The organism is Candidatus Eremiobacteraceae bacterium (assembly GCA_035710745.1).
GTDB lineage: Bacteria > Vulcanimicrobiota > Vulcanimicrobiia > Eremiobacterales > Eremiobacteraceae > JANWLL01.
On the sequence record DASTCX010000006.1, the window covers coordinates 1 to 115,343 of the forward strand.

The window sequence follows — 115,343 nt, forward strand, 5'->3', positions numbered from 1 at the left end:
TCGCGCCAGCGTCGAGTTCTTTGAGGATCGAGACGATCTGCGATTCGGTGAAGCGGCTCTTCTTCACGTGAGTCTCCTTGGCGGGCCTTACGCCCGAGACCTCACAGTTTCCGCCTGTCCGAAATCACCGCCTCAGGTCAAGTTAGCGCTATCAATCGCTACCGGCGCAAGCGCGTAGGTCAGAAGGCCAGCTGCCGACATTCGGCAAACGGCCGATAAGCGCGACTGGAGGCTGCCATGGGATCACGAGTCCTTATAGCTCTCTTTTTCGCGGCGACACTCGCCGCGTGCAACTCGCATGCGAGCTCGCCGGTCACCCCCTACGCTATTACGCCCGCTGCTCAAGTCCTGACGTCGCCGACTGCGACGCCAGGCTGGAGCTCGTTCACGTACTCCGGCAACATCCAGGGCATGACCGCTGGTCCAGACGGCGCGATGTGGGCGACAATGACCGACGGATCCGTATCGCGCATCGACGTGCTCGGCAATCAGACTTCGTATGCGGTCGGTGGTGTGGCGCAAGAGTTCATCGTCAGCCTTCAGGGGGATCTCTACGTCTACGAACTGCTTTCAGGGGGCATCTCCGGAATCGCGAAGGTGACGACCGGCGGTCAAGTGACCGATTATCCGCTCTCGAACGACTTCGTTCAGTCGATGGCGCCGGCGGGCGTCGGACTGTGGATGATCCGCGTGAACCAGAGCACCGGGACCTACCTGACGCGGATGGACACGAGTGGAAACACGTTCAACTACAGCGACACCGTCGGGCAGGGATTTTTAGACATCGTTCAGGGCGCCGACAAGAACCTATGGGCTGCGGCGTCGGTGTCGGGTATTGTCCGAATCTCGCGCCGCGACGGATCGCAGACGTTCTTTTCGGTAGACGAAAGCGAGACCCCTTATACGCTCGGATCTGACAAACTTCTCTGGACCGTAGTCACCAGTCGTGCGACGAGCGTCGACGTAAACGGAAACTCATCTAACTACCGGCTAGCGAAGAACCTACGCGGCTTTCCGCAGGTTGCGACGCCGCACGTCATATGGTGGATCGCCGGAACTCCGATCGAACTCCACGGATTCAACACGACGACGCACCGCATCAGCAAGAACATCGCGCTCCCGGTGCAGACGAACTATAGCGGACCGCTCGCGCTCGGCCCCGATAAGCGGCTGTGGGCGGCGATCAACGGAACGATGTATCTCTACACGATCAAGTAGCGCTACTTGGAATATTCCGTTCTTTAGGCCCCGCAAGCCAAACCGAAAACGTCGCCCCTAATTCAGAGTACCGACGTAGACGTAGCGGGAATCTGTCATCCATAGGTTGTGGTCCGGAGCGATAATCGCGTCCACCAAATATTCCTGGGCCGGGTCGGTCCACACGTGTAGGCTCACTTCCTTGGTGGTGTTGAAGCGAAAAATCGTCTGCTGATCCGGGTAGAGCCCGCAGGGCATGATTAGCGTGCCTTTGTGCGGCAGTATTGCGAAAGGCCCGTTACGTGGACGGCCGAGGGCTATGACTTTAACGCCCAGGTTGTCGTCAATGCGTACCAAATCCGGGTTCAGAATTGTTCCAGCAGCCGCCCAGATGTATCCGTCGCTGGCTGTCGCTAGGGGACCGATGCGGCCGACAACTACCGACGTGATGCTATCGTCTGGCGCGATGCGGTAGAGCGTCCCCGAGTAGTAACCTACGATGAACATCGCGCGTCCCGTCGTGTTGCCGCGCATGATTCCGTCAACCTGCTCAGGCATTGTGAGCGTCGAAATGACACCCACCGTCGTGATGCGCGTGATAGTCGCGGATCCATCGTCTAGCCACAGCCGCTGATCGTAACCAGAAACCATCGTATCCGCACCGTACGTGCAAGCGTAGGGCGCAATGAGATCGACGACGGTCAGGTCTGGATGGACCTTGTAAATGTGACACGTCGACCCATTCGACGTCGCGATGTAGATATTGCCATCCGGGTTAGGAGCGATAGCCGTGCCGATCTGTGTCGGATCGGGGTAGGGCGACGTGAGGACATTGAAGTTGCTCGGCGTTATGCGGCCATATGCGTGCTCGTACGTATCCATGTACCAAACATTTCCATCGTGGCCGTCAACCATTTTTGTGACGAACGCCGGGCCGTGTAACGTCCATGTCGGCGTAGCAGAGGCGTCAGGCGAGGCCGACTTGCCGAATGCGATCACGGACGGCTCTAGTGAGGTGGCAGACGTTGTGGGAATCGATGACACAACGGGGTGTGACGCGCACGCCCCGACCAATGCGAGAACAACCGACAGCACCAACGGTCGCAACTGGCGCATCGCAACACCTCCGGTGACCCTCACTTTCGGTGGGGTCGCGAGCTATCCCGCAGCGATGTCTAGGCCGGAAGTCTCTACGTGGAAGATACTGCCCTTGCTGGACCAGCGATCTATTGCTGAATTTTAGTCACCCTGCAAAGAGTAGGCGACGACCTATCGATCGTCGCCCCCTTGCCTGCCGAGACAGGGTCTCCGTCAGCCATTGTATCAGGCAGAGGCGTAGCGGTTCAAGGCGCTTTGCGCCCTCGCGGCCGGAAAGGGATCAGATCCCCCCACCCTTGTGGCAGCTCTGAGCGATCAAGTTCACGATCGGGCTGAAGAGGCTCGAGAAAAGCAGACTGGTCTTGATCGACTTGATTGCTCAAAGAAAGTGCAAGACGCTTGATTATCTCGCAACGCCGGCTGATTGTCTCAAAAGGGTCGGGCTCGCGCAGCTGAACAACTTTTGACATTCTCAAACTCCTGTTAGAACGACCGGCGCACCGTGAGACGCCAGCCTAGAGACCAAGTCGGGTAGCCGGGTTGTCGTCGAACAGTGTAGACGGTCTGATGTAGCGCTGGACCATCTCGAGGCTGTGATGCCCAGTCTGCGACGCGATCGCCGACAGCGAGGCGCCGTTCGCGGCGCTCTGCGTAGCGAGCCCACTCCGCAGCGAATGCCCACCGTACCGAGTCGGATCGAGGCCGGCAGCCTTGGCGAGTCTTTGAACGCAGCGCGCGACGGCCTGTCCGCTCGCGCGACGCCCGGTCACTTTGCCGTGACGCGTGATCTCTGGGAAGAGCGGCTCGCCAGCGATCGATCCGAGCCGATCAGCGAGCTCGCGAAGCGCGCGGACGGGGCACGTGCGTGGGTTCGACCCGAACGGAATGCCGACCGTGCGCCCCTCCCCCTCTTGATCCGTCTTCGATCGGCGAAGCGTTACGATTGCGCCGTCGGGCGTGAAGTCGACGTCTTCAAAGTTCAGCGCGACGATCTCGGAACGTCGGAAACCGCCAGCAAACCCCAAGAGCACGAGCGCGCGATCGCGGACGCCGCGCTTCCCTCCCGGGAGGTGTGCGAGCATGGCGCGGAGGTCGTCGGTCATCATCGCGGCTTTCTGGCGGGGCGCGCAACCCTTTTCTCGGCGAATGCCGGCCCACACGCCAGCCACGACGGGCGATACCAGAGGCGACAGGAGCCCGGCGGCTTTGTGTGCGGCCGCGATAGCCGACATTTTGAGCCGGATCGTCGCGGTCTTGTGCTCTCGGCGAGATCGGCCAGATACAGTGCGACGGTCTCCGGGTCCGCCGGCAGGTATGCGCGGCCTCGGTCGATTGCCCAAGCCTCGAACTGCAACCAGAAGGTCCGGTAGATCCGCCGGGTGCTGTGCGCACGTGCGGCCGCGGTGTACTCGCGAGCACGATCGAAGAGCTGCTGATCTGGAACCGCCAGCGCCGCGCCGGACTCTAGCACTGTCTCCATAGCCTTCACGCCTCGCCTTCAGCGCACGTTACGTCGTGCTATCGGTCACGCGCTTATAAGCATATCTGCTCTCGTTTTGCTGGTCAAGTATTATTAGCATACTTGACCAAAGAGGACCTGTCCCACCGGCGGGAGCAGAAGCAGACCGAGGTACGTTTGAGCAATGCCAAAACAGGCGCGTCGCCCAGAGCGGGTTAAGGCGGCGACGGTGGTGGAGAGGCGAGCGGTCAGCCTTCCCTCGGATCTAATGCTTCAGGCGGACGCGGCTTTGTTCGACTTGCGAAAGCAGAGTCGTCGTATCAGCTTTTCCGCCCTCGTAGAAGTCGCTTTACGCGAGCTGCTTGCACGCGCCGACCTTGGTGGAACGCTTCAACGTCACGGCGCCGCGGCCCGGCGCAAGAGCTAGCGACCGGCGCCCCGTCCACTAGGTCAACGAGAGAAACGGAGCACTGGGTAGCAGGTGAGCCCATGCGTCGCTGCATCAGTCGCCGGCGCAATCGCCGCTGCTTCGGCGGGTGCGCTGCTGCACGTGCGAGCCGTGTCGTTTGATAGGTTGGGCGCTCCCGATCCCCATCGCGACGAGATCGAACGCTCTCTGGACTATGCTCGCACGGCGGCGAGGGACGCGGAGCTAGATCGGTGCACATCGATCGCCGCAATTTATAAGCGAGCGGGTTACTTGTCAACCATTCCAGTCGCCTTTTTCGTGGCTGCGCCAGTGGTCATTGACATGTGCGGTCTGTTCTTGGCCGTTGGGTCGCTCGCTCTCATACTCCCTGTGGCCATCGTCCTAATGGTCAAACCCGAGCTGGCGAGGTCGCACCGGCGAGAGTGGGAGATCGTTCACTATAACAAGTGGACTGGCGAAGTTCTTCCCCCCTGGCCTGGATATCGTGAGTTCCTTCGGGTTCGCGAGTTGGGGGCTGACGCCGAGCGAGAGATTACCGGCGCGCGCATGCATCTTATCGTCGCATTGCGCGAAGTCTACGATTACGTAATGAAGCGCGGCAGAGGTCAGGGGGGTGGTGGCGCTTCGGAGTACGATTTCTCTGGCTGGGAATCGAGCCTTGAGAGACTGGAGGAGAGCGTAACGGTGGCGGTGTCTCAGGCGGATCTCTCACCTGGCCAGACGCAACTCGTCGATGCTGCCGCTGCGGCTGGTCGAGATGCAAGAAAGAGCGCGGCCGATCTGGCGACGCGTTCGGGAAAGGGCGCGCAGCTCGCCGATCACCTCGGGGTTTGGGTTATCCAATGGAAGGCCGTTGACGCCGTCGCCAAAGCTCGACAGTCTCTCGGCGACGAGTGTCCGGAGTCGGACCTGGAAGACATTCGCAAACACCTCGAAGAGATTGACTAACGCCAAGCGCTACTATGATGATAATGGTGCCATTTGATCAATACAACCGCATCAGACATTGAGGGTCGACGGCGATACCCACCGGACTGCCTCTATTGTGACCAGCCTGCGGACTCAAAGGAACACGCGCTCGCCAGAGCCCTTGGAGGTCGTCTTTGGGCGCCGATTCTCTGCGGAGATCACAACGGAGAGGTGGCACGACTTGCCGACGAGCCGATGGTCGAGGAGTACAAGCCGTATGTAAACGCTCTCGCGGTCAAGCGACAAGACGGCACGATCGGCGTCTGCTTCAAGGCGACTACTGACGAGGGCGAAACGCTAACCGTGACCGCCGAAGGCAAATTGGAGCCCCAAAAACTTGAGGTCAAAGCTCGTGATGCATCCGGACGGATCACGAGGGCTTTTGGCGACCTGCTCTTGCTCGAGACCTTGCGGAAGCGTGGAGCGCTGGCGACCGATCCGAACCAGCGGATCATCGCGGTCGTAGAGAAGGCCCCGGTAGTAAATTTCTCGGTTACAGTGGCCCACGGCGTTGAGCGCGGCGTTCTTAAGTCTGCTCTACATTTCATCGCGGGTTTCGTCGGTGATGTTGAACAGGGCGAAGCGTTGGCTCTTTTGCCAAGCGTTTTGGGAAAGGAGCTAGCCGGCGGTGAGTTCGTCAGAACTTGGGCATACGACGACGCTCTGTTTCCAGAATCATGGCCGCCGCGGCACGAGTTGACGAGCTACCCGGGCGACAGTCTTACATATGTTTCCATGCTTCTTTTTGGCGTCGATGCTTTCGTGGTTCGGCTGCCGATCACGACTGACCAGCCCCTGCGATACACGCAGCCTTTGATCGGCCCAACCCATCCTAGGCTCTCCGTACCCGCACCGGTCGCGATCGACTGGGACCGCCCGCTCGCCACGAGTGATACCGACGCATTCATGGCCGAGCACGGCAGACGAATCGACGCGATATCGGAGTTCGCAGGACGTCGGATGATCCGAAAGATTTGCCGAGACGCCGCGCGGAGAGCTATGCTGCCGGAGCGACGAGCTGCCGTGCGCACCGATTTCTTCACACGCTACGCAGCTGAGCTCCAGGTTGGTTGTGTGGAGGCGCCCCTTATCGCATACCTGCTTAGGGAAGGTCGTCGCCTGCGCGATGAGGGCGAAGCCGTATGGCATCTGTAGCCCGCTCAGTATACCAATTGTATGCCGATACGGCGCGGATTTGCGCGGTCGTCGTCGGCTCCGCGCGGTCGCTAGCGCGTCGACAACATTGCCGCAACCCCGCGCCACCCGTGCGATAGCGCGAATTGGCCGGCGAATATCGCGCGCTTCGGATTTTAGCCTGAACTAACTGTCACGCAGGAGGTCGAGGGTTCGAGCCCCTTCAGCGTCGCCAGTTCAAACCCGCAAGCCGTATCGGATTGCGGGTTTTCTTACCCGCTTCGTGCAGAGACCCGAATGCCTGACCTCAACGGCCGGATACACCATCGCGGGGAGGGTCAGCAAACGATGCGATTCGCCCGACATAATAGCCGAGCCGATCTTCGGCATCACCCGGCTTGTGGAACCCCTGCGCCATCAAAGCTTTTATCGAAGTCTGGGCGGCGGGTCGTTGTATCGAAGCCATGCACGCATCCCACCCGGCGCTGAGCTCGATGTCCGGAGCAAGGCTCGTGTTTACGAGACGCTTCGTGTTCGCTATCGCCCACTTATCGAATCCGGATATCCGAGTCGCAAGCGTCTCTACAAACGCGTCAAGGTCAGCATCAGGTAAAGCTCGATTGACGTAGCCGTAAGCCTCCGCCTGATCGGCCCTGATATCGTCCGAACTCAGGAGCAACTCCAGCGCGCGGTTTCGGCCCATGAGCCGGGGGAGTCGAGCCATGGGACCGCCACCTGCGACCAATCCCACACCCACCTCCCATTGCGAGAGCACGGCCTTTTCCCGGCTCGCAAAACTCATGTCGCAAGACAGAGCGATCTCGCTGCCGTTGCCAGTCGCGCGGCCGCGGATAAGCGCGATCGACGCGACCGGTAAGTGTGTGAGACGCACGAGAAAGTCCGGCCAAGGAGGCAAACCCGTCGGACCCGCCGGCATCGAGGTAAGATCCTCAAGCCTGGCCGTGAAATCGGAGTGATTCAGGAAATAGCCATCAACGGCGCTATCGAAGACAACGACTCTGACATCGTTGTCGGCCTCCAGGCCGTCCATGAGGCTCTGGAACTCGCGAACCATCTGCGGGCCCATGACGTTGATCGGTGGGTTGTCGATCGTAACGCGCCAGTATGCGGGCGATCGACGAGTCACGCGAATCTGCGGCGTCGAAGTCATGGGTGTTCTCCTTTATATATGCGTATCAGTGTCGGTCTCTGGTTGGATCGGCTACTCGCTGCCGACCCCTAGTTGATTACCGTCGCTCCGGCTTTGGCGACGATCTCGTCTTGCGAATCCGTGCCACCCGAAACACCGATTGCCCCGATGATCGCCTCCTTTTCGAGTAGTGGGATGCCGCCTCGTGACGCGATGATTCCCTCGAATGCAAGGATGTAGTTGAGATGCATGACCTGAACGGCATCCTCAAAGATCTTGGTTTCGCGCCGGAACGTCGCGGATGCTCGAGCCTTGTGTTCCGCGATCTGAATAGAGGCAAGCATCGCGTCGTCCATTCGTTGAAACGCTACAAGGTGGCCGCCAGAATCCACCACGGCGATGTTCATCTTCCAATTCCTTTTCTTCGCCTCTGCAGTCGCCGCGAGAATAACTGCTTGCGCTCGGTCCAAAGATATCGGGGGTCCATACGGAGTGTCGAAGGGTACTTCTTCCGGAACGAAATCGAGGGGATTCGTTTCCGCTGTCTGGCTTGACATTTCTTGTCCTCTATTCAATGACCGAGTAATGATCGCTTGACCGGCTGTAGGTCCCGCCTCACCGTGATGGGCGAACGCTGGGGTATAGCGCTAATTAGCGCCGCACTGACAAAGCGTCAAGCACGAAGGTGATTTCTACTTGCGCGAAGCTCACAAGGTTATGGTAACAGCGCCCAATGAGAAAGTCTGCACACTCTGAGTCGGCACACCATTAGTATTCAGATACGTTAGAAAGCCCAGTTCCGTCGTCGAAATTTCCGCCCGAGGACTATCAGGTCACGGCGTCGCGAGTTCCGGCCTGATACGGGCGCGACCCCCGGCCTCTCTACACCTGCTGCAAGGACGGCGACTCTAAGTATTCATAGACATACGAGATCACAATGCTACCTTCTCCGACCGACGACGCGACTCGCTTGACGGACGAACTGCGAACGTCACCTGCAGCGAAAATCCCGGGGATGCTGGTTTCGAGCGGATACGGCTTTCTAGTGAGACGCCAGTCCTCGATGTCGCGACCAGTGCGGATGTATCCGTGATGATCTCGTTCTAGTTCCTCAGGAAGCCACGCGGTCTCGGCGTCGGCGCCGATGAAAATGAACACGGCGTGAGCTGCGCGGTCCTTTTCCGTACCTACGTCGGTCGAACGAGTGACGATCCGTTCCAAACGTCCGTCACCTTTGACCGCTTCGAGTGTCGTATGGGTTTCCACGGTGATGTTCGCGATCGCACGAATCTGCTCGATCAAGTATTGAGACATCGTTCGCTCCAGCTCGCCGGCGCGAACCAAAATTGTCACGTTTCGGGCGTAACGCGAGAAGAAGATCGCAGCTTGACCCGCCGAATTTCCGCCACCGACGAGAAAGATGTCCTTTCCGCGAACGGTATAGGCCTCGCCGCGCGATGCTCCGTAAAAGACGCCGCGCCCAACACACGCGTCGAGACCAGGCGTCGCGAGCTTCCGCCAAGCCACGCCAGTTGTCAGCACGACACTGCGCGCGCGCACGACTGTCCCATCGTCCAACAGCGCCGAAAATTCGGATCCGTTCGCGCGGAGTTCACGGACGCTCCGCGTGACGAGTACTTCGGCGCCGAGCCGTTTGGCTTGCTGCAGCGCGCGGTGCGCTAGTTCGCCGCCGGAGATTCCGCTCACAAAGCCGAGATAGTTTTCGATACGGGCCGAAGTGCCGGCTTGTCCACCGGGCGCGTTTTGCTCTATCAGTATCGTCGCAAGACCCTCGGAGCCTCCGTAGACCGCCGCCGCAAGCCCGGCGGGTCCGCCTCCAACGATTAGCACGTCGTATGCGCCGAATTGCGGAACAGTCGGAAGCGCTAGTGCTTCGGCAAGCGCCTGAAGGTCCGGCGCTACGAGGGTTCGCCCATCGGCGAGGCGCACGATCGGGAGCGACGACGTGTCGACGGCGAGCTTCGAGATGAACCCCGCGTCCACGGGATCGTTGAGGTCGAGCCACCCGAACGGCACCTGGTTCCGTGACAAAAAATCACGTATCGCGTGCGAAGCCGCATCGAGGTCAGTGCCGATCACGACGGCCTGCTGCGCGCCGTACGTTCGGTACGAATCGCGGAGAAGCGTAACTCGACGAATCAGCGTCTGCGCCAGGAAAGCGGCTGCTTCTTTGGACTCTGTGATGAGGAAATGAAGATCCGCCGGATCGACCCGCATCAACCGCGATGGGCGCAGCGCGCGAGCCGAGATGAACGACTCGGTGCCGAGTATGACGGCGAACTCCCCAAAGAATTCCGTCGGGTCAAACGTCGTTGACTGGGCCTCTCGGCCGCTGAGGAGCCGCACGCGCTCTACTTCCCCTGAGAGCACGACCCACAGATACGGGGCATCGCCTTCTCGCGTGACCCATTCCCCGGCCGCTACTCGGATCTCCGCGGAACGCGAAGCGATCAATGCCCTCAAGGCCGGGGTTATGTCTGCGAAAAGCGGGACCTTTCGCAGCTCGTTGGCATCGATCAATGCGGTTAGGAGCGCAGGGTGCCCTGCACGTCGAGTTCGATCCGAACGCCGTCGCCTACCACGACGCCTCCAGTCTCGAGCGCTGCGTTCCAGGTCAACCCGAAGTCTTTGCGGTTGATCGTGGTCGACGCGCTATAGCCAACGCGCTGCTTTCCCTGCATGTCGGGGCCACGGCCTTCGAGCGCAGCTTTGAGTTCGACGGCGCGGGTCATGCCGTGGATCGTCAGGTTCCCATCGATCGTGAAGGTCTCCGCCGATCCTCGGATGCGCGTGCTTACAAACTCTATCGTCGGGTACCTCTCGACCTCTAAGAAGTCAGCGGATCTAAGGTGCGCATCGCGCTGAGCCTCTCGCGTGTCGATGCATGTCGCATCGATCGTGGCCTGGACGAAGCTCGGGACGTCGCTATTGGGCTCGAAATCGATGGTCCCCGATACGCCCGCGAAGAGCCCTCGTACTTTCGCGATCATCAGATGACGGACGACGAATGCGGCCGTTGAGTGGGCCGAGTCGATCGCGTAGGAGGTCGTTTCGGAAAGCTGGCTGGTCATGGTTACTCCTTGCGCTGTGACGTGCGGCGTGAGAGCGCCGCACGGTTACGAACTATGAGGCGGGCCTACGTACGGGAACTCGGCTAGCAAGTCAGTATGGGGTTTGAGTCCATCCCCCGTCACCTTCCCATTCGTTAGCAGCGAAAGGAAATGCGCAACGGCGTCGTCGGTGAGCGCACGGCCGTTGACCGGGTACGAAGCTCTTTGTCCGGGCTGAAAGTGCTGCACGTCAGGCAGCATGGTGCCCGCGGTGCGCGTCGCTTCCTCCGGCGTGTATCCACCTGCATGTTCGAGCCCATGCGCGAAGACGGGGATAAACCGCGCGTCATTCGCTGGCTCTCCTGTTATGTAAGCAATTTTATCGTCCGCCGCGAGGAACGGCTCTTGCGAGGCCCGCGCGCCGCGATCTGCCTGCACCCACCTTCCGGACGCACCATCGACCGTTCGGCCCCACAGGCGGAGCTTCGAACCCAGTTTAGAGTTGGGAACTTCGAGCACGATCGAACAGACATTTTTGTCGCCGAAGAAATCTTGACCGGTGAACTTCAAACCGTTCAGCGCGCCCAATGCATCGAAGAAAAACGGGTCGCTACGCCAACCTGCGAAAAACCGCAATTCGCCGACGCTGGTTATCTTTGCGTCGCGTCCCGTCGAAACCGGCGCGTCCTTGAGCACGATTATGCCGTCGTCGCCATTACGATCGGACTTAGTGCTGTCGATACGCCGTAACGTGGCGGTCAGTTGACCCCCATGCGAGGCCGTGAAGCGCGTGCTATAGGCGACATTCACAACGTTGTCACCGTCCGTGTCGATCATCACCTCGTACAACGCGTCGGTCGCGTACGGCACGGTGGTTGTAGGACCTTTTGGATTCACGCCGATGGACGGGTGCGAGTTCAATATCAGTATCGATTTACGATCATCACCGCGCTTCGGAAACGCAAACAGATCTGTGAAGTTCAGGCGCGCATCCGAATGGGGAAACGCGAAGTCGGGTCCCGGGAAATGATGAGACATACGATCACCCTCTCTTAGCTTGCTCGATTGCCGTTTTGAGCGGCGTGCTTTTCGCACGTGTAGGCGCCGCGCGACGTGCGACCGTATTGGCGCTCACCCTTGTGAAAATAGACGCCGCTTGGGATGTCGAGCCATACGACGGCGCTTTCGCAAGACCACGAAGGCTTCGACCAGCCCGGCTCGACGACGTTGTTTGCACCGGATCCGCCGCTCGTCAGATCTTCGGCTCTAGCCAGTAAGGGGAAGAAAGCGACAATGCTTGCCATAGACCCGATAAAGAAGTTCCGTTTCATAGTGCTCCTCCCGAAAATCAATGTATTCGACCGGCATTGGTCTGTCTACGAAGAAAAAGTACGCACCACCAACGCTCGGGCCCGATGGACCAGGACCGAGGTTAGCCAACTCACGGCGAAAAGACCGACGATCGCACAGCCGAGCGCTCCCAAGTTCCCGTTCACCGAGGCGATCGCTGGCCAAAGGCCCCCGCCAAGTTTTAGGCGGTTCTCGAGCAGGTCCAGCGCCTCAACACCGCCCACGAAGAGCGCCCCAAAAATGGAAACAACCGTGACGATCATGTTATACGACAGCTTGCGATCGGGCCGTACGAAAGCCCACCCATAGGCGCCGAGCATGAGAATGCCATCGGTCGTGTCGAGCAGCGACATGCCAGCCGCAAAGAGCAACGGAAAGATCAGAATAGCCGCGACGGGGAGCGCGTTACCGGCTTCGATCGCCGCGATCCCCAGCAATCCAACTTCGGTCGCCGTATCAAACCCCAAGCCGAAGAGTACACCGATCGGATACATCTTCCAACTCTTGTCTACCATCGCAAGGACAGGACGGAATAGGCGGCCGAGAATGCCGCCTTGCGCCACCGACTGACTCAGCGCGTTTCCGTTGTCGTATGCTTGTCCGCTGCGCGCGCGCCAATGCGCGCGCAATACGTCGATAAGTACGCCGACGTTGATGACGGCGATCGTGAGTAGGAAAAGGGCCGAGATCGCCGGGCCAACGACGCCATCATCGAAGCGCAGAAGCGGAATGTGGCTCCGTACGGCGTCTGCCGAGAGCGCGATCGCGACAGTCAGTAAGACGACGATGGTCGAGTGGCCAAGTGAGAAGAACAACCCGGCCTTGACGGGCTTAGCGCCGTCGTGCATCAGTCTACGCGTCACGCTGTCGATAGCAGCGATGTGGTCGGCGTCCACAGCGTGGCGTAACCCGAACGTGTAGGCGAGGAGCGCCGTTCCGAGCAGCGGCGGATGCGAGCCAAACACCGCAAACGCCGCCAACCACGCCCCGGCGTTGAACACGAGCAAGAAGGCGTACGTCGAGACGATTTTCCCGAGCGCAGGCTTAAAGACGCTGGCGAAGCTGCTCACATCGGCGACGGCGTTCGCAGCGGCTACCTCTGGCGACGTCTTATGCAGGATTGAACGCAGACCCGGAGATTGACCTAGCCGCCTCCGCTATCACGTCGGTCACGGCCTTTGACTGTGAGATCATGATAGCGTGTGAGCCCGGCAACTCTGTGATCTTCGCACCAGCCCGCTTTGCCATTGACCGGATGATGTCAGTGCCAGCGCCCACGTCGTCAGTGGCAACTATGGCCCAAGATGGTACCGTTTTCCAGGCTACCGGCCCGGAGGTGTCAGCGAATGCGGCTCCCGCAATGGGCCGCTGCGTAGCTGCCATGAGCTTTGCATGCGCCTCGGGCACGTCAGCGGCATAGGCCCTGCGGAAGTGCACCGGGTCGATCGAGTACTCCGGCGCCGTCCCTCCGTCCGAACCCGTCGGATACTGACGTTCAATAAGCAAAGAATTTAGTATGCTGTCCTTCGACTGCACGTCAGTGAGACGTTCGCCTTCCTCTGGAATCAGGGCTGCCACATACACCAGGCCGACAACGTTGGACACCGTAGATGCAGCGTTGCTCGCGACGGCTCCGCCGTATGAATGGGCGACAAGGAGGACGGGGCCATCGATCTGATCGAGAAAGCTCGCAAGGTATTCGGAGTCAAAACTCACGCCGCGTAACGGATTAGGCGGAGCGATGACGTCAAAGCCTTGTGTCAGCAAACGCTCGATAACGTCGTTCCAACTGGACGCGTCAGCAAAAGCCCCGTGTACGATTACGACGGTTGGTTTCCTGTTGTGGTTCATTGAGCGTATCTCCTAACAGTCGCTGCCGACGCACTAGTGCGAACCAGCGGTGTCCGCAGCCTCGATTATGACTCGGGCTACACGTTCGGGCTGAGACAGCATCGGAACGTGGCTGCTTTCGACTTCGATCGTCGTTGCATGGATCTTCCGTGCCAGTGCTCGTTCGATAGCTGGGTCTATCATACGGTCGTTTTGGGCGACGATATACCAAGACGGCTTCGTCTTCCAGGCGGCGTTGTGCAGCTTTGTTGAAAAGCACGCTGCAGCGATCGGCCCCTGCGTAGCAGCCATCACGTCGGTTTCGGCGCGCGGAAGATCTTGCGCAAAATCCTCAGCGAGTACCGTGCGCGGTAACGAGAGGAAATGGCTCGCGTCCTCTTTCACCGCCGCGAGACCAGGCGACGTGGGATAGCCGACTAACAGGTCGGCGAACGATTGGCCAACATCAGGCGCGCCAGCCGCCACGAACACCAAACCAGCGACCTTCGGATCCACACCGGCCTCGGAAATCACTGCCCCGCCCCACGAATGACCGACGAGCAAAACTGGCCCATTTTGCGCCGCAATCGCTCGTCTTGTCGCGGCGACATCATCGGCGAGCGAGGACAGCGGATTCTGCACCACGGTCACGTTGAGCCCCTCAGCCTGGAGCAACGGGACGACTTTAGCCCAACTGGATCCGTCCGCGAAAGCCCCGTGCACGATAACGATATTCTTGATGCCTCGCGGACCGTCGGATGCCGCACAGGGCTGCCCGAGAGCGATTGCGAGTAGTAAGGCGCTGAACAAGGCTCCCAACAAACGATTCATAGCCGGATTCCTTCTCTGCAGTGATCTACGCAAAATACGAGACGCTTCAATGTAGCAAGGTTTGCGATTTTTGTCTCGCCACCAAAAGTAGACAATGCGATATGCGCGTTCATGTGACTATTTCAAAAGTCACCTCGAGCTCAACCGGCAATCCGAGCGGTAGACTTGCGACACCATACACCACCCGAACAGAAGTCTTATCCGGGCCAAAAATCTCTAGGAATAGTTCCGAAGCCGCATCGGCGACTTTTGGCAGGTCCAACGAGTCGTCGCCTGTCGCCAGCATAACGCCGAGACGTACGATGCGAGAGACATGGTTCAGAGAGCCGAGATGTTCTCTCGCAATAGCCAATGCATTTAGCGCAGCCAGGCGCGTCGCGGACCAAGCCTGCTCTGCGTTAAGGTCGGTACCGAGGCGGCCGTGATATTGCGGCCGGCCGTTGAGAACTGGTAACGTGCCGCTCAAGAACAACAAATTGCCAGACCGAACCGCCTCGGCGTATGCGCCGAATGGCGTAGGCGGCGACGGGAGCTCGATGCCAATCTCAGTAATGCGTGTTTCGGCATCGCCGGCTCCTTTGGATGTTTTCTCAAAGGGCATATCCCTCTCCGATCACGATTCAAGATGCTCATACAAAGCAACGATAACAGCTGCCCGCCGACGTGTCTGTTCACAAGAAGTGTGCAGGCGCATCGTGCGGCGTAAGAAAATGGACTAAGCGGATTGGCGGACGTTTGTCATGGATAACGATGCAGTGACGAAGCAAGCCACGTCTCGCGCGTCGGAACTGTTGTTTGGGCGCGACGCCGAGCTGCGCATTCTCGAGCAACGTCTCGACAGCATCGGCGAACACGGGTCCGCTTTGCTTTTCCACGGAGATCCTGGCGTTGGTAAGACCGCTGTTCTCGCTGCAGCAAAGATGCTTGCGTCCAAGAAGCGCTTTTTGGTTCTCAGTATTGCCGGCGTCCAAACGGAGACGAATCTTCCGTTTGCCGGTCTCTACGAGCTCGTGCGCCCGCTGCTCGACAAAATGGAGCGCCTGCCAAAAGCACAGCAAAACGCGCTTCGCGCCGCTTTTGGACTGGTTGAACGTTCCTCAGCCGATCACTTTGTCGTTGCTTTAGGAGCGCTCGACCTTCTAGCGGAAGCCGCATCGGAACGCCCACTACTGTTGCTTGTCGATGACGTGCAATGGTTGGACCAATCGAGTACGGCCGTCCTCGCATTTATCGCGCGACGATTGGAATCCGAGCCGATCTTCATGCTGGTTGGAAATCGGGACCCTGACGGGACACCGTTAGATCGAATTATTCCGAAGTTACGTCTCGATGCACTCGACGATTTAGCTGCTAGCGCATTGTTGCACGCGCACTACTCTGAGCTTCCGGCGCTTCTCCGCGACAAAGTACTTCGGGAGGCGGCTGGAAACCCGCTAGCGCTCGTTGAGTTGCCAAAAGCCATCACGTCCGATTCCTACGGCGGGTTATTGCCAGAACCTCTGCCCCTAACAACACGGTTAGAGGACGCGTTCGCGTCGCGCATCTCCGAGTTACCGCTTTCCACCCGCCATTTGTTGCTTGCTGCTGCGCTTGATGAACAGTCGAACCTAGCTGAGATAATGAGCGTCGCAACGCTCCTTAGCGGTGAGGAACTTCCGCTCGAGGTACTAACGCCGGCTACACGCGCTGGGCTGCTTACTGTTGACAGTATGGATGTTCGCTTCAAACATCCGCTTATGCGCTCCGCCGTTCATAACGCCGCGAGTCTCGCGGAACGAGTCGCCGCGCACTCGGCGTTGGCGACAGTATTGCGGAACGATGCCGACCGGCGAGCCTGGCATCGGGCTGCGGCGACTGTTGGGCCGGACGACACGGTGGCTGAAGAGCTTGAAGCGGCTGCAATTCGGGCTCAGCAGCGCGGCGACGTGCCGGTCGCAGTTCAGGCACTCGATCGTGCGACCGAGCTGAGCGCGGACCCGGCTCGACGAGCGCGTTGTTTGCTAAAAGGCGTGGAACTCGCATTTGACATCGGCTGGCGAGACGTTGTCGTCCGGCTCCTTCAGCGAGCTGCAACCTTGAAAGTACCGCCCCGAGATCGCTTCAGGTTGATGTGGTACGGCGAGGCATTGAGTCGAAGCATCTCGGGCTCTCAAGCTTTGAGCGAGATTGCAGATAACATCAAAAGGAGTGATGACGTCGATCTTGCGTTGGATCTACTTTCAGGTCCCGCAACATATGGTTGGTGGGCCGAGCCGGACGAACAGGTGTGCAACAAGGTCATCGCGGCCGTCGAACGCGCGCGAATATCATCGCAAGAAGACTCGAGGTTTCTTCTGATCCTTGCCATGACCGCCCCGATCGACCGTGGCGCGTCTGTCGTCGCTTCTCTGAAGCGGCTAGCTAAGAATGCTGATGGTAATCCTCGCGCGGCATATTTGTTAGGAATGGCCGCCACGCAAGTCGGAGAGTTTGACTTGGTGGAGCGCTTTTTTACGATTGCCGCGTCGGGCTTTCGGAGTGACGGTAGACTGGCACTGTTGACCCACGTATTGGTCTTGCGCGCGTGGAGCGCCATTTACTTAGGAAATCGGAATGCCTCCATTGCGAATGCCGAAGAAGGGTTGCGATTGGCCACGGAAACGGACCAAACGATTTATGTCGCGCTTGCCCAAGCAGCTGTGGCGATGTTGGCTGCGCTACGTGGTGAACACGATAGCGCGGAAGCGTTGGCTGACGAGGCGGAGCGCGCCTCGTTGCGCATCGGCACAGTTGTCGCGGAAATACAAATGGTTAGAGGCGTAAATGCGCTGACCGCTCAGCGATATGCCGATGCATACTCGCACCTTCATCGGATGTTTGACCGCTCGGACAGCGCGTATCACCCCATGAGGCAATATTTTTTCATCGGTGACTTGGTTGAAGCCGCCATTCAGAGCGGGCATCGAGACGAAGCGAATGTTATCCTAGCGGACGTTGAAGATGTCGCACGGCGCACTCCATCATCGCAACTCCACCAGGCTTTACAATACGCACGTGCTATCCTCGTCGCAGACGATGATCCGGATCGCGAGCGGCTATTCGAGGGCGCGTTGTCGGAGGGGGTTATTCGCTCCCCCTTCACCCTGGCACGCATTCGTCTAGCTTATGGCGCTTGGCTGCGACGTGCGCGGCGCCTAAAGGACGCCCGGTCACCGCTACGAGCTGCGATGGAAGCGTTTGACATGTATGACGCGTTTCCGTGGAGCGAACGCGCGCGAAAAGAACTTCGGTCAACCGGTATTTCGGTCGAGGGGCGAACGCCAGAATTGCGAGATCGCTTGACCCCCCAGGAGTTACAGATCGCTTTGATGGCGGCGACAGGTTTGTCGAACCGCGAAATCGGCCAGAAGCTGTTCCTCTCGCATAGAACCGTGGGCTCCCATCTTTATCGGATATTTCCGAAGCTCAACATCACGACCAGGTTCCAGCTGCGGGATGTCCTTGCCGACGGTGGGGCCCAGAACGCCGATGCTACCTAAGAGTGTGCAGACTTCCTCACCCGGTTAGTGCTACCATGTCATCATGCTCGTCAACTCCATTCACTACACCTTTGCTGCCGAAGATGCAGACAAAGCCGCATCGATCTTAGGAGAGCTTCGCGACAAATCGCGAAAGGAAGAGGGCGTCATTTCATTCGAGGTGGGTCGCGGTCAAGAAGACCCGAACGTGTTCGCGTTATGGGAAGGGTATCGCGATAAGGCGGCTCGCGATGCTCACTTTGCGTCCGATCATTTTATCCGTCTCGTCGTGAACGGTATTCGACCGCTTGCTCAAAGGCGCGACTTCGTGGCGGTCGTTCCCCTATGAACGCGTGGTCCGTTCTAGCTCGCTAAACGCCCACACGATGAACAAAGCAGCGTGACGCTCTGAAGTGCCGGGATTGCGAGGCAAAAAAGTACAGCGCGTTCGTTTGGCGTGACCATCAGCACCTCTGCTACGCGATGCAACATGGAGACCGAGGGTTGCGCGAGCTTTCGGCTTTCGAGCCTCGCATACCACCCGCGACTGACACCGATTGCCTCGGCAAGCTCTTCCTGTGTAACTGGGCGGCCCCTACGTGATTTCAGACGTTCGTAGCCACCAAGCATCTTTGCGGCAGGATCGATCCGACGGCGTAGATTTACTAGAAACTCACGCCGGTCATCCAGTGGGGTCACCTGTGCCTCTCCAAACATGCTCAGACCTTCCTAGTGCAACAGCCCGAAGCGCTCGGGCTTCGTGAATCGTTTCGCGCAACGCGCTTCACCAACAATGGTAGGCGCGCGCTCATAGTCTCGTCATCAGTCACACGACTGAACAATGAGGCTGATCTCGGGACGTGAAACGCACGCGACTAGGGCGAATGACTGCAAAACCCGCATCGCTAAAGAGCGCCGCGGGTTTTCGATGTCAGGCGACTCGACAAAAGGCAGGCGCTAACCGGCTGCCTCGAGGGCCGGCGGAAACGCTCTCGTGCGGCTCGGGCGGACGTGCACGATCTGTTCGCGGCCGAGTTCGAGTTGTTCGGCTTCATCGCGCGTGACCTGCGCCCAGAGCGCCCGGCCGTCGGCGAGCGACAGATGGACGCGCACTTCGAACCCGATGTGCGTGATGCGATCGATCATCGCCTCGACACTATCGGCGGTCGCCTCCGTGCGGATGTCGATGTCATGCGGCCGGATGAACGTGTCGCCGACCTGATTGACCGGGCCGATGAACTTCATGACGAACTCGCTCACGGGCGACTCGTAAACCTCGCGCGGACTGCCGACTTGCTCGATCCGGCCTCGATTCATGACGGCGATGAAATCGGCGACTTCCATCGCTTCTTCCTGATCGTGCGTGACGAAGATCGTGGTGACGTGCACGTCATCGTGCAAGCGTCGTAACCACGTCCGCAGATCTTTGCGTACGTTGGCGTCGAGCGCGCCGAAGGGCTCGTCGAGCAGCAGCATCTGAGGTTCGACCGCGAGCGCACGCGCAAGCGCCATCCGTTGGCGCTGGCCGCCGGAGAGCTGCGACGGATAGCGATCGGCGAAGCCCTCGAGCTGCACGAGGCTCAACAGTTCGTCCACCCGCCCGCGGATGAACGACTTGCCGCGCCGCCGCACCGTCAGGCCGAACGCGACGTTGTCGCGCACTGACATGTGCTTGAAAGCGGCATAGTGCTGGAAGACGAATCCGACACCGCGTTCTTGGGGCGACATCGTGCCCGCATCGTCGCCGAGAATCCAGATGCGCCCGCTATCGGGCTGCTCCAACCCGGCGATCAGGCGCAGAAGCGTCGACTTGCCGCTGCCGGACGGGCCAAGCAGTGCAGTGAGCGAGCCGCGCGGCACGTCGAGATCGACGCCGTCGAGCGCGAGGAAGCTTCCGTATCGCTTCGTCAGACCACGAGTGCGGATCGCCATTATCGTTTCTCCTTGCCTGCGACCCAGTGCATCACCGCGAGCGTCGCAAACGCGAGCAGTGCCAGCACCACGGCCGCCGTGTAGCTTCCCACGGGATCGAACGCCTGATAGCGGTCCTCGACGTACAGCGTCAGCGGCTGCGTCAGGCCTGCAAGGTGTCCTGAGACGACGCTCACGGCGCCGAATTCGCCGAGCGATCGTGCGGTCGTGAGGACGACGCCGTAGACGACGCCCCAACGGATGGCCGGCAGCGTGACCTTGAAAAAGGTCTGCCACGGATCGGCGCCGAGCACCGCGGCCGCCTGTTCTTGGTCGGTGCCTATCTCGACGAGCGTCGGCGCGACCTCGCGGACGACGAACGGAACCGACACGAAGATCGTGGCGAGCACCAAGCCGGGGAACGAGAAAAGGACGTGAATGCCGTGGCTCATCAACCAAGCGCCGAATGCGCTGTCGCGGCCGTATAAGATGAAGAGCGCGAGGCCGACGACGACAGGCGACACGGCGAACGGCAAATCGATGAGCGCGTCGAGCACCCGTTTGCCTGCGAATTCGCTGCGGACGAGAGCGATCGCGCAGATGATGCCAAACGCGGTGTTGGCCGGCACGACGATGGCGACGATCGCGATCGTGAGCCAGAGCGCGTGAAGAGCGTCCGGGGCTGTGAGTGCGGCCCACACGGCCGGTAGGCCGGAACTGAACGTGTTGAAGAAAACGACGGCGAGCGGCAACACGAGGAGCAACGCGAGATAACCAAGCGCGGTCGACCGGAGCGCGATCTTAGCCGCCATGGCCCACCTTCTTGCGTAGGCCGGCCACGACGGCGATCACGATGACGGCGAGCGCGAGTAGCACGACGGAGAGAGCCGCCGCGCCCGAGACGTCGCCGCTCTCGATCTGTCCGAAGATATAGACCGACGCGACTTCCGTCTTGAACGGGATGTTGCCGGTCATGAGAACGACCGAACCGAACTCGCCCATGGATCGCGCGAATGCGAGCGACATCCCCGAGAGCAGCGACGGGACGAGCGCCGGCAAGACGATCCTGTAGAATATCGTGAGCCGCGACGCGCCGAGCGAGGCGGCGGCCTCCTCCGTTTCTTTGTCGAGTTCCATGAGCACCGGCTGGACCGAGCGCACGACGAATGGCAGCGTGACGAACAGCAGCGCCAAGCCGACGCCGAGCTGCGTGTAGGCGAGATGCACGCCGAGCGGACTGCGCGGGCCGTACAAAGCCAGCAGCGTCAGCCCGGCGACGATCGTCGGAAGCGCGAAAGGCAGGTCGATGATCGCGTTGACGATGGGCTTGCCGAAAAAGTCGTCGCGAACGAGCACCCAAGCGACGATCGTGCCGAAGATCGCGTTGACGACGCACACGCCGACCGATGCGACGAGCGTGAGGCGCAAGGCCGCAAGCGCCTCGGGGCTCGTGACCGCCTCGACGAATCCACCGACGCCTCCGGTTGCCGCACGCCAGACGACAGCGGCGAGCGGGATCATCACGACGGCGGTCAGGAATATGGTCGCGATGCCCGGCGCCATCGGCAAGCCGACCACCGGTTTTGCGCGTGAGCGGCGTTGAGGGCGGACCACCCCCGCCGCGATGCTAGTGACCAACCGAAACGCCGATCTTCGCTTCGATCTGCGCGACGATGCCGGTATGCGGATCGAAGAACTGGGTCTGGACGGCATCCCAGCCGCCGAAGTCGGAGATCCTGGAAAGATGCGCGACTTTCGGGAAATTGAACGTCTTCGCGATCGACTCGACGACCGGGCGATAGCCGAACCCGCCGAAGATGTTCTGTGCGGTCGGCGAGTAGAGGAAGTCGACGAAGGCCTGGGCGGCGAGCGCGTTCCGGCTGCCCTTGACGGTCGCCACCGGATTCTCGATGAGGATCGTGTCGTCGGGGACGATGTAGTCGATCGCGTTGCCCGCGCGTTTGGCTTGTATCGCCTCGTTCTCGTACGCGAGCATCGCGTCGCCCTTGCCGCCGACGAAAGTCTGCATCGACTCACGGGCGCTCTTGTCCTGGACCGCGACGTGCGCGAAGAGGTCGCCGAGATACGCGATCGCCTGTTGCTGCGACTTGCCCTGCGTGATCTGCGCCCCGTACGCCGCCATGACGTTCCAGCGAGCTCCGCCCGAGGTGAACGGGTTCGGCGTGATCACCTCAACGCCGGGCTTCGTCAGGTCGCTCCAGCCGTGGATGCCCTTCGGGTTCCCGGCGCGCACGACGATCACGACGACCGAGTCGGTGACGATGCCGTGGTACGCATTTTTCGACCAGTTCGGCGAGACGAGCCCATCCTTGACGAGGCGCGTGACGTCCGGCTCGAGGGAGAACGCGACGATGTCGGCCGGAAGACCCGCTTCCACCGCTCGGCTCTGGTCGCCCGAAGCGCCGTAGGATTGATCGAACGTCACGCCTTGGCCCGCGGCCGTTCGCGCGAACGCCGGGATTATGCCGCCATATGCTTCGCGGGGGGTCGAATAGGCGACGAGCGTGAGATGCGGCGCCGTTTCGGTCCCTGCCGCTCCGGCGCACGTGAGGACGAGGGCGGCGGCGGCTGCCAAGAACGAGCTGCGGTTGATCATCGTCTGCTCCCAGGGCTTGTGGATGGACTATTAGGTATACCCTATCAAATTAGTATGGTAGGCGACAGGCCTCAAACTTTCCCCGGTAGTCCTCATTTGCTCGCCTAGGCGCGCCGCGGAGCCCGTCTGCGCGCTTTTCACGGGACGGGAGCGTCGTTTTGGCTCCATTCTTAAGCCGATCCGAGGGGCATCAGCCCCCCTAGCTGGTCCCAATGGATTGGGCCGCTAGCCCATTGACCGCAGGCTGGAAATCCTTCATTCTATTAAAGTCTACTGAATTGATAGACAATACAACACGTGCGATCCTCGGATCGCCTCAGATATGGAGAGAACCGCGTCGTGCTTGCATTGAATTCAATGGCGATCAGATCGCTGGCCTCGGTGGTCGCCGCTATCACGCTCTGCGCCATGCCGGCTTTCGCCGATGACAACCCGTTTAGCGACGTGCCGCCGAGCGATCCGGCATATCAAGCAGTCATGCGCCTTTACGAAGAAGGCTACCTCAAGGGTTATCCGAGCGGGTACTTCGACGGCAAGCGCCCGATCACGCGCTACGAGATGGCCATATTGGTCGATCGGGTGACGACCCAGATCGAGAACGACCTTCAAGCGCCTGGGGGTGCTGCGGGCGTCAGCCCGCGAGACGCAGCGGACGCGCGCCTACTGCTCCAAGAGTATGGGGCCGACATAAAAGATCTCAAGGCGCGCGAGGCCGCGCTGGAAACGACGACCTCGAGTCTCGCATCGACGCTCGACCGCGCGCAGATCCATCTGTACTATTACCTGCGGGCACCGGGCTCGTACACGGAGACGGTCGATGCGTTCGAGCCGGGCGGCAAGCCGATCAAGGCGAGCACGGCGATCACGGACGGCGTGTCCACGTACGTCACGGGCACGAACGCACGGGGAACCGGGATCCAGGTCATGCGTCTGAGCCTCAGCGGAAACCTCGACAAGCAGACGAGCTACGGGATCCGGCTGGAGAACAAGAACTACTTCGGTCAGGCAAACGTGAACGGCTTGGACAACCTGAACCCGAGCATCACCACGTACAACGACCAGGGCTTGCTTCGCGTCAACTACATGTTCGTCCGATATCAGTTCCTCAAATCGCCCGTGTACGTCATCGGCGGGAAGTATCGGATGGCCGAGAATCAGGGTCTCGCCTTCGAGAACGACTACTACAACGGCGCGCTTATCGGATTCACCGGCAGGATGAGCGGCTTCGTCGGCTTCGGCGAACAAGGCGGCCCGGATCTGGGCAGCAACTCGCCGTTCGCCTACGTGCCTTCGGGGCTCGCATCGACGGGCGCGGTGCCGCACACGCAGTTCGCCGTCAACTCGCATCTCGAGGCGCAAGTCAGCTCACACCTGCTGCTCGGAGCAAGCCTCATCGACCTACAAGCGCTTCCGCAGAAGATCTGGTCGACGGTAAAACAGAACTTCGAGTCGTTCAATCAGCCGCTTGCGGCCGGATCGGTCTGCGTGGTCTACACGGTGAGCCCGTCGCAGGCGTTGAGCGTGGAAGGGCTCGAGCGACTCGGCAACAATCCGACGACGAAGCAGGCGTGGGAAGACAACCGCGCGGTCTGGGCTCAATACACGTTAGGCAGCACGACGCCGGTCGCCGACCACAACTATCTCGAGGTCGGCTACGTCGGCACCGGATACAACTCGGTCGTGAACAACAACACCGGACTCAACGGCACGCCGTTCTACACCGGCTACTACACCGCGCAAGCGAACGACCGCCACATGGTCTACGCGGGCGTCAACCACTTCGTCAACTCCAACCTCCGAGTCGGCATCGAGTATCTCAACTGGGGGCTCAACGTTCCGGAGCCACTGGTGCCGAGCAGTTCGATCCCGAACGGTTCCTACATGAGCGTCAACGACAATCGCGCGCTCTTCCTCAACACGCAGGTGACCTTCTAGCGACGTACCGACGACGTAGCTCTTATGGAGACGTAGTAGGCCGAGCGAAGCTCGGCCTATTTCGTTCGGCCCGGTCGGGCCGCGCGATCGCCTCGTACAGCGCTCCGATGCCGACGATGATCGTCATGACGAGCAGCGTCACCCAGCCGTAGTTGAACACGGCGCGGCCGCTGCTCAGCGAGCTCGGCCACACGATGTTCAACAGCATGAGCAGCAGGTAGACGCCGCCGCCGATCGTAACGGGCATGCCCCACGTGCCGAGCGTGAAGGCGCCGCCCGGTTTCCAGCCGCGGCAGCGCGCGATGAACGCGCCGAGGACGGTGAGGAAGAACGCTAAGTAGATGCCGGATGTCGCGAACGAGACGAGCGCGTAGAGCGCGTTGACGTTCGCCGGGTAGTCGAACCACAGGATGTGGACCGGCTTGCTCGGGTTCACGAGCACGAGCAGCAGGAAGAGAAACGGGATTATCGTGCCGACGAGGATCGCGTTCACGGGCGTGTGGTGCTTTTCCGAGATCCGTTTGATAGCGTCACCGAACGGCAGGCCGCCGTCGCGCGCGAGCGCGTAAGCGACTCGGGCGCCCGCGCCCTGGACCGCGGTGCCGCAACTGAAGAACGCGACGATGACCATGATGAGGAAGAAGTCTTGCAACCATGGAGGCAAGACCGAAAGAATCGTGTTGACGCCGCCGGTGACGACCGCCGCGATTCCAGAGGCCGGCGTCGCTAGCAAGAGCCCGAGCACGAGTACGAAGGATGCGATCCCTCCGTAGAGGAGCGCGTTGCGCATCGCCTTCGGCACTTGCCGCTGCGCACCGACCGTCTCCTCGGAGATGTCGCCGGCCGATTCGAAGCCGTAGAAGATGTAGACGTTGGCGAGCACCGCGACGAGCGCGGCACCGGTCCACCAGGCACCGCCGAAGTCAACGCCGAGCGGATTGCTCTTCGCATACTCGACGCTTTGCGTCGTGAACACGAAGCCGATGCGCTGCGTGAAGCCATGGACGGCGAGCGCGAGAAAGACGCCGAACGTGCCGATCGACTCGACGTACACGCCGAAGCGCGCGACGTGCGCCATGATCTTGGCGCCGACGGAGTTCAATATCGCGGACAGGACGATGAAGCTGCCGGTGATGACGAAGATCGTCAAGTGGTCCGTCGGATCGAGATGCGTGTGGAACCACGTGTTCGCAAGCGATGCGACGTAACCGACGACGCCCGAGTCGACCGACGCGACGGTCGCGAGCAGTGCGAATCCGTACGTCCAGCCGATGAACCAGCCGTAGCGCGGGCCGACGGTGTACTTGCCGTATTGATAGAGCGCCCCCGACAATGGATACTCGCTCGACAGCTCGCCGAAGACGAGCGCGACGAGCGTCATGCACCCGACGACGACGGGAATCGTCCAGACATAGCGCGGGCCGCCGGTGGCGAGCCCCAGCGTGTACAGCGAGTAGATGCCGACCATCGGGCTCAAGTATGAAAAGGCCACGGAAAAATTGTCGAAGAGCGATAACACTCTCGACAGTTCTTGCTTGTAACCTAAGGCGCGAAGTCGAGCGCCTTCAGAACCGGCGACGTCGTCGGCAGCGCTGCCCACGGCGCATCCGTTATGCGCAGGGCGGGATGCCGCCTCCGACGAATCCGTCGGACGCCGCCGAGATAGCTCAGTTGGTAGAGCACGCGCCTGAAAAGTGCGGTGTCGCCAGTTCAATTCTGGCTCTCGGCACCACTCACGAAGGGGACGCGCCAAGAGCGTCCCCGCTCGCTTCCTCGAGGACGATAAGTCGATGTCAGTTGATCCGAAGACCTCCGAAAAAACTTCTGAAAAGACCGATGAGCAGTGGCGCAAAGAACTGTCGCCGGAACGCTACCACGTATTGCGTGAAGCCGGCACGGAACCGGCCTTCACGGGCGCTCTGCTACACAACAAAGAAGCGGGGACGTACACGTGCGGAGCGTGCGGCCGCGAACTTTTCAAGTCCGATACGAAATACGATTCGGGATCGGGCTGGCCGAGCTTCTACGATGCCATCGATGACAAAGCCGTCGTCCTGCTCGACGACGACAGTCTCGGCAGGCATCGCATCGAAGTCCGCTGCGGCTCATGCGGTTCGCATCTCGGCCACGTCTTCGACGATGGTCCGCAGCCGACAGGACAACGTTACTGCATGAACTCGCTTGCTCTCGATTTCAAGAAGGGCGACTGACCGAAGGAGTTCGTCGATGGCCACCATCGCATTCTGCGGCATCGGGTTGATGGGCGCCCCGATGGCCGGACGGCTGCGCAAGGCCGGACATATGGTCCGCGTGTGGAACCGCACGCCTGCGAAGGCCGCGAAATGGGCGGAAGAAGGCGGCGTCGCTTGCAAAACGCCGGCTGACGCCGCTGATCCCGCCTCCGAGATCCATCTCATGCTCGCGAATGACGACGCAGTCGATCACGCGCTCTTCGACAACGACGGTGCGCTCAAGACGCTCCCCCAAGGCTCGCTCGTCGTCGACCACAGCACGGTATCGATGATCGCGACGGGTCCGCGCGCGCAGCGCGTCAAGTCGGGGGGTTGGCGTTACCTGCACGCGCCGGTGCTGGCCGGGCCGACCAACGTCGCCGACGGCGAAGGGTTGATGATCGTCGCCGGGGATCGAGGCGTCTACGATGCGAGCAAGTCGAGGCTCGAAGAGATCATCGTCCGGCAATGGTATGTCGGCGAGGCCGAGCAAGATGCCGCCTCGCTCAAGCTCATGGCGAACTCGATGCTCGTCAACATCACGCAGGCGCTCGCCGAGTTCTTCGCCCTTGGCCGTGCGTGCGGCATCGCGCCGGAACGCGCGCTCGAACTGTTCGATCATTTCGATCCCGGACGGACGATCAAGATCCGCGGACCGCGCATGGCGCACGGCGACTACACGCCGGCATTCCAAGCGTCGATGGCCGCAAAGGACGTCGACCTCATGGTACAGGCAGCGCGACAAGGCGGCGCCGATGTGCCCGGCCTCGAGCTCGTCCTCCATCGGCTGCTGCGTCTCATCAAGAGCGGACGCGGCGACCTCGACCTGAGCGCGCTCGGACTCGTCGCCGTCGCACCCGCCGCCGGTCAGAACGGAAGTGCGAGCGGAGACGGCTAGGATACGAGTAGTAGGCCGAGCTTCGCTCGGCTTACTACACTTCTCGCAGCGATAAGAGCCGGAAGCCGAGCACCTCGATCGGCACTGCGAGCGACTGGAGCTGGGAACCCGCTAGCGTCGTCGTGTCGATCCACGCGTCGCGCTCGCTGTTGTAGACCCGCAATTCGTACTGCTTGTCCGGGCTGACGACGCGGCTGAGATCGACCGGCGCGTTCGTCGTCTGCGCACCCGAGTTGCCGACCATGATCATCATCTGCGATCCGCGCCGAAGGGCGATCGTCGACGCGTTCGCAGCGAGCACGACGATCGAATCGGTGATGTCCTCTTCGTATTCGTGGGCGTCGTTCTTCGTCTCCACCTCGCACGTCGCGAAGACGTTGAGCTTGCCTTCCTGGCGCACTGCGAAATAGGAGACCTCTTCGCCGTGGTATGGGAGCCGCCGCAATCCCACCCATCGCCAAGCCGGCGGTATGAGCGGGTTGATGCGCGGCGTTTCCGGGCTGAGCGTGAAACCGCAAACACCTTCGATCGCCGCCCATAGGAAGCGCGGCGGCTCCCAAGGGCTCAGGCGCATGCCGCGGTTGACGAGCGTCTCACCATCGAACCACTCGCTGAACTCTCCCGGCACGGTGTTGTGCGCCGCGCTCGCCTCGGAATAGTGGACGAAGGACGATCTCAGAGCGCGCACCATGAATTCGGGGTGGTATCGCGCCGCCGCGAATGCGTACCACCACGTGAGGCCGGGCCACACGCCGCCGAGCAGACCTGTGAACGCGGTCGGCTCGTAGAGCGGATCGTCGCGCGAGACCGTCCGCAGGCCCGCTCTCGTCCAGAAATCGGGCGCGTTCAAACGGCTGACGATGCGGTAGCCCGTCTCGTCGTCGCAGACGCGCAGGAGGACGGGGAAGATCTCGTCGCCGGTGACGTCGGAATGTTTGACGCCGTCGACGTCGATGTTCAGGTAGTAGAGGCCGTTCTCCGGATTGCGGAGATGGCGCTCCATCGCGTTGCGGATGCTTTCGTAGGCGGAGAACGACCACGCGGCTTGTTTCTTGGTCTGCCCGACGTTTTGCGCGAGGTGGTTCGTCGAACGCAGGGCGGCCGCACAAAGCGCGTTGATCTCCGTCACCGCGCCGTTGATGCGGTAGCCGTTGATGATGTTGCGCCAGCCGGCGATGGCCCATGCGTTGCCGCGCGGATCGTTCGCGGTGCACATGACGAGGCCGCGCTCGTCCATCTGCGAGGCGATGTATCTCGCCGCCTTTTCGACCGCTGGGTAGATACGCCGCAGCCACTCGCCGTCGCCGGTCGAACGGTAGTGGTGGTTGACGCCATGGATGAACAGCGGCGTGTCGTCGTTGATGTTCAGCCCGTAGTCTTCCACCGTGCGGTCGAGCGCGTTGTAGTATTCGGGGATCTTGCCGTTTTCGTATTGGAGCGCTGCGAACATATCGAGCATCGCGCGTGAGAAGGCGGGCATGAAGTGGTCGCAGCCGATGGAGTACCACACGGCATCGCGCGCGACGACGTTCGATGACGCACCCGGATCGTTGGTGAAGGCAAGGCCAGTCGGGTAACGCGCCATGACGCGGCGCATATTCACCTTGCTCCATGCAGCGCCGAGGTTGACCTGATGGTCCGGCGTGAGGACCTGCGACACGGCGAGCGCTTCATCGAGATGACGCTGCGTCCGCGCAAGCGCCGTTTCGCCGCGCTCGCGCTTCGTATAGTCGCGCCGCGCCTCGTCGAGCGATGCGTAGACGCCGGTGACGACGGCGAAGCGGATCGTGTCGCCCGGTGCGAGATCGAAGTCCGATTGCAGGCATGCGAGGACGTCGCCGGTCGCGGAGACGTCGCCGTCGAGCGTCTTCGCGATGAGCGGATCGTACGCGCTGCCGAAATCCGATGTCGCGGCGTGTCGTGCGAATGGCGCTGTCGTGCCGAAGACGCGGACGTTCGTCGGGTCGCTCGCGCTCGTCGCGACGAGCGCGCCGATCACGTCATCGAAACGCACCTCGATATCGGGCGGCGTGCTGCCGCACATCCTCGCGAAGGCCGTGACGCGCAGCGATGCCGCAAGCCGAGAACGGTTCTCGAGCCTGATGGACTGGTAGAGCAGCGGCGGATCGCCGCCGACGCGGTCGATCGGTCCGAACGGCACGAAGATCGTCTCGGCGACGTGGATCGCGCCGGGGAGGACGAAGCGATGCTGTTGGCTCGCGGGGTCGAGCTGGAACTCGCCGGCCGCTTCCTTTCGAAGCGGAACGTGGCCGGCCTCAGTCGTCGTCTCGGTCGAATGGTCGGCATGCCGCACGATCGGCCCCCCGACGCCGGCATATTGGATGGTGATCGAGCCCGTCACGTTGGCGCCGAGCCTGTTCGAGAAGATGCGCTCGACCGATCCATTGCTCTTGATCTGCGTCCAGATCGCGCTGTTGCCAAGCGACGCGCCCGCGGCGATGCGGTCGTCGGGCAATTGGTACGACAAGGGAGCGCCCGACTCGGATATGAGTGTCTTCATTGTATCCTATCGATGATAGCGTGCCCGCACGAACGCCGGCAGAAACCAGTCGTTTGCTTGACTTGGCCCGGTTCCTGTGATATCGTGGCCGCCGGTACGGGAGGATACGGATGAAAAAAATCGAGCCGACGAAGCGAACGCGCGTCGTCCGCGAACCACATCGCGGCGTCTACGACCGCGAATCGACCTATAGTATCCTCGACGAGGCGCTCGTCTGCCATATCGGTTTCGTAGTTGACGGCCAGCCGTACGTCATCCCGACCTTATTCGCGCGCATCGGCGACATCGTCTATTTCCACGGATCCGCTGCCAGCCGGATGCTCCGCCAAATCGGCGCCGGCGCTCCGATGAGCTTGACGGTGACGCTCGTCGACGGCATCGTGCTCGCACGCTCGGTGTTCAACCATTCGATGAACTATCGCTCCGTCGTCGTCCTCGGCACCGCGACCGTCGTCGACGACGTCGATTCAAAACGCGACGCGCTCGCCGCGTTCACCGATAAACTGCTCAAGGGGCGCTGGGGAGACGCGCGGCCGCCGACCGAGAACGAGCTCGCAGCGACCTCGGTTCTCCGTCTGCCGCTCGAAGAGTTCTCGGCGAAGGTGCGTACCGGGCCGCCCATCGACAAGGATGAAGATCTGGCGCTGCCGGTTTGGGCGGGCGTGCTTCCGCTGCGCGTCGTGGCGGGCGATCCGATCCCGGATGCGGGCTGCGATCCGACATCGACGCCTCCTCGATTCGACCGTTTCGAAAGGGTGTAATCCACGCGCCTGTGACGAGGGTCACGTACGGCGCCTAGACCGCCCCGACCGCCGATATCTACTATTAGTATGGGGCCCCGCGTGTCGTCCGACGGCTCATCGCTCGGCCGTGAGCAGACGCGCCGCAGCAAGGTCGTCGTTTCGTTCCTGGTCGCGATCGCGTTCGCCGGCGCAGTCTACAACTATCAATCGATCTCGAGCGCGTTCGCGCACACCGAGTCGCTGTACAACGCGCGTCAGCTGACGCAGCAGATGGTCGGTTCGCTCTTCCGCGAAGAGTCGAGCATGCGCGGTTACACGAGCACGCGCGATCCCGAATATCTCAAGCCCTATAGGCAGGCGCATAACGACTTCGAGCGCCAGCTCGACGATCTGCGCAGCTACATGTGGAACGTCGGACTGAGCGGCACGCAGCCGTACATCGTCGACGTCGGACGCGTCCACGACCAGTGGAGCGACATGGTCGCGGGCCCGCTCATCCACGATCCGGCCGGCGAGCTCGCGCAGAGCCGCCAGCGTACCGGCGAGCTCTTGTTCGACACGCTCGACGACGACGTCGGCTGGCTCAACCAAACGGTCGACGAACAAGCCCAAGCGTCCGGCGGCGTCGCCCGCTTCCGCGTGATCGTCGCGGTCGTCGAGCTAGCGATCATGACGCTCGTCTTCATCGTCACGACGGTCGGCATGTACAGGAACAACCGGCGCGTCGAACACCGCTACTTGCAAGAGCTCACCGACGCGAACACGAGCCTCGTCAACGCCCAGCGCGTCGCGCGCGTGGGCAACTGGACACGTGATCTGCGCAGCGGGAAACTCACGTGGTCCGACGAGATGTGCCGGATTTTCGGCGTCGACAAGAGCGAGATCCGAGAAGGTTTGCTCCGCGAGTTCGATCACCCGGAAGACGCACCGCAGGTCAACCGGATCGTGCGAGCGGCCGAGCACGAGTACGCTCCGTACAGCGTCGATCATCGTATCATCCGCGCTGACGGCTCGATCTCACACATCCAGGAACAGGCTGAGTACGCGTTCGATTCCGCCGGTTTGCCGGCCCAGCTCATCGGTACGCTGCTCGACGTCACGCGACGCAAGCAGGCCGAGGATCAACTCGCGCACCTCGCGCACCACGACGCGCTGACCGGGCTGCCGAACCGGCTGCTCCTTCTCGAGCGATTGACGCAGCTGCTCTCGTTCGCGCAGCGACATGGCCGTTCGCTCGCCGTGCTCTACCTCGACCTCGATCGCTTCAAGATCGTCAACGACACGCTTGGCCACGGCGTCGGCGACGAAGTGCTCAAGGCCGCAGCCGAGCGGCTCGCGCGCGCGGTGCGTGGGAGCGACACGGTCGCGCGTCCTGGCGGCGACGAGTTCATCGTCATCCTATCGGACGCCGCCACCGAAGCTGACGTGCGTACCGTCGCCGACAAGATCGTCGCAGCCTTCGATGCGCCCTTCCTGGTCGGAGACGACGAGTTTTTCATCTCGACGAGCATCGGTATCGCGCTCTATCCGCGTGACGGGGTCGACGTGGATACGCTAATCAAGAACGCCGACGCTGCGATGTATCATGCGAAGGACACGGGCCGGAACAACGTCCAGTACTACACGGCGGCGCTCCATGAGGCGACGCTTCGCCGGCTCTCGCTCGAAAGCGAGCTGCGCCGTGCGATCGAGCGCGACGAGTTCGTCATCCACTACCAGCCGATCGTCGCGCTGTCGGACGGACGCATCACCGGTTTCGAAGCGCTCGTGCGCTGGCAACACCCGACGCGCGGCCTCATGCTCCCGGACAATTTCATCCCGCTCGCCGAAGACACGGGTCTCATCGTGCCGCTCGGCGACTGGGTTCTGGATCAGGCGTGCCGCCAGCAGAAGGAGTGGGAGCGGCTTGATTGCCCGAGCGGCCGCGTCACCGTCAACATCTCCGCGCGACAGTTCCAGCAGCGCGACCTCGTCGATACGGTTCGCCGCTGCGTCGAGCGCCACGGGATCTCGCCCGGGACCCTCGAGCTCGAGCTGACCGAAAGCCTCGTCATGAGCAACGTGAAAGCGACGATGGACGCGCTCGTGCAGCTGCGCGAGATGGGCGTCGGCGTTTCGATGGACGACTTCGGCACCGGCTACAGCTCGTTCAGCTATCTCAAGAATTTCCCCATCTCTTCGATCAAGATCGACCGATCGTTCATCGACGATCTCACGGTCGATCCGTTCGACGACGCTATCTCGCTTGCGATCATCACGCTCGCGAAAAGTTTGCGCATCCGCGTCATCGCCGAGGGCGTCGAAAAGCAGGTCCAACTGCTCAAGCTGCGACGCCTTGGCTGCGACGAGGCGCAAGGCATCCACTTCAGCGGCCCGGTCCCCGCCGAAGCGACGATCCGGCTCTTCGACCGCTTCCGGAGATTGCAGGCGTGAAGCGAGCGCTCGGAGCCGTTCTCATGACCGCCTTTGCGCTCGCCAGCGCGGGTTGCACGCCTTTCGCGTGGCCGGCGAGAGCGGTCGAGACGCACGCGAACTCGTGGACCCGCGATGGGCTGCTTCGCATGGTGGGAGCGACGAAACCGGACAACCTGAACCCGTTGCTCGGCACGCAGGTGATCGACACGGATCTCGCCATGTTCTGGGGCGCGTATCTGTTCTCGCTCAACGGCGCGAACGACATGCGCCCCGAGCTCGCGTTGACGACGCCGACCGTCGAGAACGGCGGTGTCAGCGCCGACGGCTTGCGAATCACGTATCATCTGAGGCGCGGGGTCCTGTGGCAGGACGGCGAGCCTTTCACGGCCGCGGACGTCGTCTACACGTGGCGCCAGGTGATGAACCCGCGTAACGACGTCGGCAGCCGCCAGGGCTACGAGCTCGTGAGGCGGATCGACACGCCGGACCCATACACGGTCGTCGTCCACCTACGGCACAAGTGGGCGCCGTTCGTCGCGACGTTCTTCGCGATGTCCGCGACGACGTATCCGATCATGCCCAAGCACGTATTGAGCAAGTACGCGAGCATCAACGACGCGCCGTTCAACGAGGTGCCGCTCGGCACGGGCCCGTTCAGGGTGGTCTCCGACGAAAACGGCGACATCAAGATGGTCGCGAACGATAAGTACTGGCGCGGGCAGCCGAAGATCCATGAGATCGATTTCACCGTGGCACCGAGCGATGAGGCGGCGCTCGAGCTGGTCAAAGACCACAAGGTCGACTTCTACGTCGACGCCGCGCAGGCGCTCGAGCCGCAGCTCCACGGCATCCGCGGCATGACGGTCTACCTCTACCCGTTCACGCGCTTCAGCGACATCGGATTCAACCTTTCGCGGCCGCAGCTCCGCGACGTGCGCGTGCGTCGCGCGCTCGCGTACGCGACCGATCGCGAACAGCTCATCACGCACGTGACGCACGGCGTGAACCTGCCGACGAACAGCGATCAGCCGGCGTTCTCGTGGGCGCACTCGGACGACGTCCACAAGTACCCGTACGATCCGCGCCTCGCCGCTCATCTGCTCGACGAGGCGGGTTGGGATCTTCACCCCGACGGCCTGCGCTATCGCGATGGCAAGCCGCTGCGGCTCGTCATGGTCGGCGATTCGGGGTCGTCGACGACGACCGACGCCGAGCAATGGATAAGACTGCAGTGGCGCGAGGTCGGCGTCGACCTCGTCGTCCGCAACTACTCTTCCGACAAGCTGTATTCGAGTCAGGCGGAGGGCGGCGTCGAACAGCTCGGACATTTCGACGTCGCGTTCGAGGAGTGGGCGAATGGCGTCGACCCGGACGAGTCGCAGTTGTTCCTCTGCTCGCTGAGGCCTCCAGCCGGCTGGAACATTTACAACTACTGCGATCCGGCGCTCGACGCGGCGGAAGGACGCGCGCTCACGGACCACGGGCGGGCGGCGCGAAAGGCTGATTATCAGCGCGTGCAGTTAGTGTTGACCGACGACCTGCCGATCTTCGTCATCTGGTTCCAGCAGCGCCAAGACGTCGTCAACGTCGATCTGAAGAACTACCGACCCGCGCAGGCCGTGAGTCCGTTCTGGAACTCCTGGCAGTGGGAGATCTGACGCTCGCCGAGTAGGTCGCGTGTGGTCCGCAAGATAAGCCTCTCCGCATGCACGAGATCGCCGCGGCGAAGATCCGCCAGCTGACCGCCGCTGAGATCGACGTCGCGAAAGACATGCGTCATAAGATGATCCTCGAGCTCGACGGCCGCGATGCCGACGAGGCGTATCCCGGTTGGCGCGAGCGCTACGTCGAGTTCTACAGCACGAGGATGGCGCAGGGACATGCCGCGCTCTTCGTGGCCGAGACGGAGGGGCGCCCGCTAGGCGTCGCTGCCGTATACTTATTGAAGAATCATCGCAGCACGATCTTCGCACGTCCTTCGGCATACGTCAGCAACGTGTGGGTGGAACCCACCGGGCGCCGCAAGGGCATCGCGTCGGCGCTGACGAGGATGACGATCGAGTGGGCGCGCGCCAAAGGCTGCGAAGTCGTCCGTCTCCGGTCGTCGCAGATGGGCAGACCGGTCTATACCTTGATGGGATTCACGCCGAGCGACGAGATGGAGCTGCGCCTCGACGAACCGGAGCACCCTTAAGCGTCGAGGAACGCCTCGAAGCGCTCGAGAGCCCGCGGCATATCTCGCCGCCCAAATCCGATGCGGAAATGATTGCCGCGATGATCGAAGATCGTCTCGGGTGCGATCATGACGCCGGTGTGCTCGACAAGCCGTGCAGCGAACTCTTCGATAGGCTCGGCCCTGAGCAGTCGCGGAAAGCCGATCGGCCAAGACGGCGGCCGGATCCATTCAAGTTCTTCCGCTCGACGTGCGAAGAGCTCGTCGAGCAACGAGAGATTCGCCAGCGCGATCGCCTTGTTACGTGCAAGCACTCGGTCGCGCGCCCGCAATGCGGCGATCGCGAGCAGTTCGCTCGGGGCTGAGCTGCAAATGGTGAGATAATCCTTGAAGGCGGCGAGGCGCCGGAGAAACGGCCGGTCTCTTGTCGCGATCCATCCGATCCGTAGTCCGGCGAGGCCGAACGGTTTCGCGAGACCGCCGAGACTGACCGCGGTCGGCGACGCCTCGCACGCTGCGGGCAGCCGATTCTTTTCGTCGAGCTCGCCATAGCGATAGACCTCGTCGACGAAAAGGCGCGCACCGGTGCGTTCGCACAGCGTGACGGAGGCCTCAAAAGCTCGGCGTTCGGGAATGGCGCCCGTCGGATTGTGCGGGATGTTGAACACGACGCAAGCGGTCGTCGGCCGCACGAGCGACGCGAGCTGGTCGGGATCGAGCGCCCACGCCTTGTCGTAGCGGAGGCGCAGGAGCGAGACATCCGCGCCTGCGGCACGCGCCGTCTCGTGGAGCGACTGGTACGCCGGCCACATGACGACGGCGTGATCACCCGCGGCGAGCGCGACGTTCGCAAACGTGAAGATCGCTTCTTCGGCGCCGGCGAACACGAGGACGTCATCAGCGCTGATGCCGTCGTAGTTTCGCGCGATGGCCTCGCGCAATTCCGGATGCCCCGGGGATTCGGTATAGCCGAACCGCATATCGCGCCAAAGCTTGCGGCTGTCATCGTCGGCGAGTGTCAGGAGTTCTTCAAGCCCGAATGACTCAGCGTCGGACGAGCCGAGAAGCAGTTTCGCTACGAATTCCCAGCGCGCGAAGTAGCGTTCGAGCTTGAATTCGGCGATGCGCATCGCCGCGACTTTGTCGCCTCTTAGGGCTCGCCCTCCGCGGAAAAATCGGCGTCACATTGACAGTGCGTTGTCAAGTCGGGCGGGGGCGAGAGGAAACGCATCGTCGAAATATCCGCCGATGATACTGCTCGCAGCGGTCGCAGCTGCAACCCTGGCGTTGGCACCACCGGCACCTTCGCCCACCGCCCCTGCGGCGACCAAGTCGCCCTCACAGATCGCCGCTGATGCGCTCGTCAGGCTCCAGGCGCATCTCGCCATCGCGAATCGGGCGATGGGAGAGGACCAAGCGGAGGCGCTCGGCTCCCGGCTCGCCGACGATATGGAAGCGTTCGACGACCCGACAATGCCGCAGGGCTACACGCCGGCGACGTATCAAGAGCGGTTGCGCAACGGTGCGATGCTCGACGCGAGCATCGTCGATCAAGTCTTGAGCGGCAGGTACGAGCAGATCGGCGGCGTCAGTGGACTTGCGGAGCGCCTCATCAAGTCGACGACCGACGGCACCTGGCAGCCTTTTGCCCTTTACGTGCCGCGCGCGCTCAAGCCGGACCCGACGCTCGTCATCTTACTCCACGGCCAGCCGCAGACTGAAACAAACCTTCTCGCGCCGCCGTATTTCCAAACACTCGCCGATTCGACGAACAGCATTGTCGCTGCACCGTGGGGTCGCGGCAACTACGATTTCTGGGGGGTCGCGAGCGACGACGTCTATCAGACAGCCGACGCCGTCGCGAAGGCGTACGGCATCGATGCGCATCACGTGTACCTCGCCGGCTACTCGATGGGCGGCTTCTCCGTGTTCAAGATCGGGCCGACGCATGGCACCGTCTGGCACGCGGTCCTCTGCATTTCAGGATCGATCCTCAACAGCGAGACCGCATCGGTGCTCAAGGTCTGGCGAAACACGCCGATTTACGTCGTCAACGGCAAGCTCGATCAAAGCATCCCGCCCATATACGGCGAGATGACGGCCGACTGGCTCGCGGGCGTCGGGGTTCCGACCGGGTTCTATCAGGAGCCGAACGGTACGCACATGGTCCCGACGCTCATGCCGTCGCTGACGCAGGCCTGGCACGACATGATCGCCGGTGTCGTTCGAAACACGCCGAACGTGCAGGGGGCAGATCCGCTTTCGATACCTTCGTCTCTCGGCACATCCAATCTCGACAAGATGCCGCCCTAGAATGGGATGGAGCGGTCGATCCTTACGGTCGACCGCCGACGATCTAATATGTAGCGGTCGAGCTTTAGCTCGACCGAAGGTGACCTTGCATTGCAAGGCCGCGGCGGTCGACCGTAAAGGTCGACCGCTCCATTTGAGGCGCGATTGCAAGGCCGCGGCGGTCGAGATAAATCTCGACCGCTCCCTTTCTTAAGAGGAGCGGTCGATGGTCGATGGTAGATCGTCGGTGGAGTTCGCGCGTTACTTGATCGCTTTCGCCATCGCGATCCAGGACGAGACGTCTGACATCGCCTTTTCGTAGCGCGGCTTGAGGATAGCCGCGGCACGATACGACGGTGCGTACGGTGCGCTTTCCGAGAACGCCGAGAAGAGCGCACCCTGGATATCCTCGCGCAGGCCCGGCGCCCAGAGGATGCCGTCCTCTTCGTTCTTGTAGTTCGCCGTCAGCATCTTCTCGAGCGCATTACCGGATGTCACGGCGCTCGTCGCGACCGGCGTGTTCAGCTTCTTGAGTCGAGCCAACTGCGCGTCGATCGAGTTGAGAGCGACGTCGATGCCCTCGACGTCGGAACGGAGACCCTCGACGAAGTCGTAGGTCGCCTTATAGTCCGCTGCCGTCAGCTTCGACTGTGGATCGGGCCGGACGTCGAACGTCCGCGACTCGACCTTGCCGTCCGACCACGTGAAGCGCGCTCGATAGGTCCCGGGCACGACCTGGAGACCGAAGCCGGGTTGCCGCGCCTGCGGATTCGCGGCACCGCGCCACGGCGTGATCGGGTCGGTCTGTAGGTTCCACACGAAGCGGTTGAGGCCGATCTCGTTCTTCACGAACGGCGTCTTCTTGCCGGTCGTCGGGTTCGTGCGCGAACCGATGACGTGCCGGATGCGATGACCGGCCGAGTCGTAGAAGTCGATGACCGGCGGCTTCTTTCCGGGCTTTGCCTGATAGAAGTATAGAACCGTGCCGCTCGGCGGATTGGGCGCGCCGTATTCGGTGTACGTTCCTTCGGCGAGTTCCGTCTGGTTGTACTCGTACGTCGGCATCGGCTGGAAGACGTAGTCGCCCGCTGCGCGTGCCGTGTCGAGCTGTTGTAGCGGCCGGATGTCATCCATGATATACGCGCCGCGGCCGTGCGTCGCGATGACGAGATCGTCGAACGTCTTCTGCATGCGGATGTCGAAGACTGCCGTGTGCGGTAGACCCGCTTGCAGCGTCTTCCACGACTTGCCGCCGTTGAACGACACCCAGATGCTCTTCTCGAGACCGACGTAGACGAGATTCGGGTTGACAAGATCCTGGCGGATCGCTCGGGCCGGTTCCGATGGCAGGCCCGCTGAGATCGATGTCCACGTCTTGCCGAAGTCGGTCGTCTTGAACACGTACGGCGTCGTATCGCCGCTGTAATGGCGGTCGTCGACCGCGAACGCGGTGCCGTCGGCGAACGTCGACGGCGCGACGATCTCGAACCGGCCGTACGGCGGCACGCCTTTCGGCGTCACGTTTGTCCAGTGCTTGCCGCCGTCGCGTGTCAGCTGGACGAGACCGTCATCGGTGCCCACCCAGATCTCGCCGCGGCCGATCGTGCTGCCTTCGATGTCGAGAATCGTGTCGTACGTCTCGGCGCCCGAGAAATCGTAGTTGATCGGGCCGCCCGGGATGGTCTGACGCGACTTGTCGTTGAGGGTGAGATCCGGGCTGATCGGCGTCCAGATCTTACCTTCGTCGTGCGACTGGAAGACGACATTGCCGCCGTACCATACGGTGTGCGGATCCCACGGCGCGAACGCGATCGGCGAATCCCAATCGAACCGATACTTGTCCTTGGAATACGTGAAGCCGTTGAAGCCGCCAAGATCGGGAGCGGTGTTGATGGTGCGTTTTTCCTTGAGCATCCAAATTCCGACCGAGCCGTCTTCCGAGTCGCCCCAGATGTAGTCGGGATTGCCGGGATCGGGCACGACCCACACGCCGTCGCCGCCGACCGTTTGGAAAGCGTACGAATTCGTGATGCCGTCGGCATCGAGGCTGTTCGACGGCCAGCACCAGCCGCTGTTGTCCTGCATGCCGCCGCAGACCGTGTACGGATTGTTGTCGTCAAGCCCGACGTGATAGATCTGCGCGATCGCGTAGTTGCGCGAGAAGAACCAGTTCTGCCCGCCGTCGTTCGTCACCATCGCGCCGCCGTCTTGACCGACGATCATCCGCTTCGGGTTGTCGGGCGCGATCCAAATAGCGTGGTAGTCGGGGTGAAGATCGCCCGCGACCTCTTTGAACGTCTTGCCGCCGTCCTTGCTCACCGCAGGGAACATGGAGACGGAAAGGACGCGGTCCTTGTTCGTCGGATCGACGTCGATGTGCGAGAAGTAGAAGGGCCGCTGGTCGATGAGCGTGTTGTCGCTCACCATCGTCCAGTTCGCGCCGGCGTCGTCCGAACGGAATAAGAAGCCTTCCTTGCTCTGGATGAGGGCGTAGACGCGATTCGGATCTGAACGCGAGACCGCAAGCGCGATGCGCCCCATGAGTCCGGTCGGCAATCCGTGGCCGGTGAGCTTGGTCCAGGACTTCCCGCCGTCGGTCGATTTGTAGAGGCCGTCGTCCGGCCCACCGCTCGACGCGGTCCATGGTTGACGGCGGAACTGCCAGATGCCGGCATAGACGACGTTCGCGTCTTTCGGGTCGATCGCGATGTCGGATGCGCCGCTTGACGGGCCGACGTAGAGCGAATGCGTCCACGTCTTGCCGCCGTCGCTCGTGACGTAGACGCCGCCGGCAGGGCTGTCTTTAAAGAGGTTGCCGATGCCGCCCGCGATGACGTGATTGACGTTCGCGGGATCGACGACGATGCGCGAGATCGAATGGAGCTGGTCGAGGCCCATTTTCTTCCAAGAGTCACCGGCGTCGGTCGACTTGAAGATGCCGTCGCCAAGGATGACATCGTTGCGCGGATTCGCCTCGCCTGTGCCGACCCAAACGGTCTTGTCGTCGCTCGGGGCGATCGTCACGGCACCGATCGACTGAGTGTCCTGATCGTCGAAGACCGACGCCCAAGTCTGCCCGCCGTTTTCGGACTTCCAAACGCCGCCGCCGGCCGCACCTATATAGTAGAGATTCGGATCGGTCGCACTGCCCGCGACGGCCGCGACACGGCCACCTGCGGCAGCCGGGCCGACTTCGCGCCATGAGAGCGCCGCGTACGGCGTCGACGGCGTCGGCGACGCCTTCGGTTTCGGCGACCCCTTCGGAGCGGGCGCCGGCGTGACCGGAGCGCTGGTCGCTGGCGCCGGCGTTGGCGGCGGAGTCGACTCGGGCGGGGCCATGGCGACAGAAACAGCGGCGAAAACGCCGATGATTGCGAGCACGGAAGCCTCCTATCGGTGACGCAAAGCGCAACTACATTATCAGTAGCGGCGCCGGCACCCTCTCGCGGTCGCGGTTGTTATGCGTGATTCCCACGCCATGACAATGCTGTGGCAAGGCCCGCCAAGCGTTGAGCGGGTATAACCGCGTCGGATGAAGGCCGAGCGCAAGGGCAAACGCAGCACGGCAGCGGCGGATCCGATCGAGGTCAGCAAAGACGCGACGGTCGACGTCGCCGGCCGAGCCGTGTCGCTGACGAACCTCGATAAGCACTTCTGGCCGGCGATCACGAAGCGCGATTTGCTGCGCTACTACGCAGACGTCGCGCCGTATCTGCTGCCGCACATCGCCGACCGCGCGATGGTCATGAAGCGATACCCGAACGGCGCCGCCGCGCCGTTTTTCTTCATGAAGCGCGCGCCGTCGCCGCGACCCGATTGGATCCGCACGTGTCGGGTCGATCATCGCAGCGGCAATGTCATCGACTTCCCGGTGATCGACGATCTCGCCGCGCTGCTCTGGGTTATCAACCTCGGCTGCATCGACTTGAATCCTTGGTACGCGCGTTGCGATGACGTCGACCGGCCGGACTACCTGCACTTCGACCTCGATCCGGTCAAAGGCGGCTCGTTCGTGCAAGTGCGCGAGACGGCGATCATCGTCCGCGACGCGCTCGACGCGATCGGCATGTCTGCATACGCGAAGACGACCGGATCGCGCGGCATCCACGTCTACGTGCCGATCGTCCGCGGGCCGACGCAGAAGGAGGTCTGGACGGTCGCAAAGGCGATCGCGGTCGAGCTCGCGCGCGCGAATCCGACGCTCATCACGGCGGAGTATCGCATCGCGAAGCGGCCGAAGAACCGGATACTCGTCGATTACAATCAGAACGCGTGGGGGCGCACGCTCGCGTCGATCTACTCGTTACGCCCGACGCCGAAAGCAACGGTTTCGATGCCCGTGACCTGGCGCCAGATCGAAAAGGGCGTCGAGATCGACGATTTCCGCATCGACAACGTGCCTGCGCTGCTACGCCGATCCGGAGACTTGTGGAAACCGATGCTGGCGAAAACAGGCCGGGTGGACCTGAAGCGACTCTTCTCAGGGCGACGGCGCAAAACGTGAGCGGCGAGTCCTCAGCCGCAATCGTCGCCGAAGCGCCGCTGCGCGACTATGCGGCGATGTGCGACGCTGTCGCCGCGACGACGAAGCGGAACGAGAAGATCCAGATCGTCGCAGCCTACTTGAGGAGCGTACCCGATGATGCGCTCCCCGCGGCAGCGTCGTTCGCGAGCGGCGATGCGACGCCGCCGGGTTCGCCGTCGCTGCGGCTTGGCGGGCGGCTCGCGATCGACGCGGCGAGGTCTGTATTCGAGATCGACGATCGATCGCTCCGCGACGCCTACAGCCGACACGGCGATCTGGGAAACGCGCTCGCCGATCTCGCATCGCATGCGATGCGCCCGACACTATTCGCGGCGCCGCTGACGATCGGGCGTGTCGCTTCGATATTTCGCGAGATCGCGGGTGCGGTCGGCGCCGGCGCGAACAAGAAGCGGACGTCGCTCTTCGCGAGCCTGCTCTCGGACGCGACGGCGGCCGAAGTGCGCTATCTCGTCAAGCTTGCGACGGGCGATATGCGCATCGGTCTGAAGCAAGCGCTGACCGTCGACGCGCTTGCTGTCGCGTACGGCGCGGACGCGGCCGACGTTCGCCGCGCGCTCATGGCGATCGGCGACATCGGCGCCGTCGCCGGGCTTGCGCGGGCGGGAAGACTCGAAAAAGCCGGCGTCGCGTACGGCAAGCCGATCGGATTCATGCTCGCATCGCCGCTGCGCTTCGGCGGCGACTACAAGGAGCTCGAGCCCGGCGAGTATCTGCTCGAGGACAAGTTCGACGGGATCCGCATCCAGGCCCATTGCGACGACGGTTCGGTCAGATTGTTCAGCCGGCGGTTGAACGAGGTGTCGAGATCGTATCCCGAGGTGGTCGACGCGCTAGCAGCGCCGGGCGTGCCCCACGCGATCGTCGACGGCGAACTGCTCGCGTTCAAGGACGGGCGGGCGCTCCCGTTCCAGCATCTCCAGGGCCGGCTGCAGCGCAAGGTCGTCGATGCGTCGCACATCGAGGGCGTGCCGCTCGCGCTCGTCGTCTTCGACATCTTGGCGGAGCGCGATGACTTGCTCTTCGACCGTCCGCTCGGCGAGCGCCGCGCTCGGCTCGAAGCGTGGATCGAAAGCCTGCCCGCATCGGCTCGAAGCAACGTGCTGCTCGCCGTCGCGACATTCGTCACGCTGCGCGGAGATGCGCACGAACGCGCGTCGCTCCTCGAGCCCGCCTTCGAAGCCGCCCGCATGCGCGGCAACGAGGGGCTCATGATCAAAGCGCTCGCGTCGACATACACGCCTGGCCGGCGCGGCAAGCAATGGTTCAAGCTGAAGAAGGAGCTCGCGACGCTCGATTGCGTCGTCGTCGCCGTCGAATACGGACATGGAAAACGCAACGACGTCCTGTCGGACTACACGTTCGCGGTCCGCGCCGGCGATCGGCTCGTGACGATCGGCAAGGCGTACTCGGGACTCACCGACGCGGAGATAGCGACGATGACGCGCTGGTTCCTCGACCACGCGCTCGTCGACGAAGGCCGCCGCCTCGTCGTCGAGCCGACCATCGTCGTCGAGATCGCATTCGACATCATCCAGCGCAGTTCGCTGCACGAGTCCGGGCTGGCCATGCGCTTTCCACGCGTCGTAAGGCTCCGGCCGGATAAAGGGCCGGGGCAGGCGTCGACGCTGCGCGACGCGCTCGCTCTCGTCGCCGATTGACGCCTTTTCAGCATTTTCATCCGTCCGGACGCCCCGTCAAGAAACAATTCGCTGACCTCTGCAATATCGCGTTATAACCACTTGGCATTCCCGGAGACTTGTGCTACAGTCGAGCCAGCAACTAATTCCTTAGTTGAATAGCGGTTGAAGAGATATGAAGCTGAAAACCTCGTTCGCGGTTCTAGCTTTCTGCGTCGTCGCGAGTACGTTCTTGCTGACGCTCGACAGCGTTGCGGCCCGTGCGGACACCGCGTCGTTCACTGTGGCGATCGCCAAGGTCGCCGAGGATCCCAAGATCGACGGCACGATGAACGATCCGGCCTGGAAGCAGGCGACGCACGTCTCCCTCGACTGGGATTACCAATTCCGGCGCCCAGCCGAGGAGAAGACCGACGCTTACATCATGGCGGACTCGCAGTTCGTCTATGTGGCGGTGGTCGCGCAGCAGAAGGAACCCGTGACCGCGACGATCCGCACGAACGACGTCGCGCTCGCGGCGGACGACGTCGTGCGCGTCTACTTCTGGCCCGGGGGCGACAAAGGTTTCGAATATTTCTTCGTCGCGACGCCTATCGGCACGCACAACGAGTTCTCATCAGAGAATTCGGCGTTCGCGCCGTCCTGGACGTCGGCCGGATCGCGTACGCCGGACGGCTACATAGTCACGATGCGCATCCCGCTCAAAGTGATGCGGGGCGACGGCCGTACGACGTGGCGCGTGCAGTTCGAACGCGCGGTCCACGTGACGAACCAAGATTTCGAGTGGGCGCACGATCCGTCGCAGAACGGCGTCGACAACTCGACCTTCGTGGGCTACCTCACCGGCATGTCGCCGGTGCGAGCGAGCCTGCGGCCGTCGCCGCGTGTGGGCGTTTATGCGCTCGGCCAGGTCGGCTCGAGTTCTGCAGGCGGCGACACATCGCACATGGGCGCCGACATCTCCCTTCCGATAACGAACACGTCGTCGTTCTTCAGCACGCTCCATCCTGACTATTCGAACGTCGACCGCGACCAGCAATCGATTTCGCCGACCGCGTTCGCGCGCCAGTTCAGCGAAGTGCGCCCGTTCTTCACGCAGGGCTCGAACTCGTTTCAGAACTTCAACTGCAACGATTGCGTCGACTATCCGTTCCTCTATACCCCGGCGATCCCGACGCCGACCGACGGCTATGCGGTCGAGGGCGTTCAGGGCCTCGCCTCTTTTTCCGCCTTCGATGCGCTCGGGCACTTCGGCCGCTCAGACAATGCCGAAAGCCTGTCGTGGACGACGCCCGACAGGTATTGGCAAGGGCACGTCATGCATTTCAGCACGATCTTACCCGGCGTCTTCGACAGCACGAACATGTATCAGCTCATCGAAGGGAACCGGCGAAATTCGAGCATCTACTTCACAGACGCCCAAGAGACGGGATCGTTCGTCACCGATCCGGGTCAAGCGTACATGCGCGAGTGGGGCCTCAACCTCTACACGCAAAAGGAAGGCTTCTATCCGGCGTACCACGAGATCGGTCAGCAGTTCGCTCCGTTCGACACGTTCGTCACGGCGAACGACCTGCATGGCCCGTCGCTCTACATGACAAAGACGTGGGATTTCGCACCGACCGCCCCGGTCCTCAATTACACGCTCTCGCAAGACATCCAGCACTACGACAACAGCGCCGGCAAACTCGGGCTCGCCGACGCGTTCACCGTGTTGACGATCAACACGAAGTCGCAATTCCAATTTCAGGCGACGAGCGGTTATCAGTACTTCCTCATCGGCGCGTACGGGTCGACGATCGACCAGAACGGCGCCGCGCTCAGTTACGGACCGAACACGAACGCGCCGACGACCGTGACGTACAACATCGGGCGTTTCGGGCCGGGCTATCTGCGCACGACGACCCGCCTTGCGACGCTTCGCACCGGACCGCGTGGAACGCTGACGCTCGAGGGCGATAACACGAACCAAACGCTCGACTTCGAAGGTGCCAAGGAAGTACAGTGGCTGGAGCGGGCGAGCTTTGCGTATCAGATCGATCCGCAGTCGTCGCTCGCGCTTGGCGTGCGCCACATCATCGGCACGAGCCCATTCGTAACGCCGCCGCCTCTTAATCTGCATCAGCCGTCGGGGGCGTGCTCGCCGCGTTTCGTATCGCCCGGATGCTTCTCCGACGCGTCGAATCTTTCGCTCGCGTACTACCACCACATCGGTCCGAACGAGTTATACCTCGTCTACGGCGACCCGAACCAGCTGAACACGCTGCCGGCGTTCATCATCAAGTTCGTCCACTACTTCGGCGCCCAAAAAGGCACCTGACGACTAGACCTCCGCGACCTTCCCCCAAAAAACGTAGCGGTCGAGCTTTAGCTCGACCGCCGCGGTCTGCCCAGATCGTCGGAACCGCTACATCGCCGACCCGTTGCTCGCCGGGATGTCGCCGCAGCTCACGTACTTCTTGATCAACGGCCCAGGTCCGGCGTGGACATTGATCGCGAAGTGACCGGTCTCGAGCGACGCGAGCGGCACATCGACGACCGTCGTCGACTTGCCGCCGACGACATTCGACAGCGGATACTTCGGCACCGGGTTGAGATTCGCGCACGATCCCGGATGGATGTGCGCGGGTTCGGATCCCTTCGTGTGCGACAGGCTTAGGACGACCTGCGTCTTGCTTCCCATCGCCGTGAGAGTCGCCGAACCGGTCTGCATCGATCCGTGTTGTGCCACGAGTTTGATTGTGATGGAATCGCTTTTCGCGCTGACGGCGGTTGCGATACAGGCGATCGCGACGAGCGCAAGCGCCGCTATGGATAACTTCATTGCCCTTCCTCCCATATTCGTTTTGCGGCGTGAAATCACACGCCGCTCACGGGCGTCCGGTTCGCTCAAGCAGCGGCGCCGCCTCTGCGTTCAGCGGACATGCGACGGGATTCGCTGGCGGGAAAAGCCAATGAAGGCAGCCTCGCGGGAGTAGCTCAGTTGGTAGAGCATCAGCTTCCCAAGCTGAGGGTCGCGGGTTCGAGGCCCGTCTCCCGCTTATAACGTGGAACACGGCGGCCGAGCATCGCGCTCGGCCGCTTTCATTTGTCTCGCGTATTCTCAACGTCGCCGTCGAGATGCCCGGGAATTCGGCGGTCCGAAGGTCGACGACTCGGCCCCGGGCGGCGCGCAAATGCAGCGGTGGGCCTGGGGTCCTTAGCCGAAAGAGAGATTTGTGTGACGAGGTAAGGCAGCGGACGCGATGGAATTCTCTCACTCGGTAGTCCGGTACGTTCGATTCCGGCCGATTGCGTTTTTCGCGTGATCTGTAGAGCGGCGATCGCAATGCGTTTCATCTCTTCCCTATTGATGACCGGTGTCTGTTTTGCGTTTCTAACCATGGGCGCTTATGCTGTTGCAGCTCCGCCGCCCGTGCCCACGCCGTCCGCTAACGGTTCGTCGCTGGCGGTAGGATATGTGCAGGCTGGAGTCACGAGTGCGGAGTCGGGTGACTACAACGGCGCGATCGAGCAATTCACCTTAGCGATCGCGGCTGATCCAAGCAATACAGACGCTTATCGCGACCGCGCGATCGCCCGCGATGACATCGGCGATTATAAAGACGCTCTCAGCGACTACACGCAAGTGCTCGCGCTGTCGCCCGACGACTCCGCCGCGCTTGGAGGCCGTGGAGAGGACCGATATCGGCTCGGTGACTATGCGGGAGCCGACACGGATTTCACGGCCTACCTCAAGCAGAATCCGGATAGTTCGAACGTTTTCATGAACCGAGGATACGCGCGGGCGAAAGAAGGCGACGGGGCAGGAGCAGCAGCCGATTTGCGGCGCGCGGTGAAGCTCGACCCGAACAACCTGGATATCCGCACGTCGCTCGCAGCCGCGGACGTCGAAGCGCACAACATGAGTGCGGCGTCGTCGGATCTGGATGCGGCGATCCACATCAATCCGAAATCGACGGCCTTGATCAAGATGCGCATGCAATTGCGCATGGAAATGGGCAATACAGCTGGTGCGTTGGACGATGCGCGCCGTCTGATCAAAGCGGGCAATGGCGACCCTGCTTCGTACGACCTTGCTTGCCAGATCGAGGCCGATGCCGAGCAGTACAAAGACGCTCTCGCAACGTGCGGTCAGGCGATCAAACTGCACCCGAACGACATCAACGCATACGGTACGTTGGAGCGCGTCAACGGGATGCTCAACCGCGACAGCGCCGTGCTCGACGACCTCAACGCGATGGTCCGTCTCGAACCGCAATCAGGAGAGGCTTACTACAGCCGGGCCCTATTCGAGGATGGTCACGGCGACCGAAAAGCAGCAGCAAGCGACTTTCGCACGGCGCTCAAGCTCTACAAGCTCGCGGGCGACTCGCCTCACGTCCAGCAGATCCAAGTGATCATGCAAGAGCGCGGTTATTAGGGTTAGACGGCTGAAGTAGTATTACGTGCCCCGCATAGTTTCGCTCCTCGCAAGCGGCACAGAGATCGTCTGCGCCCTCGGCGCCGGCGAGTGCCTCGTCGGTCGATCGCATGAGTGCGACCGGCCGGTGTGGGTGCGCCGGCTACCTGCGTGCACGCGTCCGACGTTCGACGTCTCGCAGACGAGCGGCGAGATCGATGCTGAAGTGAGGCGACGTCTCCGAACCGGAGAACCTCTTTACTCGATCGACGCGGACCTCATCGAAACTTTGCACGCCGACATTTTGATCGCCCAAGTCCACTGCGACGTCTGCGCTGTGACGCCGGACGATGCGCGGCGAGCCGGAACGGACGCGGGGAGACACGTCGTCGCGCTCCAAGCGGGCAGCGTCAAGGGCATCTTCGACGATATCGCGTCGATCGGCGGGGCTGTCGGCCTCGAAGACGCGGCAAGCGCTCTCATCGCAGATCTGAAAGCGCAAATCGAATCGGTGCGCCTCGCGACGGGCGGTACGACTCCGCGGCTCGTTCTCGTCCTCGAGTGGACGGACCCGATCTTCGTCGCCGGCAATTGGATGCCGGAGCTGATCGAAGCGGCAAACGGGATGGTCGCGCTCGGCGATGGCTCATCGTATTCCTCGCAAGCGACGTTACAAGAAGTAGAAAGCGCTGATCCCGACATCCTCATCGTCGCGCCGTGCGGATTCGATCTCGACAGGACGCTAAAGGAAATCTCGTACCTCGAATCGCTTCCCGGCTGGAACCGGCTCCGTGCGGTCAGAGACGGAAACGTGATCTTCGCCGACGGCAACGCGTACTTCAATCGATCCGGCACATCGATCGCCGACACAGCTGAAATACTCGCGGAGATCATCCACGGCATTGGGAAAAAGCACTATCGCACGGCCTGGCTACCGTACGGCGAAGCGCGGATCGCCGCCGAGATCAACCGCCGTCATAGCGACGCGTGCGCTCGTGGTCTCGCGACGTATGCAGATCCGACGACGGGCTATGAAGTGATGACGGCGGATTTCTTGAGACGACGAGGTGCGTGCTGCTCGAGCGGGTGCCGCCACTGCCCGTATAAAGGATTCGATGCGGAGCCAACGCTGACAGCGGAAAGTGCGGCCACCGGACTCTAACCTCAGCCGAATCGACTTCACGCAGCGCGCAATAACGGGCTAATCGCGGGCGCGAAACCAACCACGAGCGCATTAGGTATCTTCCTGCGGGAGGCTGGCAGGAGGGTCCAAGATGCGATCAGCGCGCGTCGGGATCGTCGCCATCCTCATCGCGTCGGCATCGAGCACGGTCTTCGCTCCAACGCCGTCGCTAGCGTCACCGATCGACACCACGAACGCCGATGAGACTGTCATCGTGTACGCCGCGAGAGGCGCAGTGACGAATATCGGGGCCGGCGTGATCGTCGGTCAACAGGGCGGTGCGCTCGTCATCGCGACCGCCGCACACGTCATAGCGAACGCCATTCCTCGCGTCCAGCTCGACTCGGGCGCGATGTTGAACGTTGTCGAGATCGATCGGATCGAGGGGTTCGATCTAGCCGTCCTCAAGACGAGCGCATACGACGGCCGCCCTTCGCTCGCAGCCTTTGGTCAGCCGTCGCCAGGTGAGGACGTCCACGTCTGGGGCCATCGGCTCACGCAAAGGTATGTGGAATCGCAAGCGTCAGTGAGCGACCTTGACCCGACGTTACCTGAGGGACCTGCCGACGGGCGATTCGGGATCGATTGCGAGTCATGCGATCACGGTGATTCCGGTGCCGGCGTCTTCGATGCACGTGGCAGGTTGCTCGGCATCCTCGAAGGGGCACGACGCGACCAGTTCGGCGACATCGTCTTCGTCGAATGCGAGCCGATCGCGCCGATCGAGACCGCGCTCGCGACCGCAGCTTCTTCGAAATCCGGTCGTCAGCGGTCGTCTAGGCGGCGCGTGTAGGCGATTTCGTCGACCTCGATCCCCCAAACGCGCTGGCGGCGGCGACTACCGCTCCGGATCCAGCCATCGTGCTCGTAGAAGGCTTCGGCGTGTGCGTTTCCGTCGAGCACCCACAACACGGCATCAGCGAAACCACGACGGCGAAGCTCTCCACGCGCGCGATCGATAAGGACGCGACCGATGCCAGTCCTCCAATCGTCGGGGTCGACGTACAGCGCCATGAGCTCACCGGTTTCGCGAGCCGGTGAGTCGGGCGACGCGCCGACAGTCGCGAATGCGCGAATCAAACCGCCGTCGACGGCGACGAGCGTGAACGGCGCCATCTGATCTGCAGGCGCGAAATCGTAACGTACTGCACGCTCTTCTGCGCGCAGCGAGTCGAGATATTCAGCGGGCAACAAACCCTTGTATGCCGCCTGCCAGGAACGGACGTGGACCTGAGCGACGCCGAGCGCATCATCAGGTCGAGCAGCGCGGATTTCCATTCGATTGCGCTCGTCGTTCTTGCCGGCGAGCGAGGCTACCTCGAAGTCGCAAGCCGCCAGTACGATGGAGCGGTCGAGCTTTACGCTCGACCACCGCGGTCTGCCAATTGCAAGCCGTCTCCGGTCGAGCTAAAGCTCGACCGCTACAGACGACTTCAATGCAAGGTCGTCTGCGGTCGACCATAAAGGTCGACCGCTCCATCAGTACCGCACGGTTGCCTTACCGTGCCGGGTGAGTGACTCATGGTAATGTCCGAGCTCACGCTGTCATCTGGCGTTCAACACTCGATCATCGATCGCGAACGTTAGCGCACACCGCGCCCGTGACGCGACTCGCACATGCATCGCGACACAGGAACTCGCGATACATCTTTGCCGAATCTCAAATGCGATGGGCGAGCGGCGCGTGCTTAACCGAGCCGCTAACATCTACCGTGTGGGGGTTGTTGGGAGATGTCTAAGCGTGTTCTCGGCGTTGCGTGCGCCACGCTACTACTAGCTGGCTGTACCGGCTCGAACAGCTCGATGCCGACGAGAGGCGATTCGCTAATGCCCGGGCTGGGCGCATCGCAATCGCAGGTCGGTCACAACGACGGATTCAGCGGCCCGGCGCCGATGCCGAGCCCGCACCTTTTGACGAGCGTCGATACGAACGACACGCTTGCGATCACATTGTCGCAAGCGCAGCCGTACCTGTCGATCGGGCACACGAACTCGGGCGCAGCACAGGCCGACGCGTATTCGTCCGCGGGGATCGAGCCGATCCCCTATACAGACATCGATCACTACATCCCCAACGACCAATCAGGCACGAACCCGACCCTAAGCATGTCCGACGTCGCGCTGACGTGCGACGGTCAACCGGTCGAGTGGGTGAAACCGAACCATCCGCTTATCTATGTCACCGATCCGCGGATCCCGGGGACCCTCGCGGCGTGGGAGCAATGGTACACGAACTTCGTCGCGGCCGGCGGTGAGACGTGGGCGCTGTATGAGGACACGGCGGACAATCCGTTCACCTTCGCTGTTCCGGCGCCGCCTTGCGCAGCAGACGGCAGCGGAACCGTGACGACGCAAGAGTGGACGGCGGCGGAAGAAGCGCAAGAGGGCGCCATGCAGGCGTTCTCCGGCAAACCGGTCATCTTCAACGGTCTTGCTCCCGGCTACCACACGTGGATGCCGCTGGCGAACGCGCTGCTCGACGGCCCGGCCGCCGGCGGCGAAGCCGAGGCCTGCGCACCTCCGAACACGACCGAGTGGCTCAATCAGCTGGCGATCGAGATCCACGCGGTTCAGCGCCAGAAGTACTTCGTCTGCCACGGCAACGACACGAGCGACGGGTCGACGCCGCAGGCGATCGCATTCAGGAACTACCACTTCGCTTCGATGATGCTCGAGTACGATCCGAGATACACGATCTACGAGTCGAATTTCGGGGTCGGCGCGTCGAACTTGCGCGTCGAGCCCGAATCCGGCGTCGTCATGCTGAACCCGTACAAGCTAAACGTGAGCGTTCAGACCGATCTTCTCAAGCCGGGCGGAGCGTACGCGCGCCGCTACAAGGATTGCTACGTGAACGGCACGGACGTCGGGCAGTGCGCCGCGGTCGTCAATCCGACGAAGGTGCCGGTCCCGTTCCCGTTCACCTGGGTCCACTACCAACACACGATGCTGCTCACCGGGTCGGGCATCTACGACGGCGCTACGGTGAGCAATCTCGGACCGGCGCCGGCGACGAGCGTTGGGCCGTACTCCGGCGAGGTCGCGTTCCTCTGACCAGTAACGATCAGAACTTGATGCCTACCTTCTGGACTTCCTGATAGGGCAGCAGCCACACGAGCGACTCGTCATGCAGATCGACGACTTGGATGCGGTTGCCGAACGGGTCCAGGAAATCGCAGCGGAATCCGGGGAAGAGCCGAAGGCCGTACTTGGCCGCGACTTTTTCCCTGACCGCTTTGATTTCGCGCTCGTCGCGGACGATGATCCCGAAGTGGCGAGTCCGGTCGGGCGTCATCTTCTCGACTTCGAACAGCGCGAGAAACTGATGCTCGCCGATCTTGAAGAACGCGTCGCCCTCGCCTTCGTCCTTTTTCTCGAGACCGAAGACGTCGGTGTAGAACGCGACCGCCTTCTTGATGTCCGTCACCTCGATGGCGACGTGATTGATCCCGTAGACGTGGACGCCCATCACGCCTCCCTCCTACCCGCCCTGAGCGCCGACAAACTCGGGGCGGCAGCAGTGAGGCGCGTAAACGGTCGACGGCCGGGGTAAGACCTACGCATGAGAACGACATGGAAACCGCATGAGAAGCACGGACGCCTGACTGCGCAGAGCGATCTGCCCGACAGCGCGTACGCTTTCCCGAAGCTGCGAAAGGAGCCGTTGACCGACGCGCGCCACGTCCGCAACGCGGTGGCGCGCTTCGATCAGGTGACATCGGCCTCAGATAGCGAGCGCGCGCAGGCATTCGCCAATATAAAGAAGGCCGCGCGCCACTACGGCGTCGAGCTGAGTGAATCAAGCTGGCGCGACCTGGGCAAGCATCCGCAGCGAAACCGCAGCGCGCGCGCGAAGCGCGCTACCGCAACGAGAAAACGGCGCGCATCGTCGGCGTTGAGGGCCGCCAAAGGACGCTAGGGCCGGTACGTCGCGAGCAGACGGGCGGCGTACCATCGCTCCCAGTGGGCGCCTGGCGCCTCGAGATTCATCTCCTTGTCCACCTTCACGAGCAAGTAGATGAGATCGCTCTTGAGCAGCTTGGCGTCGAGCAAGCCCTCGATGCCGAGTTCGATGAGATGGCCGGCGTACCAGATCGACCAGTCGGCATCGACCCCGTCCGTCGCGGCATAGGCGACGTGATGATCTTCGGAGGTTTGGTGCAGCATGATCGCGAGCCGGTCGATGAGTCCGCTTGCATCACTCATTATTGTGGTCGCCGTTCGACCGGTCGAGGCGTGCCTTCCTTGGGCCCGACCAGAGCGAAGGCACGTATCGGCCCCGCGGAGAACCGCGTCGGCCCTTCACCCGACGATCGAACAGGAGAGACCGCTCATGGAGTTGGCACCGTATATCTTCATCACCGGCGGCCGCTGCGAGGAAGCGCTCAATTTCTACAAGAGCGTCCTCGGCGGCGACATAAAGGACATCTCGCGTTGGAGCGACGCGCCCGCCGACATGGGCATGCCCGCCGACATGGGCAATCGCGTCATGCACTCGACGTTCTCGGCGCCCGGGATCACCTTCATGGCTTCGGACTCGCAGCCGACGACGACGTACGGCGACGGACCGATCTCGCTTTGCGTATCTGCAGACAACGAAGGCGACGGGAAGCGCGTCTTCAACGCGCTTTCGGCCGGCGGCAAGGTCGAAGTCCCATTCGAGAAAGCGTTCTGGGGTCAGTGGTTCGGGATGTTCACCGACAAGTACGGCATCGACTGGATGGTCAATTGCCCGGCGAGCTCCTGACGGCGGTCTTCGATACGCCTGTCGGACCACTGGTCGCGCGCGCCGGCGAGGATGGTATATCGGAGCTCCTCTTCGCTCGCCGCGGCCAGAAAGCCAAACCGGCGAGCGGAGAACCATCCGCTCGCCGGCATATCCACGCGATAGAGGCGCAACTCGTCGAGTACTTCGACGGCAAGCGCAAGACGTTCGACGTCGCGCTGCGGCCGCAAGGACCACCGTTTCACATGCGCGTGTGGAACGCGCTGCTCGGCATCCCCTACGGGGAGACGATCTCGTACGGCGAGCTCGCCGCGCGCGTCGGTGATCCGACGGCGGCTCGCGCCGTCGGCGCTGCGAACGGCGCGAATCCGATCGTCATCGTGATCCCGTGCCATCGGGTCATCGGCGCCGACGGCAAGCTCGTCGGTTACGGCGGCGGGCTTTGGCGGAAGCGGACGCTCCTCGATCTCGAGTTCGGCCGGCTGTCGCTCGTCAAGGTTTGACGAGCGGGTTCTTCCAGGCGAACGCGCCTTTCGGATTCGGCTTCACCCAGACGACGAGATCCCAGCTCGACGGGAACTCGAAGATCCGCTGGACCGAGCCAGCAGATTTCGCTTTTCCCATCTTGACGAGCGTCGCCGCGGACGGGTTCTCAGGGTCGCCGCCACCCTTGCGGAAATCCGGCGCCATGATGTAATTATCGTACGTCGGCTTGCCCGTCTTCGGATCCGTGCCGATCCAGTGGACGTGCTCGTCGAACTCGAACCAACGGCCCGGATTGACGCCGAACATCGTCGGCCGTGCCGCTCCCGGCTTGTACGGTTCGCAGTAATCGACGCCCAGCAGAGCGCCGTCGCGGCCGTACCACAACTGGCACGGCTGCGATATGCTGCCCGAGGTCCAATGACGGTTCGCGAAACTGATCGCGCCCGTATCGTCCTCGTTGGTGTAGCGGAAGAAGCCCGCAGCCTCGGCGTCACTCTCATGCGCGTAGCGCGTGCCGAGCGTCGCCTGCAACGACTTGACGAACTGCTGCTCGGACGCATTGAGCGGTCCGTTGTACGACGGGCGTTGGTCCGCGCGGGCGACGACGGTCGTCGCGACGATCATCGCGAGCAGCGCTAAGGTCACTCGTTTCAACACGATCTCTCCCCGATTTCAGCAACGTGGTGGCTGTGCGCTGACAAGTAGGGGACTGCCGTGCACGTTGCCTGCCTGGCGCGCGGGCGATCATATGCCATAATGGGTCCTTAAGCCCAGTCCGCAGAGAGGGAAACCAGCGTCGATTCATGCGAAGTTCATGCCCGGGGGAGCTACTGGCCGCAGGAGCCACCGACGAATATGTCTGCTCACCCCGAATTCACGAACTTCCCGGCGCGACTCGACCGCTCCGTCTACGACGCAGCGGTGCGCAACTACGTCGCAGCCGTCGGGTCGCGAGCAAGCGCGATCTATCACGTCGGCAACGTCCGCTTCCCCGGCCTGTCCGACATCGACCTCGTCGTCGTCGTCAACACGTCGGCGTGGGATAACAACCAGTTCTTCTCTCCGTACGTCCGGCTCGGAAAGCAGTACACGCCGCTGTTCCATCACGAGCCGCGCTTCTTGCCCAAGACGTGCATCGACGCGATCACGTACAGCTCGTGCGTGCACGCGAGCACGGGCCAGGCGATGGATCAGATCCCGACCGTCTTCGGGAGCCGGCGCTGCCTCGTCCACGGTACTGACGTGCTCGGCGACCGTGCCGTCGACGTTTCGAGCGAATCGTGGCAGCGCTGCCGGTTGCTCGAGACCTCGTTCATCTTCTCACGGGCGCTTCGCGAGCTCGCAGTCGAGCCGTCCATCGACGTCGTGAAGCTCATGTCGCGCGCGACCGGCTTGCGCTATCCGATGCGCCATCTCCACGATCTGCTCGACATGCCTCGCGATCGCGGATACGAAAGGCATATCGACGAGGCGCGCGAGCGCCTACTGGATCCGATGACTACCCAGCACGAGAAAGGCAAGGTCGTCGCCGATACGTACGAGCTCTTCGAACGCGGCGCGCGGCGATTCGAAGCGAACGTCAGGACGCTCTTCGGCATCGGCGCGAGCGAATCGCTCGTGCCCGTCGTCATGGGGATGCTTGCCGGCGAGCGGCCCGCGCCGGGCATCGAAGCCGAGTATCTCGAGGAACGCCGAAAAGCGACGGCCTTGTATCAAGAAGAGCAGCGAGCATATCGTCTGAGCGCGGGCAGCATTTTCGCGACGAGGCCGCTCAACGGTGCGCGCAAACCGTACGTCCAGCCGCTCGCGCATCGCATCGCGTCGAGCGCGCGCTGGCGCCTGCGGCCGCTAGGCGCGTTCTAGCGCAGGTTCGTCGACTTCAGAAAGCCGACGCTGCCGGGATACGGGCGACGACAAACGTCCGATACAGTCCGAACCAGTGGCTTTGCAGCCCGATGACGTAGAGCGTCTGCGACGGTCCGGGGAAGACGAAGATCGGGCTGCTCAACGTGTAAGGCAAGAGGGCGTCGCGGATCGCGTGGTCCGCCGTCACCTGTCCGATGCGATCCGTGTCGAGCTCCGTGAACCAGACGACACCGGAGGAATCGACGGCGATCGCATCGGGCTGCGAATTCGCCGTCGGCACGACGTACGTGCGCACCGAGTCATCGGCGCCGACCGACACGATCTTGTTGGCGTCGTATTCCGCGACCCAGACGCTGCCGTCCGGTCCGGCCGCGAGATTCGAGAGAGCCGACGTTGGATCCGGCATCGCGACCCAGTGCGTCGCTCCGGTCCGCGAAAGAACGCAGATCTTGCCCTTCTCGTCGCCGACGACGTAGATCGCCCGCTTCGTTCCGACGAGTCCGTACGGGCTGAAATGTGGATCCGGGAGCGGGTACATCGTCTGTCGTCCGTCGAGTCGTACGTGTGTGACGTCGTTTCCGCGCTTATCGGAGATCCATGCGCTACCGTCGTAGTCGAGCCAGACGCCATCGGGAATGCCGCGGCCGCGGCCTAGGCGATGGATCTTCAAAGTCGTAGGCTTGGCGACCGGGAATCTCGTGTAGCCGGAATTGCCGCACGGCGAGCTCTCCGGGTTGCACGCGAGCGCGAGCCACGCCATACCAGACGGCGTCACGGCGATATCGTCGACCGCATAACCGTACGCCATCGGGGCGAGTTCGATCGTCGAGCCGTCGCCCGCAGTTCTGATCGAGCCGATGCCAGGATCGCCGCCGTCTCCCATGTACGTGAACCAGAGGCGTCCATCTTGGCCCAGGCTCGACGCGCGGATGATTGCGCCCGACGGAAGCGGCATGGCGGTGACGATACCGGGAACGGACTTGACCGTGCACGATGCGGCGACGCACGCGGCGAGGGCGGAAGCGATCGTGATGAGGGCTCGAAGCGCCGCAGCGCCTCGCTTGATCGGGGTCATCGGTCGCCGAAACCCTACATGACCGTGACGTTAACCGAGACGCTATTGCCGACGCTGTCGGATATCTTCACTTTGCACGTGCCCACCCCGACCGACGTGACGTCGAACGTCGACGCGGAGCCGCCTTGCGCGACGGTCGCAACGGACGTGTTCGTCGACGACGCGGTCCAGCTCGCGACGCCCTTCTCGCTCACCGTGATCGTCATCATCTGGCCGGTGCCCGAAAACGTCAGCTTGTTCGGCGCCACCTTCATCGGATCGATGACGAGTACGTCGATGTCGCCGCCGACGGAATCCATCCATATATTGCCGTCAGGCCCGGCCGCGACGGCGTCGGGCCTTGCGCCCGGACTGAGCGGAGGCGTAAAGGTTGTGACCGTGTGCGCTGACGTGTTGACGCGGAATATCGTGCCGTCGTTGCCGGCGGCGCACCATGGCTCGCCGTCGGGGCCGCGTGCGCAGAACTGCTCGGTCTCGTTCGAACCGAACGTGCCGCCGATGTTGTAGGTCGTGATGTTGCCGCTCGGGGTTATTTTGCCGAGCGTCGGCGCCGAGGTCAGGCAGAAGAACCAGACGTTGTTGTCCTTCGCGAGCACGACTGAGGCCGGCGTGCAGGAGGCGGAGATCGTGAACATCTTGATGACGCCGGTCGTAGGGTTGATGCGGCCGATCTGGTTCTGCGCGGACTGCGCGAACCAGACGTTGCCGTCGGAACCCGTCGTAACGCCGCCGTACTGGTTGATGCCGCTCGGATAGGGGAATTCGGTCACGACGCCGCCCGGTGTCACTTTTGCGATGTGCATGAACTCGGCGAACCACACGTTGCCGTCGGGGCCGGCGGCTAGCCCGTCGATCGCGGTGCTGTCGCCGCTCGGGATCGGGATCTGGACGGCGGTCCCGTTCGTCGTCACGCGCGTGATGCTCGTCGCCTCGTCGGAGATGTAGAGCTTGCCGTCGGGGCCGACCGCCATCGATACCGCGTTGCCCGGCAGCTCCGCCTCTATGTTGAACTCTTTGATCGTGCCGCTCATGGACATCCGGACGAGTTGCGCCGCGTTCTCATCGAGGAACCACATGTTGCCGTCCGGGCCTTGGACGATCGCCGAATACAGCGCACCGAGCGTTTTCGGAGTGAACTGGACGAATTGACCACCGCCGCCCTTTTGGACGACGTCCGGTATGACTGGGTTTGGCAAGGCGGGTGTCGCGGGCTGACCGTGTCCAGAGCACGCGGCGAGTACCAAAGCGGAAACGACGAGAGACGCAAGGCGGCGCGCTATCATGACATGCCTCCATGGTTCGAGATCGCTTGCTTTCGTGCGGCCGCCGAAGGCGCCTTTGCGGGTCGCATATGGTGACCCGGTCACTTTGTGAGCGTCTATCGGGTGTGGCCAGACGGTGGTAACCTGACATCGCCAGGGTAGTTTTGGACCCGGCGCGAGGCTTCCAGGAGACTAAAGTCATGGAAAAGACGCCGCGAGCTCAGGAACTCAACGCCCATATCCTCAGACTCGCTCGCGACAAAGGCGCGCTCGCGGATAAGGATCTGCACGCGCTGCTCGCGGTCGAATACGGCGTTGCGGTCAGCGCGCAGCCGATCGCCTCGGTCGATCACATGCTGTTCTCGGCGAACGTCAATCTCGCGAAGCGGCGTCTCGTGCGTTATGGCCTGCTCTCGCTCGACGCCCAAAAGCACATCTCGATCACCGCACAAGGCGAACTATTCCTCGCGCGAGCGTTCACGCGCCTCGACGCACGAGTGCGACGCTGCCTCGACGACGCATGGCTCAACATTGAAGTGCCCGTCCAGGCCGCATCAGTCGCGGGCGAGCGCGCCGAACGCGCCTCGGAAGAAGACGAAGGGTCGCCGCTTCACGAGCTGCTCTGCGCCTCGAATCTCGAGTTCCATGACCTGGACGACGGCGGGGCGCTTGTGCCCGTTTGGTCTCGGCTCCGTTCCTGGATCGTCGATCTCCGCGAGTCGAACGGCTGGATCTGTTTGCGGACGCACGTCATGGCGCTGCCGGATAAGCCGGCGGCGCGGATGGCGGTCATCGACACGGCGATGCGCGCGAATTCGAATCTCATGTCCTGGAGGTTCTCGCTCGGACCTCGTTCGCAGGCGATCTTTCTCGAAGCCGAGTGCCGCGCAGATCAACTCGACGGCGACGATCTCGCCGGCATCATCGCTCTGCTCCGCTCGACGGCCGAAGAGCAATACGAAGCGCTCCTCAAGATCGCGCTTGCGCCGTCTCCGCTCGACGCTCTCGAGGCTGCGTTCAAGCGCTCGGCGTGACCCGCATCGTGCATTCGTCCAAACGCGTGGGCTGACGACTCACCTCTTGGCCGGGGCTAGTCGACGTCAAGCGCAGAAGCGACTGGACATGCACGCTTCGGCGCTTCTCGCGTTCATCGCCCTCGACACCGTCCTTTGCCTCATCCCGGGCCCGGCAGTGATGGCAGTCGTCGGCGCCGCACTCGGCCGCAAGCAAGCCGGCTTTGCGACCGCCGCCGGGATCCTCACCGGCAATACGATCTACTTCGCGGCCTCGGCTTTCGGCATTGTGTCGGTTATCGTCGCGTCGCAGAACGCGTTCGTCGTCCTCAAATGGTGCGGTGCCGCGTATCTCGCCTATCTCGGCGTCCGCGCGATCGCGTCGCCTCACGCGGGAGAGCTCGATTCAGCCATAGTCGTGGGTCGACCGGCGGTCGGGAAGAACTGGGTGGGCGGCACGCTGACACAGCTCGCCAACCCGAAGGCGTTCGTGTTCTTCGGCGCCATCGTGCCGCAATTCGTCGATCCACACACGCCGTTGCTCATCCAGGTCGTCATCCTCGGCGTCGCGTCGCTGCTCATCGAACTCGTCGTCCTGACAGCGTACGTGCTCAGCGTCGAAGCGATCCGCCTTCGCGGGATCAAACCTGCGGCGCGCGCGCTCGCCGAGCGCATCGGCGGGGCATTTCTCCTCGGCGTCGCCGCCGCCGTGCTCGCCGAACATGCATAGGGTGGCGTCTGCAAGCGCCAAATCTGTGCCACGCCGGATGACGCCCGCTCCGCTACACCGAACGCCCGCCGCATGGAACGATCGAAGTTTCTCTTCTCTACCGCAGTCGCGCTTACGCCGCTTGTCGCGGGCCTCGAACCGGCGGCCGCCGCTGCGTCGAACACGGAGACCCCGATGAAGTCTATCGCCGGTATCGCCGTGCCCGACACCGATCTCGCGAACGAGGCGACCAGCATCGCAAAGGCGGCGCTCCCACCCGAGATCTTCAACCATTCGCTGCGGACGTATCTGTTCGCGCAGCTGATCGCGAAGGCGAAGAAGATCGACCACGACGTCGAGATCGTCTACGTCGCCTCGATCCTCCACGACTCGGGCATGTCCGCCGCACACATGAGCGACGCGCGCCCGTTCGAGGTCGACGGCGCGTTCGTCGCGCGCGACCTGCTCGCCAAGCACGGCGTGTCCGATGCGCGGATGGACGCCGCGTGGGATGCCGTCGCGCTCCACGACAATAGTGCGATCGCCGTCCACAAGCAGCCCGAAGTCCGGCTCGTCGCCTCGGGCGTCGGCGCGGATTTCGGGGCCTACCTCGATCTCATGACGCGCGATCAGATCGTCGCCATCCTCGGCGCGGCGCCGCGGACAAAGTTCATCGACGCGTTTCTCGACGCGACGGCAGTCGTCGCGAAGAAGAAGCCGATGGCGTCGTCTCATTCGTTCGTCGCGGACGTCGGTTACAAGCGCGTGCCGGGTTTCAGCCTGCCGAACTTCGTCGATGAGGTGCTATCGGGAGATCCGTTCAAGCCGTACGAAAGCTGACGGATCAGGTGCCCTTGTCGGCGCCGAAGTACTTGATATACTTGATGATGAAACGCGGCGAGGTCTGGAACGTCGCCGCGTCGCCGTAGACGACGTACAGCTCGCCGCCCGGCACCTTGCGGTGGTATGCGGCCGAGAGGTTCCACGCGTCGGCCGGTTGCCGTAAGTTGAAATGTTGCGGCGTCAACGCGACGAGCAGTGGCGAGAGGCCGATGATGCGCCGCGCGCCGAACGCGAACGACTGATCCGGCCCCGACTGGTACGAGTAATCGAGCCGATCGAGCCACTGCGTGGCGCGGTCGCCTGTGTCGACGAACTGCTGCGTGTCGTCAGCTTCGAGGGTCAGCGCGCCGCGCGTGCCCGTACGGACCGTCGCGCTCCGGAACCACGAATCGAGCTCGCCCGGTCCGAAACGGCCGCGGTTGAAGCCGATGAACGACGGCAGAAGGCCGTTGAGATTGTAGCCGATCTGAATCCCTTGCTGCGTCACCGGCGTGAAGACCGGAGGCAGCAGCAGGTACGACGATCCGGTAGAGACCTGGAGGTTGAACAATGTCCGCGTCGTGAGCGACGCGTTGACACCTTCGTTCGTCTGGTCGAGCGACCCCGTGTGGTCGTGGTAGCGGCTAACATCCCCGTTCAGATCGAATTCCGTGAATCGGTCGGTCGTGGCGAACTTGAACGGGTCGAAGAAGTTGACGTCGTAGCCGGCGATATCGGGGTGCTGAACGATTCCGTCGACCGGATCGAAGAAGGCACCGACCTTGCGGATCACGGCGCCGACAGCCGCACCCTTCGCGTCGAACCAGCCGGCGCCGGCCTCGTAGCGCTGGGCTTCGCCGCCCTCGACGACATTCGAGCCCGAGTCGTTTCCGTAGCGCGCGAAAACTTGGAAGTCGGTGAGGTTGTTCTCCGTGAACGTCATGCCGTCGGCTAAATCGTGCACGGGCCCTTTTTCGATGACGCCGGCGCCCGCGTCGACCTGGCTGCCTTGGAAATCGATCGCCGTCCGCTGGTTCGGTGAGACGTAATCGATGGCGTCACCGGTGTCCGTACGGCCGGTGATCTCGGTGTGGAGGGCTCCATAACTGAAGAGCCCGTGCTGCCCTTCGATTGCGTAGCCGTCGCGAGGCGTCGGGATATTCGGGGTGTAGAACTCGACGATGCCGGGGCAGCTCTCGCAAATGCCCTGCGGATAGCTATAGACGTTCGCGCCCTGCGTGAAGAACGGACGCACGTCGTTGAAGATGCGCTGGAATGCGGTCGGTGCGATCGTCTGCTGGTCGACCTCGACGTTCGAGTAGTCCGGATGCAGGGTTGCGACGAACGACGTGCCGGTGACGATCGGGATCGAGATGTCCGCGCCCACACGCGACGTGTCGCCGCCGTTCGACTTCGGCGCGAGCTCACCGAGGCCGTAGACGCCGACGCGCGACTTGCCGCGCTGCGCGGACAGACGCGGCAGTCCGCTGAGCGATCCCGAATACGTGACGTCGTTGAAGTTCTGTTGCGACGCGCCCCAGCTCCAGACGAGGACGTCGTTCGTCACCGCGAGGTAGCGGATGAACTGGACGCGCCAACTGCCCGAGCCGGTGCCGTGCATGACGGAGAGCGGGATCTTCTCGGTGATGATGTACCCGCCGTCGACGATACGCCCGACCGTCCACCACTCCGGCTCGAACGAGTTGTTCTCGGTCGAGAACTGGTAGTGCGTGCCGATCGGCGTCGACGTGAACTTGTAACGGAAACCGCTCGTGCCGTTCGGCCACAGATCGACCTGGACTTCGTCGTCGGTGTCGAGACCGACGCCATTCGTATGCTCGGTCGCTCGGATCGGCGTGCTCTGGCGCGCATCGATGCCGACGTAGAGGAACGGCCCGTCCGTGATGAGATACAGCGTCGTCGCTTGCGTCGCCGTGGCGTGGTAGCGTAGGTCGTAGCCGAGGTGGGCGACGGCGGCCGATTTCCACACCGGGCTATCGAGCGTTCCGTCGATCGGCGGCGCCGTCGTCGTCGACGGAATCGTTATAGAGTCGAGATGAAGCGTTTCGACGGCAGCGGCGGCCGGAGCCGGGGCGATCGCGAAGCAAATGGTCGCGATGAGGCAGACGGACGAGAGCGCTGTTCCGAGGCGGTGCACGATCGACTCCTCAAAACCGGATACGCCCGGGCTTGTCACTACAACTAATTCACTAGTTGCATTTTCAGGCAAGCGCTTTCCTGGTCCTGCCCCCGATCCTCGAATCGAGTTTGACCGCGCGAGACGTTGGGGAAACGGCACATGAGGTAACCATTGATGCCACCGGGTGAGTAAGCGAGGCGTCGGGACTAGTCGGTCCCGGCGCCTCTTGTCATTTTCGGAAAGTCTGCGGCCCTAGCGCAGTGAACGCAACGCTTCGAGCGCTTCGGGCAGACAGAACTGTTCGCCGACGTACGACGAGACGAAACGGCCGCCGCGGATGACGCCCTGGAGTTCCATTCGGCGAAGCTCGACGAGAAGGTCGCGCCAGGGCGGCGCGAGTGATTCGCGCAGGACGATATCGCGGAAGACGACGCCCCAGCGTGCGAGCAGCTGGCGGGCGAACGCAGTAACGTCGCGGCTCGCGCTCTCCTGCTCGAGGAGCGCCCAGCGGCCGGGAGCATTGCGCGGACGGCCGCGTTCTCGGCGGCTCGTCGCCAACCGTCGTCGCGGATCGACCAGCGCTCGCAAGTTATCGAAGCCATCCGCGGTGACGATCCCCGCCGCGACGAGTTCCCAGAGACCGTCCTCGACCTCGCTCCGCAGGCGCCCAGTTGCGCGCACGATGTCTATGAAGAATGAAGCTCCACGGCGCTCGATCGCGGCACGCACGTCGCGCGCGCTCCCCGACAAGGCCGCGCCGTCGCGATGCGGTGCGCCGAACAACCAGCCCGCATCTTCGCGCGCGAAGATCGCGACGGGAGCGACGCGCGTCGGGCGGACACGACGCCGTCTCGGGCCGGCGTCCGCCTCGAACGCGGGATGCGGCGACAAGCGCCCCCATGCGACCTCGCCCGACATGCACAGCTTGTCGAGATACTCCCGACGATAACGCGCGACTCGCCTCGGCAAGACCTCTGTCTCCCAGGCGACGGCAGGGAACTCGAGCCCTTGCAGCTGCTTGATCACTTGAAGCGTCCCTGCGACACCGTGAAGTTGCGTGCCCGGCGCGAGATGCTGCCAGACGTCGATGAAGCGTTCGTGCACCGCAACGCTGACGGGTTCGATCTCGCGTCGCAGCGTCGCGAGCATCGCACGATGGATGCGGGCGAGGACGCGCCGATTGCACCACTCGTCCTTCGTCTCGAGGCCGGGTGTGAACGAACCGCGGAAAACCTGGCCGTGCATCTCGAGCCTGGCGAACGAGTCCTCGATCGCATGAGCCGAAAGCGCGAGCCGATCGGCGAGCGCGGCGGCCGTCGTCGGTCCCGTCGATTCCATCCAGCCTCTGACGACCTGATCCACCGCGTCGGCGTCGCCGGCTCGCGCACCCTCGGCAACGGCGCGCTTTTCGGTGGCGATCCAAAACCAGCGGTCATCGACCGTCGCCTCGGACGCGCGGCCGGCCGCCTCGAGCTGTGCGAACCAGTCGCGCCACTGCGGCTGTGGGGGCAGTACGACGAGCGTCAAGAGCGCGTCGTGGAGCTCGTCGGCGTCGCGGACGGTCGGCCATACCTGATCGGCGACGGCAGCGATGGCCGCGGCGTCGAGCACACCGACCCCGTCAGAGACGTCGATGCGCGTTGTGCTGCGCAGCTGGACCGCGCGAGCGCGACGCTCTTCGAGCGGCGCATCGTCCAAGAACGCGAAAGGATTCGCGTTGAGGATTTCGTGCGAGAACTTCGAGGGTTCCGCCGTTTCGACCGCGATCGTCGCGATCGAACCGTCGGCGATACCGAGCAGCACGGTCTTGAGCCCGTCGAGATCCATCGCCTCGTGTAGGCAATCGTCGACGGTCTCGTTGACGAGCGGGTGATCCGGGATGCGCACTTCCTCTCCGCCGAGGTTCTCCGGACACGCGGCGCGATCGGGGAATACAGCGGCGAGGAGATCGTCCGCACGCATACGCTGGATGTTCGCCGGTACGCGCCGGCCACCGAGAAATCGTTGCAGCGCCAGGAAGCGCTGACCGTTCCAGCGCCAGCGCGCCGCGAACATCGGCGATGGGAGCATCGCCTGCGTCAGGACGTCTTCGACCGTTCCGGCTTTCAAGAACCCGAAGATCGTCGCGAGCGGGAACGCGTGCTGCTCGCTCAGCGAGATGACGATGCCGTTGTCGGTGGCGGCGGCTTGAAGCTCGAGGTTGAACGTCCGGCAGAAGCGTTTGCGAAGGGCGAGACCCCATGCCCGGTTGATGCGTGCTCCGAACGGAGCGTGGACGACGAGCTGCATGCCGCCCGCCTCATCGAAGTATCGCTCGGCGATGACGCGCGCGCACGTCGGCACGGCGCCGAGGATCGCGCGACCATCGTCGATGTAGGCGACGGCTTGTTCGGCGCCGAGGCGGTCAAGACCGCATTCGCGCTGCAGATACTCCGCCGCCGGCGCGGCGCCTTCGTCGTCGATGATCTGCGCGATCCGTTCGCGCAATCGCCCGACCTCTTGAGACAACTCGAGCGTGCGTGCGGGCGCCTCGCCGTTCCAAAACGGTATCGATGGGGGTGCGCCGTGGGCGTCGAAGACGCGGACGCGGCCCTGCTCAACGCGTCTGATCCTCCACGACTGCATGCCGAGAAGGAAGATGTCACCGGCCATGCTTTCGATCGCGAAATCTTCGTCGACGGTGCCGATCTGCGTTTCATCGGGATCCGCTACGACCGAGTACGTCGTGGTATCGGCGATCGCGCCGCCCGACGTGATCGCGGCAAGCCGCGCGCCTCGCCGGCCGCGGACGCGGCCGTTGACGCGATCTCGGTGGAGCAGCGCGCTCGCTCGGCCTCGCGATGTCGAGATCCCGTCGGCGAGCACGCCGACGACGTCGTCGAAGTCCTTGCGCCTCAACGTTTCGTACGCGGACGTCGAGCGCACGAGCTGGAACAACGCGTCCTCATCCCAATCCTGAGCGGCGCACTCCGCGACCAGTTGTTGAGCGAGGATGTCGAGAGCGTTGCGCGAGGGCTCGAGCGTGTCCATCGCGCCCGTGCGGATCGCCTTGACGACGGCAGCGCTCTCGAGGAGCTCGTCGCGCGTCGATGCGATGAGGATCCCCTTCGGTCGCGCCCCGACCCAGTGGCCGGAGCGGCCGATGCGCTGCAGAGCCACCGCGATCGATCTCGCCGAGCCGATCTGGATGACGAGGTCGACCGAGCCGATGTCGATGCCGAGCTCGAGCGAAGCGGTCGCGACGACGGCACGCAGCTCGCCCCGCTTCAGGCGCTGCTCGGTATCGAGCCGGAGATGCCGAGCGAGGCTGCCGTGATGCGGCATGACCGCGCCTTCGCCGAGCCGCTGCGTGAGATGATGCGAGACGCGCTCGGCGAGTCGCCGCGTGCTGACGAATACGAGCGTCGTCCGGTGCTCTTTGACGTGCGCGGCAAGGCGGTCGTAGATATCGGACCACGCTTCGTTGCTCGCGATCGGTCCGAGCTCGTCTTGCGGCACCTCGACTGCGAGGTCCATCTCGCGGCGGTGACCGATGTTGACGATGGCGGCCTCGGAGCTCAAGAAGCGCGCGACCTCGTCCACGGGCTTGACCGTTGCCGACAGGCCGATACGCTGCGGGCGCTTTCCGGTCGTCGCTTCCACGAGCCGGTCGAGCCGTGCGAGCGATAGCGCGAGGTGGGGCCCGCGCTTGTTCGCGATGAGCGCATGTATCTCGTCGACGATGACGGTCGAAACCGTGCGGAAGATCTCGCGCGATCGCGCCGCCGTCAAGAGGATGAAGAGCGACTCGGGCGTCGTGACGAGTATGTGAGGCGGGGTGCCGACCATGCGCGCGCGGTCCTTCACCGGCGTATCGCCGGTCCGCAGCGCGACCGTGATAGGCGCAAGCGGCACGCCGCGCGCGCTCGCGAGCGATCGTATCTCGGCGAGCGGCTGCTGAAGGTTCGCGTGGACGTCGTTGACGAGTGCCTTGAGCGGCGACACGTAGAGCACGTGCGTCTGATCGGTCAGACCGTTGCGCGCCTCACGGAGCAGCCGGTCGATCGCGACCATGAAGGCGGCGAGCGTCTTGCCGGAACCCGTCGGCGCGGAGATGAGGATGTCGCGTCCGGCGTTGATGTGCGGCCAGCCGCCGACCTGCGGCGCCGTCGGCGCGCCGAACCGTCCGTTGAACCATTCTTCGATGAGCGGATCGAACGAGACTTCGGACCGGGTGGCGGGTTCGAGGAGCATCCCAAGTATTTCGATACCGAGCGACGCGTCCCCGCGACGGGCGATGATCGTTCTCGAAAAAGAAGCGGCCGATGCGAGCCGCGCGACGACGAAAAACGGAGTGGTGTTGCCACTCCGTTTCCCGCCTTGAGGAGGTCTTTATAGTATATCTATCGGTTACATCTTACCCGAACAACACGGTAGTTTTGATGAGAATTCGGCATGATTTGCCGCACGGTTTCACCGCTTTTTCATGCGGTTTTCTTCGTCCACCCGCCGACGATCGCGCCGATGATCGCAAAACCGACGACCACGTAGCCCGAGTTGATGAGCCAAAGCATGAGCGGGGTGTGCGCGTAGAGCGCCGTGTTCAAGGTCTGCGTCGCGTAGAGCGCGATGCCCATGAAGAGCGCGAAACTGACGCCCTGCGAAACGCTCAGATCCTCCGGCCGGCGTGACAGCGCGATCGCCGTCGCGTACGACAAGACGAGGCCGAGCACGAACGACTCGATGTAGAGCGCAGGACTGGCAGGCGCCATCGCGCCGCCCATGAGCGACGTCCACAATGAAGTGAAGAGCAATCCGTACCATAGGTAACCGAACAGGAAATAGACGATCGCCGCTACCCAAACAGCGAAATGGTTGACGCGGTCAGGCATATGACCTCCCCACACAAATGGAAATTCGCGCGAGCGATTAGCCGAAGACCGGCTTAGCCACGAGCGCTGTACGCGCACGATGCGCGCTCGACCTTTCGGCGTCGCGAAGACGTCACGGTGAAAATCCGCTGACCGGAAAGCGCCGAGCAGTGTTTAGCGCAGCTTTTTCTCGGCGTAGGCCGCTATGGCCGCGTGTCCAGCGTCATCGGGATGCAGCGAGTCGCTCGACAGCTGCCCGGCGACGTTTTGACTGTCGGTGAAGGAGAAGAGGTCCACGAAATCCGCCTGCGACTGCCTGGCCGCGTCCGCCGCGGCGGCGTTGTCTGCGGACGCCATATCGTGGAACTGGCCGACGCCGGGCACGAGCGGCGTCCGCGCGACGTCGGGCACGCCGAAGACGATGATGTGCGCTTGCGGCCAGCTCGACCGGATCCGGGCGACGGCCGAATGCTCGGTCGTCGAAAACGCGTCGGTCGACGTGCCATGGAAGACGTCGTTGCCGCCGACGCACAGCCAGACGTCGGTCGCGCCTATGCCACGCGCCTCGGCGTCGGGCACTTGCGTGTCGAGCACGTCCGCGACGGTCGAACCGCTGATCGCGAGGTCGTCGAATTCGCTGGACGCGTCGCCGTTCGAGAGCTGAGCGAACATGAGCGCGGCAAATCCGTGATCGGGGGTCGACGCGCCGACGCCCGCCGCCAAGCTGTCGCCGAAGACGATGACGGTCCGATGCGGCGCGGAGTTGTGGACGACCGCCCAGCGATCACCGCCGCAGCCGCCGAGGATCGCGGCAGCGATCGCCACCATAGATGCGAAGCTCGCGCAGTGCCTCATCGGTTGGCCACCTCAGGCGCCAATCGGCTAGACGAGTCGCGGCCCGGATTCGCGTCGGATTCCTCGTCTGCGGCGATGTACGGTCGGCCCTCATGCTTGACCTCTCGCAGCGCCGTGGGCTCTATGCTCGGGGGCAGGGTGCAGCATCGGGGCGGGCCGAATGGCGCGTATAACGTCGCTTCTTACGTGGGGGAGGCTTCAATGCGTATCGCCGGACCGTTGACGAAGATATTCCTCTCTGTGCTGACGTTGGGTGCGCTCATCATCGCGAGTGCGCCTACGAGCACGATCGCCGCGGGCGGGGGCGTCCAGTACGATCAGCTGACGCGCTTCGGCTTGCCCGGTTATCCGACGCCGCTTCCCGACAACTTCGCGGCGAACTTCAAGTCAGCCATAGACGCCGCCGTCGCATTCAACAATCGGCCGTCCGGTCACGGGATCTTCTCGATGCTCGCGAACGCGACCACGATCGCCAAAGAGACGCAGGCGATGATGAAATCCGGGATGCCGATGACGTACTACTACCTCAACGATTGGCAGCGCGAGGACGACCCGGGCAAACAGACTGCGACCATCTTCCGTCCGGATCGCAAACAGATCATACACCTCGACCTCGCGAAGAAGACGTACACGATCGAGGACATGGGCGACCGCACGCCGGCGCCGGAAGCGCCGAAGCCTCCGTCGCAGCCAAACCAACCGGAGCCGTCGCCTCAGCCGGGTACCGCGAAACAAGACGTGACGATCTCATCGAGCGTGCTCGGGCCGAAGACGATCGACGGCGTCTCGACGACCGGCTACAGCTCGGACGTCAAGGTCGTCACGACAGAGGCGACTGGTTCGTGCCAGAACGGCACCTTCGAGGCGAGCGTCGATGACTACGTGTCGAGCATCGTGCCGCCGAACGTGCGCACGAGCGACATCCTCAAGCATGCGATGTCGATTTCGCCGACGATGTATGCGCGGCCAGGAGGGTGCACGCCGACGGTCGCGATGCACAAAGCGGTCGGCGCGACCGCTCCCGAAGACCACCTCTCGCTGTGGGAGATCATGACCTTCAAGGGCGGACAGCAGCCCGATCAGGGGCAGCAAGGCTTTTCGACCTACATCGAGCGCGGCAACGTCAAGATCCTCGGCCCCGGCGACGCGGGACTCTTCGACGTGCCGGCGGGCTTCACGAAGGGATAGCGACGCGAGCGCGATCGATCGGCGGACCCGCGAACTCGAGATCCTCAACGCGATCGCGCAGGCGCTCAACGAGACGAACGACGTGCGCTCGGCGCTCGAGCGTACGCTCGCGCTCGTCACCGACCTCGTCGGCCTTCAGTCGGGCTGGGTGTGGCTGCTCGATCCGGAGACGAACCAGTTCTATAGCGCTGCGAGCTACCGGCTTCCGCCGTACCTTCAAGAACCCATACGCATGTCCGGCTCATGGTGCATCTGCACGGAGGATCTGCGCTCGGGCGAGCTCATGACGAAGAACGTCGATGTCATCGAGTGCAGCAGGCTTAGTCCGGCTGTGCGAGGGCGGGAGACCGCTCTGACGGCTGGGTTACGGTTTCACGCGAGCGTGCCGTTGAGGTTCCAAGACAAGCCGCTCGGCGTCATGAACGTCACCGGTCCGAAGTGGCGCAAGCTGACGAAGGACGAGCTCGGTCTGCTCTCGACGATAGCGCTCCAAGTCGGCGCGATGATCGAACGTGCGCGGTTGGCGGAGTCGCAAGCCCGCCTTGCCCGTGCGGAGGAGCGGACTCGAGTCGCGCGCGAGCTGCACGATACGCTCTTGCAGAGCCTTACGGCGATCGCGCTGCAGCTCGAAGGGGCAAGCCGCGATCGTCACGCAGCGCCCGAACTGCGTGCGAAGCTCGAGCGGTCGATCGAGAGCGCGCGTGCGTCGGCGGCCGATGCGCGGCGCGCGATCGCCGATCTGCGTACGAGCCCATCCGCGGACAAGCCGCTCGCGCAGGCGCTCTCGGCACTCGCGCGCAGCTTCATATCGGAGACGGGCGTTGCTGTCAGAGTCGTCGCGACGCCTGATCTCATCCTCGACCGGCAGACCGAGACCGAGCTTTATCGCATCGCGCAAGAGGCGCTTACGAACATCGGAAAGCATGCGCGGGCGAAGAGCGTGACGTTAACTTTGCGCCGCGTCAAGCAATCGGTCCGTCTCGTCGTCGCGGATGACGGCGTCGGTATGAAATCCGCCAAGCGTGACGGCGACGGACAAGGTTTGCGTGGGATGTCCGAGAGGGCCGCACTCATCCGCGGGTCGCTCGCGGTCACGTCGAGACGCGGCGGTGGAACGACGGTGGCCGTCAGCGTGCCGTTGGACGCGGTCAGATGATCCGCGTCATCATCGTCGACGACCATCCGGTCGTCCGCGACGGCATCGCCTCGGTTCTCGAAACAGAAGCTGATATCGTTGTCGGCGCTTCGGTCGGAAGCGCCGAGGAAATGCTCGACGCGGTCACGCGCGATCGTCCGGACGCCATTCTCCTCGATCTTGCTTTGCCGGGTATAGGCGGCATCGAAGCGATCTCTCGACTCCGCCAAGTGGGGGCACCGCCGGTCGTCATCTTTTCCGCTCACGAAGACGCCGAGGCGATGGTGGAAGCAGTGCGAGCCGGCGCACGGGGTTACGTCGTCAAGGGTTCGACCGGCGCGGAGATCATCGCTGCGATCCGCGAAGTCGCGGCAGGCGGATCGTATTTCCGCGGTGCCGCCGCGAACGCGATCGCTCGCGAGGTGCGCAGCCCGCACGACCCTGACGGCTTGACGCCGCGGGAACGCGAGGTCATCCGTCTCGTGAGCGAAGGACTTTCGAACAAACAGATCGCCCAGCGACTCGGCATCGCCGAACGCACGGCGAAGTTCCATGTCCGGCAGATAATGTCGAAACTTGGTGCGGACAACCGAGCGCAGGCGGTGGCGCTCGCGACCCGTCGCCGTCTCTTGTAGTAGGCCGAGCGAAGCTCGGCTTGTAGCGTTCGAGCTGTAGCGGTCGAGCTTTAGCTCGACCGCCGCGGCCTCGCGGAGTTTGAAGGGAGCGGTCGACCTTCACGGTCGAGCGCCGCGGCCTCGCCTTCGCCTGTCCGAACGGTCAGGCGTTGACTGACCTGGAGCCCGTGGTGAACGCGCCTCCTGCGCGTCATACTCGAAGCATGGACTTCAAAGGAAAGACCGCGCTCGTCACGGGCGCTTCGCGTGGGCTCGGCCTCGCGGTCGCCGATCTGCTCGCCCGCGCCGGCGCGAATCTCGTCATCGCGGCACGCGAGCCTGAGCCGCTCGAACGCGCGAGAGCGCTTCTCGCCGAACATGCAGAGGTCGTCGCCGTCGCTGCCGACGTCTCGGAAGATGCCGAGCGCATCGTCAAATCGGGTACGCGGCGCTTCGGCGCGATCGACATTCTCATCCACAATGCCTCAGAGCTCGGACCGAGCCCGATGCCGGCGCTCTCAGACCTTTCGTGGCAAGACTTGGAGCGGATCCTGCGCGTGAACGTCACCGCGCCACTTCATCTGACACAACTCGTGCTTCCCGGTATGATCGCGCGAGGGTCGGGCACGATCGTCGCTATCTCATCCGACGCCGGCGTCAACGCGTATCCGGGGTGGGGCGGGTACGGCGCGAGCAAGGCGGCACTCGAGCATCTCGCGCGGACGTTCGCGGCGGAACTCGGCGATGACAGCGGCATCCGCGTCCTCGTCATCGATCCGGGCGACATGGATACGCGCATGCACCAGCTCGCGGAACCAGGCGTCGACCTCTCGCATCTCGCGAAACCAGAATCGGTAGCCCCTGCGATCGTCGGTCTTATCGGCGACGATGGTGTGCGCGGTGGCCGCTTCGAAGCGCAAGCGTTGCTCGCCCAGACGGCCCGATAGTAATGGCGCTCAGCTTTCAAATTGTCACGCGTAGCATCGCGCCGTTCGTCGTACCTCCGGAACTCGAGGCGCGCGAACCCGCGGAGATCCGCGGGTGCGGGAGGGATGACGTCCGTCTGCTCGTGACGCGCGGCGAGCACGGCGTCGCGACGCATGCCGAATTCGACGATCTGCCGAAGTTTTTCGAACGCGGCGATCTGCTCGTCATAAACGTCTCGGCGACGGTGCCGTCTGCGCTGAACGCCCGCACCCGCGGCGCCACTCAAGATGAGGCGTTCACACTGAGCATCTCGACGAGGTTGGCTTCGGGTAGGTGCGTCGTCGAGCCGCGACGGCACGAATCAAGACCAGGCGAGATCGTCGAGCTGCCGGGCGGCGCGAGCGCTATACTGCATGCTCCGTATCGCACGTCGCGACGTCTTTGGGAGGCGACGCTCGTCGGCACGGGAGACATCATCGAGTATCTTTTCGCGCACGGGAGACCGATCTCGTACCAGCACATGCGGCGCGAGTGGCCGATCGAGGCCTATCAAACGGTGTATGCGGCTGAGGCGGGCTCGGCGGAGATGCCTTCGGCCGGCCGGCCGTTCACGCACGAGTTCCTGAGCAGGCTCGCGTCGGAGGGTGTCGGCGTCGCGCCGGTCGTGCTCCACTCCGGCGTGAGCAGCCCGGAGCGCGATGAGCCTCCCTACGACGAACAGTTCAAGGTGAGCGAAGAAACGGCAGCTCGCGTACGCATGACACACGCGCGGGGCGGCCGCGTCATCGCAGTCGGCACGACGGTCGTTCGCGCTCTCGAATCCGCGTCGACCGGGCCGTCGCGCGTCGAGGCAGCGAGCGGATGGACCGATTTGATCGTGTCACCCGAGTCGCCGCTGCGCGTCGTCGACGGCATCATCACCGGACTACATGAACCGCGTTCGACGCATCTCGCGATGCTCGAAGCCCTTGCCGGCGCCGAACACGTGGATGCCGCGTATCGAGCGGCGCTTGAGGGCAGCTATCTGTGGCACGAATTCGGCGACTCGCACCTCATCCTACCGTAACGGGAAGGTCGCGGCGGTCGAGATGAATCTCGACCGCTCCCCGTTCCATAAGGCAAGGTCGCGGCGGTCGAGATGAATCTCGACCGCTCCCTTTTTTCCGCGCGAGGCCCCTACATCGCGGTGCCGTTGAACGTCTCCGATTGAAGTTCGTCGAGATCGCGCTTCAGCTCGGCAGCGCGCTGCGCGCCGATGGACTTCGCCGTCTTTGTGATAAGGCGCGGCGGGATGTCGCGGAGGAACGAACGCAGCGCGACGACGCCCGACCGGAAGCTCGCGCCGCTTTCACCCGTGAGTGAGATCATACGCGCTTCGCCGATCGTGCCGAGGAAGTCGAGCGAATCGGCGTCGTGCAATACGATCGCTTCTGGACGAGTGCCGGCGTCGCTGTAGTACATGTGACCGCGCTCTGCGGCTTGCACGGCGGCGATCTTCGACATCGGGAAGCCTGCTGCTCGAAGGACCGCGACGCTTTCCCCGGCGGCAACGACCCCGTGTTCGCCCTTTTTCTGATACGGCGGAAAGGCGGCCATGTCGTGGAGGAATGACGCGGCGAAAAGCACGTCGGTGTCGACTTTGAGGTGGTCGCCTTTGGCAAGCCGCAATGCGACCCGGTAATTGCGTTCGGAATGTTGCCAGCCCCACGCCGGGTGTTTGAATTTCGTCGTCGCAAGATGATAGATCGTGATTTTCCATGGAGCGTCGAGCGGAATGCCCGTCGCCGTCAGCGGCACGGACTTGACGGACGTAAGGGCGGGCGATGCGCTCGTGAAGACGCCGACGAGAGCGCACGACGCGACGAGGATCGCGAGGCTGACGTTGCGCATGAGGCTTATCCTCCGAGAGGTCGGGCAGCGACAAGCGGCGGCCGGACGCGCATCCAACCGTCGTCATTCGTCCGCCGAGCGGTTGCGGCTTTGAGCGCCGGGATCATCGGCGCGGTTTCGAACGCGTCGCGTGCAACGGTGGCCCGCTCTTGCGCCGCTTGTGTAGGATCGTCGAAAAGCGAGCGGATGATGGGCGCGTGGACGTTCGCGGTAGCGGAAATGCAACCGCTCGCGCCGCACTCGAGCGCGCGCTTGAGGAAGCGCTCGCTGCCGACGAGCACGTCGAGGCGGTTGCCAAAACGGTGGCAAAGCGCCTCGATCGACTCGCGATCCGTCGAACTGTCTTTGAGCCCTGCGATTTGGGAGCCGAAGCGCTCGACCAAGGCATCGACGACCGCGGCCGTGATGTCGACCCCAGACAGCTGCGGTATCCTATAGAAGAAGAAGCGCAGACGGTCGTCGGCTACCGCCTCGATTTCCCGCGAGTAAGCGTCGATCGTGCCCTGCTCGGAAACGCCCTTATAATAGAAGGGCGGCAACACGAGGACTCGGCAGCAGCCGTTCGCGATCGCATGCCTTGTCAGCGAAGCGGTATCGCCGGCCGAACAGCATCCGGTGCCGACGATGAGGCGATCCGGCGAGAAGTTCCCGGCGAGGACGCCATCAAGGACGCGCCGGCGTTCGTCGACCGTGAACGAGTTCGCCTCGCCGGTCGTGCCGAACAAGACGACGCCGTGACACCCTTGATCGAGCAGCCACGAGAGATGCGCTTTCATGAGACGGAGGTCCGGGTCGAGCGCGGCGTCGAGCGGAGTCAACGTCGGACACCAGACGCCGGTCGTGACGTGCGCGGTCATCCTCGCCACATCGACGAGAGGAAGAACGCGACGTTCGCCGGCCGCTCGGCGAGGCGTCGCATGAAATACGGGTACCATTGCGAGCCGAACGGCACGGCGAGACGAAGCGGGTGCCCGCGGCTCGCGATGTCCGCCTGGAGTTTCGGCCGAACGCCGTAGAGCATCTGGAACTCATAGGTCCCGTCGCGAACACCTTTGCTTCGGATGAAGTCGATGCTGTGCTCGATGACGGCGTCATCGTGCGTCGCGATCGCCGTAAAGCCGCCGCGCCGTAAGCTCGACTCGATAAGCCGGACGTACGCGTTGTCGACGTCGCGTTTGTGCGGAAACGCGATCTCGGCCGGTTCGAGATACGCGCCTTTGACGAGGCGCAGGTTCGGCGAGAGCTCGAGGAGCGATTCGAGATCCGCAGCGGTGCGATACAGATACGCCTGCAGCACCGTGCCCGTGTTGTGGATGCCGCGAGCTCGAAGGCCTCGATAGATCTCGAGCGTCGCGTCGGTGTGCGCTGATTGTTCCATGTCGATGCGCACGAAGTTGCCGGAGAGCGCGGCGTGACGAGCGACCACCTCGACATTCGACGCCGCGAGGTGGCGGTCGATCCCGAGGCCGAGGTGAGTCAGCTTCAGCGCGACGTTCGCATTCGCGCGAGCATCGGCGAAGCGATCGAGGACGGCTACGTATTCACGCGCGACCGCGACGGCCGCCGCGCGATCGGTCACATCCTCTCCGAGCAGCCCTGCGGCTACGCGCATCCCGGCCGCATTCGTCGATGCGACGACTCGCATGAACTCGTCGAGCGTTTCACCCGCCACGAAGCGGTAGGCTCCGAGCCGCCTTCCGTGTTTGGTGACAAAACGGGCGAGCCCGCGGTTTCCCGCGGCGCTCAGCAACGCTGCGCGCAGCATGGCGCCATGTTCACGACGCCCCAGGTGCGACCTCTTAGGTCAGCTGTGCTTCGCCTCGAGCGATCGACGAGCGGCTGCTGCGCGGCATTCTAACCGCCGACCTGGCGGGCGGTCAGGCCTCGAGTTCGTTCTAGCGCACTGCGCCGCTGTGACGACAGTCAACGTGCCCGCCCGAAATCGCATCGGACCTGCTGTCGGCCAAGTGACTCGAACCACATCGACCGGATCGACGGGCCATAGAGTGCGCCGCCGCATATTGCCGGGGCCTCGTCGCCTCTTATCATGACCGTGATTCATATGTGGGGGCGCCGCCTTATTTGGGCGGCGTGAAGGTCACTGATGCGGGTTCACAGGTCCATCGCGTACGTGGTCATGGGAGTCATTCTCGTGACCATCGTCCTGTTCGTCGGCGGATGCGGCGGCGGCGGGGGGAGCAGCGTCATGGGGCCGGTCTTGATCCCGCTACGGAAGCCGTCGCCGGATCCGAGCGCGACCCCGTCTGCGTCTCCGTCTCCGTCGCCCACCGTTCACCCGTCACCCACCCCTAAGGGCTCGCCTACCCCCTCGCCGTCTCCGACACCGACGACAACGCCGGCGCCGACACCAACGCCGACGGTCTCGCCGTCACCGACGCCGACCTCATCGCCGACGTCGACTCCGGACCCGACCCCGACGCCGACCGACACGCCGACGCCATCGCCAACGCCGACGGACACGCCGACACCAACGCCGACGCCGACCGCGACGCCGACACCTACGCCGACGCCGACCGCGACGCCGACACCTACACCTACGCCGACCCCGACACCGACGCCGACCCCGACACCGACCCCGACACCTACGCCGCGGCCGACACCAACGCCGACGCCGACGCCGACGCCAAGACCGACGCCGACACCGACGCCGACCCCAACCCCGACACCGACGCCCTCACCGACGCCATCGCCGATCGGCATGACGCACGTGCTCACGTGGGATGATCTCGGCGGCGGTGACGGCATCTACGTGAACCCGTGGACCTTGGCGACGCCGTGGCTCAACTATGCGTCGACGACGTTCGCTCTTTCGCCGGACATCAATGCTGCGCTCATCACGCCCGTCATCTACACGAATCCAAACCGGCAAGGGCCCGGCGATCCGATGTACACGAACGACGAGAGCACGTTCGCCCACGATTGCTCGGGGAATCGCATCCAGTCGCTCGGCGTCGGCGTGGGCAAGTACCTCATGGATCCCCACTCGGCCGACCTCGGCACGCTCTGGCACAACTACGTGCAATCGGCAGTCAATAGCGGCGCCGTCTTCGACTACATATTCGAAGACAAAGCGGACACGATCAACAAGACCTCGGCGACGCCGTGCAACTTCAACCAGCAAGACTGGACGAACGCGGCGAACAACTTGAATCTCGCGCTTGGCTGGACGATCATCTACAATTCCTTGGGCGATACTGCCGGGCAACAGATCGCCCCGTCGTTCGCGCTCAACGCCACAAGCGCGGGCGGTATGTCCGAGGACTGCTACGTGACGTATAACAACCCGCCGTATCAGTACGAACCATCTTGGCAGATAAAGGAAGATACGGAGATCGACATGGCCGCCGCCGGCAAGTACTTCGTGTGCGACGGAACCGACTCGGCAAACGCCGCCAACTCCGCCGCGGCGCGGCTCTACTATCTCGCGTCAGCGTTGCTCACGTACGATCCGCACACGACGATCTTCGAAACCGTGTTCACGACGCCGGCGGGGTTCCACGTGCTGCCCGAGACGCAGCTCGTGCCGCTGGCGCCGCTCGTTCCGCAGCCGTCGTCGGTCGACTCGCTGGCCCAACCGGGCGGCGGTTACGGCCGTGAGTACGCGCGATGCTACTATGCGACGTTCTACATCGGGCCGTGCGCGGCGTTCGTCAATCCGGGCAAACCTGGCAAAGACCCGGCCGTGTCGTTCCCATGGGCATCGAAATACCACCACACATTAGCACTTTGGGGAGCGGGCGTGCTCGATGGCGGCACCGCATCGCCGACCGGCAGTGCGCCGCCGTCAAAGATCAACCCAGGAACAGCTGTGGTCGCGTTCCCCTGATCGAAGACGTGGTCCTCAGCCCGATCGAGCGCCTCGGTTAAAAGCCGAGGCGCTATTTTTCTAGGCATCCAAGCGTGCGCACACACGCGTTACGCAAGCGGCGAGCGCATGAAGTGACCCGCTCACAGCGCTGATTTTTTCTTTGAATAGCGGTTTGGCTCGAACCGCATTGGGTAGGAGGCACGCGAGCGAAAATCGCCCCGCGAGCTTTTGTTGTGCGAAAAGCGGTGAGATTTGCGCGATTCGTCCCGTTAGATCGTTCGAGGAAGCAGACGGTCGACTATGTGCATTCCAAAGCAGCGGCGTATCGTCCTTATCCTTTTCGTAATGTTGGTCGCCGGTTGTTCGCAGCGCAGCTCGATAGTGCCGTCGCCCGGAGTCGGCGCAGCGATGGCGCCGGTCCACAGGAACATCCCGGTGCACGTGTTGACGTGGGATAACCTCGGAGGGGGAGACGGCATCATCCTCAATCCGTGGTCCATCGCGACGCCGTGGTTGACGTACGCATCGACCACGTTCGGCGACTCGGCCGCGATCGCCGCCGCGCAGATCATACCCGCCATTTACACGAACCCGAACCGGCAAGGCCCGGGCGATCCGATGTACACGGACGATGAGAGCACGTTCGCCCACGACTGCTCCGGAAATCGCATCCAGTCGCTCGGCGTCGGTGTGGGAAAATTCCTGATGGATCCGCACTCGTCTCACCTGGCCGCCCTCTGGCACGACTACGCGCGTGGCGGGTTTGGCGACGGCGCCGTTTTCACGTACATCTTCGAAGACAAGGCGGACACCATCAACAAGACATCCGCGACGCCCTGCAATTTCGACCAAACGGATTGGACGAATGCGACCAACGAGTTGGATCGGGTGCTCGGCTACACTATCATCTACAATTCTTTAGGCGACACGGCCGGGCAGAACGGGCAGCCTCAGATCGCTCCCTCCATCGCCCTCAACGCGTCGAGCGCCGGCGGCATGTCGGAGGACTGTTACGTCACGATGAACTCGCAGCCGTATCAGCGCGGCTTGGGTTGGGAGGTCAAAGAAGACACCGAGATCGACATGGCGGCAGCGGGGAAATATTTCGTCTGCGACGCGAGCGACCCGAGCCCCGCTATCCAGTCCGATGCCGAGCGGATCTACTACCTCGCCTCGGCGCTGCTCACGTACGATCCGAACACGACGATCTTCGAAACATGCTTCAAGACGGCGATGCGTCTGCACGTCCTACCCGAAACGCAATTGATGCCGACTGCCCCGCTCGTCGCTCAGCCGACGTCGATCGATGGCCTCTACCAGTCGGGCGGCGGCTACGGGCGTGAATACGCGCATTGCTACTACGCCGGCGTCGACCTCGGCGCGTGCGCGGCATTCGTGAATCCGAACAAACCGGGGACGAAGGCAGTGCCGTTCCCGTGGCCTTCGAAATACCTGCACACGCTCGAATTGACCGGAGGCGGCGTGCTCGACGGCGGCACCGCGACGCCGACCGGCGCACCGCCGCCGGCGACGTTCGGTCCGACGACGGCGGCGATCGCCTTCCCATAAAAGCAACGAGGAAAACAGACGAGCCCGGTTGCGACACCGGGCTCGTCCGACTTTCAGGGTCGCGCCGTCACTTGAATGCGACGATTCCAGTCACCGCCGACAACGTTGATGGCGGAGGCGGCCCGTTGACGCTGATCGTTCCTCCGTCCAAGATGCCGCTGCCTTTGATGACGAGCGTGTGGCTATAGCCCGAAAGCGGGAACGGCGCAGACGCACGCTCGTCTGAGTTCACGACCGCGGCGCACGGCCCGACCGAAGCGCCGTTGACGTAACATGCGCGATACTCCCGAGCATAGGCACCGCCCGACGTCCGGAGCGAGTCGATGCTCGAAGGCGTGGCGCTTGTCGGTTCCATCGCGACGAGTGCCACCTCCGGTCCGAGCTTCACGCCGGAGTTGGTCTGCATCGCTTGGTGCACCATCGTCGTGGCCGGATCGAACGTGAGCAGCAGCGACGCCTCCGCATACGTGCGTTGATCGATAAGATCATCCATATTGCCGTTGCCGGGCATCTCCTCGCACATGAAGAGCTTGCCGCGTTTGGACATCTCGATCTGCGTGTTCTCCGTCTGCTGCCAGTACGACCCGAACGTCTTCTCGTCTTGGCTCTTCGTCGAGCTGCCTGTGACGTAACAATCTTCGAACGAACCGCCGAGGACGTTCGACGGCGCGCTGAGCGCGATGGCCGGACTCAGTCCGTAGGTCGCCTCGCGTCCGCGTCCGTTTCTGACGAGGTCGCCGTCACCGAGGCCATTGTAGATGACCTGCATCCCCAACTCGGAAAGCAGCCGGGCGTGCGACCCCTCCCAGCTCGCGGAATCGAAGTGACACGGCATCGCGGAGAGCGAGTTCGTCGACGACGCCGTATCGTCGTAGACCGCGTCGAAATGTCCGCCCGACAAGTTCTGCTGGTTGAAGGCCTTCCATTGGGCGAGGAGCGTCGGCGACGACGGATCCGTGAGATCCTTTTGGCTGCCTTGCTTCAAGATGCGGATGCGCTGATTCGAGCAATCGTGGGCGAACATCGAATCATCGTCCTTATACATAGCATCCTTCGGCGCGACTCGATTCGGATTCGAGTAGAACATCGTTTTCATACCGGCGGCGGCTATAGCGGATGCGTCGCGAGGCTTAGCCATCACCCAGGTCGCCCACGGCGCGACTTGGTGAGGATCGACGCCCGGCAGACCCCACTGGCGGTCGCTTCTCCCCCAGTCCATATAGGTGATCATGTGCTTCGGCACGGCCTCGGCGCCGGCTGCCACGCCGCTCTGCTGCGAAGCGAGCGACACGAGCAATCCCACGACCGCCAACGCGACGAGCGAGCCCCCGATCCATCTTTTCATCTTCATCCGCTACCTTTCAATTCCGACCGTCATATGTAACGTGACTTCTAGTTGGACGGCGCGCTATAATGGCTTGCACGCAAGGTTTAATCCAATCCTAACCTGCGACCGCGGCGCAAGCGCTCCAAAGGACGGCCTTACGCAAGCGTGAAAACCTTTCGCAATTGCCGCTCGGACGCGGAGAGACGAACATGCTGAGGCGACTCATACCGCTGGCCCTTATCCTCGCGGGGTGCGCGCATCAACCCGGCGCGGTCGTCGCGCCTATTGGGAGCATGGCGACTGCTCACAACGGATCGACCCCTTCGCCCATCCAGCACGTCATCATCATCACGATGGAAAACCGCAGCTTCGACCATCTTTTCGGCACGTTCCCGGGCGCGAACGGCATCCCGACGTCGCCGCCATGCGCTCCAGATCCGGCTTCCGGTCAATGCGTATATCCGTTTCACGATCCCAACCCGTCCAACCACGGCGGCCCGCACGACTCGAAGGCCGAGCAGACCGACCTCGACGGCGGCAAGATGGACGGCTTCATCATGTCGGCCGAGCGCTCGAAATTCAAAGATCCAAACCCCGACGAGGTGATGTCGTATCACACGCAGGCGGACATCCCGACGTACTGGGCCCTCGCGCAGCAATACACCCTGGCCGACAACTTCTTCGCGGCGACGACGTCGTGGAGCAACATGGCGCATCTCTACTTGGTCTCGGCTTGGTCCGCGTCGTGCACGACCGGCCCGCTGACGTGCAAGTCGGACAACGGCGTCTCGTATAAGAACGATCCGACCTACTGGTGGACCGACATCACGTACATCTTGCACAAGCACGGCGTATCGTGGGGATACTTCGTCTATCCGAAGTACGGCGCCGGCATCGGGCCACGATCGGACATGGATGATGATGACGAGGGAGCGTACATTCCGGGTGCATCCTTCGACACGCTTGACGACTGGAATCCACTGCCGGCCTTTCCCGATGTGAAGGAAGACGGCGAGTTCGGGAACATCCAAGACGGCTCGACGTTCGTGGCCGACGCGCAAGCAGGCACGCTTCCCACCGTCTCCTGGGTCATCCCGCCATATCATTCTTCCGACCACCCGACCGTGACGCTCGTCGCCGGCCAAAACTGGGTGCAGCAGCAGATAGATGCCGTCGAGAGCGGGCCCGACTGGTCGTCGAGCGTCATTTTCTTGAACTGGGATGAATGGGGCGGGTTTTACGACCACGTCGTGCCTCCCGTCGTCGACGGGCTCGGATACGGCTTCCGGACGCCGCTCATCATCATCTCGCCGCACGCGAAGACCGGCTACATCGATCATCAGCTTCTCTCGACCGACGCCATCCTGAAGTTCATCGAGGATTCGTATTGCAACGGCGAGAGCATCAACTGGCTCGATGGCCGTCCGGACCGAAGGCCCGATGTGAGGGAACACTATCCCGCTCTTGGCGACCTGCGGAACGACCTGACCAACTAAGCCAAAGCGGCAAGTGTGGGCGCGCCCCAAGCCCGGTCCTGGGCCTTATGTCTCCTTTTACACCATGACGAAGTGAAGGGGCAAATCCCGGACCAATACAACTACAAACAACTGTCGCACTCTGCCGATTCTCCAGCGGCGGCAGCGGCGTTGACGGGGGAGGTCATCATGAATCGATGCGAGGTGAGCATTAGGCTCGCATTGATCGCTTTGCTGCTCGGAGGCTGCTCTTCGGGCACTAGCCAGGTCTTGACGAATTCCGCATCCGCGTATTCGGCTCCGGTGCGCCCCGACTTGGGCCCGTTTGCACTAAGGCTCAACAGTCCGATCACGCATGTCATCGTGATGATCCAGGAAAACCGCTCTTTTGATAATCTATTCAACGGGTTCCCGGGCGCCAACACCGCTCAGTTCGGCCTCATCCACACCGGACAACAAGTGCCCCTAACGCCGATCCCGCTCAGCGGTGGCGAGGACCTCTCGAGCGCTCACAACTCCTTCAACATCGCGTACGACAACGGCAAGATGGACAGCTTCGACCTCGTTCCGAAAGCAGGCAAGGCCGAAGGGCTCTTGCCGTACGTCTACATAACGGAATCATCCGAGCAAGGTTACTGGACGCTCGCGCAATCGTACACGATCGCCGACGACATGTTCTCGTCGCAGCGCGCCCAGTCGTATCCCGCCCATCAATTCCTCATTCGAGCGTCGTCGAGCAACATCATCGGCAACACGGCGCCGGTCATCAACGACGCGTGGGGCTGCGACACGCCGAACCAGACGGCGCCCGCGCTCACGGCTCAAGGGAAATACACGAGAGTTCCGACGTGCTACGACGTCCAGACGCTCGGCGATCTGCTCGACGCGGCCGGCGTATCGTGGAAGTTCTACTCGCCGACCATCGGATTCGGCGGCTTCCAATGGAACGCGTACGACTCGATAAAGCACATCCGCTACGGTTCGGACTGGACGAACGACACGTCGACGCCCGAGTACAACATCTTGAACGACATCGCCACCGGAAATCTCAAGTCGGTATCATGGGTCGTGCCGAACGCGAACAATTCCGACCATGCGCCCGGCAAGACCGGCAGCGGCCCGAACTGGGTGCTTTCGGTGATCGACGCCGTCGGCCAGAGCCAGTACTGGAACAACACCGCGATCTTCGTCACGTGGGATGATTGGGGCGGCTGGTACGATCATGTCACGCCCCCGACGCTCGACATGATCGGGCTCGGCGAGCGCGTGCCGCTCGTCGTCGTCAGTCCGTACGCGAGGGTGGGGTACGTGAGCCATGTACAGCACGAGTTCGGCAGCATCATCCATTTCATCGAGTCGACATACGGATTGCCGAATCTGGGTATGACGGATGTCAGGGCAGACGATCTGTCCGACTGCTTCAACTATAGCCAGCAGCCGACGGTGTTCCAACCGATACCGCACGGCACGTTCGCACCCGACATTCCCGGTCAGGTGGCACCCGATGACGATGACTGATAGAACGTCCCCGCCGCGCTCTCACATAGCGCTGACGCTGACGTTGTCGGCAGCCGCCGCGTTCGCATGCGCGTTGGCGGCGTGCACATCGTCATCCGTTCAACCGCCGGTTCGATCGCACGCGGTATCCGACACGGTGTCGCCGATCAAGCATATCGTCATGATCGACTTGGAGAACCGCAGCTTCGATAGCATGTTCCACGGCTTTCCCGGCGCCGATACGGCGAACACGGGAAAGATGCACGACGGAACGATCGTGACGTTGCAGCCGCTGCCGCTGACGCAGATCAACGATCTCGGTCATTCGCGCAAAGACTTCATCGCGGCGTACGACAACGGCAAGATGGACGGGTTCGATCTCGAAAAGCTCATTCCGGGCACCGGGCAGACCCCGCCCCCGCCGACGTACCCGTATAGCTACACCGATCCGTCGACGATCAAGCCGTATTGGGCCCTTGCTTCGCAGTACACGCTCGCCGACCGTATGTTCCAATCGAATGGCGGGCCGAGCTACCCGTCGCATTTCTATCTCATCGCCGCGCAGACCGATAACATCTTCGGCAATCCGACGCATCCGCCGTGGGGCTGCGACGACCAGCCGAAGACGAAGGTCGCGTACTACAAGAGCCCGGGTGTCGTCGGCTACGAATTCCCGTGCATCGACATGACGACCCTCGCCGACCTTTTGAACGCTGCCGGCATCACGTGGACGTCGTACACGCCGGCTGTCACCGCGTCGTTCGAAGCGTACGAGTCGATCAACCATATCCGATATGGCTCGCAATGGGCGACGAACTTCCCGCTCAACACCCATATCCTGACGGATCCGGGCAAAGGCCAACTCGCGTCGGTGAGCTGGGTGATACCGACGTTCAACGAGTCTGATCACCCGCGCACGAATAAAGACACCGGTCCGAGCTGGGTCGCATCGGTCGTGAACGCGATCGGCGAGAGCCCGTATTGGAACAGCACCGCGATCTTCATCACGTGGGATGATTGGGGCGGTTGGTACGACCATGTCCCTCCACAGCAGCTCGACGCTTTCGGGCTCGGATTCCGGGTGCCGCTCATCGTCGTTTCCCCGTACTCGAAACACGGCTATGTGTCGCACACGAATCATGAGTTCGGGAGCATCGTGAGGTTTACGGAAGAGACTTTCGGGCTCCCGAGCCTCGGCCAGACCGACTCGCGCGCAGACGATCTCTCCGATTGCTTCGACTTCACGCAGTCGCCCGCGCCGTTCGTCCCCATCCAGTCGCAGCTGAACGCGCAGTACTTCCTGCACCAGCCGCCGGACACGACACCGGTCGACGACGACATGGGTACGCCCTAGAGGCCTTTCAGTTCGTCGGCAGCGGCCCGACGCGTTTGCGACGCGGAAACGCAGCATCGATGGCCGCGACCTCCTCAGCGCTCAGCCGGAGGTCGCCGGCTTTTGCGTTCGCGATGACGTGATCTATCTGCGACGCCTTAGGTATCGCGAACACGTTCGGCTGGCGCACGAGAAACGCGAGCGCGACCGAATGCGCGCTCGCGCGATGCTTTCGCCCGATCGCCGATAGTATGCGGCCGCCGCGGGTGCGCGCGTCGAGCGTCGGCAAGCCGAGCGGCGTGTACGCGACGAGCGCGGCCCCGTTCGCTCTGCACCATGGCAATTCGTGTTCCTCGGGCGTCCGCTCGCCGAGATTGTACATCACCTGATCGCAAGCGATGCGCTGCTTCGTAAGATTGAGCGTGGCTTCGCGTAGATCCCACGGGTCGAAGTTGCTGACGCCTATCGAGCGCGCGTTGCCGGCGTCGACCTGCTCTTCGAGCGCACCCATCGTCTCTTCGATCGGCGTGTCGCCCCGCCAGTGGATGAGCAGGCAATCGACGTAGTCGGTTCCGAGGCGCCGGAGCGATGCGGCACACGAGAGGGCGACCCCGCGGCGATCGGCGTGGCTCGGCAGCACCTTCGTGACGATGAACAAGCGCGAGCGACGCACGCCGCGGATCGCCTCGCCCACTATGCGCTCGGATTCGCCGTCGCCGTACATCTCGGCGGTATCGATGTGCGTCATCCCGAGATCGATGCCGCGCCGAAGTGCCTTCGCGACGGGTACCGGCCACGTTCCTTGGCCGATCACCGGCACGCGCGGACCCCGCTTTCCGAACGGCTTTTCGCGCATTGAGGCGCCTCGTTAAGCGGATGCTGATGCTCATCCGCCGCGGTTTCGACGGCGAGCGAGCCGGCCTTCGCGGTTATCGCAGAATTAGTCGTCGAAACCGCATTCGAGAAGGGATGAGAGCGAGATGGCAACTATTTCCATAGTTGCCATGAGAACAAACCCACTATATCGCTATGCGTACGCTATCGGCGTCGTCGCGTCGGTCATCGCCGCCTGCGCGCTTCAAGCGAGTGCATCCGTCGACCGTTCGCACCTCTATCCCGCCGCGCTCGTGTCGGCGCCGCCGGCGTTCGACCCGTCGCTGACCGATCCGGCGTGGTCGTCGGCCGTCACCGCCAACGGCTTCGAGGACATCACGACGCGCCGCCCCGCGCCGCACGACACGACCGCCTACATATTGTACGATCAGACGAACGTCTACGTCGGCTTCAAGGTCGAGCAAAGCGGCGTGCCGATCCATCAGGAGCAGTCGACGAACGACGTCGGCTTCGGACAGGACGACGCGGTCGGCGTTTGCATCGATACGAGCGGCGCCGGCACGCAAGTGTACTGCTTCGAGACGACGCCGCGCGGCGTGCGCTATCAACAGGCGTCGGAATCCGCGCGTTACGCGCCGCCGTGGCGCGCGACCGCTAAGGTCGAAGGCACGAGCTGGACGGCCATGATGGTCATCCCGATGAAAGACCTGCGCGCTCCCGGCGGCAAGAACCGCACGTGGCTGTTCAATTTCATCCGCATCTGCGCCGCGACCGGCGAGCACTATAGTTGGGCGTACGACGGCCTCATGCAGGATGCACAACCGCCGAACTGGCCGATCTTCACCGATGCCCGCTGGTGGCCGTCGCTCACCGGTCTCGACATAGCGGCGACCGCCGGCCGGCCGCAACCGCGAGCGGAGATATACGGGCTCGAGAGCGCCGGGCGCGATCGGAACCAGTTCGTCCAGCCCAACAATAGCGTCGCGCAGCAGAACGCGCGCAACGAGGGCATCGACATCACGTATCCGTTCACGAGCACGATCGCCGCCGTCGGAACGCTCAACCCCGACTTCTCGAACGTCGAGGTCGATCAGCAGACGATCGTGCCGCAAGAGTTCCGGCGCAACCTCTTCGAGTATCGACCGTTCTTCGCGCAGGGCGCGCAATATTTCACGCCCGACCAGCTCGTGCCGGCCGGCGGCTTCGACTCCGCGCCGGATGCGGTGTTCTACAGTCCGAGCATCGGCACGTTCGACCGCGGTGAGAAAGTCGAGGGGACGTTCGGCGCGCAAGCGTTCGGCTTGCTCGAAGTCCGAGGAGTAGAGCCGGACGGTTCGTCGATCGATGACACCGCCTTCGGCTTCGACCACATCCTGCCGAACCGGACGTTCCTGCTCTGGGCGAACGGCGTCCTCGCGCACCACGGCTCATGCCCGACCTTTGACCTTACGCGCTGCGGCAACGACTCGACAGTTGATACCGGTATCGCGGGCCGCAACTTGAGCAGTGGACTTGTGTGGGGCTACAATCAGGCCGTCGAAGATCGCCTTCTCACCTTCGATCCGACCTCGCAATTCTCGTATCTGCGCAACGAATTTCTCGACGTGCACAAGCCGAACTACGAAGTCTTCCAGGGCTATCAGGACATCGGCAGCGGTTACGGTCCGATGGACGGCTTCACGACCATCGACGATTCCCACGGACCGGTCTACATGTTCAACTTCACCGGCACGACGCCGGGGCTGAAATCGTGGACCGGGTTTTTCACCGGCGACCGCTTCGAGACGCACGGCGGCACTGTCCACCAGGCGGATTTCTTCGGCAACCAAGACATCGTGACGAATAAGCTCATCCACGCGAACGTCGGCGTCAACGTGAGCGAGCTCGACGACCCGTTCCTCACGGGAGGTGTCACGCTGCCGTTCAACATCGCCTCTGTCTCGCTCGGCTATCGCGACGGCACGCCGACGCCGTTTGATACGTTCTACGGCGCCGGCAACTTCGGCGGCTTCGTGCCAAACTGCGTGTTGACGCCGACGACGCCGCCATCGAAATGTTTCAAGCCGTTTTATCTGCAGCAGTTCCAGATCTCGTCGACCCATCCCATCGGGAACAAGTTCAGCCTCCAGTGGGCGTACGACGGCACGCACGAGCGCTCGGATGCCATAGGCGTCGACGGTCAGCTGCTGCGCAGCGTCGGCATCGGCGATTCGCTCGGACCGGACACGGAAGTGACGCTCGCATACCGGGCGATCAGCGGGCGCGGCGGCTTTGCGTCCCCGGGCGACAACCTCGCTGCGGCATTTCACACGAAGTTCAAGAACGGCAGCGAGCTGTTCGTCAACTTCGGCACGCCCGCTGCGCCGGTGACGCTCGACCGCCTCATCATCAAGTACCTGCTTCGGATCGGCGGCGGCGCCGGGACCTGACCCGCAAAAATCCTCGATTTTCCGAAGGCTTTCGCGAAACCGTGCATAAGTCACGGGGCTATCTAGCATCGCGCTTCTGATGCGCGCGGTAATCGCGTGAAAGGACAGATATCGTGGCCAAGGGTATGACGAAATCCGAAGTCATCAAGACGCTTGCCGAGAAGACGGACGTCGACCGCAAGACCACCATCCGCTTCATGGACAATCTCGTCGCGCTCGTCGTCAAAGAGGCGAAGCGCAGCGGCGAGTTCCTGATCCCCGGACTTGGCAAGGCCGTGAAGGCGAACCGCAAGGCGCGCATGGGCCGCAATCCGGCGACCGGCGAGGCGATCAAGATCCCGGCGAAGACCGTCGTCAAGTTCCGCCTAGCGAAGGCTTTCAAGGACGCGGTAGTTCCGCCCAAAGCGAAGAAGTAGTACCTCAAACTGTAGAGCTGCCAAGAGGGCCCGGCGATCGTCAAACGTCGATTGTCGGGCTTTGGCGCGCCGCACGGGAACCGCGTTCGAGCAGCGCGAACAGCCCTCGCCCGCCTCAAGATCCACGGAGACGCCCCCATGCTCACAGCACCACCTATCGCTTCAGCTTTCGATCAAATCGAGCCGGCAGAGATGCCGTCGGACGTCGATGAGTCGGCTAGAGCCGAACTCGATCGCATGATCGGCGAGGCCGCGTACTATATCGCCGAACAGCGCGGCTTCGAGCCAGGTCACGAGCTTGACGACTGGCTCGCCGCGGAAGCGCAGATCCACGATCAGCTCGCGGTCCAGCGCTGACGCGTTAAGCCGAACACCTTAGTCACGCGGGCGCTCGGCGTAGCGCCCGTTTCGCTCTCGTGAAGACGTGCGCCGAGGAGATGGCCTTCTCGCGCCAAACGCACGCATACTATGAAAGCAGTTGAGCCTGCCCGGTCGTCCGATCGTTTCGATTGGACGATGGGCGTCTTGTCCGCGCTCCTCATCGCCGGCGTCTTTCAAGACGGTTGGGCGCACAACCACGGCAAAGTCGACGAGAGCTTTTTCACGCCGTGGCATTTCATCTTGTATGGAACGATGGCGCTGAGCGGCATCGTCTTGTTCGTCGTAGGCTTGCGCAATCTCGCGACGCGCCGCGACGCGATGACGGGCGGGCTCTTCGGCGTCGCCGGCCGAGCGGCGATCCGCGATTCCATCCCGGCCGGCTATTGGTCTGCGGTTCTCGGCGTCGTCATCTTCATCGTGGGCGGCGGGCTCGATCTCGTGTGGCACACGATTTTCGGCATCGAAGCGTCGATCGACGCGCTCGTCAGCCCGACGCATCTCTCGCTCGCGCTCGGTGCTGCGCTGGTTTGCAGCGGACCGATACGCTCGGTCGCGTACCGCTACCGCGAGGACGCCGGCGGTTGGTCGCATGTCGGCCCCGCGGCGATCGCGGTCGCGGCTATCCTCGCGCTTGTCGGTTTCTTCACGCAGTACGTGCAGCCGATCGGAGCCGACGCCGTGGTGTCGGTCGTCGAGAAAAACGACGACGCGGGCGTCGTCGACGGCCTCTACGTCATGGATGCGGACGGGGCGCATCAGTCGCGCTTGTTTCCGTCGGTAAGCGACGACGCGTTCGGCCCGGCGGTCTCGCCTGATGGCCATCGCATAGTCTATCGCGTCGCGAGCGGCGATTCACCATCGAGCGATCTGTACGTCGCCTCGGTCGGCGGCTCGGCAACAAAGCCTATCCGCATCACGCATAGCGGCCGTCACGACACGCAACCTGCGTGGTCGCCGCAAGGCGACTGGATCGCATACATCTCCGCGCCGGCGGCGACGTCCGGCGAATTCCAACTCGACGTCGTCCGACCCGACGGCAGCGGCCAACGCATCGTCCTCCATGGCGTGACGACGCTCAACGGACCTGCATGGGCGCCGGACGGCCGCCACATCGCGGTCGGCTCCCGCAACGGCGTGACGGATCAGATCGAAATCGTCGATGCCGGTACGGGCGCAGCCGCGTGGGTCGCGGGTGCGCTGGGCGATTGGCCGTCGTACTCCGCGGATGGAACCGAGATCTATTTCTCGCGTAGCGACGCGGAAGGGAATCCGAGCACGATCGACGCGGCGAGCTTGAGCCAGATGTCACCAGGGTCGACGCGGACGATCGAATCGGGCGGTGCGAATATGTCCGCGGTGGCGCGCGACGGGTCGCGACTGGCGTTCGTGCGCTCGGATCGCGGTACCGATCAGATATTTGTCGCGGGCCAGGACGGTCGCGATCCCGTCGACGTGAGTAAGCTTTCCGGTGTGGACGCGTCGCGACCGGCGTGGGCCGGCAGCCGCATCGTCTTCAACGCGGTCGGCCGTCCGCACCCGTCGTCATCGGACTTTGGTCTGGCGCTCAGCCTATCGGCGATGCTCCTGCAGGCGATCGTGATCTGCGGGTCTTCGCTCATGCTCGTGCGCAGATGGCGGCTGCCGTTCGGTGCCCTGACGCTCGTCCTCACACTTTTCGGCGTCGCGTTGGCGACGCAGAATGACGAATATTTCGCGATACCGGCTGCGCTCGTCGCCGGACTGGCGGGCGATATTTTCGTCGCGTCGCTCGGGGATCGCGCGCGCCACGCGCCGGCGCTCTACGTGCTCGGGTTCGGCATGCCGTTCGTCTTGACCGCGGGGTACGTCGTCGCGGTCGCGCTCGCGCACGGGCTCGGATGGCCGCCGAACCTTGCGATCGGCTCGCCGTTCATCGCCGGATTCGCGGGCCTGCTCGTCGCGTTCGCGTACGACTCGCCGCTGCGCTGGGATGGCGCGGCATGAACGTCCTCATCATCGGCGGATCGAATTTCCTCGGGCCGCACGTGATCGATGCCCTTTTGCGTCGGGACCACCGCGTGACCGCGTTCAACCGCGGCCGCAACCCCTCGCAGTCGAGGCCCGGCGTCGAGCACGTCGTCGGCGATCGAGCGACGGATCTCGAGCGGCTGCGCGGCAGGAAGTTCGATGCGGTGGTCGACACGTGCGGCTATTTCCCTCGCATCGTCGCCTTGTCGGTGGAGATGCTCGCGCCTGCGATAGCATCGTACGTCTTCGTCTCATCGATAAGCGTGTACGTCGATCCGATAGAGCCGCCGCGCGACGAGAAGTCCGAGTTGGCGACTATTGCAGATCCGACGATCGAGGAGATCACGCCGGAGAGCTACGGGCCCCTGAAGGCGCTGTGCGAAAAAGCGGTCATCGACGGCGCGGACGGTCGCGCGCTCGTCGTGCGGCCGGGACTCATCGTCGGTCCGCTCGATCCGACGGATCGTTTCACGTATTGGCCGCACAGAGCGGCGCTCGGCGGCGAGATGCTCGTGCCGGGCGAGCCCGGTCACAACATCTCGTTCATCGACGTGCGCGATCTCGCCGAGTTCATCGCGGGCTCGGTCGAACGTGGAACGTCGGGCGTATTCAACGCGTCCGGAGATACAACGAAGTCGACGATGGGAGATCTCATCGAGTCGTGCTTGCGACTATCCGACACGCGGACGAAGGCGACGTGGGTCGACGAGCAGTTCGTCAAGGCGGAAGAGATCGCGCCCTGGTCCGAGTTGCCGGCCTGGATCCCGACGGGTGAAGACACGCTCATGTGGGCGAGCTCGGCGAAAGCCGTCGCGGCCGGACTGGCGTACCGGCCGCTCGACGAAACCGTGCGCGCAACGCTGGAGTACACGCGTGCGAAGGGCCTCGATCGCGCGCTCAAATCCGGGCTGACGCGCGACCGCGAAGCCGAGCTGCTCGCGCGCTGGCACAATCGCGAAGAGAAGGCTATGTAGCGGTCGAGCTTCAGCTCGACCGGAGACGGCCTTCCAGCCGAGTGTATGGAGCGGTCGACCTTTACGGTCGACCGCAGATGACCTTGCAGTGGTAAGTCCGCGGCGGTCGAGCTGAAGCTCGACCGCTACGGCCACTGCTCGCCTGGAACCATGAGTGGTCGATGGCGAAGGGTGAAAAAGGCCTGCGCCGTGAGCTTGAAAGACGCGCGGCGACGGCCAAAACGCCGCAGTAATACTCCTTGACGACTGCATCCGGAAGTGGTACGCTCTGTTCAACCTAATAATTTAGGTGAAAGGACGGACGAGTGGCTCGCAAGGCGTCAGTGACGCTCACCGAGGTAGAGCAGCGCTTGATGGAAGTGTTGTGGGCGAAGGGTCGTGCCAGCGTCGCGGAAGTTCTCGTCGGCCTGTCGCAACGGCCGAAGCCCGCATTCAACACCGTCCAGACGATGCTGCGCATACTCGAGCAGAAGGGCTACATCCGCCATGACGAAGTCGGGCGCGGTTTCGTCTACTATCCGGTGGTCGACAAGGCGTCTGCCTCGAAGGCCGCCGTCAAACAGCTCCTAACACGGTTCTTCAACGATTCCGCCGGCCAACTCGCGGTCAACCTCCTCAGCGAGGCAGATCTGTCGAATGAGGATATCTCAAAGGTCGAGCGGATGATCGCGGAGGCGAAGCGCCGATGATCACGCTACCACACGCCGCGTGGGCTATCGTCAATTCCATCTGGCAAGGCGCCGTCATCGCGGCCATCGCCTGGACCGCGCTTCGGCTCGCACGGCGTGCGAGCGCGGCCGTGCGCTACTATGTCTGGGCAGCGGTGCTCGTCGCCGCGCTCGTCCTGCCGATCATCAACCTCTTCGCGCCGGAGCGGATCATCACGATCGCGCCCGAGGTCGCAAAGCAAGCACAAGATGTGCCGACCCAGCCGAGTGCCGTCCACGCGAGTGTGTCCGTTGCGCCTGCACCTCGGCAAACGGTGACTCACGCCGATCTCGCGACAACGAACGCGATCGCCGTACATCCCAAACCGTCGTACGTCATCGCACATCCGACGCAGACGCTCACGAAAGTCCGGCAGACCTCCGCTACGCCACTGGCTGCGATCGCATCAGTCCGCGCAGATCTGAGCCGCGCGATTTCCGACGTCGACCTTGCCGCGATCGCCGCCGGCCAATGGCTGCAGGCGCGGATCGTTTTCGCATTCGGATTGTGGCTCGCGATCGGGGCACTGCAGTTCGCCCGTCTCGGTTGGGGCCTCTACCGGCTTTCCACGATCAAACGCGGACTGGTCCGCCTGGACGATCCGGCGGTCGATGCGATGCGCCGATCCGTGTCGCGGCCAGTCGCGGTCGCGAAATCGGACGAAGTCGGGTCGCCGTGCGTCATCGGCTACGCGCATCCCGTCATCGCGCTGCCGTCGTCGCTCGTCCGAACCCTCGACGAAGCAGACCTCCATAGAGTGCTGGCTCACGAGCTGGGCCACGTGCGTCGCTTCGACGATTGGGCGAACCTCGTCCAGCAATGCATCCGCGCCGCGCTGTTCTTCAATCCGATAGTGCACGTCGCGTGCCGCGCGCTCGACGTGAACCGCGAGATCGCGTGCGACGACCTCGTCGCCGCAGGCCACGCGGACCGCATCGAGTACGCGAAGTGCCTCACCGAGATCGCGCGCCGCGGCGCGTACGTCGAGCATCTCGTGCCGGCAGCCGGTTTCTTCCCGGATCGCGGCCAGATCGTCGTACGCATCGAACAGCTCCTCGACCGCGATCACGCGGGTTCCGCGCGCGTCGGCGTCGTGCCGGCCGCAAGCGCGATCGCGGTCATCATCGCGGTCGCCGCCCTCGCGGCGCATCAGCTGCCCGCGCTCGCGATATCCACACCGCCGGCTCCCAAGCCGCCCGTGTCTGCGCCGGCATCCGCCTGGGCAGAGCTCGACAAGGCGCGCAGCGCCGAGGCCGCGGCGCTCTACCAGTCGGCGAACAAGGAGCCGTCGTTTGCCGCCGAGGATGTCGCGGCGCTCGCGCAAGCTCAGGCGGCGCTCGCCGTGGCGCACCTCAACTTGACGCGCGTCAGCGCACACGCGACGAGTGCGGTTCTCGCCGAAGAACCCAAGATAGCGATGGCGATGGCGCGATCGAGAATCGCGATCGCGCCGCATATCGCGGCGGCGATGGCCCGATCGCTCTCGATGGTCCGACCGCAGATCGCGCTCGCCCCGCGCATCGCGATGATGGCAGCACAGTCGCAGTTGGGGCTCGCCCCGAAGGCCCCGCAGTCATCGTCGGAAGAGGACTTCCTCGACGCCCTTGCCGCGGCCGGCTACTCGCATCTATCGGTCGACGACCTGATCGCGATCCGCAACTCCGGCGTCACAAGCTCGTATCTCCGGGCGCTCAAGCAATACGGCGTCTTGCCGATGCCGGCGCACACGCTCATCGCGCTCGCCGACTCCGGCGTGAGCGCCGCTACGATCGCTTCGATGGCCGCCGCGGGCTATGCCGGGCTCAAAGCCGAGGACCTCATCTCGCTTCAGAACTCGGGGGCGACTCTCGCACTCGTACAATCGGCGAAGGCGTCGCTTCGGCCGGCCCCGTCGGTGCAGGACCTCGTCGCTCTTGCGAACGCGGGCGTCACGCCCGAATACATCGACGCGCTCGCCAAAAGCGGCTACGCGAAGCTCAGCGCTGCATCGATCGTCAAGCTGCAGAACGCGGGCGTCTCGTCGTCATACCTCATCGATCTGGCAAAGCTCGGCCACGTGGGGATGAGCGTCGATTCGCTCATCGCGCTTGCGAACGCCGGCGTATCGCCGGACTACATCCACGCCCTCGCCGGCCTCGGTTACTCGGGAGTATCGACCGACGATCTCATCCGGATGATGAACGCGGGCGTGACCCCCGACCTCATCAAGCGGCTGCGCGCACACGGCTTCAGCGAAACGCTTTCGGTCGACGAGCTCATCAAGCTCGCGAACAACGGCTTCTAAGATGCCAAAGAACGTGTGGCGCACGGCCACGATAGCCGCCTGCGGAGGTCTCGCATGCCTCGCGTTGGCCCCTTTCGCAGCTCTTCGGACGGCGCGCGCCGACGACGCCTCGAGTACGTACGCTGGCACGTGGCGCCTCAACTACCTCCAACAGGATCAAGTCGATTTCGAGCTCGCGTATCGCAGCGGCGGGTCGACGTGGGATGAAGGGCACACGGTCGCATTTTCGCAGTCCGGCATAACGGGCATGACGCTCGACCAAGTCGAGCACTCGCGCGGCGACGCCCACTTCACGGTCACCCGCGATGCCGGCACGTTCGATTGCCGTGGCTACTTCGAAAGCGGCACCGGGTCCGGCATCTTCAACTTCGTGCCGAACGAGTCGTTCGCCGACGGTCTCGCTGGGCGGGGCATCGGCCGGCCTTACATCGGCGAACAGTTCCGGCTTGCGTTCTCGAACGTATCGCTCGCGTACGTCGATCAGCTAAGATCCGCGGGCGTCGCCGGCCTGACCACCGACGGCCTCGTCCGCCTCGCCGACCACGACGTCACGGCCCCGTTCGTCGCAGCGCTGCATTCGGGCGGCATCCACACGCCCTCGGTCGATGATCTCGTCCGGCTGCGCGATCACGACGTCGATCCGCGCCTCGTCTCGGGCTTCGTCGCAGACGGCTACCATCCGAGCGCGGACGATCTCGTGCAACTGCGCGATCACGACGTGAGCATCGACTTCGTCAATGCAGTGCGCCAGTCGGGGTACTCGCCCTCGGTCGGCGATCTCGTGCAGCTGCGCGACCACGATGTCGATGCCGCGTTCGCCGCCGGTATGCACAAACTCGGCTACCGTCTCGTCGCGGGCGATCTCGTCCGCTTGCGCGACCACGACGTCAATCTCGATTACGTCACGGGGCTGAAAGAGCTCGGTTACGTCCCCACCACCGACGATCTCGTGCGGCTCCGCGACCATGGCGTCGATCTCGAATTCGTCTCGCGCCTCCAGGCGCACGGTTACCACCCGTCGGTCGACGACCTCATCCGTCTCCACGACAGCGGCATCTGATGGCGACAAACGAAGGGCGGCCCTAGGGGGCGTCGAAGCGCGGCGCATGATGCGCTTCATACTCTCGACGGCTGCGTCCGCGCTGGCCGTCTTTTTATTGACTTCGACAGCCGTGGCTGCGGAAGCGACGCCGGCACCGCACGCGAAAGCGACCGCGCCGCCACCTTTCGGGTCGCTGCAGTGGCGTTCGATCGGTCCCGCGATCTCCGGCGGACGCGCGACATCGGTCGCCGGCACCGACGACGATCCGTTCCTCTATTTCGTCGGCACGGCCGGCGGCGGCGTCTACCGGACGAAAGACGGCGGCGCTCACTGGGATGACGTGTGGGGCGACGAGCCCGTCGGGCCGATCGGCGCCGTTTCGATAGCGCCGCACCATCGCGATGTCATCTGGGTGGGCACCGGAGAGTCGAACCCGCGCAACGACGTGTCGTACGGCGACGGCGTCTACGTGTCGACCGACGGCGGCGACTCGTGGATGCACCGCGGCCTCGAGCACAGCGCGGCGATCGCCCGCATCCTCGTCGATCCGCACGATCCGAACGTCGCGCTCGTCGCCGCTCAGGGCGACCCGTTCGCCAACGATTCCGAGCGAGGCGTCTACCGGACGACCGACGGCGGCAAGACCTGGACGAAGACGCTCTACGTCGGGCCGCGCAGCGGCGCATCGGAGCTCGCATGGAACGCGGATCGGCCGGCCGTCGTCTTCGCCGGCATCTGGGAGTACCGGCGAACGGGTTGGAGCGGTGACAGCGGCGGAGCGCAGGACGGACTCTACCGCTCGACCGACGGCGGCAAGACGTGGGCGAAGCTGAGCGGGCACGGTCTGCCGAGCGGCTCGCTCGGCAAGGTCGGCGTCGCGGTCGCGGCGAGCGACCCGAATCGTGTCTATGCGATAATCGAGAGCCGCGAGGGCCTGCTCTGGCGCTCGGACGACGGCGGCGACACGTGGCACTACGTCACCTCGAACACGCTGCTCGATCAGCGCCCGTTCTACTATTCGCATCTGTACGTCGACCCGACCGATCCGAACCACTTGCTCGCCGTCTCGGTGAATCTCGCGGAAAGCCGCGACGGCGGGAAGACGTGGAAGAACAACGCGCACGCGATCCACGGCGACCATCACGACATCTGGTGGGCCGCCGACGGCCGCCGCGTCATCAACGCGAACGACGGCGGCGCGGCGATCTCGATCGACGGCGGTTCGTCGTGGGAGTGGCGCGACAACTATGCGTCCGCGCAGACATATCGCGTCGGTTACGACAACCGCATCCCGTACGACGTCTGCGTCGGCCTGCAAGACAACGGCGGGTGGTGCGGGATGTCGACCTCGTCGACAGGCGCGATCGTCGACCGCGATTGGACAAACGTCGGCGGCGGCGACGCGACGTGGGTCGTGCCCGATCCTGCGGACGACCGGTACGTCTGGGTGGCGTCCGGCGGCGGCAACAACGGCGGCGAGCTAGGCATCTACGACCGCACCACAGCACAGTATCGCGACGTATCGCCGTACGATCGCGATACGAACGCGATCGGCACCGCCGGGCTTCCGTATCGCTTCAACTGGGAGTCACCGGTCGCGTTCTCGCCGTCCGATCCGCACGTCGCGTATTTCGGCGGCAACGTCGTGTGGCGCTCCACCGATCGCGGTGCGCACTGGACGCCGATCTCCCCCGATCTGACGCTCGATGACAAATCGCACGAGCAAGCGACGGGCGGCATCACGCACGACGTGACGGGTGCCGAGGTCTTCGACACGATACTCTATATCGCGCCGTCGAAGGTCGATCCACGCGTCATGTGGGTCGGTACCGACGACGGGCTCGTCCAGTTGACGCGCGACACCGGCAAGCATTGGTCGAACGTCACGATGCGCGGCGTCGGTCCCTACGGACGTGTCGCGACGATCGAGCCGTCATCGAAGAGCGCGGCGGCCGCGTACGCGATCGTCGATCGTCACTACGCCGGCGACCGCGCTCCCTACATCTTCGCGACGCAAGACTACGGCAAGACGTGGCGATCGGTCGTCGATGGGTTGCCGCCGGATCAGTTCGTCCGGACCGTGCGCGAGGATCCGCGCAACCCTGACGTTCTCTACGCGGGGCTCGAGCAGAGCGTCTGGGTCTCGCTCGACCGCGGACGAAAGTGGCAGCCGTTCCAGCTCGGCCTGCCCGCCACGTCCGTGCGCGACTTGCGGATCCAGCCGCGCGAGAACGATCTCATCGCGGCGACGCACGGCGCGGCAGTGTGGATACTCGATGATCTGACGCCGGTCGAACAGCTCGCGCGCGCGAAAAGCGCGGGGACGTACCTCTTTCCGCTGCGTAACGTCTACTGGATACTGACGGAAGCTCAGGGAAATCCGAACGGCGGTCCCAGCTCGTTCTCGGGCGATGCCGGCCCGGCCGGCGGCTTGCCGATCTCGTACTACATCCACTCAGGGACGAAAGGGCCCGCTTCGATCGACGTCATCGACGCGGCGGGTCGAGTCGTCCGCCGTTTCTCCGGAACGCATCAAGAGGGCGGCAAGAAAGTGCCGGACGTTCCGACCGACACCGGCATCAACCGGATCGTGTGGGATCTGACGTCGGATCCTCCGACGTCGTGGTTCGCGGCGCCGCGCTGGAACCGAGATGCGATCGGCTCGCCGCCCGTCGCGCCGGGTACGTACGACGTCGTCCTGCATGTCGGCGGTCACGCGTTCTCGCGGCCGGTCACCGTGCTCGAGGATCCGCGCGCGCCGTGGAGCGCGGCGGACGCGAAGGCTTCGCGCGAGACGCTCGTCGACATCGTCAGCCGGATGTCGGCGGTCGACGACATGCTCAACGCGCTCGACCGGCTGGACGGCGATCTCGCTGACCGCACGAAGCGGGCGGCATCGAACGCGCAGCTTCTTGCGATGCTGGCGACGACGCACCGGGATGCGTCCGGCGTACGCGCAGAGCTCACGTCGAGCCCGACGAACGATCAGGACGACGACTTTCTGCCGGACATGCTGCGCGAACGCCTTCAGGCGCTGTATTTCCAGCTGTCGGGGGAGCAGTACGCGCCGACAACCTCAGCGCTGCGGGAGCTCGACGCTCTCGGAGGCATGCAGGCGGATGCGTCATCGAGGTACCGCAAGCTCGTAGACGACGATGTCGCGGCGCTCAACTCGGCTCTGAAGACGGCGGGGTATCCGCCCGTTCGCTGACGCTATCACGCAGAACAGCGAAAGCCGAGAGGTCCGTCCAGCACTACGAATGTAGTCGTCGGCTTCACGTATCATCTTGGATGGAGATGCTTTGAGACACACAGCACTCGCCGTGGCGCTTGCGACGTTGTTGTCGGCGACCGCAGCAAACGCAGATCAAGCCGCCGGCGCTTCGGGCGATAAAACGCCGCCCGCTTCGCCGCCGCCGGCATCATCGGATGCGATCACCCATCATACGGTCGTCGTCGACGGCAAGACGCTGCCGTACAGCGCGACTGCGGGCACGATAACGCTCAAGGATTCCAAGGGCAACCCGACGGCGCGGATGTTCTACGTCGGCTATACGCTCGACGGCGTATCGGATAAAGCGACTCGGCCGGTCACATTCCTCTACAACGGCGGCCCCGGCTCCTCGACGATCTGGCTGCGCATGGGATCGTTCGGACCGAAGCGCGTCGTCGTCGGCGACGGCGAGCCGACGGCCGGTCCGCCGTTCCAACTCGTCGACAATCAGTACAGCCTGCTCGACAAGACCGATCTCGTCTTCGTCGACGCGGTCGGCACGGGATTTAGCCGTATCATCAAGGCCGATCCGAAAGACTTCTACGGCGTCGATCCGGACATCCGGGCGTTCGGTCAGTTCGTGCAGACGTACATCACGCAGAACGACCGTTGGAACTCGCCCAAGTTCCTCTTCGGAGAGAGCTACGGCACGCCGCGCACGTGCGGACTCGTCGATCTCCTTTGGAACGACGGCATCCAGGTGAACGGCATCATCTTGCTGTCGTCGGTCATCAACTTCGAAGAATTCGTCGGCGGCGACGGCAACGACGAGCAGTTCATCGAGTACCTGCCGACCGAAGCGGCGATCGCGTGGTATCACCACAAGGTGCCGAACCGGCCGAACGATATCGCGACGTTCCTCGGTCCCGTCAAACAGTTCGCCATGGGCGAGTACAAAGACGTGCTCTACGAGGGCGCGTGGGCCTCGAGCGCGGCACGCGAAGACGTAGTGCGCAAGCTGCACGCATATACGGGCTTGAGCGAGCAGTTCATCCGCGACGCGAACCTGCGCGTCCAGCCCGGCGAGTTCGAAAAGCAGCTGCTCCACACGAGCGGCAAAATAACGGGGCGTCTCGACGGGCGCTTCCTCGGCTACGACGAGACGCCGACGGGTGAGTTCCCGGACTACGATCCTGCGAACTCGTCGTTCTCGGGTGCATACGTCGCTGCGTTCAACGCATACGTGCGCGACGAGCTCGACTATCACACGGACCTCAATTATTTTCCGACGAACTACCCGGAGGTCGGCAACAACTGGGATATCGACCATAAGTTCAACGGCAACGACTTTCCGCTCGCGGATCTCATGCCGGACCTCGCCGACGCGATGTCGCAGAACCCACACCTCAAGGTGTTCTCGGCGAACGGTTACTACGACATGGCGACGCCGTTCTTCGGCACCGACTATCTGCTCGCGCACCTGCCGATCAACCCGACGCTGGAGAAGAACATCCGCTACGGCTACTACGAGTCCGGCCATATGGTGTATCTGCACGTGCCGGCGCTCGCCTCGTTCAAGAGCGACCTCGCGTCGTTCTACGACTGGGCCCGCTAACCGCGATTTCGGTAGTCCAAGACGAAAACGTAGCGGTCGAGCTTTAGTGTAGTGTCTACGGACCTTCGCTACACGTAAAATTAGGGTAAAGCGAGAGCCTTCCTGAAAGGTGTTTGTGCTTAGCAACCGCCTTCAGGAGGGCTCTTCATGTATTGTACCACGAACTCGACCCGCGGCGAACTGCGTCAAAAGATGATCGACCTGCACCGCGCCGGCATTACCGTCACGACGATCAGCGAGCGCCTGCGGGTCGCTCGCACGACGGTCTACCGCTGGCTCCAGCGGGAGAGCCGCGAAAGCCGATCGCCCATCCCGCGTTATCAGCCGCGCAAGACGCCGGCGATCGTCGAGGAGTTGGTCCGCCAGGTGCGCGAGGAGACCGGCGGCGGCCCGTGGCTCATTGGCATCCGGCTCACGATGCCGACATCGACCGTCTACAAGATCCTGTGCCGGCTTGGGATCAACCGGCTCGCCAAGCCGATGCCGCCCGCGGCACCCCACCGCTACGAGTACGCCCGTCCAGGCGAGCTCGTCCACGTCGACGTCAAGAAACTCGGCACAAAAGGCCTCGTTCCGCTGCCGCGCAGTATCCGGTCGCAGATCGGCCACCAGTGCTTGCACGTCATGCTCGACGATTGCTCGCGTTGGGTCTTCTGCGCGATCTATCCCGACGAGAGCGCCGCGTCATGCGCTGAGTTCCTCGAGCGTGGCATCGCGCAGTTCGCGTCGCTGGGCGCGACCGTCGAGCGCGTCCTCACCGACAACGGATCGGGATACACCAGCGAGCGTTGGCGCAACACGTGCGAGTTGCTCGGCGTGCGCCACGCGCGGACCCGACCGCACCATCCCCAAACCAACGGGAAGGTCGAGCGCTGGCACCGGACACTCATGCACGAGGCGATCAAGGATGCCCGGGTGCTGCCCAGCTTGCAGGCGCGCGAGACGATCATCTACAACTTCGCGAACTTCTACAACACCCAGCGACCGCACAAAGCGCTCAACGGGAAGGCACCCCTGCACAAGCTCGCGCAGGCTCGCAAAGTGTAGCGTAGCTGTGTAGACCCTACACTAAAGCTCGACCGACGCGGTTTCGCAGATTTCGGCTACGCCTTGAGTAGCTGGCTATAGACCTCGAGGTACAGCTTCGCGGATCGAGGCCAACTGAAGTCTTTCTGCATGCCGCGCAGCTGCATCGCGCGCCAGGCGTGCGGGTCGGCGAAAGTCGTGCGCGCGCGTTTGATCGCCTTCGCGAGCGCTGCCGGCGTCGCTTCGGCAAAAGAGAAGCCGGTGACGCCGTCATCGACCGTATCGGCAAGGCCGCCAACACGATGGACGATCGGCGGCGTGCCGTAGCGCAAACTGTACATCTGGTTGAGCCCGCACGGCTCGAAGCGCGACGGCATGACGAATGCGTCGGCTCCTGCCTCGATCCGATGCGAAAGGGGTTCGTCAAACCCCGTGCGGACGCCGACCTGTCCGGGATGGCGTCGTGCAGCATCGACCCACGCGCGTTCGAGTCCTCGATCACCGGATCCAAGCAGGACGATCTGCGTCCTCGCGTCTAGAACCGCCGGCAGTGCGCGCATCAGAAGATCGAGCCCCTTTTGCGTCGTCAGGCGCGAGACGCTGCCGATCACAAACGCGTCGGCTCGCTCCTCCAGTTTGAGCTCGCGCTGCAGCGCTGTCTTGCACACCCTCTTGCCGTCGAGCGACATCGAGTCGTAGCGCGCCGCGATGTGCGCGTCGGTTGTGGGATTCCAGCGCACGTAGTCGGCACCGTTGAGGATGCCGCTGAGATGTGCAGACCGTTCGGACAGTAGCCCGTCGAGGCCGGCGCCGAAATCGCGCGTCTGTATCTCACGCGCGTAGGTCGGGCTCACGGTCGTGATGCGATCGGCGTACGAGATGCCCGCCTTCATGAGCGAGACGTCGCCGTAGAACTCGACTCCATGGATCCCGAAGGCTTGGAGCGGCAAACCGAGTTCGGCGAACGCCGCGCGCGGCAGCAGCCCCAAGAAGGTCAGGTTATGGATGGTGAAGACAGTCGGCGGGCGGCCTTCTCTTCTGGTCGCGAGCAGGGCGACGGCAAGGCCCGTCTGCCAATCGTTCGCGTGGAGCAGCTGCGGCGACCAACCGATCGGACTCGAGGCGCTCGCCACGATCGATGCGACCTTCGAGAGCATCGCGAAGCGGATCGAATTGTCGGGCCAATCGGCGCCCGATCCGTCGACGTAGAGGCTGCCATCGCGATCGAAGAGCGCCGGGCTATCGACGAGAAGCACGGGGATGTCGGTGTCCGGCGTTCGCGCGGCGACGATGAAAACGCCGTCTGTGCCGGGCACTGCGACAGGCCGCGCGTGCTTCACGGCACGCTCGCGGACGCCGCGATACATCGGGAGCATGACGCGCACATCGGCGCCGAGTGCTCGTAGGGCGGCGGGCAGCGCGGCAGAGACGTCGCCAAGTCCACCGGTGTGCGCCAGCGGGTACATTTCGCTCGTCACGAAGAGGACGCGCGGCGTCGCCATCAGCTAGATGCTAGGCCGCGGCGGTCGAGATAAATCTCGACCGCTCCCAAAGTAGAATTGGTGAGGTCGCGGCGGTCGAGATAAATCTCGACCGCTCCCAAAGTGGAATTGGTGAAGTCGCGGCGGTCGAGCTAAAGCTCGGCCGCTACAATTCACGTGTGCGAATGCCGGAGTCATGTGAAGCGCTCGGGGATCAGGATGACGCCGGCGAGCGGCGGCGCGAGCACGTACATCGAGTGCGGGCGCCCGAGATGCGGCTCGTCGCTCGTCTCGACCGCGCCGCCGTTGCCGAGATTCGATCCGCCGTAGAGCGCGGAATCGCCATTGAATATCTCGAGATAGCGGCCGCCTTCGGGCACGCCGATATGGTACGCGTAGCGCGGCACCGGCGTGAAGTTCAAGATGACGACGACGAACTGGCCGCCGCCGTGCCGGATGAACGTCAGCACCGAGGCATCGGCGTCGTTGCAGTCGATCCAGTCGAAGCCCGAGTGCTCGAAGTCCCGGGCATACAACGCCGGCAGCGATGAATACAAGCTGTTGAGATCCTTGACAGCCGCGCGGATGCCGGCGTGCCACGGCACGTCGAGCAGCGACCACGCGAGCTCGCGCGTCGCTTTCCATTCCTCGCCCTGGCCGAACTCGCCGCCCATGAACAGCAGCTTCTTGCCCGGATGCGTCGCCTGGTAAGTCAGCAGTAAGCGAAGGTTGGCGAACTTGCGCCAAGGATCGCCGGGCATCTTATCGAGCAGCGAGTGCTTGCCGTGGACGACTTCGTCGTGCGACAGTGGAAGCACGAAGTTTTCCGTATATGCGTAGAGCTGGCTGAACGTGAGCATATCGTGATGGTAGCGCCGATGGATCGGGTCGTCTTCCATATATCGTAGCGTGTCGTTCATCCAGCCCATGTTCCACTTGAGCGAGAATCCGAGTCCGCCGAGATACGTCGGGCGCGACACCATCGGCCATGCCGTCGACTCCTCAGCGATCGTCAACGCGCCGGGATGCCGTTCGTGGACGAGCACGTTCAGCTCGCGCAGGAACTCGATCGCGTCAAGATTCTCTCGGCCACCGTGCCGGTTGGGCACCCACTCGCCTTCTTTGCGCGAGTAGTCGAGGTAGAGCATCGACGCGACGGCGTCGACGCGCAGTCCGTCGACATGGAATTCGTCGAGCCAGCACAGCGCGCTCGACAACAAGAAGCCGCGTACTTCATTACGCCCGTAGTTGAAGATGAGCGTGCCCCAATCGGGATGCGAGCCGAGCCGCGGATCCTCGTGCTCGAAGAGCGGCGTGCCGTCGTAGCGCGCGAGCGCCCAATCATCGCGCGGAAAATGCGCCGGCACCCAATCGACGATGACGCCGATCCCTTCGGCATGCATCCGATCGACGAACGCACGAAAATCATCGGGCGAGCCGAAACGACTCGTCGGGGCGAAATAGCCAGTCGTCTGATAACCCCACGATTCGTCCAACGGGTGCTCGCTGACCGGCATCAGCTCGACATGCGTGAAGCCAAGGTCGCGCGCATAGTTCGCGAGCACGCCGGCGGTCTCGCGATAGCCATAGTACGACCCGTCGCCGTGCCGCCGCCACGACCCGAGGTGGACCTCGTAGCACGAGATCGGTTTGTGCAGCCAGTCCCAATGGAGGCGCGACGTCATCCACGCGCCGTCCGTCCAGCGGTGCGTGCTCGGCGCGACGACGACCGACGCCGTTCCGGGCCGATGCTCGTACCCACGCGCGAACGGATCGGACTTGACGATGACGCCGCCGGTCTGCCGATTTCGAAACTCGAATTTGTACACGGCGCCCGCTGCGACGCCGGGGACGAACAACTCCCAGACACCTGACGAGCCCCGGCTGCGCATCGGATGGCGCCGCCCATCCCAGCCGTTGAAATCGCCGACGACGCTCGCGCGCTCCGCATTCGGCGCCCATGTCGTGAACGCGACGCCGTCCACGCCGTCGATCGTCGTCAGTTGCGCGCCGAAAACCCGATACGCCTCGAGCAGCTTGCCCTCGCCGAACAGATGAAGATCGAAATCGGAGATGATCGGTCCGAAGCAATACGGATCGAAGTCGTCGTGCCGGATGCCGTCGCGCTCCCAAAAGATGCGATACGGGCCGGGCAGCTGAGTCGGCGAATGCAGGGTGAACAGCGCGGTCGATCCGACGCGCTCCATCAGTTGCAAACCATCGGGCGTCTCGACGGATGCGCGCTGAGCCTCGGGCAGAAACGCGCGGATCTCCCAACCGCCGTTCTCCGCGTGTTGACCGAGGATCCCGAACGGGTCGTGACTGCGCGATTCGATGAGCGCGGTGACGCGCGCGTCTGCTAAGAGCTCCATGCTTTAAGAGGCGATTTCTCCGCGGCGTCACGCCCTACCCGCGAGGGCTGACCGCGGCGGTCCGGTCGAGCTAAAGCTCGACCGCTACAAGCTCGACCGCTACAGCCATGGAAGCTGACGAGAGGGCCGATTCTCCCGGGTCGTTGAAAGCACGGAAACGATGCTGTCGGCACCGGAACAATCCCGCTACGTCAGTCTGCTGACGAAGAGCACGCTGGCGCTCATCCTCGCCGGCGGCAGAGGCGCACGCCTGCGCCAGCTCACCGACTGGCGCGCCAAACCCGCCGTGCCCTTCGGCGGCAAGTTCCGCATCATCGACTTCCCGCTTTCGAATTGCATCAATTCGGGCATCCGCCGCATCGGCGTCGTCACGCAGTACAAGGCGCACAGCCTCATGCGCCACATCCAGCGCGGCTGGGGCTTTTTGCGCGGCGAGTTCAACGAGTTCGTCGAATTGCTCCCCGCGTCGCAGCGCGTCGAAGAAACCCTCTGGTATCAAGGTACGGCCGACTCGATCTACCAGAACCTCGACATCATCCGCGCACACTCGCCGGAACGGGTGCTCGTGCTCGCGGGCGATCAGGTCTACAAGATGGACTACGGCCAGATGCTCGCTCAGCATGCGGCGCAGGGTTCAGACGTGACCGTCGGCTGCATCGAGGTGCCGCTCGAGCGCGCGTCGGCGTTCGGCGTCATGGCAGTCGACCACGACGATCTCATCATCGCGTTCGCCGAGAAACCGGACGAGCCGACGCCGATCCCCGGCGACCCGACGCGTGCGCTCGCAAGCATGGGCATCTATGTCTTCGACACGGGCTTCCTCATCGATCAGCTCGTGCGCGACGCCGACGATCCTGCGTCGACGCACGACTTCGGCCGCGATATCATCCCGCACGTCGTCGCGAATCATCGCGCGCACGCACATCGGTTGTCTGCGAGCTGCATCCGCGATTCCGAAGACACGGAGCCGTACTGGCGCGACGTCGGAACGGTCGATGCCTATTGGGAGGCGAACCTCGAGCTGACAAAGGTGACGCCGGCGCTCAATCTCTACGATGCCGACTGGCCGATCTGGACGTACCAAGAACAAGTGCCGCCGGCGAAGTTCGTCTTCGACGACCCCGACCGGCGCGGCACGGCCGTCGACTCGCTCGTGTCTGGCGGCACGATCGTTTCCGGCGCGACTGTCGAACGCTCGATGCTGTTCACGAACATATTCGTCCACTCGTACTCGTCGATCCAAGATTCGGTCATCCTGCCCGACGTCTCGGTCGGACGGCGCTGCCGTTTAAAACGCGCCGTCATCGACAAGGGCTGCATGCTTCCCGAAGACCTCGTCGTCGGCGAGGACCCCGACGCGGACGCGAAGCGTTTCCACCGCACTGAAGGCGGTGTCACCCTCATCACGCCGGAGATGCTCGGCCAGCCGCTCCACTTCGGCCGCTCGTGAGCGGCGCGTGAGCGAGGCGAGACCGCTCGACGTCGTCCTCTGCTGGCACATGCACCAGCCGCAGTATCGCCGCGCGTCGAGCCGCGAGTTCCAACTGCCGTGGACGTATCTCCACGCGATCAAAGACTACGCCGACATGGCGTGGCACCTCGAGCAGAACCGAGACGCGCGAGCCGTCGTCAATCTCACGCCCATTCTCCTCGATCAGATCGACGACTACGCCGGCCAATTCGCGCGGCGTGCGTTTCGCGATCCGCTCTTGCGCGCGCTCGCCGATCCGGAAAGCGTGCCGTCGGGCGATTTGGCCGGTCTCATCGAGGCGTGCTTTCGCGCGAACGCCGAGCGGATGATCCGAAGGCATGCACCGTATCAGCGGCTGCGCGACGCATACGACTCGGCGCTCACGGGCGGCTTTCACGGCTATCTGTCGACGCGCTTCCTGACGGACGTCTGCGTCTGGTACCATCTGGCGTGGCTCGGCGAGTCGATAGCCCGAGAGGATGCGCGCGCGATACGCCTTCGAGAGAAGGCGGCCGACTTCGATGAGACCGATCGAACCGAACTCATCGATCTCATGGGCGAGATCGTGCGAGGCATCGTCGCCAGATACAAAGCGCTCGCCTCCAACGGCCGCGTCGAGCTCTCGACGTCGCCCTACACGCATCCGATACTGCCGCTCCTCATCGACTTCATCGTCGCTCGCGAAAGCCAGCCGGACGCGCCCCTTCCGGAAGCGCCGTCCTATCCAGGCGGCGTCGCGCGGGCGCAAGCCCACGTGGAAGCCGCGATCGCGACCCACGGCGCCCGGTTCGCCAAACGGCCTGCGGGCTGCTGGCCGTCCGAAGGCGCCGTGTCGAAGGCTGCGCTCTCGCTGTTGGCTTCGAACGGATTTGCCTGGTGCGCGTCGTGCGAAACCGTCCTCGTGCGCTCGCTCGGCGCGGCCGCCGCGGACCTGCCGCCGCGCGAAGCATCCTTATACAAGCCGTATCTCGTCGCCGACGCGCGCGGCCGCGGTATCGCGATGTTCTTCCGCGACGTGCGCCTTTCCGATCTCATCGGTTTCCGCTATGCCGATTGGCACGCCGACGACGCGGTCGCGAATCTCGTCGGCGAGCTCGAGGGGATCGCGCGATCGACCGCCGAGCAAGAAGCGCCGATCGTCTCGATCATCCTCGACGGCGAAAACGCGTGGGAGCACTACCCGGAGAACGGGTTTTATTTCTTATCCGGCCTCTATCGCGCGCTGAGCTCGCATGCGTCGCTGCGCCTGACGACCTTCAGCGAGCATCTCATGCGGAACCCGCCGACTTCAAAGCTCGACACGCTAGTCGCGGGCAGCTGGGTGTACGGCACGCTCTCGACGTGGATCGGCGAGGATGCGAAGAACCGCGCTTGGGATCTGCTCGTCGCCGCGAAGACCGATTTCGACCGAGCGGTCGCCGCGGGCTCGCTCGGCGGCGAACGCCTCGTTCTCGCCGAAGCCCAGTTGAAGGTCTGTGAAGGCTCCGACTGGTTCTGGTGGTTTGGCGATGAAAATCCTGCGCAGACCGTGAGCGACTACGATCGGCTGTTCCGCGATCATATCGCCGATCTCTATAAGCTCATGGGTGTGGAAGCGCCGGCGACCGTTGGCGCGGTGATCGGCGTCGGCGCGGGATCGCCCGAGCACGGCGGCTCGATGCGCGCGAATCCGCCGACGGCGACGGACGGCATCCGTCCGTGAGCGAAACCGTCAAGCTGCTGTTCGGCGTCCACGCGCATCAGCCCGCGGGCAACTTCCCGAAAGTCGTGCGCGACGCGTGCGACCGCTGCTACAGCCCGTTCTTCGAGGTGCTCGAACGACACCCGGAGTTCAAGTTCGCGATGCACGTGAGCGGCTGGCTGCTCGACTTCCTGACGCGTGAGTTCCCCGACGATGTCAGGCGCCTTCGGACGATGATCGCGCGCGGTCAGCTCGAGGTCTTCGGCGGCGGCGATACCGAGCCGATCCTCGCATCGCTTTCGGAAACGGATCGCCGCGGGCAGATCGGCGCGATGAACGAACGCGTGAAGCGCACGTTCGACGTACGGCCGCGAGGCGCATGGCTCGCCGAGCGAGTGTGGGAAGCGACCGTCGTACCGTCGCTCGTCAACCGCGGCATCCGCTATGTCGCCGTCGACGACTTCCATTTCTTGTGCGCGGGCCAAGAACCTCAATCGCTTCATGGCTACTTCTCGACCGAAGAAGGCGGCAAGCGGCTCGATCTGTTCCCGATCTCGGAGACGTTGCGCTACCGGATCCCATTCGCGCCGGTGAGCGACACCATCGCGTACATCGAAAGCCTTCCGGCGACCGGCGCCGCGATCTATTTCGACGACATCGAGAAGTTCGGCATCTGGCCCGAGACGCACGAGTGGGTGTACGGGCGTCGATGGCTCGAGGAGTTCATCGCCTCGGTCGTGCGCTCGCCGAAGATCGAGACGATGCGTTACGCCGAGTTCCATAAAGCCTATACCAACCGCGGCGTCGTTTATCTGCCGACGGTCTCGTACGCCGAGATGGGTGCCTGGACGTTGCCGCCGCGTGGTGCACAACGGTTCTCGCAGCTCGTCGAACGCGCCAAGAACGAGGGGACGATCGATGCGGACAAGCCGCTGATCCGCGGCGGCCACTGGCGCAACTTCTTCAGCCGATATCCCGAATCCAATTGGATGCACAAGCGCGTCGCGCAGGCATCGCGCCGCTTTCACGCGCTGCCGGCGTCGAAAAAGCGCGACACGATGCTCCACGACCTGCACCTCGCGCAGGCGAACGATGCCTACTGGCACGGTTTGTTCGGCGGTATCTACCTGCCGCATCTGCGGCGTCAGGTCTACTCGTCGCTCGCGCGGCTCGAAGCGAAACTCGACCGCGTCGCTCCCCGGGCGCCGGTCGAGGTGGCCGATATCGATCTCGACGGCCGCGACGAGGTCGTTCTCGCGAACCGCTCGATGATCGCGATCGTCCGCCCGCACGTCGACGGTTGCGTCTGCGAGCTCACCCACTACAAGCTCGCCCACAACTTCGCCGACGCGTTCGCGCGGCGCGCCGAACTCTACCACGACCGCATGCGGTCCGGCGAGGTCCACGGCTCCTCGGGCGGACCGGCGTCGATCCACGACCGGGTCGCCTTTCGGATGCAGATAGGCGAAGATGAGCTCGCGATCGACGCGGAGCCCCGCGCGATGTTCGTCGACCACTGGTCGCCGGCCGAGGGCGCCGGCGCGCGCGCGGCGTATGGACAACTCGGATCGCGAGCTTCTCGGCTCGTGATGGCCGGTTTGGCGGGCACGTTGGCCGTCGACAAGCATGTCGAACTCGACGGCGACGACATGCTCGTCGGCTACACGCTAGCGGCGGGGGATTCCGGCACGTCGCGCAACGGCACGTGGACGGTTTCGCTCGACGTCGCGATGCCGAGTTGCGATGGGCCCGGGGGGACGTACGTCGTGGACGGTATCAAGAGCGGAGGGTTTGACGGTGTCGTCGAGCGCGATGACGTCAAAGCCGTCGAGCTGCGCGATTCCGAACTCGGGGGAGCGCTCGAAGTCGAAGTCTCGCCCGCCGCGCGGATCGACGCGCGGCCGTTATACACAGCGTCGCAATCGGAAGCGGGTTTCGAGAGGATCATGCAGACCGCGACGATCCGCATTTCGTGGCCGGTTTCGATACCCGAAGGTGAAAGCGTGACGCTCGGCGTCAGGTTGGGGGTGAAGAAATGGTAGCTCGAGTCTTGCGATCGCTTCCGTATCTTTGTCTCGCGGCGTTCGCGCTCGTCGCGCCGGCGGCTGCGTCGCCGATGGCGGTCCCGCCCCATTATTCGTTCGTCCACCATCAGGTGTCGACGACGAACGCGAACGCACAGTCGGCGTTCGATGAAGGGCTGACGCTGCTCTACAGTTTCAACCGCCTAGCTGCGCGCGATGCGTTCATGCGTGCGGCGAACGCCGATTCAAATCTCGCGATGGCGTATTGGGGGATCGCCGAGTCGTACGGTCCGAACGTCAACGTGCCGATCGACGAAGCGGGCGAGAAGGCGGCGTCGGACGCGATCGCGCACGCGAAATCCTTGCTCGCCGGAGCGTCCGAAGAAGAAGCGGCGTACGTAGCCGCGCTCTCGGTCCGCTACACGACCTCGCCGCGCCCGAACTACAACGCGCTCGCCCGGGCGTACGAGCACGCGATGTCCGATCTCTCGCATAAGTATCCCGACGATCTCGACGCTGCGACGCTCTTCGCCGAGAGCGAGATGGATCTCCACGCATGGGCGTGGTTCGCCACGTCCGGCCAGCCCGCCGACGGCACGAACGAGATCATCGCGACCCTCGAAAGCGTGCTCGCTCGCGATCCGATGCACATCGGGGCGAACCACTACTACATCCACGCGACCGAGGAGTCGAAGACGCCCGATCGCGCACTGCTATCCGCGCAACGCCTCGGCACGTTCACCTTCGAGCCCGCGGCCGCGCATCTCGTCCACATGCCCGCGCACACGTTCATGCGCACCGGCTACTACGATCAAGCCGCGGCCGTCAACGTGCGCGCGACGGAGCACGACCGGATGTATCTGGCCACCGAGATGGACCCCGAAGCGTCCGGTTACTACGGCCACAACCTATACTTCCTGGCGAGCGCGTACGAAATGGAAGGCGATTTCGCGGGCGCAAGAGCAGCAGCGGCTCAGGCCGACGGTAAGGACGCCGGCAGCATCACGCTCTACGCGCTATGCCGTTTCTCGCGTTGGCACGACATCCTGAACTTGCCGGCTTCGAAGGGTACGCCGCCGTCCTACGACCCGCTGCGCACGCCGCTGTGGCACTTCGCTCGCGGCATGGCGTACGCCGGCACCGGCGACAACGCGGCCGCGCAGAAGGAGCTGCAAACGCTCGGCGATCTCAACCGGTCGATGAACGTCGCTCCGGTCACCGGTTTCAACAACGGCTCGAAGCAGATACTCGGAATGGCGCTCGATGTGCTCGGTGCGAAGATCGACCGGGCAGCAGGCCGGAATACGGACGCGGCAGCGCTGCTCGTCCGCGCGGTTCGCATCCAAGACGGACTGCTTTACATCGAACCGCCGGATTGGTACTTCCCGGTACGCGAGTCGCTCGGCGCGGCGCTCTTGAAGGCGGGCGATGCGAACGGCGCCGAGCGGACGTTCCGCGACGACCTCGTGCGCAACCCGCGCAATCCGCGCTCGCTATTCGGACTGGAGAAGGCCTTGGAGGCCGAGGGCGACACGACCGATGCGGCGTGGGTGCAGCGCGAGTTCGCGGCGGCGTGGCGCAACGCCGACACGCAGCTCTCGATCGACGATCTCTGAGCGTGAGCCCCGCTCCCGACTTCACCTTCGTCACGTACGACGGTCTGCCCGACCTCGATCCCGATGACCGGCTTGCGGTCGATGCGCTGGCAAAACGCGGCCTTCGGGCGCAGCCGGCCGTGTGGAACGACCCATCGGTCGATTGGGCTCGGGCCGGAACCTGCATCATACGGTCGACCTGGGACTATCATCTCGACTATGGCGGGTTTCTCGCATGGACCGACAGGGTCGCGGCCGTCGCGCCGCTATGGAATCCGCCGGACATCGTCCGCTGGAATTCGAACAAGCGCTATCTCGAAGAGATCGAGCGCCGTGGAGCGCCGATCGTCCCCACGGCCTGGCTTCGTTCCGGCGAGCCCGTCGATATCGCAGCCTTCTTGGGCGACCGCGGCTGGGGACGCGCGGTCATCAAACCGGTCGTCGGTCTGGCGACGCGCAACGTGCTGATGGTCGAGCCTTCCCCCGATGGCCTGGCGCGCGCGCAAGCGCACGCCGAGATGCTGCTCGCCGAGCAAGACGTCATGGTCCAGCCGTTTTTGGAGTCGGTCGAGCGCTACGGCGAGCGGGCGCTCGTGTTCATCGACGGTGAGTACTCGCACGCCGCGCGGAAGATCGCCTTTCAGCCGCTGGCAGTTGCGGGCGAAGCGGGTGAGACGCCGGTCGTCGCCGAGCCGGATGAGATCGCGGTCGCGAAAAAAGTCGCTGGGATGGTGGAAGGCGCGCTCTACGGCCGCGTCGACCTCGTTCGCGATGCCGAGGGAAAACCGATCGTCATCGAGTTGGAGCTCGTCGAGCCGTCTCTATTCTTGAGCCTCCATCCACCGGCTGCTGAGCGCTTCGCATCGGCCCTGGCGAAGGTCTTAACGCGCTGAACTTCGGCCTCATATGGCACCAAGGTCCGTGTCGAGAATCGAAAAGCTCGACTCAACTCGAATGGGCTGATATACTTCCAGAACGAGGTTTTTTATGTCTCATCCTCTCGGCAATCATATCATAAAGCGTGTAGTAGTTCTGGTGTCGCTGATCGCCGCCGGGTTTTTGACCGCCTGCTCCAGCTCTTCGACGTCTGCTGTCGTGCAAGCCCTTACGCACGGGCACAACGCGCGTATCTCGCGCGTCGGCAGTTCGCCCACGGCAACGTACACTATCATTTACACATTCAAAGGCGGAGCGGATGGCGTGGCTCCTATGGCGCAGCTCCTCGACATCAACGGCACGCTGTTCGGAACCACCTCTGGCGGCGGCAGCAACTTCGATGGCACGGTCTACAGCATCACCACAGGCGGGGCGGAGAAAGTCCTCTACACATTCGGCTCGAAAGCGAACGACGGCGAGCTCCCGCTCGGAGGTTTGATCGACGTCAACGGAGCGCTCTTCGGGGTGACGGACGAATCGACGAACGCAACGACCGATTGCGGTGCGATCTACAAAGTGACGGCGGCCGGCGTCGAATCGGTCAAGTACCTCTTCAAGAACCATCCTGACGGTTGCGGGCCGATGGGCCAACTCGTCAAGCTCAATACCGAGATGTACGGCACGACGTCGGCCGGCGGGGACAGCCGTGGCGACGGCGTCATCTACCAAGCGACGACGGGAGGGACCGAAAAAGTAGACTACACGTTCACCGGCCAGCCCGACGGATCGCAGCCAGAGGCTGGAC

At 63.3% G+C, this 115,343-nt stretch carries 93 protein-coding genes and 2 tRNA genes (1 of these 95 running past the window's edge); 57 read left to right on the forward strand and 38 right to left on the reverse strand.

Features of this window, described 5'->3' with window-relative positions:
* The first annotated feature begins 237 nt into the window (after window positions 1-237).
* Window positions 238-1,218, forward strand: coding sequence for a hypothetical protein (locus tag VFO25_02625; GenBank protein ID HET9341798.1), 981 nt, complete (start codon window positions 238-240; stop codon window positions 1,216-1,218).
* A gap of 57 nt (window positions 1,219-1,275) precedes the next feature.
* Here VFO25_02625 and VFO25_02630 read toward each other — a convergent pair whose 3' ends face one another.
* On the reverse strand, window positions 1,276-2,196 hold the full coding sequence (locus VFO25_02630; protein HET9341799.1) for a hypothetical protein: 921 nt from the start codon (window positions 2,194-2,196) through the stop codon (window positions 1,276-1,278).
* A gap of 614 nt (window positions 2,197-2,810) precedes the next feature.
* On the reverse strand, window positions 2,811-3,401 hold the full coding sequence (locus tag VFO25_02635) for a site-specific integrase (GenBank protein HET9341800.1): 591 nt from the start codon (window positions 3,399-3,401) through the stop codon (window positions 2,811-2,813).
* 1,053 nt (window positions 3,402-4,454) lie between these two features.
* Between VFO25_02635 and VFO25_02640 the strand changes: the two genes are divergently transcribed.
* Both VFO25_02640 and VFO25_02645 read left to right on the forward strand, forming a co-directional pair.
* Window positions 4,455-5,132 (forward strand): hypothetical protein, encoded by a 678-nt coding sequence (locus VFO25_02640; GenBank protein HET9341801.1) that lies wholly within the window; start codon window positions 4,455-4,457, stop codon window positions 5,130-5,132.
* A 192-nt stretch (window positions 5,133-5,324) separates the two neighbouring features.
* Window positions 5,325-6,308 (forward strand): hypothetical protein, encoded by a 984-nt coding sequence (locus tag VFO25_02645; GenBank protein ID HET9341802.1) that lies wholly within the window; start codon window positions 5,325-5,327, stop codon window positions 6,306-6,308.
* 286 nt (window positions 6,309-6,594) lie between these two features.
* Here VFO25_02645 and VFO25_02650 read toward each other — a convergent pair whose 3' ends face one another.
* From VFO25_02650 to VFO25_02660, 3 genes are all read right to left on the reverse strand, one after another.
* Window positions 6,595-7,458, reverse strand: coding sequence for an enoyl-CoA hydratase/isomerase family protein (locus VFO25_02650; GenBank protein HET9341803.1), 864 nt, complete (start codon window positions 7,456-7,458; stop codon window positions 6,595-6,597).
* Window positions 7,459-7,526: 68 nt separating this feature from the next.
* Entirely contained in the window at window positions 7,527-7,994 is a 468-nt protein-coding gene (locus VFO25_02655) for a heme-binding protein (protein ID HET9341804.1), read from the reverse strand.
* A 325-nt stretch (window positions 7,995-8,319) separates the two neighbouring features.
* Window positions 8,320-9,489: an FAD-dependent oxidoreductase gene (locus VFO25_02660; protein HET9341805.1), complete on the reverse strand. Its 1,170-nt coding sequence runs from the start codon at window positions 9,487-9,489 to the stop codon at window positions 8,320-8,322.
* 15 nt (window positions 9,490-9,504) lie between these two features.
* Between VFO25_02660 and VFO25_02665 the strand changes: the two genes are divergently transcribed.
* A complete protein-coding gene (locus tag VFO25_02665) occupies window positions 9,505-9,774 on the forward strand; it encodes a hypothetical protein (GenBank protein HET9341806.1) in 270 nt (89 codons plus the stop codon).
* A gap of 209 nt (window positions 9,775-9,983) precedes the next feature.
* Here the strand turns inward: VFO25_02665 and VFO25_02670 are convergent, their stop codons facing one another.
* The 6 genes from VFO25_02670 to VFO25_02695 all read right to left on the reverse strand — a co-directional run bounded on the left by VFO25_02670 (window position 9,984) and on the right by VFO25_02695 (window position 15,120).
* Entirely contained in the window at window positions 9,984-10,529 is a 546-nt protein-coding gene (locus VFO25_02670; protein HET9341807.1) for a YceI family protein, read from the reverse strand.
* A gap of 45 nt (window positions 10,530-10,574) precedes the next feature.
* Window positions 10,575-11,546 carry a DUF4331 family protein gene (locus VFO25_02675; protein ID HET9341808.1) on the reverse strand — a complete coding sequence of 324 codons (972 nt, stop codon included), beginning with the start codon at window positions 11,544-11,546 and terminating at the stop codon, window positions 10,575-10,577.
* Between the two features lie 338 nt (window positions 11,547-11,884).
* Entirely contained in the window at window positions 11,885-12,928 is a 1,044-nt protein-coding gene (locus VFO25_02680; GenBank protein HET9341809.1) for a HoxN/HupN/NixA family nickel/cobalt transporter, read from the reverse strand.
* A 40-nt stretch (window positions 12,929-12,968) separates the two neighbouring features.
* Window positions 12,969-13,709 (reverse strand): alpha/beta hydrolase, encoded by a 741-nt coding sequence (locus VFO25_02685; protein HET9341810.1) that lies wholly within the window; start codon window positions 13,707-13,709, stop codon window positions 12,969-12,971.
* Between the two features lie 33 nt (window positions 13,710-13,742).
* Complete coding sequence (locus tag VFO25_02690) at window positions 13,743-14,519, reverse strand: alpha/beta hydrolase (GenBank protein HET9341811.1); 777 nt, start codon at window positions 14,517-14,519, stop codon at window positions 13,743-13,745.
* 109 nt (window positions 14,520-14,628) lie between these two features.
* Complete coding sequence (locus VFO25_02695; protein ID HET9341812.1) at window positions 14,629-15,120, reverse strand: RidA family protein; 492 nt, start codon at window positions 15,118-15,120, stop codon at window positions 14,629-14,631.
* 139 nt (window positions 15,121-15,259) lie between these two features.
* Between VFO25_02695 and VFO25_02700 the strand changes: the two genes are divergently transcribed.
* Both VFO25_02700 and VFO25_02705 read left to right on the forward strand, forming a co-directional pair.
* On the forward strand, window positions 15,260-18,037 hold the full coding sequence (locus VFO25_02700; protein ID HET9341813.1) for an AAA family ATPase: 2,778 nt from the start codon (window positions 15,260-15,262) through the stop codon (window positions 18,035-18,037).
* A gap of 43 nt (window positions 18,038-18,080) precedes the next feature.
* Window positions 18,081-18,365 carry a putative quinol monooxygenase gene (locus VFO25_02705; GenBank protein ID HET9341814.1) on the forward strand — a complete coding sequence of 95 codons (285 nt, stop codon included), beginning with the start codon at window positions 18,081-18,083 and terminating at the stop codon, window positions 18,363-18,365.
* 608 nt (window positions 18,366-18,973) lie between these two features.
* Here VFO25_02705 and cysA read toward each other — a convergent pair.
* The 4 genes from cysA to VFO25_02725 all read right to left on the reverse strand — a co-directional run bounded on the left by cysA (window position 18,974) and on the right by VFO25_02725 (window position 22,544).
* Window positions 18,974-19,948, reverse strand: a complete 975-nt coding sequence (gene cysA, locus VFO25_02710; GenBank protein ID HET9341815.1) for a sulfate ABC transporter ATP-binding protein — start codon at window positions 19,946-19,948, stop codon at window positions 18,974-18,976.
* Window positions 19,948-20,739: a sulfate ABC transporter permease subunit gene (locus VFO25_02715; GenBank protein HET9341816.1), complete on the reverse strand. Its 792-nt coding sequence runs from the start codon at window positions 20,737-20,739 to the stop codon at window positions 19,948-19,950. Before VFO25_02715 ends, cysA begins: the two co-directional genes overlap by 1 nt.
* Window positions 20,729-21,490: a sulfate ABC transporter permease subunit CysT gene (cysT, locus tag VFO25_02720; protein HET9341817.1), complete on the reverse strand. Its 762-nt coding sequence runs from the start codon at window positions 21,488-21,490 to the stop codon at window positions 20,729-20,731. The genes VFO25_02715 and cysT overlap by 11 nt, the downstream gene beginning before the upstream one ends.
* A 64-nt stretch (window positions 21,491-21,554) precedes the next feature.
* Window positions 21,555-22,544, reverse strand: a complete 990-nt coding sequence (locus VFO25_02725) for a sulfate ABC transporter substrate-binding protein (GenBank protein HET9341818.1) — start codon at window positions 22,542-22,544, stop codon at window positions 21,555-21,557.
* Between the two features lie 357 nt (window positions 22,545-22,901).
* Here VFO25_02725 and VFO25_02730 point away from each other — a divergent pair, with 357 nt between their 5' ends.
* Window positions 22,902-24,479, forward strand: a complete 1,578-nt coding sequence (locus tag VFO25_02730) for an S-layer homology domain-containing protein (protein ID HET9341819.1) — start codon at window positions 22,902-22,904, stop codon at window positions 24,477-24,479.
* A gap of 22 nt (window positions 24,480-24,501) precedes the next feature.
* On the opposite strand, the gene VFO25_02735 is transcribed toward VFO25_02730, so the two are convergent.
* Window positions 24,502-25,971, reverse strand: coding sequence for an APC family permease (locus VFO25_02735; GenBank protein ID HET9341820.1), 1,470 nt, complete (start codon window positions 25,969-25,971; stop codon window positions 24,502-24,504).
* Window positions 25,972-26,135: 164 nt separating this feature from the next.
* On the opposite strand from VFO25_02735, the gene VFO25_02740 reads away from it, so the two are divergent.
* The 3 genes from VFO25_02740 (at window position 26,136) to VFO25_02750 (ending at window position 27,608) form a co-directional block, all read left to right on the forward strand.
* A tRNA-Phe gene (locus VFO25_02740) sits at window positions 26,136-26,211 on the forward strand.
* Window positions 26,212-26,269: 58 nt separating this feature from the next.
* The gene (msrB, locus tag VFO25_02745) at window positions 26,270-26,689 is read left to right on the forward strand and encodes a peptide-methionine (R)-S-oxide reductase MsrB (GenBank protein HET9341821.1); all 420 of its coding nucleotides are present in this window, start codon (window positions 26,270-26,272) and stop codon (window positions 26,687-26,689) included.
* 16 nt (window positions 26,690-26,705) lie between these two features.
* On the forward strand, window positions 26,706-27,608 hold the full coding sequence (locus VFO25_02750) for an NAD(P)-dependent oxidoreductase (protein HET9341822.1): 903 nt from the start codon (window positions 26,706-26,708) through the stop codon (window positions 27,606-27,608).
* A 34-nt stretch (window positions 27,609-27,642) separates the two neighbouring features.
* Here the strand turns inward: VFO25_02750 and VFO25_02755 are convergent, their stop codons facing one another.
* The gene (locus VFO25_02755; protein HET9341823.1) at window positions 27,643-30,129 is read right to left on the reverse strand and encodes an amylo-alpha-1,6-glucosidase; all 2,487 of its coding nucleotides are present in this window, start codon (window positions 30,127-30,129) and stop codon (window positions 27,643-27,645) included.
* Between the two features lie 110 nt (window positions 30,130-30,239).
* Between VFO25_02755 and VFO25_02760 the strand changes: the two genes are divergently transcribed.
* The 4 genes from VFO25_02760 (at window position 30,240) to VFO25_02775 (ending at window position 35,481) form a co-directional block, all read left to right on the forward strand.
* Entirely contained in the window at window positions 30,240-30,890 is a 651-nt protein-coding gene (locus tag VFO25_02760) for a pyridoxamine 5'-phosphate oxidase family protein (GenBank protein ID HET9341824.1), read from the forward strand.
* A gap of 69 nt (window positions 30,891-30,959) precedes the next feature.
* A complete protein-coding gene (locus VFO25_02765) occupies window positions 30,960-33,305 on the forward strand; it encodes an EAL domain-containing protein (protein HET9341825.1) in 2,346 nt (781 codons plus the stop codon).
* Entirely contained in the window at window positions 33,302-34,945 is a 1,644-nt protein-coding gene (locus VFO25_02770) for a peptide ABC transporter substrate-binding protein (GenBank protein HET9341826.1), read from the forward strand. The genes VFO25_02765 and VFO25_02770 overlap by 4 nt, the downstream gene beginning before the upstream one ends.
* Window positions 34,946-34,992: 47 nt before the next feature.
* Window positions 34,993-35,481 (forward strand): GNAT family N-acetyltransferase, encoded by a 489-nt coding sequence (locus tag VFO25_02775; GenBank protein HET9341827.1) that lies wholly within the window; start codon window positions 34,993-34,995, stop codon window positions 35,479-35,481.
* On the opposite strand, the gene VFO25_02780 is transcribed toward VFO25_02775, so the two are convergent.
* Window positions 35,478-36,590 (reverse strand): aminotransferase class I/II-fold pyridoxal phosphate-dependent enzyme, encoded by a 1,113-nt coding sequence (locus tag VFO25_02780; GenBank protein ID HET9341828.1) that lies wholly within the window; start codon window positions 36,588-36,590, stop codon window positions 35,478-35,480. The genes VFO25_02775 and VFO25_02780 overlap by 4 nt on opposite strands.
* Before the next feature lie 118 nt (window positions 36,591-36,708).
* On the opposite strand from VFO25_02780, the gene VFO25_02785 reads away from it, so the two are divergent.
* A complete protein-coding gene (locus tag VFO25_02785; protein HET9341829.1) occupies window positions 36,709-37,773 on the forward strand; it encodes a hypothetical protein in 1,065 nt (354 codons plus the stop codon).
* A 240-nt stretch (window positions 37,774-38,013) separates the two neighbouring features.
* Here VFO25_02785 and VFO25_02790 read toward each other — a convergent pair whose 3' ends face one another.
* Complete coding sequence (locus tag VFO25_02790) at window positions 38,014-41,133, reverse strand: hypothetical protein (GenBank protein HET9341830.1); 3,120 nt, start codon at window positions 41,131-41,133, stop codon at window positions 38,014-38,016.
* Between the two features lie 151 nt (window positions 41,134-41,284).
* On the opposite strand from VFO25_02790, the gene ligD reads away from it, so the two are divergent.
* From ligD to VFO25_02805, 3 genes are all read left to right on the forward strand, one after another.
* Entirely contained in the window at window positions 41,285-42,256 is a 972-nt protein-coding gene (ligD, locus tag VFO25_02795) for a non-homologous end-joining DNA ligase (GenBank protein ID HET9341831.1), read from the forward strand.
* Window positions 42,253-43,956 (forward strand): ATP-dependent DNA ligase, encoded by a 1,704-nt coding sequence (locus VFO25_02800; GenBank protein HET9341832.1) that lies wholly within the window; start codon window positions 42,253-42,255, stop codon window positions 43,954-43,956. Before ligD ends, VFO25_02800 begins: the two co-directional genes overlap by 4 nt.
* A 154-nt stretch (window positions 43,957-44,110) precedes the next feature.
* Window positions 44,111-46,255, forward strand: a complete 2,145-nt coding sequence (locus VFO25_02805; protein ID HET9341833.1) for a DUF5916 domain-containing protein — start codon at window positions 44,111-44,113, stop codon at window positions 46,253-46,255.
* An 87-nt stretch (window positions 46,256-46,342) separates the two neighbouring features.
* Here VFO25_02805 and VFO25_02810 read toward each other — a convergent pair whose 3' ends face one another.
* The gene (locus tag VFO25_02810) at window positions 46,343-46,759 is read right to left on the reverse strand and encodes a hypothetical protein (GenBank protein ID HET9341834.1); all 417 of its coding nucleotides are present in this window, start codon (window positions 46,757-46,759) and stop codon (window positions 46,343-46,345) included.
* A 144-nt stretch (window positions 46,760-46,903) separates the two neighbouring features.
* Here VFO25_02810 and VFO25_02815 point away from each other — a divergent pair.
* The 4 genes from VFO25_02815 to VFO25_02830 all read left to right on the forward strand — a co-directional run bounded on the left by VFO25_02815 (window position 46,904) and on the right by VFO25_02830 (window position 50,313).
* Window positions 46,904-46,976, forward strand: a tRNA-Gly gene (locus VFO25_02815).
* A gap of 419 nt (window positions 46,977-47,395) precedes the next feature.
* On the forward strand, window positions 47,396-48,358 hold the full coding sequence (locus tag VFO25_02820) for a tetratricopeptide repeat protein (protein ID HET9341835.1): 963 nt from the start codon (window positions 47,396-47,398) through the stop codon (window positions 48,356-48,358).
* Between the two features lie 25 nt (window positions 48,359-48,383).
* Window positions 48,384-49,499, forward strand: a complete 1,116-nt coding sequence (locus VFO25_02825; GenBank protein HET9341836.1) for an ABC transporter substrate-binding protein — start codon at window positions 48,384-48,386, stop codon at window positions 49,497-49,499.
* A gap of 112 nt (window positions 49,500-49,611) precedes the next feature.
* Window positions 49,612-50,313: a serine protease gene (locus VFO25_02830; protein HET9341837.1), complete on the forward strand. Its 702-nt coding sequence runs from the start codon at window positions 49,612-49,614 to the stop codon at window positions 50,311-50,313.
* Here VFO25_02830 and VFO25_02835 read toward each other — a convergent pair.
* Window positions 50,286-50,798, reverse strand: a complete 513-nt coding sequence (locus VFO25_02835; GenBank protein HET9341838.1) for a GNAT family N-acetyltransferase — start codon at window positions 50,796-50,798, stop codon at window positions 50,286-50,288. The two genes, VFO25_02830 and VFO25_02835, sit on opposite strands and share 28 nt — an antisense overlap.
* 549 nt (window positions 50,799-51,347) lie before the next feature.
* On the opposite strand from VFO25_02835, the gene VFO25_02840 reads away from it, so the two are divergent.
* Window positions 51,348-52,574 (forward strand): hypothetical protein, encoded by a 1,227-nt coding sequence (locus VFO25_02840; GenBank protein ID HET9341839.1) that lies wholly within the window; start codon window positions 51,348-51,350, stop codon window positions 52,572-52,574.
* A gap of 10 nt (window positions 52,575-52,584) precedes the next feature.
* On the opposite strand, the gene VFO25_02845 is transcribed toward VFO25_02840, so the two are convergent.
* Window positions 52,585-52,989, reverse strand: a complete 405-nt coding sequence (locus tag VFO25_02845) for a VOC family protein (GenBank protein HET9341840.1) — start codon at window positions 52,987-52,989, stop codon at window positions 52,585-52,587.
* Between the two features lie 93 nt (window positions 52,990-53,082).
* Between VFO25_02845 and VFO25_02850 the strand changes: the two genes are divergently transcribed.
* Window positions 53,083-53,439 carry a DUF6582 domain-containing protein gene (locus VFO25_02850; protein ID HET9341841.1) on the forward strand — a complete coding sequence of 119 codons (357 nt, stop codon included), beginning with the start codon at window positions 53,083-53,085 and terminating at the stop codon, window positions 53,437-53,439.
* On the opposite strand, the gene VFO25_02855 is transcribed toward VFO25_02850, so the two are convergent.
* Entirely contained in the window at window positions 53,436-53,726 is a 291-nt protein-coding gene (locus tag VFO25_02855) for a hypothetical protein (protein HET9341842.1), read from the reverse strand. The genes VFO25_02850 and VFO25_02855 overlap by 4 nt on opposite strands.
* A 127-nt stretch (window positions 53,727-53,853) precedes the next feature.
* On the opposite strand from VFO25_02855, the gene VFO25_02860 reads away from it, so the two are divergent.
* Window positions 53,854-54,267 (forward strand): VOC family protein, encoded by a 414-nt coding sequence (locus VFO25_02860; GenBank protein HET9341843.1) that lies wholly within the window; start codon window positions 53,854-53,856, stop codon window positions 54,265-54,267.
* Window positions 54,249-54,749, forward strand: a complete 501-nt coding sequence (locus VFO25_02865; GenBank protein HET9341844.1) for a methylated-DNA--[protein]-cysteine S-methyltransferase — start codon at window positions 54,249-54,251, stop codon at window positions 54,747-54,749. Before VFO25_02860 ends, VFO25_02865 begins: the two co-directional genes overlap by 19 nt.
* Here the strand turns inward: VFO25_02865 and VFO25_02870 are convergent.
* Window positions 54,739-55,386, reverse strand: a complete 648-nt coding sequence (locus VFO25_02870; protein HET9341845.1) for a hypothetical protein — start codon at window positions 55,384-55,386, stop codon at window positions 54,739-54,741. The genes VFO25_02865 and VFO25_02870 overlap by 11 nt on opposite strands.
* Before the next feature lie 201 nt (window positions 55,387-55,587).
* Here VFO25_02870 and VFO25_02875 point away from each other — a divergent pair, with 201 nt between their 5' ends.
* Entirely contained in the window at window positions 55,588-56,595 is a 1,008-nt protein-coding gene (locus VFO25_02875) for a hypothetical protein (protein HET9341846.1), read from the forward strand.
* A 16-nt stretch (window positions 56,596-56,611) separates the two neighbouring features.
* Here VFO25_02875 and VFO25_02880 read toward each other — a convergent pair whose 3' ends face one another.
* Together VFO25_02880 and VFO25_02885 are read right to left on the reverse strand one after the other, a co-directional pair.
* Entirely contained in the window at window positions 56,612-57,673 is a 1,062-nt protein-coding gene (locus VFO25_02880) for a hypothetical protein (protein HET9341847.1), read from the reverse strand.
* Window positions 57,674-57,687: 14 nt separating this feature from the next.
* Entirely contained in the window at window positions 57,688-58,956 is a 1,269-nt protein-coding gene (locus tag VFO25_02885) for a hypothetical protein (protein HET9341848.1), read from the reverse strand.
* A 179-nt stretch (window positions 58,957-59,135) separates the two neighbouring features.
* Here VFO25_02885 and VFO25_02890 point away from each other — a divergent pair, with 179 nt between their 5' ends.
* From VFO25_02890 to VFO25_02900, 3 genes are all read left to right on the forward strand, one after another.
* Entirely contained in the window at window positions 59,136-59,969 is an 834-nt protein-coding gene (locus VFO25_02890; GenBank protein ID HET9341849.1) for a type III secretion system chaperone, read from the forward strand.
* An 88-nt stretch (window positions 59,970-60,057) separates the two neighbouring features.
* The gene (locus VFO25_02895; protein ID HET9341850.1) at window positions 60,058-60,678 is read left to right on the forward strand and encodes a LysE family translocator; all 621 of its coding nucleotides are present in this window, start codon (window positions 60,058-60,060) and stop codon (window positions 60,676-60,678) included.
* 72 nt (window positions 60,679-60,750) lie between these two features.
* On the forward strand, window positions 60,751-61,497 hold the full coding sequence (locus VFO25_02900) for an HD domain-containing protein (GenBank protein HET9341851.1): 747 nt from the start codon (window positions 60,751-60,753) through the stop codon (window positions 61,495-61,497).
* 4 nt (window positions 61,498-61,501) lie between these two features.
* Here VFO25_02900 and VFO25_02905 read toward each other — a convergent pair whose 3' ends face one another.
* The 4 genes from VFO25_02905 to VFO25_02920 all read right to left on the reverse strand — a co-directional run bounded on the left by VFO25_02905 (window position 61,502) and on the right by VFO25_02920 (window position 69,324).
* Window positions 61,502-63,637 (reverse strand): hypothetical protein, encoded by a 2,136-nt coding sequence (locus VFO25_02905; GenBank protein ID HET9341852.1) that lies wholly within the window; start codon window positions 63,635-63,637, stop codon window positions 61,502-61,504.
* 234 nt (window positions 63,638-63,871) lie between these two features.
* Window positions 63,872-67,852 carry a DEAD/DEAH box helicase gene (locus tag VFO25_02910; GenBank protein HET9341853.1) on the reverse strand — a complete coding sequence of 1,327 codons (3,981 nt, stop codon included), beginning with the start codon at window positions 67,850-67,852 and terminating at the stop codon, window positions 63,872-63,874.
* Between the two features lie 230 nt (window positions 67,853-68,082).
* Window positions 68,083-68,490: a DUF1761 domain-containing protein gene (locus VFO25_02915; protein ID HET9341854.1), complete on the reverse strand. Its 408-nt coding sequence runs from the start codon at window positions 68,488-68,490 to the stop codon at window positions 68,083-68,085.
* Window positions 68,491-68,643: 153 nt separating this feature from the next.
* Window positions 68,644-69,324, reverse strand: a complete 681-nt coding sequence (locus tag VFO25_02920) for an SGNH/GDSL hydrolase family protein (GenBank protein ID HET9341855.1) — start codon at window positions 69,322-69,324, stop codon at window positions 68,644-68,646.
* A gap of 201 nt (window positions 69,325-69,525) precedes the next feature.
* Here VFO25_02920 and VFO25_02925 point away from each other — a divergent pair, with 201 nt between their 5' ends.
* The 5 genes from VFO25_02925 to VFO25_02945 all read left to right on the forward strand — a co-directional run bounded on the left by VFO25_02925 (window position 69,526) and on the right by VFO25_02945 (window position 74,254).
* On the forward strand, window positions 69,526-70,512 hold the full coding sequence (locus VFO25_02925; GenBank protein HET9341856.1) for a hypothetical protein: 987 nt from the start codon (window positions 69,526-69,528) through the stop codon (window positions 70,510-70,512).
* An 82-nt stretch (window positions 70,513-70,594) separates the two neighbouring features.
* Entirely contained in the window at window positions 70,595-71,668 is a 1,074-nt protein-coding gene (locus VFO25_02930; GenBank protein HET9341857.1) for a GAF domain-containing sensor histidine kinase, read from the forward strand.
* The gene (locus tag VFO25_02935) at window positions 71,665-72,282 is read left to right on the forward strand and encodes a response regulator transcription factor (protein ID HET9341858.1); all 618 of its coding nucleotides are present in this window, start codon (window positions 71,665-71,667) and stop codon (window positions 72,280-72,282) included. Before VFO25_02930 ends, VFO25_02935 begins: the two co-directional genes overlap by 4 nt.
* 203 nt (window positions 72,283-72,485) lie before the next feature.
* Window positions 72,486-73,208, forward strand: a complete 723-nt coding sequence (locus tag VFO25_02940; GenBank protein ID HET9341859.1) for an SDR family oxidoreductase — start codon at window positions 72,486-72,488, stop codon at window positions 73,206-73,208.
* A gap of 2 nt (window positions 73,209-73,210) precedes the next feature.
* Entirely contained in the window at window positions 73,211-74,254 is a 1,044-nt protein-coding gene (locus tag VFO25_02945; protein HET9341860.1) for an S-adenosylmethionine:tRNA ribosyltransferase-isomerase, read from the forward strand.
* A 110-nt stretch (window positions 74,255-74,364) separates the two neighbouring features.
* On the opposite strand, the gene VFO25_02950 is transcribed toward VFO25_02945, so the two are convergent.
* From VFO25_02950 to VFO25_02965, 4 genes are all read right to left on the reverse strand, one after another.
* Complete coding sequence (locus VFO25_02950; GenBank protein HET9341861.1) at window positions 74,365-75,078, reverse strand: HD domain-containing protein; 714 nt, start codon at window positions 75,076-75,078, stop codon at window positions 74,365-74,367.
* A gap of 5 nt (window positions 75,079-75,083) precedes the next feature.
* Complete coding sequence (locus tag VFO25_02955; GenBank protein ID HET9341862.1) at window positions 75,084-75,935, reverse strand: dihydrodipicolinate synthase family protein; 852 nt, start codon at window positions 75,933-75,935, stop codon at window positions 75,084-75,086.
* Window positions 75,932-76,843 (reverse strand): proline dehydrogenase family protein, encoded by a 912-nt coding sequence (locus VFO25_02960; GenBank protein ID HET9341863.1) that lies wholly within the window; start codon window positions 76,841-76,843, stop codon window positions 75,932-75,934. The genes VFO25_02955 and VFO25_02960 overlap by 4 nt, the downstream gene beginning before the upstream one ends.
* Before the next feature lie 527 nt (window positions 76,844-77,370).
* Window positions 77,371-77,814, reverse strand: coding sequence for a hypothetical protein (locus VFO25_02965; GenBank protein HET9341864.1), 444 nt, complete (start codon window positions 77,812-77,814; stop codon window positions 77,371-77,373).
* On the opposite strand from VFO25_02965, the gene VFO25_02970 reads away from it, so the two are divergent.
* A complete protein-coding gene (locus VFO25_02970) occupies window positions 77,798-78,925 on the forward strand; it encodes a hypothetical protein (GenBank protein ID HET9341865.1) in 1,128 nt (375 codons plus the stop codon). The genes VFO25_02965 and VFO25_02970 overlap by 17 nt on opposite strands.
* A 363-nt stretch (window positions 78,926-79,288) precedes the next feature.
* Window positions 79,289-80,476 carry a hypothetical protein gene (locus VFO25_02975; GenBank protein ID HET9341866.1) on the forward strand — a complete coding sequence of 396 codons (1,188 nt, stop codon included), beginning with the start codon at window positions 79,289-79,291 and terminating at the stop codon, window positions 80,474-80,476.
* 67 nt (window positions 80,477-80,543) lie between these two features.
* Here the strand turns inward: VFO25_02975 and VFO25_02980 are convergent, their stop codons facing one another.
* Complete coding sequence (locus VFO25_02980; GenBank protein HET9341867.1) at window positions 80,544-81,827, reverse strand: hypothetical protein; 1,284 nt, start codon at window positions 81,825-81,827, stop codon at window positions 80,544-80,546.
* A gap of 185 nt (window positions 81,828-82,012) precedes the next feature.
* Between VFO25_02980 and VFO25_02985 the strand changes: the two genes are divergently transcribed.
* From VFO25_02985 to VFO25_02995, 3 genes are all read left to right on the forward strand, one after another.
* A complete protein-coding gene (locus tag VFO25_02985; protein HET9341868.1) occupies window positions 82,013-83,299 on the forward strand; it encodes an alkaline phosphatase family protein in 1,287 nt (428 codons plus the stop codon).
* Window positions 83,300-83,467: 168 nt separating this feature from the next.
* The gene (locus VFO25_02990) at window positions 83,468-84,796 is read left to right on the forward strand and encodes an alkaline phosphatase family protein (protein ID HET9341869.1); all 1,329 of its coding nucleotides are present in this window, start codon (window positions 83,468-83,470) and stop codon (window positions 84,794-84,796) included.
* Complete coding sequence (locus tag VFO25_02995) at window positions 84,789-86,129, forward strand: alkaline phosphatase family protein (GenBank protein HET9341870.1); 1,341 nt, start codon at window positions 84,789-84,791, stop codon at window positions 86,127-86,129. Before VFO25_02990 ends, VFO25_02995 begins: the two co-directional genes overlap by 8 nt.
* Window positions 86,130-86,136: 7 nt before the next feature.
* Here VFO25_02995 and VFO25_03000 read toward each other — a convergent pair whose 3' ends face one another.
* Entirely contained in the window at window positions 86,137-86,964 is an 828-nt protein-coding gene (locus VFO25_03000) for an aldo/keto reductase (protein ID HET9341871.1), read from the reverse strand.
* Between the two features lie 148 nt (window positions 86,965-87,112).
* Between VFO25_03000 and VFO25_03005 the strand changes: the two genes are divergently transcribed.
* From VFO25_03005 to VFO25_03055, 11 genes are all read left to right on the forward strand, one after another.
* Window positions 87,113-89,371, forward strand: coding sequence for a hypothetical protein (locus VFO25_03005; protein HET9341872.1), 2,259 nt, complete (start codon window positions 87,113-87,115; stop codon window positions 89,369-89,371).
* 113 nt (window positions 89,372-89,484) lie between these two features.
* Window positions 89,485-89,787: an HU family DNA-binding protein gene (locus VFO25_03010; protein HET9341873.1), complete on the forward strand. Its 303-nt coding sequence runs from the start codon at window positions 89,485-89,487 to the stop codon at window positions 89,785-89,787.
* A gap of 138 nt (window positions 89,788-89,925) precedes the next feature.
* Window positions 89,926-90,144 (forward strand): DUF2934 domain-containing protein, encoded by a 219-nt coding sequence (locus VFO25_03015; protein HET9341874.1) that lies wholly within the window; start codon window positions 89,926-89,928, stop codon window positions 90,142-90,144.
* A 111-nt stretch (window positions 90,145-90,255) separates the two neighbouring features.
* On the forward strand, window positions 90,256-92,151 hold the full coding sequence (locus VFO25_03020; GenBank protein ID HET9341875.1) for a hypothetical protein: 1,896 nt from the start codon (window positions 90,256-90,258) through the stop codon (window positions 92,149-92,151).
* On the forward strand, window positions 92,148-93,149 hold the full coding sequence (locus VFO25_03025) for an NAD-dependent epimerase/dehydratase family protein (protein ID HET9341876.1): 1,002 nt from the start codon (window positions 92,148-92,150) through the stop codon (window positions 93,147-93,149). The genes VFO25_03020 and VFO25_03025 overlap by 4 nt, the downstream gene beginning before the upstream one ends.
* 305 nt (window positions 93,150-93,454) lie before the next feature.
* The gene (locus tag VFO25_03030; protein ID HET9341877.1) at window positions 93,455-93,838 is read left to right on the forward strand and encodes a BlaI/MecI/CopY family transcriptional regulator; all 384 of its coding nucleotides are present in this window, start codon (window positions 93,455-93,457) and stop codon (window positions 93,836-93,838) included.
* The gene (locus tag VFO25_03035; GenBank protein ID HET9341878.1) at window positions 93,835-96,141 is read left to right on the forward strand and encodes a M56 family metallopeptidase; all 2,307 of its coding nucleotides are present in this window, start codon (window positions 93,835-93,837) and stop codon (window positions 96,139-96,141) included. The genes VFO25_03030 and VFO25_03035 overlap by 4 nt, the downstream gene beginning before the upstream one ends.
* 1 nt (window position 96,142) lies before the next feature.
* Window positions 96,143-97,201, forward strand: a complete 1,059-nt coding sequence (locus VFO25_03040) for a hypothetical protein (protein ID HET9341879.1) — start codon at window positions 96,143-96,145, stop codon at window positions 97,199-97,201.
* Window positions 97,202-97,247: 46 nt separating this feature from the next.
* Complete coding sequence (locus VFO25_03045; protein HET9341880.1) at window positions 97,248-100,394, forward strand: hypothetical protein; 3,147 nt, start codon at window positions 97,248-97,250, stop codon at window positions 100,392-100,394.
* 91 nt (window positions 100,395-100,485) lie between these two features.
* Entirely contained in the window at window positions 100,486-102,012 is a 1,527-nt protein-coding gene (locus tag VFO25_03050; protein HET9341881.1) for a hypothetical protein, read from the forward strand.
* A 147-nt stretch (window positions 102,013-102,159) separates the two neighbouring features.
* Window positions 102,160-103,059 (forward strand): IS481 family transposase, encoded by a 900-nt coding sequence (locus VFO25_03055; protein HET9341882.1) that lies wholly within the window; start codon window positions 102,160-102,162, stop codon window positions 103,057-103,059.
* A gap of 56 nt (window positions 103,060-103,115) precedes the next feature.
* Here the strand turns inward: VFO25_03055 and glgA are convergent, their stop codons facing one another.
* Both glgA and glgB read right to left on the reverse strand, forming a co-directional pair.
* Window positions 103,116-104,540, reverse strand: coding sequence for a glycogen synthase GlgA (gene glgA, locus VFO25_03060; protein ID HET9341883.1), 1,425 nt, complete (start codon window positions 104,538-104,540; stop codon window positions 103,116-103,118).
* Window positions 104,541-104,713: 173 nt separating this feature from the next.
* On the reverse strand, window positions 104,714-106,891 hold the full coding sequence (glgB, locus tag VFO25_03065; protein ID HET9341884.1) for a 1,4-alpha-glucan branching protein GlgB: 2,178 nt from the start codon (window positions 106,889-106,891) through the stop codon (window positions 104,714-104,716).
* A gap of 160 nt (window positions 106,892-107,051) precedes the next feature.
* On the opposite strand from glgB, the gene glgC reads away from it, so the two are divergent.
* The 6 genes from glgC to VFO25_03095 all read left to right on the forward strand — a co-directional run.
* A complete protein-coding gene (glgC, locus tag VFO25_03070) occupies window positions 107,052-108,341 on the forward strand; it encodes a glucose-1-phosphate adenylyltransferase (GenBank protein ID HET9341885.1) in 1,290 nt (429 codons plus the stop codon).
* Window positions 108,342-108,348: 7 nt separating this feature from the next.
* A complete protein-coding gene (locus VFO25_03075; protein ID HET9341886.1) occupies window positions 108,349-110,064 on the forward strand; it encodes a glycoside hydrolase family 57 protein in 1,716 nt (571 codons plus the stop codon).
* Window positions 110,061-112,085 carry an alpha-amylase/4-alpha-glucanotransferase domain-containing protein gene (locus VFO25_03080; protein HET9341887.1) on the forward strand — a complete coding sequence of 675 codons (2,025 nt, stop codon included), beginning with the start codon at window positions 110,061-110,063 and terminating at the stop codon, window positions 112,083-112,085. Before VFO25_03075 ends, VFO25_03080 begins: the two co-directional genes overlap by 4 nt.
* Before the next feature lie 8 nt (window positions 112,086-112,093).
* Window positions 112,094-113,683 carry a hypothetical protein gene (locus VFO25_03085; protein ID HET9341888.1) on the forward strand — a complete coding sequence of 530 codons (1,590 nt, stop codon included), beginning with the start codon at window positions 112,094-112,096 and terminating at the stop codon, window positions 113,681-113,683.
* A gap of 2 nt (window positions 113,684-113,685) precedes the next feature.
* A complete protein-coding gene (locus VFO25_03090) occupies window positions 113,686-114,555 on the forward strand; it encodes a hypothetical protein (protein HET9341889.1) in 870 nt (289 codons plus the stop codon).
* A gap of 316 nt (window positions 114,556-114,871) precedes the next feature.
* Window positions 114,872-115,343 carry the 5' end (the start) of a choice-of-anchor tandem repeat GloVer-containing protein gene (locus tag VFO25_03095; GenBank protein HET9341890.1) on the forward strand. The gene runs 545 nt beyond the window's last position, so the window shows 472 of its 1,017 coding nt (coding positions 1-472); the start codon lies at window positions 114,872-114,874; its stop codon lies beyond the right edge, outside the window.

What these genes read in the sequence shown, in the direction of transcription:
- VFO25_02625 (HET9341798.1), top strand. Translation starts at nt 238, where the DNA reads ATGGGATCACGAGTCCTTATAGCTCTCTTTTTCGCGGCGACACTCGCC.
- VFO25_02635 (HET9341800.1), bottom strand. Translation starts at nt 3,401, where the DNA reads ATGATGACCGACGACCTCCGCGCCATGCTCGCACACCTCCCGGGAGGG.
- VFO25_02650 (HET9341803.1), bottom strand. Translation starts at nt 7,458, where the DNA reads ATGACTTCGACGCCGCAGATTCGCGTGACTCGTCGATCGCCCGCATAC.
- VFO25_02655 (HET9341804.1), bottom strand. Translation starts at nt 7,994, where the DNA reads ATGTCAAGCCAGACAGCGGAAACGAATCCCCTCGATTTCGTTCCGGAA.
- VFO25_02670 (HET9341807.1), bottom strand. Translation starts at nt 10,529, where the DNA reads ATGACCAGCCAGCTTTCCGAAACGACCTCCTACGCGATCGACTCGGCC.
- VFO25_02675 (HET9341808.1), bottom strand. Translation starts at nt 11,546, where the DNA reads ATGTCTCATCATTTCCCGGGACCCGACTTCGCGTTTCCCCATTCGGAT.
- VFO25_02685 (HET9341810.1), bottom strand. Translation starts at nt 13,709, where the DNA reads ATGAACCACAACAGGAAACCAACCGTCGTAATCGTACACGGGGCTTTT.
- VFO25_02690 (HET9341811.1), bottom strand. Translation starts at nt 14,519, where the DNA reads ATGAATCGTTTGTTGGGAGCCTTGTTCAGCGCCTTACTACTCGCAATC.
- VFO25_02695 (HET9341812.1), bottom strand. Translation starts at nt 15,120, where the DNA reads ATGCCCTTTGAGAAAACATCCAAAGGAGCCGGCGATGCCGAAACACGC.
- VFO25_02700 (HET9341813.1), top strand. Translation starts at nt 15,260, where the DNA reads ATGGATAACGATGCAGTGACGAAGCAAGCCACGTCTCGCGCGTCGGAA.
- VFO25_02705 (HET9341814.1), top strand. Translation starts at nt 18,081, where the DNA reads ATGCTCGTCAACTCCATTCACTACACCTTTGCTGCCGAAGATGCAGAC.
- cysA (HET9341815.1), bottom strand. Translation starts at nt 19,948, where the DNA reads ATGGCGATCCGCACTCGTGGTCTGACGAAGCGATACGGAAGCTTCCTC.
- VFO25_02715 (HET9341816.1), bottom strand. Translation starts at nt 20,739, where the DNA reads ATGGCGGCTAAGATCGCGCTCCGGTCGACCGCGCTTGGTTATCTCGCG.
- cysT (HET9341817.1), bottom strand. Translation starts at nt 21,490, where the DNA reads ATGGCGCCGGGCATCGCGACCATATTCCTGACCGCCGTCGTGATGATC.
- VFO25_02725 (HET9341818.1), bottom strand. Translation starts at nt 22,544, where the DNA reads ATGATCAACCGCAGCTCGTTCTTGGCAGCCGCCGCCGCCCTCGTCCTC.
- VFO25_02730 (HET9341819.1), top strand. Translation starts at nt 22,902, where the DNA reads ATGGCGATCAGATCGCTGGCCTCGGTGGTCGCCGCTATCACGCTCTGC.
- msrB (HET9341821.1), top strand. Translation starts at nt 26,270, where the DNA reads ATGTCAGTTGATCCGAAGACCTCCGAAAAAACTTCTGAAAAGACCGAT.
- VFO25_02750 (HET9341822.1), top strand. Translation starts at nt 26,706, where the DNA reads ATGGCCACCATCGCATTCTGCGGCATCGGGTTGATGGGCGCCCCGATG.
- VFO25_02755 (HET9341823.1), bottom strand. Translation starts at nt 30,129, where the DNA reads ATGAAGACACTCATATCCGAGTCGGGCGCTCCCTTGTCGTACCAATTG.
- VFO25_02760 (HET9341824.1), top strand. Translation starts at nt 30,240, where the DNA reads ATGAAAAAAATCGAGCCGACGAAGCGAACGCGCGTCGTCCGCGAACCA.
- VFO25_02765 (HET9341825.1), top strand. Translation starts at nt 30,960, where the DNA reads ATGGGGCCCCGCGTGTCGTCCGACGGCTCATCGCTCGGCCGTGAGCAG.
- VFO25_02775 (HET9341827.1), top strand. Translation starts at nt 34,993, where the DNA reads ATGCACGAGATCGCCGCGGCGAAGATCCGCCAGCTGACCGCCGCTGAG.
- VFO25_02780 (HET9341828.1), bottom strand. Translation starts at nt 36,590, where the DNA reads ATGCGCATCGCCGAATTCAAGCTCGAACGCTACTTCGCGCGCTGGGAA.
- VFO25_02785 (HET9341829.1), top strand. Translation starts at nt 36,709, where the DNA reads ATGATACTGCTCGCAGCGGTCGCAGCTGCAACCCTGGCGTTGGCACCA.
- ligD (HET9341831.1), top strand. Translation starts at nt 41,285, where the DNA reads ATGAAGGCCGAGCGCAAGGGCAAACGCAGCACGGCAGCGGCGGATCCG.
- VFO25_02805 (HET9341833.1), top strand. Translation starts at nt 44,111, where the DNA reads ATGAAGCTGAAAACCTCGTTCGCGGTTCTAGCTTTCTGCGTCGTCGCG.
- VFO25_02810 (HET9341834.1), bottom strand. Translation starts at nt 46,759, where the DNA reads ATGAAGTTATCCATAGCGGCGCTTGCGCTCGTCGCGATCGCCTGTATC.
- VFO25_02830 (HET9341837.1), top strand. Translation starts at nt 49,612, where the DNA reads ATGCGATCAGCGCGCGTCGGGATCGTCGCCATCCTCATCGCGTCGGCA.
- VFO25_02835 (HET9341838.1), bottom strand. Translation starts at nt 50,798, where the DNA reads ATGGAAATCCGCGCTGCTCGACCTGATGATGCGCTCGGCGTCGCTCAG.
- VFO25_02840 (HET9341839.1), top strand. Translation starts at nt 51,348, where the DNA reads ATGCCCGGGCTGGGCGCATCGCAATCGCAGGTCGGTCACAACGACGGA.
- VFO25_02845 (HET9341840.1), bottom strand. Translation starts at nt 52,989, where the DNA reads ATGGGCGTCCACGTCTACGGGATCAATCACGTCGCCATCGAGGTGACG.
- VFO25_02850 (HET9341841.1), top strand. Translation starts at nt 53,083, where the DNA reads ATGAGAACGACATGGAAACCGCATGAGAAGCACGGACGCCTGACTGCG.
- VFO25_02855 (HET9341842.1), bottom strand. Translation starts at nt 53,726, where the DNA reads ATGAGTGATGCAAGCGGACTCATCGACCGGCTCGCGATCATGCTGCAC.
- VFO25_02860 (HET9341843.1), top strand. Translation starts at nt 53,854, where the DNA reads ATGGAGTTGGCACCGTATATCTTCATCACCGGCGGCCGCTGCGAGGAA.
- VFO25_02875 (HET9341846.1), top strand. Translation starts at nt 55,588, where the DNA reads ATGTCTGCTCACCCCGAATTCACGAACTTCCCGGCGCGACTCGACCGC.
- VFO25_02880 (HET9341847.1), bottom strand. Translation starts at nt 57,673, where the DNA reads ATGACCCCGATCAAGCGAGGCGCTGCGGCGCTTCGAGCCCTCATCACG.
- VFO25_02885 (HET9341848.1), bottom strand. Translation starts at nt 58,956, where the DNA reads ATGATAGCGCGCCGCCTTGCGTCTCTCGTCGTTTCCGCTTTGGTACTC.
- VFO25_02890 (HET9341849.1), top strand. Translation starts at nt 59,136, where the DNA reads ATGGAAAAGACGCCGCGAGCTCAGGAACTCAACGCCCATATCCTCAGA.
- VFO25_02895 (HET9341850.1), top strand. Translation starts at nt 60,058, where the DNA reads ATGCACGCTTCGGCGCTTCTCGCGTTCATCGCCCTCGACACCGTCCTT.
- VFO25_02900 (HET9341851.1), top strand. Translation starts at nt 60,751, where the DNA reads ATGGAACGATCGAAGTTTCTCTTCTCTACCGCAGTCGCGCTTACGCCG.
- VFO25_02910 (HET9341853.1), bottom strand. Translation starts at nt 67,852, where the DNA reads ATGCTCCTCGAACCCGCCACCCGGTCCGAAGTCTCGTTCGATCCGCTC.
- VFO25_02915 (HET9341854.1), bottom strand. Translation starts at nt 68,490, where the DNA reads ATGCCTGACCGCGTCAACCATTTCGCTGTTTGGGTAGCGGCGATCGTC.
- VFO25_02920 (HET9341855.1), bottom strand. Translation starts at nt 69,324, where the DNA reads ATGAGGCACTGCGCGAGCTTCGCATCTATGGTGGCGATCGCTGCCGCG.
- VFO25_02925 (HET9341856.1), top strand. Translation starts at nt 69,526, where the DNA reads ATGCGTATCGCCGGACCGTTGACGAAGATATTCCTCTCTGTGCTGACG.
- VFO25_02935 (HET9341858.1), top strand. Translation starts at nt 71,665, where the DNA reads ATGATCCGCGTCATCATCGTCGACGACCATCCGGTCGTCCGCGACGGC.
- VFO25_02940 (HET9341859.1), top strand. Translation starts at nt 72,486, where the DNA reads ATGGACTTCAAAGGAAAGACCGCGCTCGTCACGGGCGCTTCGCGTGGG.
- VFO25_02945 (HET9341860.1), top strand. Translation starts at nt 73,211, where the DNA reads ATGGCGCTCAGCTTTCAAATTGTCACGCGTAGCATCGCGCCGTTCGTC.
- VFO25_02950 (HET9341861.1), bottom strand. Translation starts at nt 75,078, where the DNA reads ATGCGCAACGTCAGCCTCGCGATCCTCGTCGCGTCGTGCGCTCTCGTC.
- VFO25_02955 (HET9341862.1), bottom strand. Translation starts at nt 75,935, where the DNA reads ATGACCGCGCACGTCACGACCGGCGTCTGGTGTCCGACGTTGACTCCG.
- VFO25_02960 (HET9341863.1), bottom strand. Translation starts at nt 76,843, where the DNA reads ATGCTGCGCGCAGCGTTGCTGAGCGCCGCGGGAAACCGCGGGCTCGCC.
- VFO25_02970 (HET9341865.1), top strand. Translation starts at nt 77,798, where the DNA reads ATGACGCACGTGCTCACGTGGGATGATCTCGGCGGCGGTGACGGCATC.
- VFO25_02980 (HET9341867.1), bottom strand. Translation starts at nt 81,827, where the DNA reads ATGAAGATGAAAAGATGGATCGGGGGCTCGCTCGTCGCGTTGGCGGTC.
- VFO25_02985 (HET9341868.1), top strand. Translation starts at nt 82,013, where the DNA reads ATGCTGAGGCGACTCATACCGCTGGCCCTTATCCTCGCGGGGTGCGCG.
- VFO25_02990 (HET9341869.1), top strand. Translation starts at nt 83,468, where the DNA reads ATGAATCGATGCGAGGTGAGCATTAGGCTCGCATTGATCGCTTTGCTG.
- VFO25_02995 (HET9341870.1), top strand. Translation starts at nt 84,789, where the DNA reads ATGACTGATAGAACGTCCCCGCCGCGCTCTCACATAGCGCTGACGCTG.
- VFO25_03000 (HET9341871.1), bottom strand. Translation starts at nt 86,964, where the DNA reads ATGCGCGAAAAGCCGTTCGGAAAGCGGGGTCCGCGCGTGCCGGTGATC.
- VFO25_03005 (HET9341872.1), top strand. Translation starts at nt 87,113, where the DNA reads ATGAGAACAAACCCACTATATCGCTATGCGTACGCTATCGGCGTCGTC.
- VFO25_03015 (HET9341874.1), top strand. Translation starts at nt 89,926, where the DNA reads ATGCTCACAGCACCACCTATCGCTTCAGCTTTCGATCAAATCGAGCCG.
- VFO25_03020 (HET9341875.1), top strand. Translation starts at nt 90,256, where the DNA reads ATGAAAGCAGTTGAGCCTGCCCGGTCGTCCGATCGTTTCGATTGGACG.
- VFO25_03025 (HET9341876.1), top strand. Translation starts at nt 92,148, where the DNA reads ATGAACGTCCTCATCATCGGCGGATCGAATTTCCTCGGGCCGCACGTG.
- VFO25_03035 (HET9341878.1), top strand. Translation starts at nt 93,835, where the DNA reads ATGATCACGCTACCACACGCCGCGTGGGCTATCGTCAATTCCATCTGG.
- VFO25_03040 (HET9341879.1), top strand. Translation starts at nt 96,143, where the DNA reads ATGCCAAAGAACGTGTGGCGCACGGCCACGATAGCCGCCTGCGGAGGT.
- VFO25_03045 (HET9341880.1), top strand. Translation starts at nt 97,248, where the DNA reads ATGATGCGCTTCATACTCTCGACGGCTGCGTCCGCGCTGGCCGTCTTT.
- VFO25_03055 (HET9341882.1), top strand. Translation starts at nt 102,160, where the DNA reads ATGTATTGTACCACGAACTCGACCCGCGGCGAACTGCGTCAAAAGATG.
- glgA (HET9341883.1), bottom strand. Translation starts at nt 104,540, where the DNA reads ATGGCGACGCCGCGCGTCCTCTTCGTGACGAGCGAAATGTACCCGCTG.
- glgB (HET9341884.1), bottom strand. Translation starts at nt 106,891, where the DNA reads ATGGAGCTCTTAGCAGACGCGCGCGTCACCGCGCTCATCGAATCGCGC.
- glgC (HET9341885.1), top strand. Translation starts at nt 107,052, where the DNA reads ATGCTGTCGGCACCGGAACAATCCCGCTACGTCAGTCTGCTGACGAAG.